64 protein-coding genes (1 of these 64 only partly in view) are annotated in these 104,927 nt (G+C 62.4%); 38 read left to right on the forward strand and 26 right to left on the reverse strand.

Annotation, left to right across the window (positions count from 1 at the left end; genetic code table 11):
- Positions 1–12,971, forward strand: partial view of a non-ribosomal peptide synthase/polyketide synthase gene (locus tag M0808_RS22615; RefSeq protein WP_247842476.1) — the 3' portion only. 2,026 nt of this gene lie to the left of the window's left edge; 12,971 of the gene's 14,997 nt are visible here — the last part of the coding sequence; its start codon lies off the left edge, out of view; the stop codon is at positions 12,969–12,971.
- Between the two features lie 67 nt (positions 12,972–13,038).
- On the forward strand, positions 13,039–13,998 hold the full coding sequence (locus tag M0808_RS22620) for an alpha/beta hydrolase (protein WP_247842477.1): 960 nt from the start codon (positions 13,039–13,041) through the stop codon (positions 13,996–13,998).
- A gap of 949 nt (positions 13,999–14,947) precedes the next feature.
- Here the strand turns inward: M0808_RS22620 and M0808_RS22625 are convergent.
- The 5 genes from M0808_RS22625 to pvdM form a co-directional block, all read right to left on the reverse strand.
- Positions 14,948–17,410 carry a TonB-dependent siderophore receptor gene (locus M0808_RS22625; protein ID WP_247842478.1) on the reverse strand — a complete coding sequence of 821 codons (2,463 nt, stop codon included), beginning with the start codon at positions 17,408–17,410 and terminating at the stop codon, positions 14,948–14,950.
- Positions 17,411–17,526: 116 nt separating this feature from the next.
- Positions 17,527–19,176, reverse strand: coding sequence for a cyclic peptide export ABC transporter (locus tag M0808_RS22630; RefSeq protein ID WP_007968743.1), 1,650 nt, complete (start codon positions 19,174–19,176; stop codon positions 17,527–17,529).
- A gap of 146 nt (positions 19,177–19,322) precedes the next feature.
- A complete protein-coding gene (locus M0808_RS22635) occupies positions 19,323–20,231 on the reverse strand; it encodes a formylglycine-generating enzyme family protein (protein WP_247842479.1) in 909 nt (302 codons plus the stop codon).
- 37 nt (positions 20,232–20,268) lie between these two features.
- A complete protein-coding gene (locus M0808_RS22640) occupies positions 20,269–21,549 on the reverse strand; it encodes an aminotransferase class V-fold PLP-dependent enzyme (protein ID WP_247842480.1) in 1,281 nt (426 codons plus the stop codon).
- The gene (pvdM, locus tag M0808_RS22645; RefSeq protein WP_247842481.1) at positions 21,546–22,916 is read right to left on the reverse strand and encodes a pyoverdine-tailoring dipeptidase-like protein PvdM; all 1,371 of its coding nucleotides are present in this window, start codon (positions 22,914–22,916) and stop codon (positions 21,546–21,548) included. The genes M0808_RS22640 and pvdM overlap by 4 nt, the downstream gene beginning before the upstream one ends.
- Positions 22,917–23,236: 320 nt before the next feature.
- Between pvdM and M0808_RS22650 the strand changes: the two genes are divergently transcribed.
- Entirely contained in the window at positions 23,237–24,856 is a 1,620-nt protein-coding gene (locus tag M0808_RS22650) for a PvdJ/PvdD/PvdP-like protein (protein ID WP_247842482.1), read from the forward strand.
- 256 nt (positions 24,857–25,112) lie between these two features.
- On the opposite strand, the gene M0808_RS22655 is transcribed toward M0808_RS22650, so the two are convergent.
- The 3 genes from M0808_RS22655 to M0808_RS22665 are packed head-to-tail and all read right to left on the reverse strand — an operon-like array spanning position 25,113 to position 29,655.
- Positions 25,113–26,504 (reverse strand): efflux transporter outer membrane subunit, encoded by a 1,392-nt coding sequence (locus M0808_RS22655; protein WP_247842483.1) that lies wholly within the window; start codon positions 26,502–26,504, stop codon positions 25,113–25,115.
- 7 nt (positions 26,505–26,511) lie between these two features.
- On the reverse strand, positions 26,512–28,485 hold the full coding sequence (locus tag M0808_RS22660) for a MacB family efflux pump subunit (RefSeq protein WP_247842484.1): 1,974 nt from the start codon (positions 28,483–28,485) through the stop codon (positions 26,512–26,514).
- A complete protein-coding gene (locus M0808_RS22665) occupies positions 28,486–29,655 on the reverse strand; it encodes an efflux RND transporter periplasmic adaptor subunit (protein ID WP_247842485.1) in 1,170 nt (389 codons plus the stop codon). It lies immediately after the preceding gene.
- Positions 29,656–29,975: 320 nt separating this feature from the next.
- Here M0808_RS22665 and M0808_RS22670 point away from each other — a divergent pair, with 320 nt between their 5' ends.
- The 7 genes from M0808_RS22670 (at position 29,976) to M0808_RS22700 (ending at position 40,666) form a co-directional block, all read left to right on the forward strand.
- Positions 29,976–30,458 carry a sigma-70 family RNA polymerase sigma factor gene (locus tag M0808_RS22670; protein WP_027614027.1) on the forward strand — a complete coding sequence of 161 codons (483 nt, stop codon included), beginning with the start codon at positions 29,976–29,978 and terminating at the stop codon, positions 30,456–30,458.
- A 134-nt stretch (positions 30,459–30,592) separates the two neighbouring features.
- Positions 30,593–31,927, forward strand: coding sequence for a SidA/IucD/PvdA family monooxygenase (locus M0808_RS22675; RefSeq protein WP_103369050.1), 1,335 nt, complete (start codon positions 30,593–30,595; stop codon positions 31,925–31,927).
- A 590-nt stretch (positions 31,928–32,517) separates the two neighbouring features.
- Positions 32,518–35,217: a magnesium-translocating P-type ATPase gene (gene mgtA, locus M0808_RS22680; protein ID WP_247842486.1), complete on the forward strand. Its 2,700-nt coding sequence runs from the start codon at positions 32,518–32,520 to the stop codon at positions 35,215–35,217.
- 161 nt (positions 35,218–35,378) lie between these two features.
- The gene (locus M0808_RS22685; RefSeq protein WP_007968289.1) at positions 35,379–36,095 is read left to right on the forward strand and encodes an MgtC/SapB family protein; all 717 of its coding nucleotides are present in this window, start codon (positions 35,379–35,381) and stop codon (positions 36,093–36,095) included.
- A gap of 136 nt (positions 36,096–36,231) precedes the next feature.
- Complete coding sequence (locus M0808_RS22690; RefSeq protein WP_247842487.1) at positions 36,232–36,666, forward strand: chemotaxis protein CheY; 435 nt, start codon at positions 36,232–36,234, stop codon at positions 36,664–36,666.
- 140 nt (positions 36,667–36,806) lie between these two features.
- Positions 36,807–37,439, forward strand: a complete 633-nt coding sequence (locus M0808_RS22695) for a response regulator transcription factor (RefSeq protein WP_098968015.1) — start codon at positions 36,807–36,809, stop codon at positions 37,437–37,439.
- A gap of 8 nt (positions 37,440–37,447) precedes the next feature.
- Positions 37,448–40,666, forward strand: a complete 3,219-nt coding sequence (locus M0808_RS22700) for a transporter substrate-binding domain-containing protein (RefSeq protein WP_247842488.1) — start codon at positions 37,448–37,450, stop codon at positions 40,664–40,666.
- Between the two features lie 4 nt (positions 40,667–40,670).
- Here the strand turns inward: M0808_RS22700 and dkgB are convergent, their stop codons facing one another.
- Positions 40,671–41,474 (reverse strand): 2,5-didehydrogluconate reductase DkgB, encoded by an 804-nt coding sequence (gene dkgB, locus M0808_RS22705; RefSeq protein WP_247842489.1) that lies wholly within the window; start codon positions 41,472–41,474, stop codon positions 40,671–40,673.
- A 291-nt stretch (positions 41,475–41,765) separates the two neighbouring features.
- Here dkgB and M0808_RS22710 point away from each other — a divergent pair, with 291 nt between their 5' ends.
- The 3 genes from M0808_RS22710 (at position 41,766) to M0808_RS22720 (ending at position 44,821) form a co-directional block, all read left to right on the forward strand.
- Positions 41,766–42,632 (forward strand): pirin family protein, encoded by an 867-nt coding sequence (locus tag M0808_RS22710; protein WP_247842490.1) that lies wholly within the window; start codon positions 41,766–41,768, stop codon positions 42,630–42,632.
- Positions 42,633–42,840: 208 nt separating this feature from the next.
- The gene (locus tag M0808_RS22715; RefSeq protein ID WP_247842491.1) at positions 42,841–44,283 is read left to right on the forward strand and encodes a mechanosensitive ion channel domain-containing protein; all 1,443 of its coding nucleotides are present in this window, start codon (positions 42,841–42,843) and stop codon (positions 44,281–44,283) included.
- Between the two features lie 97 nt (positions 44,284–44,380).
- Positions 44,381–44,821 carry a carboxymuconolactone decarboxylase family protein gene (locus tag M0808_RS22720; RefSeq protein WP_086794853.1) on the forward strand — a complete coding sequence of 147 codons (441 nt, stop codon included), beginning with the start codon at positions 44,381–44,383 and terminating at the stop codon, positions 44,819–44,821.
- A gap of 151 nt (positions 44,822–44,972) precedes the next feature.
- On the opposite strand, the gene M0808_RS22725 is transcribed toward M0808_RS22720, so the two are convergent.
- Both M0808_RS22725 and M0808_RS22730 read right to left on the reverse strand, forming a co-directional pair.
- Positions 44,973–46,565 (reverse strand): DHA2 family efflux MFS transporter permease subunit, encoded by a 1,593-nt coding sequence (locus M0808_RS22725; protein ID WP_247842492.1) that lies wholly within the window; start codon positions 46,563–46,565, stop codon positions 44,973–44,975.
- Complete coding sequence (locus M0808_RS22730) at positions 46,562–47,683, reverse strand: HlyD family secretion protein (RefSeq protein WP_247842493.1); 1,122 nt, start codon at positions 47,681–47,683, stop codon at positions 46,562–46,564. The genes M0808_RS22725 and M0808_RS22730 overlap by 4 nt, the downstream gene beginning before the upstream one ends.
- A gap of 343 nt (positions 47,684–48,026) precedes the next feature.
- On the opposite strand from M0808_RS22730, the gene M0808_RS22735 reads away from it, so the two are divergent.
- Complete coding sequence (locus M0808_RS22735; RefSeq protein ID WP_247842494.1) at positions 48,027–49,754, forward strand: ShlB/FhaC/HecB family hemolysin secretion/activation protein; 1,728 nt, start codon at positions 48,027–48,029, stop codon at positions 49,752–49,754.
- A gap of 113 nt (positions 49,755–49,867) precedes the next feature.
- The gene (locus M0808_RS22740; protein ID WP_247842495.1) at positions 49,868–54,337 is read left to right on the forward strand and encodes a hemagglutinin repeat-containing protein; all 4,470 of its coding nucleotides are present in this window, start codon (positions 49,868–49,870) and stop codon (positions 54,335–54,337) included.
- Between the two features lie 138 nt (positions 54,338–54,475).
- Here the strand turns inward: M0808_RS22740 and nhaA are convergent, their stop codons facing one another.
- On the reverse strand, positions 54,476–55,678 hold the full coding sequence (nhaA, locus tag M0808_RS22745; RefSeq protein WP_247842496.1) for a Na+/H+ antiporter NhaA: 1,203 nt from the start codon (positions 55,676–55,678) through the stop codon (positions 54,476–54,478).
- Positions 55,679–55,902: 224 nt separating this feature from the next.
- On the opposite strand from nhaA, the gene M0808_RS22750 reads away from it, so the two are divergent.
- From M0808_RS22750 to M0808_RS22765, 4 genes are all read left to right on the forward strand, one after another.
- Complete coding sequence (locus M0808_RS22750) at positions 55,903–56,280, forward strand: c-type cytochrome (RefSeq protein WP_027614010.1); 378 nt, start codon at positions 55,903–55,905, stop codon at positions 56,278–56,280.
- Between the two features lie 95 nt (positions 56,281–56,375).
- Positions 56,376–56,876 (forward strand): sigma-70 family RNA polymerase sigma factor, encoded by a 501-nt coding sequence (locus M0808_RS22755; protein WP_003223490.1) that lies wholly within the window; start codon positions 56,376–56,378, stop codon positions 56,874–56,876.
- 40 nt (positions 56,877–56,916) lie between these two features.
- A complete protein-coding gene (locus tag M0808_RS22760; protein ID WP_247842497.1) occupies positions 56,917–57,900 on the forward strand; it encodes a FecR family protein in 984 nt (327 codons plus the stop codon).
- Between the two features lie 98 nt (positions 57,901–57,998).
- Positions 57,999–60,422, forward strand: a complete 2,424-nt coding sequence (locus tag M0808_RS22765) for a TonB-dependent receptor (protein WP_247842498.1) — start codon at positions 57,999–58,001, stop codon at positions 60,420–60,422.
- A gap of 52 nt (positions 60,423–60,474) precedes the next feature.
- Here the strand turns inward: M0808_RS22765 and M0808_RS22770 are convergent, their stop codons facing one another.
- The gene (locus M0808_RS22770) at positions 60,475–61,983 is read right to left on the reverse strand and encodes a trypsin-like peptidase domain-containing protein (protein WP_247842499.1); all 1,509 of its coding nucleotides are present in this window, start codon (positions 61,981–61,983) and stop codon (positions 60,475–60,477) included.
- 93 nt (positions 61,984–62,076) lie between these two features.
- On the reverse strand, positions 62,077–63,228 hold the full coding sequence (locus M0808_RS22775) for an MFS transporter (RefSeq protein WP_247842500.1): 1,152 nt from the start codon (positions 63,226–63,228) through the stop codon (positions 62,077–62,079).
- Positions 63,229–63,600: 372 nt separating this feature from the next.
- Between M0808_RS22775 and M0808_RS22780 the strand changes: the two genes are divergently transcribed.
- Positions 63,601–64,581, forward strand: a complete 981-nt coding sequence (locus M0808_RS22780) for a diaminopimelate epimerase (RefSeq protein WP_247842501.1) — start codon at positions 63,601–63,603, stop codon at positions 64,579–64,581.
- Between the two features lie 128 nt (positions 64,582–64,709).
- Here the strand turns inward: M0808_RS22780 and codA are convergent, their stop codons facing one another.
- The 4 genes from codA to M0808_RS22800 form a co-directional block, all read right to left on the reverse strand.
- Positions 64,710–65,957 (reverse strand): cytosine deaminase, encoded by a 1,248-nt coding sequence (gene codA / locus M0808_RS22785; protein WP_247842502.1) that lies wholly within the window; start codon positions 65,955–65,957, stop codon positions 64,710–64,712.
- A 14-nt stretch (positions 65,958–65,971) separates the two neighbouring features.
- On the reverse strand, positions 65,972–67,243 hold the full coding sequence (gene codB / locus M0808_RS22790; protein ID WP_247842503.1) for a cytosine permease: 1,272 nt from the start codon (positions 67,241–67,243) through the stop codon (positions 65,972–65,974).
- A 447-nt stretch (positions 67,244–67,690) separates the two neighbouring features.
- Complete coding sequence (gene queD / locus M0808_RS22795; protein WP_007915588.1) at positions 67,691–68,047, reverse strand: 6-carboxytetrahydropterin synthase QueD; 357 nt, start codon at positions 68,045–68,047, stop codon at positions 67,691–67,693.
- A 95-nt stretch (positions 68,048–68,142) separates the two neighbouring features.
- Entirely contained in the window at positions 68,143–69,222 is a 1,080-nt protein-coding gene (locus tag M0808_RS22800; protein ID WP_247842504.1) for a patatin-like phospholipase family protein, read from the reverse strand.
- Positions 69,223–69,483: 261 nt separating this feature from the next.
- Between M0808_RS22800 and M0808_RS22805 the strand changes: the two genes are divergently transcribed.
- From M0808_RS22805 to M0808_RS22820, 4 genes are read left to right on the forward strand one after another with little or no spacing between them, the layout of a single operon-like run.
- Entirely contained in the window at positions 69,484–69,792 is a 309-nt protein-coding gene (locus M0808_RS22805) for a PepSY domain-containing protein (protein ID WP_027614000.1), read from the forward strand.
- Complete coding sequence (locus M0808_RS22810; protein WP_027613999.1) at positions 69,792–70,103, forward strand: PepSY domain-containing protein; 312 nt, start codon at positions 69,792–69,794, stop codon at positions 70,101–70,103. Before M0808_RS22805 ends, M0808_RS22810 begins: the two co-directional genes overlap by 1 nt.
- Positions 70,104–70,106: 3 nt before the next feature.
- Complete coding sequence (locus M0808_RS22815; RefSeq protein WP_003223514.1) at positions 70,107–70,775, forward strand: response regulator transcription factor; 669 nt, start codon at positions 70,107–70,109, stop codon at positions 70,773–70,775.
- Entirely contained in the window at positions 70,772–72,085 is a 1,314-nt protein-coding gene (locus M0808_RS22820) for a sensor histidine kinase (protein WP_247842505.1), read from the forward strand. Before M0808_RS22815 ends, M0808_RS22820 begins: the two co-directional genes overlap by 4 nt.
- 201 nt (positions 72,086–72,286) lie before the next feature.
- On the opposite strand, the gene M0808_RS22825 is transcribed toward M0808_RS22820, so the two are convergent.
- On the reverse strand, positions 72,287–74,434 hold the full coding sequence (locus M0808_RS22825; RefSeq protein WP_096797135.1) for a methyl-accepting chemotaxis protein: 2,148 nt from the start codon (positions 74,432–74,434) through the stop codon (positions 72,287–72,289).
- A gap of 454 nt (positions 74,435–74,888) precedes the next feature.
- On the opposite strand from M0808_RS22825, the gene M0808_RS22830 reads away from it, so the two are divergent.
- Both M0808_RS22830 and M0808_RS22835 read left to right on the forward strand, forming a co-directional pair.
- Positions 74,889–76,205: a Na+/H+ antiporter NhaC family protein gene (locus M0808_RS22830; protein WP_247842506.1), complete on the forward strand. Its 1,317-nt coding sequence runs from the start codon at positions 74,889–74,891 to the stop codon at positions 76,203–76,205.
- Between the two features lie 196 nt (positions 76,206–76,401).
- The gene (locus M0808_RS22835; RefSeq protein WP_247842507.1) at positions 76,402–78,084 is read left to right on the forward strand and encodes a methyl-accepting chemotaxis protein; all 1,683 of its coding nucleotides are present in this window, start codon (positions 76,402–76,404) and stop codon (positions 78,082–78,084) included.
- Positions 78,085–78,301: 217 nt separating this feature from the next.
- Here M0808_RS22835 and M0808_RS22840 read toward each other — a convergent pair whose 3' ends face one another.
- Positions 78,302–79,237 (reverse strand): LysR family transcriptional regulator, encoded by a 936-nt coding sequence (locus M0808_RS22840; protein WP_139055733.1) that lies wholly within the window; start codon positions 79,235–79,237, stop codon positions 78,302–78,304.
- A 113-nt stretch (positions 79,238–79,350) separates the two neighbouring features.
- Here M0808_RS22840 and M0808_RS22845 point away from each other — a divergent pair, with 113 nt between their 5' ends.
- The 3 genes from M0808_RS22845 (at position 79,351) to M0808_RS22855 (ending at position 81,423) form a co-directional block, all read left to right on the forward strand.
- Positions 79,351–79,836: a DMT family transporter gene (locus tag M0808_RS22845; protein WP_103369836.1), complete on the forward strand. Its 486-nt coding sequence runs from the start codon at positions 79,351–79,353 to the stop codon at positions 79,834–79,836.
- Between the two features lie 4 nt (positions 79,837–79,840).
- Positions 79,841–80,296 carry a DMT family transporter gene (locus M0808_RS22850; RefSeq protein WP_095138734.1) on the forward strand — a complete coding sequence of 152 codons (456 nt, stop codon included), beginning with the start codon at positions 79,841–79,843 and terminating at the stop codon, positions 80,294–80,296.
- A 959-nt stretch (positions 80,297–81,255) separates the two neighbouring features.
- Complete coding sequence (locus M0808_RS22855) at positions 81,256–81,423, forward strand: metallothionein (RefSeq protein ID WP_081730276.1); 168 nt, start codon at positions 81,256–81,258, stop codon at positions 81,421–81,423.
- A gap of 22 nt (positions 81,424–81,445) precedes the next feature.
- Here the strand turns inward: M0808_RS22855 and M0808_RS22860 are convergent, their stop codons facing one another.
- Positions 81,446–81,718 carry a hypothetical protein gene (locus M0808_RS22860; protein ID WP_247842508.1) on the reverse strand — a complete coding sequence of 91 codons (273 nt, stop codon included), beginning with the start codon at positions 81,716–81,718 and terminating at the stop codon, positions 81,446–81,448.
- A 40-nt stretch (positions 81,719–81,758) separates the two neighbouring features.
- A complete protein-coding gene (locus M0808_RS22865) occupies positions 81,759–81,986 on the reverse strand; it encodes a DUF6555 family protein (protein WP_027613849.1) in 228 nt (75 codons plus the stop codon).
- Between the two features lie 136 nt (positions 81,987–82,122).
- Between M0808_RS22865 and M0808_RS22870 the strand changes: the two genes are divergently transcribed.
- From M0808_RS22870 to M0808_RS22880, 3 genes are all read left to right on the forward strand, one after another.
- A complete protein-coding gene (locus tag M0808_RS22870; protein WP_247842509.1) occupies positions 82,123–82,899 on the forward strand; it encodes a helix-turn-helix transcriptional regulator in 777 nt (258 codons plus the stop codon).
- 212 nt (positions 82,900–83,111) lie between these two features.
- Complete coding sequence (locus M0808_RS22875) at positions 83,112–83,285, forward strand: DUF1427 family protein (protein WP_007969534.1); 174 nt, start codon at positions 83,112–83,114, stop codon at positions 83,283–83,285.
- A gap of 29 nt (positions 83,286–83,314) precedes the next feature.
- On the forward strand, positions 83,315–84,271 hold the full coding sequence (locus tag M0808_RS22880; RefSeq protein ID WP_247842510.1) for a zinc-binding alcohol dehydrogenase family protein: 957 nt from the start codon (positions 83,315–83,317) through the stop codon (positions 84,269–84,271).
- Positions 84,272–84,391: 120 nt separating this feature from the next.
- On the opposite strand, the gene M0808_RS22885 is transcribed toward M0808_RS22880, so the two are convergent.
- Complete coding sequence (locus M0808_RS22885; protein ID WP_134785918.1) at positions 84,392–85,414, reverse strand: purine nucleoside permease; 1,023 nt, start codon at positions 85,412–85,414, stop codon at positions 84,392–84,394.
- Positions 85,415–85,429: 15 nt separating this feature from the next.
- Positions 85,430–86,389, reverse strand: coding sequence for a nucleoside-specific channel-forming protein Tsx (locus M0808_RS22890; RefSeq protein WP_134785919.1), 960 nt, complete (start codon positions 86,387–86,389; stop codon positions 85,430–85,432).
- A 454-nt stretch (positions 86,390–86,843) separates the two neighbouring features.
- Here M0808_RS22890 and M0808_RS22895 point away from each other — a divergent pair, with 454 nt between their 5' ends.
- The 4 genes from M0808_RS22895 (at position 86,844) to mnmH (ending at position 100,162) form a co-directional block, all read left to right on the forward strand.
- Entirely contained in the window at positions 86,844–97,364 is a 10,521-nt protein-coding gene (locus M0808_RS22895) for an autotransporter-associated beta strand repeat-containing protein (protein WP_247842511.1), read from the forward strand.
- 98 nt (positions 97,365–97,462) lie between these two features.
- Positions 97,463–97,849 (forward strand): DUF4440 domain-containing protein, encoded by a 387-nt coding sequence (locus M0808_RS22900; protein WP_247842512.1) that lies wholly within the window; start codon positions 97,463–97,465, stop codon positions 97,847–97,849.
- Between the two features lie 175 nt (positions 97,850–98,024).
- Positions 98,025–99,059: a selenide, water dikinase SelD gene (selD, locus tag M0808_RS22905; protein ID WP_247842513.1), complete on the forward strand. Its 1,035-nt coding sequence runs from the start codon at positions 98,025–98,027 to the stop codon at positions 99,057–99,059.
- A complete protein-coding gene (gene mnmH / locus M0808_RS22910) occupies positions 99,059–100,162 on the forward strand; it encodes a tRNA 2-selenouridine(34) synthase MnmH (RefSeq protein WP_247842514.1) in 1,104 nt (367 codons plus the stop codon). The genes selD and mnmH overlap by 1 nt, the downstream gene beginning before the upstream one ends.
- Before the next feature lie 136 nt (positions 100,163–100,298).
- On the opposite strand, the gene M0808_RS22915 is transcribed toward mnmH, so the two are convergent.
- Positions 100,299–100,973, reverse strand: a complete 675-nt coding sequence (locus M0808_RS22915; RefSeq protein ID WP_247842515.1) for a histidine phosphatase family protein — start codon at positions 100,971–100,973, stop codon at positions 100,299–100,301.
- Between the two features lie 223 nt (positions 100,974–101,196).
- Here M0808_RS22915 and M0808_RS22920 point away from each other — a divergent pair, with 223 nt between their 5' ends.
- Both M0808_RS22920 and hemB read left to right on the forward strand, forming a co-directional pair.
- A complete protein-coding gene (locus M0808_RS22920) occupies positions 101,197–101,895 on the forward strand; it encodes a glutathione binding-like protein (RefSeq protein ID WP_247842516.1) in 699 nt (232 codons plus the stop codon).
- Positions 101,896–102,139: 244 nt separating this feature from the next.
- Positions 102,140–103,114 carry a porphobilinogen synthase gene (gene hemB, locus M0808_RS22925; RefSeq protein ID WP_247842517.1) on the forward strand — a complete coding sequence of 325 codons (975 nt, stop codon included), beginning with the start codon at positions 102,140–102,142 and terminating at the stop codon, positions 103,112–103,114.
- Positions 103,115–103,238: 124 nt separating this feature from the next.
- Here the strand turns inward: hemB and M0808_RS22930 are convergent, their stop codons facing one another.
- Positions 103,239–104,774: an FAD-dependent oxidoreductase gene (locus M0808_RS22930; protein ID WP_247842518.1), complete on the reverse strand. Its 1,536-nt coding sequence runs from the start codon at positions 104,772–104,774 to the stop codon at positions 103,239–103,241.
- Between the last annotated feature and the right edge of the window lie 153 nt (positions 104,775–104,927).

The following is a 104,927-nucleotide window of genomic DNA, read 5'->3' on the forward strand; positions in this document are numbered from 1 at the left end:
TGCGCCACGCGGCGCTGAGCAATTTTGTCGCGAGCATGATCAAGCAGCCGGGCATCTGTGCCGCCGATCGCATGCTGTCGCTGACCACGTTCTCGTTCGATATTTTCGGCCTGGAAATCTACGGCCCATTGCTGGCCGGCGCCTGTGTGGTGCTGACCGGCAAGGACGTGCATCAAGACCCGCAAGCGGTGCTCGAACTGATCGAGCGTCACGGCGTGACGGCGCTGCAAGCCACGCCCTCGACCTGGCGCATGCTGCTGGACAATGAACAGGCGCCAATCCTGGCGGGCCGCACGTTCCTCTGCGGCGGTGAAGCGCTGTCGCAGGAGCTGGCGCAACGCATGCTCGCACTGACGCCGAGCGTGTGGAACCTCTACGGCCCGACCGAAACCACTATCTGGTCGGCGCAGCACGCCTTGAGTGCGGACAACAGCCGTCCATTCCTCGGCACGCCGATCGACAACACCGCGTTGTACATCCTCGGCAGCGACCTTGAGCTCAATCCGCTCGGCGCCCCGGGGGAATTGCTGATCGGCGGCGACGGCCTCGCGCGTGGTTACTTCCAGCGCCCAGGCCTGACCGCCGAACGTTTTGTCCCGGATCCCTTTTCGAAAACCGGCGCGCGTCTGTACCGCACCGGCGACCTGACCCGTTACCGCGCCGAAGGCGTGATCGAGTACATCGGGCGGATCGACCATCAGGTGAAAATCCGTGGTTTCCGGATTGAACTCGGCGAGATCGAAGCGCGTTTGCTCGCCCTCGATAGCGTGCGCGAAACCGTGGTAGTCGCTCAGGACGGCCCGACCGGCCCGCAACTGGTCGGCTATGTGGTGCCGACCGCCGACGATATTGCTGAAGTCGAACTGCGCGCCGCATTGAAAGCCAGCCTCAAGGCCGAGCTGCCGGAATACATGGTGCCGGCGCACCTGTTGTTCCTCGCGCAACTGCCGCTGACGCCGAACGGCAAAGTCGACCGCAAAGCCTTGCCGGCACCTGACGCCAGCCAGCTGCAATCGACTTACATCGCCCCGCAGACCGCCACTCAGCACAGCGTTGCCGAAATCTGGCAGGCGGTGCTCAAGCTTGATCGCGTAGGCCTGAGTGACAACTTCTTCGAACTGGGCGGCCACTCGTTGCTGGTCACGCAAGTGGTCTCGCGCGTACGTCAGGCGCTGAACGTTCAAGTGCCGCTGCGCACATTGTTCGAACACAGCACGCTGGAAGACTTTGTCGCCGCGCTGGGTGTCGATCAGGCGCATCGGGAGCCGCCAATTGTTGCCTTGCCACGCCAGCAACCGCTGGCGCTGTCCTATGCTCAGGAACGTCAATGGTTCCTCTGGCAACTGGAACCGACCAGCACCGCTTATCACGTGCCGGCGGCGTTGCGTTTGCGCGGTGAGCTGGATCTGCCGGCGTTGCAGCGCAGCTTCGACGCGCTGATCGAGCGCCACGAATCGCTGCGCACCTGCTTCGTCGAACAGCAGGGTCAGACCCTGCAAGTGATCCAGGCTCGCGGCACGCTCGATCTGCAGGTGCAGGAGGTGGCGGCGGAGGTCGACGAGGCGGCGCTGCAAGCGCTGGTCGCCGCCGAAACCCTGCACCTGTTCAATCTTCAGCAAGGCCCGTTGCTGCGGGTCAAACTGCTGCGTCTGGCCGCCGATGACCACGCACTGGTCATCACTCTGCATCACATCGTCTCCGATGGCTGGTCGATGAATGTCATGGTCGATGAGCTGGTGGCGTTGTATGCCGCGTACAGCCAGGGCCAGAGCGTGCAATTGCCGGCGCTGCCGGTGCAATACGCCGACTACGCCGTATGGCAGAAACAGTGGATGGACGCCGGTGAACGCGAGCGTCAATTGAGCTACTGGACCGCACAACTCGGCGATGGTGATCAACCGCTGCTGGAGTTGCCGACCGACCGTCCGCGTCCAGCCGAGCAGAGCTATCGTGGCGCCCGTCGCGATATCCCGCTGAGCCTCGAACTGGCCACCGCGCTCAAGCAACTGGCGCAGCGCGAGAACGTCACGCTGTTTGCGCTGTTGCTGGCGTCGTTCCAGACCTTGCTGCATCGCTACAGCGGTCAGGCCGATATCCGCGTCGGAGTGCCGGTGGCCAACCGCAACCGGGTCGAGACCGAAGGCCTGATCGGTTTCTTCGTCAACACCCAGGTACTCAAGGCCGAGTTCGACAGTCAGCAGACGTTCCGCAGCCTGCTGCAGCAAGTGAAAAATACGGTGCTCGGCGCCCAGGCGCATCAGGATCTGCCGTTCGAGCAACTGGTCGACGCGTTGCAACCGGAGCGCAGCCTCAGCCACAGCCCGCTGTTCCAGGTGATGCACAACCACCAGAGCCAGGTGCGTCAGGCGCAGGGCGCCACGCGGCTGCCAAAACTGGCGATTGAAGGCTTGCCGTGGGCGTCCAGTACTGCGCAGTTCGACCTGACCCTGAACACCTTTGAATCGAGCGACAACGTCTGGGCCGAGCTGACGTACGCCACCGATCTGTTCGACGTCGAAACCATCGAACGCCTGGCGCAACACTGGACCCGTCTGCTGCAAGGCATCGTTGCCGACAGCGCTCAGCGCATTGCCGAACTGCCGCTGCATGACGCCACCGAACGCGCGGCGACCTTGCAGCAGTGGAACCCGGCCATCCGCGATTTCCCGAGCGAGCAGTGCCTGCATCAACGGATCGAACAACAAGCCGCCCGCGCCCCGCAAGCGATTGCCGTGAGCTGTGCCGGGCAGTCCCTGAGTTACGGCGAACTCAACAGCCGCGCCAACCAGTTGGCCCACAAGCTGATTGCCAGCGGTGTCGGTCCGGACGTGCGCGTCGGTCTGGCGGTGGAGCGCAGCCTCGACATGCTGGTCGGTCTGCTGGCGATCCTCAAGGCCGGCGGCGCCTATGTGCCGCTGGACCCGACGTATCCGGAAGAACGCCTGAGCTACATGATCGGCGACAGCGGCATCGCCTTGCTGCTGACCCAGAGTCATCTGCTGGGACGTCTGCCGGTGCCGGATTCGCTGCGCAGCCTGATGCTCGATCAGGAACGTGACGGTCTGGAAGGCTACAGCGACAGCAATCCGCAGGTGCGCATGAGTCCGGACAACCTGGCTTACGTAATCTACACCTCCGGCTCCACCGGGCAGCCGAAGGGCACGTTGCTGGCCCATCGCAACGTGCTGCGCCTGTTCGAAGCCACTGATGCGTGGTTCGATTTCGGCGCCACTGATGTCTGGAGCCTGTTCCATTCCTACGCCTTCGATTTCTCGGTGTGGGAGATTTTCGGGGCGCTGCTGTACGGCGGCAAACTGCTGGTGGTGCCTTACGAGGTCAGCCGCTCGCCGGAAGATTTCTTCGCCTTGCTTTGCCGCGAAGGCGTCACCGTGCTCAACCAGACGCCATCGGCGTTCAAGCAATTGATGCAAGTGGCCTGCGCCCCCGAACACGCGGCGCAAGCACTGGCGCTGCGTTACGTGGTGTTCGGCGGCGAGGCGCTGGAGGTCAAGAGCCTGCGTCCATGGTTCGAGCGTTTCGGCGATCAGGCACCGCAACTGATCAACATGTACGGCATCACCGAAACCACCGTGCACGTGACCTACCGACCGATTTCGCTGGCCGACTTGCAGCGTGACGCCAGCAGCCCGATCGGCGAACCGATTCCCGACCTGTCCTGGTACTTGCTCGACGGAGATCTGAACCCGGTCGCCAAAGGCTGCATCGGTGAGCTGTACGTCGGTCGCGCCGGCCTGGCTCGCGGTTACCTGAACCGCGCGGATCTGACCAGCCTGCGCTTCATTCCCGACCCGTTCGCCGCCGATGGCGGGCGTCTGTACCGTACCGGTGACCTGGCGCGCTATCGCGCCGACGGCATGATCGAATACATCGGCCGGATCGACCATCAGGTGAAGATTCGCGGTTTCCGTATCGAACTCGGCGAGATCGAAGCGCAACTGCTGGAACAGGCTGCCGTGCGCCAGGCCGTGGTGCTGGCGCTGCCGGGCCCCAGTGGTCAGCAACTGGTGGCGTATCTGGTGCCAGGCGACGCCGCGCTGCTCGACGCAAGCCCGGCCGAACAGGCGCTGTGGCGCGACAGCGTACGCGCCGAACTCAAGGCCAATCTGCCGGATCACATGGTCCCGGCGCACCTGTTGCTGCTGGCGCAATTGCCGTTGACCGCCAACGGCAAACTCAACCGCAATGCCTTGCCGTCACCGGACGCCAGCCAGGCGCAGCAGACCTATCAGGCGCCGCAAAGCGCGATGGAGCAGGGACTGGCCGCGATCTGGCAGGACGTGCTGAAGCTGCCGCAAGTCGGCATCCACGATAACTTCTTCGAATTGGGCGGCGACTCGATCATCTCGATTCAGGTGGTCAGCCGTGCCCGTCAGGCCGGCATTCGCCTCAATCCCAAAGACCTGTTCCAGCACCAGACCGTGCAGCGTCTGGCACTGGTCGCGCAGTGGGGTGGCGACGAATCGACGATTGATCAGCAAGCCGCGAGCGGTGCAGCGTTGCTGCTGCCGATCCAGCAGCAGTTCTTCGCCGACGAGATTCCGCAGCGTCACCACTGGAACCAGTCGGTGCTGCTGCAACCGCGGCAGACGCTGGACGCGGAAAAAGTCGAGCAAGTGTTGCGCGCACTGGTGGCTCATCACGATGCCTTGCGCCTGAGCTTCACCCAGCGCGATGGCGTGTGGCAGGCCGAGCACTGCGCGGTCGAAGCGCTGCCGCAGAGCCTGCTCTGGCAGGAGGACGTGGCCGATGCCGCCGCCCTTGAAGCCTTGGGCAATCGCGCCCAGCGCAGTCTCGATCTGCAACACGGGCCGTTGCTGCGTGCGGTGCTGGCGAATCTGGCCGATGGCACGCAGCGTCTGCAGTTGGTGATTCATCACTTGGCGGTGGACGGCGTGTCGTGGCGGATTCTGCTGGAAGACCTGCAAAACGCTTATCAGCAATTGCTGAATGATCAGCCGTTGAGCCTGCCGTCCCGGACCAGCGCCTTCAAGGACTGGGGCGAGCATTTGCAGCGTTACGCCAACAGCCCGGCGTTGCAGGCCGAACTGGATTATTGGCAGGCCTGCCTGAGCGATGTAAGTACCGATCTGCCGTGCAAACGCGTTGACGCCAGTCAGGACAATCGTCTGGCCCAGACCGTACAAACCCGGCTCGGCACCGAGCTGACCCGCCAACTGCTGCAAGAGGCCCCGGCGGCGTACCGCACTCAGGTCAACGATCTGTTGCTGACGGCGCTGGCGCGGGTCATTGGACGCTGGAGCGGGCAGGCGTCGACGCTGATCCAGCTCGAAGGCCATGGCCGCGAAGAACTGTTCAACGGCGTCGATCTGACCCGCACGGTGGGCTGGTTCACCAGCCTGTTCCCGGTGCGCCTGACACCGGCAGACACGCTTGGCGAGTCGATCAAGCAGATCAAGGAACAACTGCGCTCGATCCCCAACAAGGGCATCGGTTTCGGCGCCTTGCGTTACCTCGGTGATGCCCGCGCGCAGCAGAGCTTGCAGGCCTTGCCGAGCCCGCGCATCACCTTCAACTACCTTGGGCAGTTCGACGGCAGTTTCGCTGGCGACGAGGCTGCGCTGTTCGTGCCGTCGCCGGACAACGCCGGCCTCGATCAGAGCCCGGAGGCGCCGCTGGGCAACTGGTTGACCCTCAACGGTCAGGTGTATGGCGGCGAGCTGCGGGTGGGCTGGACGTTCAGTAGTGAGCGCTTCGACAGCGCGGTGATCGAAGCCCTGGCCGCAGATTACGCCGCAGAACTCGCAGCGTTGATCGGCCATTGCCTGACCCCGGGGGTCGAAGGCCTGACCCCGTCGGACTTCCCGCTGGCCGGCCTGACGCAGGCGCAGCTCGATCAGTTCCCGCTGGCGCCACGGCTGGTCGCCGATGTGTATCCGCTGTCGGCGATGCAGCAGGGCATGTTGTTCCACAGCCTTTACGAGCAGGCCACCGGCGATTACATCAACCAGGTCCGGCTCGATGTCGAAGGCCTCGATCCGCAACGCTTCCAGCAGGCCTGGCAAGCGGCGGTGGACAACCACGACATCCTGCGCAGCAGTTTTGTCTGGCAGGGTGAACTGGCGCGTCCGGTGCAGGTGGTGCACAAGCAACTGGACATGCCGTTTCGCGTGCTCGACTGGCGTGATCGCGACGATTGCCAGAGCGATCTGAATGCACTGGCCGCAGCCGAACAGGCGCAAGGTTTCGACCTGAGCCAAGGGCCGCTGTTGCGCATGGTCGTGGTGCGGCTGGACGAGCAGCGCTGCCACTTGATCTACACCAACCACCACATCCTGATGGACGGCTGGAGCAACTCGCAGTTGCTCGGCGAAGTCCTGCAGCGTTACAGCGGGGTTGCCCAGCCGCCACTGGCCGGGCGTTACCGCGATTACATCGAATGGCTGCAGCGCCAGGACGTGCAGGCCAGCGAGCGTTACTGGACCGCGCAACTGGCTGACCTGCAAGCGCCGACCATGCTCGCGCAAGCGTTGCAGGCGCAGCGCGGCGATGCACCGCGCGACGGCCACGGTGAACATTTCTGCGTGCTCGACGCTGAGCAGACGCGGCGTCTGGGCGAGTTCGCGCGCCAGCAGAAAGTCACCCTCAACACGCTGATTCAGGCGGCTTGGCTGCTGCTGTTGCAGCGCCTGACCGGCCAGCCGTGTGTGGCGTTCGGCGCCACGATGGCGGGTCGTCCGGCCGAGCTCAAAGGGGTCGAGCAGCAGATTGGTCTGTTCATCAACACCTTGCCGGTCATCGCCAGTCCGCATTCGCCATCGAGCGTTGGCGAATGGTTGCAGAGCGTGCAGGCGCAGAACCTGGCCTTGCGTGAGCATGAGCACACCCCGCTGTTCGATATTCAGCGTTGGGCCGAGCGCAACGGTGAGGCGCTGTTCGACAACATTCTGGTGTTCGAGAACTACCCGGTGTCCGAGGCGCTGGCGCAGGGTGCACCGCAAGAACTGCGCTTCGGTGAAATCCACAATCATGAGCAGACCAACTACCCGCTGACGCTGCTGGTGCACTTGAGCGACGAGTTGTCGATGCACTTCAGCTACCAGTGCGAAAGCTTTGCCGCGCACAGCGTGGTGCAACTGGCCGGGTATCTGCAGCGCTTGCTCGGGCAGATGAGCGAGTCGGGGGAGCGTTCGCTCAGTGAACTGAACCTGATCGAGCACAGCCCGCAGGTGAGTACCGACTTCTCCACCGATCTGTGCATCCATCAAGCCATCGCCTATCAAGTGGCGGCGACCCCGGATGCCTTGGCGGTGACCTTTGCCCATACGCAACTGACCTACGCCGAACTGGACGCGCGGGCCAATCGTCTGGCGCACAAGCTGCTTGAGCTGGGTGTCGGTCCGGAAGTGCGCGTGGGCGTGGCCATGCCGCGTTCCGAGCAGTTGCTGATTGCCTTGCTCGCGGTGCTCAAGGCCGGTGGCGCCTATGTGCCGCTGGACCCGGACTACCCGGCGGATCGCGTGGCCTACATGCTCGAAGACAGCCGGGCGCGGGTGTTGCTCACCGAGCAGGCGGTTGCGGAGATCCTGAGCGTGCCGAGCGAAACCCAAGTGCTACTGATGGATCAGCTGTCGCTGAGCGGCTATTCGACTGTTGCGCCACAGACTGCGGTGCAGCCGGGCAACCTGGCCTACGTGATCTACACCTCCGGCTCCACCGGCAAACCGAAAGGCGTAGCCATTGCCCATCGCAACGTCATGGCGCTGATCGACTGGTCGGCCAAGGTCTATAGCCGCGACGACATCCAAGGCGTGCTGGCCTCGACGTCGGTGTGCTTCGACCTGTCGGTCTGGGAGCTGTTCGTCACGTTGGCCAACGGCGGCTCGCTGATCATCGCGCGTAATGCCTTGGAGCTGGCGCAACTGCCGGCCCGCGATCAGGTGCGCCTGATCAACACCGTGCCATCGGCGATCGCCGCGCTGCAACGTGCCGGGCAGATTCCGCCAAGCGTGCGCATCATCAACCTGGCGGGTGAGCCGCTGAAACAAGCGCTGGTGGAGGCGTTGTATCAGCAGTCGACGGTCGAGCACGTCTACGACCTGTACGGCCCGTCGGAAGACACCACTTACTCGACCTGGACCCGCCGCAGTGCTGGCGGTCAGGCACGGATTGGGCGTGCGCTCGAGCACAGCGCCAGTCATCTGCTGGATGTCGATCTGCACGCGGTTCCGCAAGGCGTTTCGGCCGAGCTGTACCTGTCTGGCGCCGGCATCACGCGCGGTTATCTGGGGCGTGCAGCGATGACCGCCGAGCGCTTCGTACCGAATCCGTTCGTCGGCAACGGCGAGCGCATGTACCGCACCGGCGACCTGATTCGTCAGCGCGAGGAGGGCGAGCTGGAGTACATGGGCCGGATCGACCATCAGGTGAAAATTCGCGGCTTGCGTATCGAACTGGGCGAAATCGAAGCGCGTCTGCTGGCGCATGCCGCCGTGCGTGAAGCGGTGGTCGTGGCCAGCGAAGTGTCGGGCAGTCAGCAACTGATTGCCTATCTGGTGCCGAGCGATCCGGCGATCATCGAGGCCAGCGCCGAGCAACAGGCCGCACTGCAGCAAACCCTCGGCAACTGGCTGGGCGCGACCTTGCCGGATTACATGGTGCCGAGCCACCGCCTGTGGCTGGCGCAGCTGCCGCTGACCCCCAACGGCAAGATCGATCGCAAGCGCCTGCCAGCACTGGAGCTGAGTGCCGCGCAGTTGCACGTCGAACCGGCGAATGCCACCGAGCAAATGTTGGTGGAGATTTGGAAAGAGGTGCTGGGCCTTGAGCAGGTCAGCACCCACGACAGTTTCTTTGCCTTGGGCGGCGATTCGATCATCTCGATTCAGGTGGTCAGTCGCGCCCGTCAGCAAGGGCTGGAGCTGAGCCCGAAAGACCTGTTCCAGCAACCGACCATTCAGCAACTGGCCCTGTGCGTGCAGGCTGCCGAAGGGCGTGTGGCGCCGGACCCGGCGCTGATCGACCTGCCGCTGCACGGCTTGAGCGAGGCGCAAGTGGCGCAACTGCCACTGCCGGCGGGGCAACTCGACGGGCTCTATCGCTTGTCGCCGATGCAGCAGGGCATGCTGTTCCTCGGCCTGAATTCGCCGGAAGCGGACCTGTACGTCAACCAGTTGAGCGTTCCGGTGCAGGGCCTTGAGCCGCTGCGTCTGCAAGCCGCGTGGGAAACCGTCAGCCGTCGCCACGACATTCTGCGCACCGGTTTCCTCTGGCAGGACATGGCCGAGCCGCTGCAATTCGTGCTCGCCGATCCGCAGTTGCCGTTCAGTCTGCTCGACTGGCGTGAGCAGGATCATTCGGCCGAAGCCTTGCAAGGCCTGGCGGATGCCGAGCGGGCCAAGGGCTTCGACCTTGACCAGCCACCGCTGCAACGGCTGACGCTGGTGCAAGTCAGCGAGCACAGCTATCAACTGATCTGGACTTACCATCACATCCTGATCGACGGCTGGAGCAGTTCGCAGTTGATCGGTGAAGTGCTGAGCCAGTATTCCGGACGACCACTGGCCGACGCGGTGCCGTACCGCGGTTACATCAACTGGCTGCAGCAGCAGGACGCGAATGCCAGCGAAGGTTTCTGGCGTCAGCACCTGAGCCGGCTCGACGAGCCGACCTATCTGGCGGACGCGGTGACGCGCACCGGCAGCGGTCGCGGTCACCAGGCGCTGTACAGCCGTCTGGGCGAGGCCCGCACCGAACAGTTGAAAGCCTTTGCCCAGGCGCAGCAGATCACCCTCAACACCTTGGTGCAGGGCGCATGGCTGGTGCTGCTCAGCCGTTACAGCGGCCAGCGTTGCGTAGCGTTCGGCGCGACGGTGGCGGGGCGTCCGGCGAGTTTGCCGGCCTCGGAATCGATCCTCGGTCTGTTCATCAACACCTTGCCGGTGATCAAGGACGTGCCGGCCGAGCAGGCCGTGGGCGCCTGGTTGCGCGAGTTGCAGGATTTCAACCTGGAGATGCGCGAGCGCGAATACACCCCGCTGACCGACGTCCAGCGTTGGGGCGGGCGTGCCGGGCAGTCGCTGTTCGACAGCATCATCGTGTTCGAGAACCACCCGATCGATCAGGCGCTGCGCGAGTGGCGCGATGATTCGCTGAAGTTTGGCGAGATCAATAACTCGGGCCTGACCAACTTCCCGATGGACCTGATGGTCACCCTCGAAGACGGGCTGGTGATCGAGTACATGTTCCTGCGCGAACACTTCGATCTGGCGACCGTGGAAGGCATCCGCAGCAACATGGAAGGCCTGCTCACCGCACTGGTTCAGGACGCCGGGCAGGCGCTGGGACGCATCGGTCTGCCGACCGGGCAAGTCGCGCACGCGCCGGACGTTGTCGCGCAAGCGCAGACCACGCTGGTGCACCAGCGCGTTGCCGGGTGGGCCGCGCAGCGTGCCGAACAAACCGCAGTGATCTTCAATGAGCAAGCCTTCAGTTATGGCCAGATCGAAGCGCGGGCCAATCGTCTGGCGCATGCGCTGATCGCCGAAGGTGTCGGTCCGGAAGTGCGGGTCGGTGTGGCCCTGCCACGCAGCGAAAACATGATTGTCGCGCTGTTGGCGGTGCTCAAGGCTGGTGGCGCCTATGTGCCGCTGGACGCGACCTATCCGCGCGAGCGCTTGAGTTATCTGATGCACGATTCGGGCATCGCCTTGCTGCTCAGCGATTCGAGTCTGCGTCAGGTGCTGCCGACCCAGGCCAACCTGCATGTGCTGGAACTCGATCAACTGGACCTGCGCGCTCAGCCGCCGTCGGCACCGCAGGTGGCAGTGCAGCCGGGCAACTTGGCCTACGTGATCTACACCTCCGGCTCCACCGGTCAGCCGAAAGGTGTCGGCGTGGCGCACGGGCCGCTGGCGATGCACTGCCAGGCGATCGGTCAGCGTTACGAAATGAGCGCAGCCGATTGCGAGTTGCACTTCATGTCGTTCGCCTTCGACGGCGCGCATGAGCGCTGGCTGACCACCCTGACGCACGGCGCTCGTTTGCTGATTCGCGACGACAGCCTGTGGACGGCCGAACAAACCTACGACGCCCTGCATCAGCATGGCGTGACCGTGGCCGCGTTCCCGCCGGTGTACCTGCAACAACTGGCCGAACACGCCGAACAGCACGGCAATCCGCCGCCGGTGCGGATCTACTGCTTCGGCGGGGATGCGGTGCCGGTGGCGAGTTTCGAACTGGCCAAACGCGCACTGCAACCGCAGTACATCATCAACGGCTATGGCCCGACTGAAACGGTGGTCACGCCGCTGATCTGGAAGGCCGCGGTCGACGATCAATGCGGCGCGGCCTATGCGCCGATCGGCAGCGTGGTCGGCGAGCGCAGCGGTTATGTGCTCGACAGCGACCTCAACCCGCTGCCGGCCGGCATTGCCGGTGAGTTGTACTTGGGTGGCGCGTTGGCTCGCGGTTATCTGGGGCGTGCCGGTGGCACCGCCGAACGTTTCGTTGCCAACCCGTTCAGCGCCGACGGCAGTCGCCTGTACCGCACCGGCGACCTGGTGCGCCAACGTGCCGACGGCACTGTCGACTATCTCGGGCGGATCGACCATCAGGTGAAGATTCGTGGTTTCCGCATCGAGCTGGGTGAAATCGAAGCGCGCCTCAAGCAGCAGCCGGGCGTGCGTGACGCCGCCGTAGTGGCCCGCGAGGGTCTCAGCGGCAAGCAACTGCTCGGCTACGTACTGGCCGCTGCCGAGACGCCGGCCGACGGATTGGGCGAACGTCTGCGCGAGCAACTCAAGGCCAGCCTGCCGGATTACATGGTGCCGGCACACCTGATGGTGCTTGAGCGCATGCCGCTGACGCCGAACGGCAAACTCGACCGCAAAGCCCTGCCGAATCCGGACGCCGAACAGCGCCTAGCCTACGTCGAGCCGCGCACCGAGCTGGAAAAAGCCCTGGCGAAGATCTGGCAGGAGGTGCTGAAAATCGAACGGGTCGGGCTCAGCGACAACTTCTTCGAACTGGGTGGCGACTCGATCCTCAGCCTGCAAGTGGTGGCCCGCAGCCGTGTGCTCAAGGCTCAGGGCCTGAGCCTGAAACTGCGCGACCTGATGCAGAAACCGAGCATCGGCGAACTGGTAGCGAGCGTTCAGGGCACGGCGGAAAAAGCCTCCGGGTTGCTGGCGATGAACGCCGAGGTCAGGGGCGTGGCGCCGTTGTTCTGCCTGCACGCCGGTTTCGGCACGGTGTTCGACTACGAGCCGCTGGCGCGGCGCCTGAGCGGTCAACGCCAGCTGTTGGCGATTCAGTCGCGGATGCTGCTGGATCCGGCGTTCAACGACACCTCGCTGCAGGAAATGGCCAGTGATTACCTGGCGCAGATTCGCCAGAAACAGCCGCAGGGGCCGTATCACCTGCTGGGCTGGTCGCTGGGCGGAACGCTGGCGATGTTGATCGCCGCGCAACTGGAGCAGGCCGGGCAACAGGTCAAGTTTGTCGGGCTGGTCGACAGCTTCGTGCCGTCGGCGGCGGTCGACGCCGGGGCTGTCGATGACTGGCAAGCCGACCTGCGCGACTTCCTGCAGGTGACGCTGCCGGACGCCGCTTCGGACTTGTCTATCGACGGTGAGGAAACGCCGCACAACCTGCGCGCGCTGTTCCAGCGTGCCATGAGCGCCGAGCGCGGGGCGTCGACTTATGTGGCGCTGGGTGCCGAAGAACTGGCGCAGGTGTTCAGCGTGGCGCGCCGGCTCAAGCAGTTGTCGCTCAAGCTTGAGCGCTGTGCGCCGCTGACCGTCAATCCGACGTGCTGGTGGACCTTGGGTCGCGAGGTCGAAGCACTCGAACTGGCGGCGCAACTCGGCCAGCCGGGCATGGGCGGCGAATGGCTGGATTGCGGGCACTTCCAGATCCCGCGCGATGAAACTTTCCTGTCCGAGGCTGAAGAAATGCTCGGCCAGATCGTTGAATCAGTAGTCATGTCCTGAAACCTGCTGTGAAACCCAAGCAAAACCGATCGGGCGCTGATGGCGCCCGATCGCTTTGGAGATTTGAATGTCATTGAATCCTGATATCGCCGCATTTCTGCAATTGGTCGGCAACGGCCGGGCCAGTGGCAAACGCGTCGGCATGCATGAGCTGACCCCGAGCGAGGCCCGTGAACAATTCGATCAGTCATCGTTGCTGATGGACGCCGGCGGTGAAGAACTGGTCGTGGTGGATGAGCTGCAATTGCCGGTGCGTGACGGTGCACTGTTGAACGCACGGATCTACAGCAATCATCCGTTGCAGGCGGGTGCCGGTCGTCCGGCACTGTTGTATTTCCATGGCGGCGGCTATGTGGTCGGCAGCCTCGACTCGCATGATTCGCTGTGCCGCGCGTTGGCCGCGCTGGCCGATTGTGTGGTGCTGTCGGTGGCGTATCGACTGGCGCCGGAACATCGTTTCCCGACAGCGGCCGACGATGCCCGTGATGCCTGGGACTGGCTGGTGGCGAGTGCGGCTGATCTGGGCATCGACACGGCACGGCTGGCGATTGCCGGTGACAGCGTTGGTGGCAGCCTGGCCACGGTGCTGGCTGCGCAACTGACGGATGCTGCTGTGCAGCCGCGTTTGCAGGTGCTGATTTATCCGGTCACCGATGCCAGTCGCACTACGCCTTCGATCGAGCGTTTCGCCGAAGGTTATCTGCTGGAGAAGGCTTCGCTGCAGTGGTTCTACGCGCACTATCAGCGTGATGCCAGCGATCGTCTTGATCCGCGTTTCTCGCCGTTGCTCGGCGAAGTTCCGGCCGATGTCGCGCCGGTGTTGATGGTGTTGGCCGAGTGTGATCCGTTGCATGATGAGGGGGTGGCGTATGCCCGGCATTTGCAGGCGGCGGGGGTTGTTGTGGATTTGCAGGTGTACTCGGGCATGACCCATGACTTTATGCGGATGGGGGCGATTGTTGATGAGGCTGAAGAGGCGCTGGGGTTGATTGCTGGGCGTTTGGTAGAGGTGTTTGATTTGGCTTGATGGGGTAGGTGGGTGGGGTGAATATCCGTTGCTGCGGTAACGGCCGCCTAGGGTTTCGCCCTTACGGCGACTCACTTTTTTTACAAACGCCTAAAAAAAGTAAGCAAAAAAACGCTTGCTCCTACGTTCGGCCCGCTCGCTGGGGCTCGGGGTCCCTTCGCTCCGGGCTCCATCCGGGCGCAGCGCCTCCGGTTTGCTTCGCTGCACCTCCTCTCGCTGTGTTTGGCTGCGCCAAACGGTCGCTGCGCTCCCACCCCCGGATGAATCCCTCCACTCAGCCTTCCGACGTCGCCTTACAGATCAAGATCAAAAGCAGGCGAGCTGACACTCGGCCTATTGAGTGGTGCAGAGCGGGTGTTCGGATTTGGTTTTGTGGTGGATTTGCCCCTCATCGGAACGCCGCCCGCCCAGCCCTCTCCCGAGGGAGAGGGAGCCAATTCGTGAGCCTTTCAGAACCTGAGTTCGACTCGGTATTTCATGTCTGCGTAGCTCCCCCAAACACCTCGATCAGTCCCCTCTCCCTCCGGGAGAGGGCTAGGGTGAGGGGTTTTTGATGTGGTTTTTGATCTTGCTTTGGCTTTTGATTTTTTGCCCCTTCGGCAGGCCGAGCGTAGGTGTCCATCCGGGGGATAGGCGCGCAGCGCCATGCGGCGAAGCCGCATACATCGAGAGGAGGTGCAGCGAAGCAAACCGTAGGCGATGCCCCGGATGGACACCGTAGCGAGGGAACACTGAGCCTCAGCGAAGTGCCGTACGCCGGGGGCAAAGCGTTTTGGTTCCTTTTTGGCGTTTGAAAAAGGGACTCGCTGTAAGAGCGAAACCGCCAGCAGCAACACCCGCAGAAACGGATATACACCCAAAACCCCAAGAGCCTGGTCGGCCCAAAGGCCGCCAAGTCCCCAAAAAAAAACGCCAGCAAATGCCGGCGTTTCAGTGAGCGCTAAACGTATTACCAGTTGTAGGTCACGTCAGCAGTCATGGTCCGGCCTTCGCCGTAGTAGCAGTCGAGGGTGCCATTGCACGCGGCAACGTACTTCTCGTCAGTGAGGTTCTGCAGGTTGGCTTGCAGCTTCACGCCTTTGACATGCAGCGGCGATTTCTCCAAGTCGTAAGAGACCATGGCGTCATACACGGTATAGGACGGAATCTGGAACGAGTCCGACTCGTAATCCGAACCGTAGCTGCTGCGCACGTAACGGGCGCCCAGGCCCATGCCGAAACCGGCGAGGGCGGTAGAGATGTCGAAGTCGTAGTTGACCCACGCGGAGGCGGTCAGCGGTGGACGCATGGCCAGAGTGCGACCTTCGCGACCGTCGTTGTCCTTCTCCCACTTCGTTTGGTTACGCGACACCGCCGCCAGCACGCGCAGGTTGCGGGTGACGTTGACCTTGCCTTCCAGCTCGATACCGCGCGAACGCACGGAGCCGCTCTGGGTGCTGAAGCCCGGGTTGTTGAGGTCGGTGGTGAGCATATTGTCCTGGTCGATCTGGTACGCCGACAGCTGGATGAAGCCGTCGATCGACTTCGGCTCGTACTTGACGCCGACTTCGTACTGCTTGCCGGTGGTCGGTTCGAAGGCGCCGCCGCTCATGTCGGTACCGGTTTGCGGCAGGAACGATTCGGCGTAGCTGACGTACGGCGTGATGCCGTTGTCGAACTCGTAGCCCAGGCCGGCACGCCCGGTGAACTTCTCGTCCTTCTGGTTGCTGTGGCCGCCGCTCAGCGGTTGCTTGTTGTCGGTTTCGGCGAAGTCATACCGACCGCCGAGGGTCAGGAACCACTGGTTCCAGCGGAGTTGATCCTGAGCGTACAGGCCGGTCTGGGTGATGGTGTTGTCCCATTTGTACGGCTGACGGAAATTGATCTGGCTGCCATACACCGGGTTGTACAGATCCAGACCTGGAGCGGTGCGGTCGTACAGGCCGAGGAATTTCGAATTGTAGTGGTAGTAGTCCACACCCAGCAGCACGGTGTGCTCGACGTCGGCGGTGTGGAACTTGGCCTGGGCAATGTTATCGATGCCGTAGACCTTATTGTGCTGCGACCAGTCCACCGCATAACGGCTCTGGTAGCTGCCGTCGTTGAGGCCGGTGACCGGGTTGGTCGGGAACGCATAACCGTGCAGCGGCGCCACGTACTGGTCGTTGATGTCGGCGTAACGCGCGTTCTGCTTCAGGGTCCAGACGTCGTTGAGCTCGTGAGCGATCTCGTAACCGACGACGAACTGCTCGCGGTGGTACTTGTTCACGTCCGGCTCGCCGAGGAACAGGCTGCGGCTGATGCGCCCGGCCTGGCTGCGATGTACGGTGCCGTTGGCGGGCAGGCCCTGAGCTTCCGGTACGTCGTGATCTTTCTGGTACTGACCGAACACGGTGATGGTGGTCTGGTCGTTGGGCAGCCAGGTCAGGCTTGGCGCCAGCAGCATGCGGTTCTGGCTGGCGTAGTCGATGGCCGAGCCGCTGTCGTTGACCACACCGGTCAGCCGGTAGAGGAATTCGCCCTGGTCGTCGATCGGGCCGCCGAGGTCGAAGGCACCGTACTTGCGGTCATAGCTGCCGCCACCGAGCTTCACTTCGTGCAGCGGGGTCGCGGTCGGACGCTTGCTGACCATGTTGACGATACCGCCCGGCTGGTTCTGGCCGTACAGCACCGAGGCCGGGCCCTTGAGCACTTCGACGCGCTCCAGGGTGTACGGGTCGATCTGCAGCGAACCGCCGGTGCTGCCGCCGCCGTAAGGCATGTGCAGGCCGTCGAGGTACAGCGGAGTAGGGGAGAAGCCACGGGAGGTCGGTTCGTCGAAGATCTTCACTCGATCCGAGAAACCGCCGCCGGTCATGCCGGGCGTGTATTGCAGGGCCTCGGTGACGGTCTTCGAGCCGCGCATCTTGATTTCGTCTTGAGTGACGACGTTGATGGTCTGCGGGATTTCCTTGAGCGACGAATCGGTCTTCGAACCGGTGGCGCTGCGCTTGGCGACGATACCGTCGACCGGGCCCCAGGCCGATTCGGCGGTGGCGGAAATGCTGGTCGGGGCCAGATCGAGGCTGGCGCCGCCGGTGCTGCGCGAACGCAAGGCGACGTTGTTGCCTTCGACGCTGTAGGCGATGTTGGTGCCTTGCAGCAGTTGCGCGATGGCGGCGGTCGGTTCCAGGTTGCCACTGACGGCGCTGCTGCGCAGGCCGCTGACTTCATCCGGGCTGTACAGCACTTGGAGGTTGGTCTGGCGACCGAATTCCTGCAACGCGCTCCCCAGCGACTGTGCAGGAATATTGATCGCCACGGCGGCGGCCTGGGCCTGGCCGATCATCGGCACAGTCAGGGCCATGGCGCAGAACGCGGGCAAGGTGCAACGGAAGGAGCGGCGGATCAGCAGAGCCTTGGCGAGCGGGTGGAGTCCGTGCGGTGCGGGCATTGTTCTTCTACTCTTCAAAGTGTTGACTGAGAACTATTTCTATTAACTGTTAGTAAGACGTTGAGCCTTCCGAAAACCGGAAAGCTCAACGCCATTTTTTTACAAAATTTTCACAGTCAGGCGGGTTGCAGCTCAGTGACCACTTTGCCGGCGCTCATGCGCACCAGTTGGTCTGCTACATCGAAGTAACGATCGTCGTGGGAAATGACGATGATGGTCTTGCCCAGACGCTTCAGGTCCGGCAGCAGCTCGGTGTAGAAAATCCGCCGGAAGGTCGGGTCCTGATCGGCGGCCCACTCGTCGAACACCAGCACCGGACGCTCTTCCAGCCAGGCGTTGATCAGGGCCAGACGCTTGCGCTGGCCGGTGGACAGGTCGGTGGTGGTGAATGAGCCGTCACGCACGCTGACCTTGTGCGCAATTTCCAGGCGCTCCAGGTATTGGTTGGCGTCTTCCGGGATATGCGTGTCGCCCTGGACCACGTCGTCGAACAGGTAATAGTCGGCGAAGATCGTGGTGAACAACTGGCGGTAATCGTCGCGGTTGGCGGCATCGACGAGCTGCTGATTGAGGCGGATTTCGCCTTGCTGCGGCGCGTACAGGCCCAGCAGCAACTTGATCAGCGTGGTCTTGCCGCAGCCGTTTTCGCCGACGATGAAAATGATGTCGCCCTGTTCGATTTTCAGGTTCACCGGCCCCAACCGGAACGGCTTGGCGCCTTCTACCGTCGGGAAGCTGTACGAGACATCGGTCAGTTCCAGGCTGTGCACCGGGGTCTTTTGATGGCCCTGATCACTGAGCAGCAGGTGCGGCTCGGGCGAGGAGAATTGCTCGGACAGGTCGGCGATCCGGCGGAACGCGATTTGCGCACGACTGACGATCGGCAGGGTGCCAATGATGTGTTCCAGCGGCCCTTTCATGTACAGCAGCACCAGCACGAAGCCGCTCATCACCGCTTTGTCGGCGCTCGGCCACAGCGATTGCAGGCCCAGCGCCAGGCCGATCACCACGAAGAACAGCATCGACCCCAAGGTCTTGGCGACCACGAAAATGTTCACCGAACGCACCTGCGTGTCGCAGATTTTGTCGGCCGTGCCTTCGATGCCCGAGACGAACATGCGATGCCGGCGCGGGCGGTGGATGCGCAGTTCCTTGGCGCCCTCGGCGACTGCGTGATAGTGCTTCTGCAACTCGTCTTCGTAGTCGCGGGCCTTGAGGAATCCCTGCATGCCGCGCCCGCGTGCGATGTACTGAATGACCGTGCCGATCAGGATCGCCACCGCCATCATCAGGAACATCGGCCACGACAACATCGCCAGGTAGCCCATGCAACCGAGGGTCACGGTCAGGGAAATCGCCAGCGGCGCAAAGGCGAAGGCGAAGTCGCTGATGGTGTCGACATCGTGGGTCAGCACCGGAATCAGCCGATGGCTGCGATAGCGCTCGATCTGCTCGATCGGCGCCGAGAGGACTTTCTCGCCAAGCTCTTTGCGCAATTTGGCGATGATGTGCTGGCCGACGAAATTGGTGCCGATGTCGGAGAAGATCGAGCTGGTGAGGGCCAGCAGGCACAGGCCGGCGAACACCGCGACCATCGTGCTGGTCAGTGCGCCCTCGGCGTGCAGCACGTTGTTGATGGTCGCCAGCAGTGCGGTGACGCTCAGGCCACCGACCATGCCGAGCAGGATCGACACGCTGACGATCAGTCGAAAGGGTTTGAGCAGGGCGAACAATTCATTGATCACCCCGCGTGTTGGTTTGCTCATGGAGGTTCCCTGCTTGAAGGAGCGGCGAACACCGGCACTGCGCGTGGGTTCGCCTGGATGACGTAGAGGGCGGTGGGCGCGCCATGGAGGATCGCGCCCACCTGTAGAACGACTGGCAGGACGGCTAATTTAGCCGGGCGATGGCGTTAAAGATCGCGGGCGACCCGGAAGCCGATCCAGTCGCCACGGGTGTCGGTGAAAGTGGCGTTGCGGTTGCCGGAGCGCGAGAACACCGGTGCCTCGCCCCAGTCGTTGCCACGGATGCGCCGCACTTCGCACTTGCCGCTCAGCCAGGCACTGCCATCGCTTGGCGCGCCAACGTAGTTCTCGTTGTAGCAATCGGCGGTCCACTCATAAATATTGCCGTGCATGTCGTAGACGCCGAAGGCGTTGGCCGGAAAGCTGCCGGCCGGCGCGGTGAAGTTGTAGCCATCGGCGGCGCCGTAAGTATTGGCGTGTTTGGCGATGCTGTATTCCTTGCCCTCGTCGAACGGGAAGGGGAACGGCCCCGTGCTGTCGGCGCGGGCGGCGTATTCACGCAGCGACTCGCTGACCAGCCGGTATTGCTGGCCGGTCTTCTTCGACAGCCAGGCCACGTAAGCTTCGACCTCCGGGAAATCCATGCACACTGCCGGGTGCTTGTCGGTGTACTGCTTGCGCGGGTCGCTGCCCTGATAATCCGGGATCCCGGCCTTGCACGCGCGACCGGGGCGAGTGTCGCCGTCGGGCATTTTGTAGCCGCTGTCCTTGAGGTAGGCGTCCCACTCGCCGCGCAGAATCTGGAAACGGCTGATCGCCAGCGGTTTGGCAAACGTCACCGGGTGCAGCGGCCCTTCATCCGGCTCGCGGCCGACCTCATCCTCCGGGGTGCCCATGGTGAATGTGCCGGTGGGCAGCACGACCATTTCCGGGCAGTCCTTGCAGTCCTTGAACACCTTGCCCGGCGCAGGCGGAGTGGCGGCCTGCGCAGCGCCCGGCAGCAGGCCGGCGGCGAGGGCGGTGAGCATCAGCGCCGGCAGCGCCTTCAAGGAAAATCGACGCAGTTCACTGTTCATTGCGAGTCTCGCTAAAAGAAAAAAGGGAGCGTCCGGGTCAAAGGGCCTGGTCGAGCACGGCCAGCAAGCGGTCGATTTGCTCTTCGTCGTTGAGCAGCCCGGGTGCGGTGCGGATCACCGGGCCGACGTCACGGTGTACGGCATCGGCCACCACACGGTTGGCCATCAGGTGCGCGGCAATCTTGTCGCTGTCCTTGCCCTTGACCCGGAAGAAGGTGAAACCGGCGGACAGCTCGGGGCTCAGTGGCGTCACCAGTTCGATCTGCGGCCGTTGCTGCAGGCGTTGTTTCAGGTAGCTGTTGAGCGCGTAAATGCGCGCCTCGACCTCGGCCTTGCCCAGCTCAAGATGCAATTTGAACGCTTCGTCCAGCGCCCAGCGGTGTTCGAACGAGTGATAGCCGCCGGGCGTCATGGTGGTGGAAAACGCCGTGGCTTCGGAGAACGTCGGAATGATCGGGGTGACGTATCTGACCTCGGCGAAGCGGCTGCAGACGATGCCGGTGCCACGTGGTCCGAACATCCACTTGTGGGTGCCGGCGATGAAGAAGTCGCAGTTCATTTGCGCGAAGTTCACGTTGTCCACGCCGAAGCCATGCACCCCGTCGACCACGTAAACGATGCGGTCGGCGTCGCTGCGACCACGGTTGTGCCGGTCGACGATGGCGCCGATCTCACCGATGGGCAGTTTCATGCCGCTGCCCGAATGCACCCAGCACATGCCCAGCACCCGGGTTTCGGGGCGGATGGCGCCGTCGATGGCAGCAAGGATTTCTGCCTTGCTGGCGCTGTACGAATCCTTGAACAGGCGGATCTTGCGCACCCGGGTGCTGTCGCGTTCGCTACGCAGGGCGAGGATGGTGTGGGTCGCGTAGTGCTCGTGCTCGGTGGTGAGGATTTCCTGATCGGGGCGCACGTGCACGCCGCCGTAGATCGTCGCCAGACCTTCGGTGGTGCTGCCGGTCAGGGCGATCTGTTTGGCGTCGGCTTGCAGGTAGCGTCCGGCCCAGACGCGGACGTTCTCTTCGCGTTGTTCGATCACGCCGAGGTCCCAATCCATGGCCAGGCCGGGATTTTTGTCGAGGGCGGCGCGGTGCCGCTCAATCGCCTCGCGCACTGGTTTCGGGTGTGAGGTGATCAGGAAATTGGAGAAGTGCAGATACGCCGGATCCTGATCGAACAGCTGCTGCAACTGCGCCCACTTGTTGCCAGTTACGGGCGCAGCGCTCGCGGCACCGGCGACATTCGGCAGGCTCGCACCCAGTGGCAGCGCCGCCGCGAGAATCCCCGCCTGCTTCAAGAACTCACGACGATTGCTCATGGCTGGGCAGTTCCCGGCGCAGCGGCCAGTGCCGGTTTCGCGGCTTTCTCGACCTGATCCCAGACCCGCAGGAAGTTGCCGCCCCAGAGCTTGGCGATGTCCGCTTCGGAATAACCGCGCGAGATCAGCTCGGCGGTGACGTTACGGATGTCGCCGACGTTCTCGAAACCTTTGACGCCGCCACCTTCGTTGAAGTCGGAGCTGATGCCGACATGGTCGATGCCGATCTTGCGCACCGCGTAATCGATGGCATCGCCCAGATCCTTGAGGCTGGCTTTCGGTTCTTCTGCGAGGATGCCGTACAGGCGGCTGGCGTACTGGCCGAACTTCTGCTCGGACCACGCGGCAATGATCGGGTCGCCGGGCATCAGCGCCATCGCCAGGTTCGGCAGCGGCGGCAGGTCGAAGTCCTTGCGCATCTCGTTGAGCTTGTCCTGGGTTTGTTGGGTGAGCGGACGCAGGTACTGCGAAAACGCGACGATCTGCACCACGCCGCCGCTGTTTTTGATCAACTGCATTTCCTTGTCGCTGAGGTTGCGCGGGATATCGACCATCGCACGCGGTGCCGAATGCGAGGCCACCAACGGTGTGCGGCTCAGTTGCGCGACTTGCTCGAGGGCCTTGGTCGACATCTGCGAGACGTCGATGATCACGCCCAGATCGTTGAGGCGCTTGACCGCTTGCTTGCCCAGATCCGAGAGGCCGTCGAGGGCGTCCGGCGAATCATTGAGAAATGGCAGCGGCCGCGACGAATCGGCCCAGTCGTTGTTGCCGATGTAGCTGAAGCCGAACATGCGCATGCCGCGCGCGGTCCACAGGTCCAGCAGGTTGAGGTCGTGGCCCAGCGGATAGGCGTTGAGCATGCTGATGAAAATCGCGAACTTGCCTTCGCCGTGCAAACGCCGGAAGTCGTCGGGGGTGTAGGCGATGGCGACCTGATTGGGGTAGTCGCGAACCATCCCGGAGATGATCTTGAAGCGGATTTCCTGTTGGTTGCGCGCCTCGTCGACGAAGCCGGGGGTCGGCTTGTGCGGGGCGTTCGGGCCGTTCCACATTTCCGGCCAGCCGAAGATGGTCAGGGCCGCGCCGGACAGGCGCCCACGGTTGGCCTTGGCGAGGTCGAACTGGCCGTCGCCGTCCTTGTCGGCTTCGTGGCCATCGGTGCCGAAATTTTGCGTCAGGCTGACATGGCTGTCGAAAGACAGCATGCGTTCGTGCAACTCATCGGCCTGCTTCATGACTTTGGCCGGGTAGCCGAGGTCGTCCTTGAACCAGTGATGCCACACGGCAAAGCCTGCGCCGGCGCTGATCGCCAGGGCCAACGGCAGGCCGATGAATAGAGCCTTTTTCGAACGTGGTTTTGTCATTGCCATCTCAGTCAGGTTCGCCATCGAGGTGCAGGCGCGGGGGCCTTCGCTATCTGGGAAGAACGAGTGGTTGGCGGCAAAATTTAAGCCTGACACTGTGGCGAGGGGATTTATCCCCGATCGAGGGCGAAGCGCTCGCAAGGCCTGCGAGCGCCGTCCCTTCTGGTGTCGCCGCCAGCGTCGGATGGGAGTTGCTTCGCAACTCATCGGGGATGAATCCCCTCGCCACGGGTCATCATCGCCGGGCACGTTAAATTTGCCGGGGCAACAAACGTTCTAGCTTGGATAAAGCCTGCTTCATGGCTGACACAGGTAGGGCAATGAAGATTTCTCGACGATGGTTCATGGCGGGCCTGGCGCTGACCGGCGCTGCCGTGCCTGCGGCGTATTTCGGGCATCGTGAATGGACGAAGCCGGACCCGACGATCACCCCGGGCGAAGCGTCTTTCGACGTCGCCGACATGGCCGGACAGCGCCTGGCGAATGCGTTGCGCGGGGTGTGGGATATCCGTTTTGAAGGTGCCGATGCCGGCCTCGAAGGCTTGCCGCTCAAGGGCCTGCAAGTATTTCTCGACATCGGCCAGAAGGGACGCGGCGTGTGCGGTTTTCTCGACACGCCCGAGCGCCTGCGCTCCGCTGAAACACCGCGTTACCGAATTCTGGGCGACCTCGCGAAAGCCGATGCGGCGAAACTGAGCTGGCGCCTGATCGGTGCCGACGGCCAGATCAGCTATGAGCTGGAGATGATCCTCGATGAGGTCTGGGCCGACTTCGGCAATGCCGGCAGTGGCACCCTCAGCGGCAAGGCTTTGCGCCTGGATCGAGCGCTGGCCTTGCCGGCGCAGGACAATCGCTTCGTCGCCGTCAAGCGGCTGTTTCCCGAAGCGCGCGAGCGCACGCCGCTCAACCCGACGTTGCTGGCGTGGTTGATCTCTCCCGAGCATCGCCTGTTTCACCAGTTGTGGCATGCGACCCGGGACAAGTGGCACAAACTGCCCGAGGACAAACGCGAGGCCTTGCGCGGCATCGGCTGGCAGCCCGGCCCGCGTGAAAAGGAGCGCGATGCCCGTGGCCCGCGCAAGGATCGCAATGGCTCGGGCGTGGACTTTTTCTTCATGCACCGGCACATGCTCGGGACGGCGCGCTCGATGCAGGATCTGCCATCCTGGGCGTTTTTCCCGCTGCCGCAGCCGGAGCTGATCCGCGACCGTGTTGGCTTCGCCCGCTATTTCGACAACCACGACGGTACGGCCTTGCCGCCGACCTGGACGGCGGCGGGTGATGACGAATTCAGTCAGTGGGTCAGCGACATCAAGACTGCCGAGACCTACGAAAGCAACTTCCAGGTCTGGGAGTCGCAGTACCGCGATCCGGCGTATCTGGCCCGGCTCACCCTCGGCCAGTTCGGCTCCGAAGTCGAGCTGGGCCTGCATGACTGGCTGCACATGCGCTGGGCCTCCGTGCCACGCGATCCGTCCAACGGTCAGCCGGTGCCATTCGCCCGCGATCCGGCGGACTTCGCGGCCCGCTGGTACAACGCCGAAAATGATTTCCTCGGCGATCCGTTTTCTTCCCACGTCAACCCGACGTTCTGGCATTTCCATGGCTGGATCGATGATCGCATCGAGGACTGGTTCCGCGCCCACGAGCGCTTCCATCCGGGTGAAGTCACGCGGCTGCAGGTCAATGGCGTGCCATGGTTTGCCCCGGGGCGCTGGGTCGAGGTCGACGACCCATGGCTCGGGCCGATCACCCATGGCTGCAGCACCACGCCGGGGTTGCAGATGGGCAAGTCGGTGGAGATGGATCCGGAAACCATGAAACTGGCGCTGCGCATCACCTTCATCACCGACGAGGAAAAACTCGCCGGCCTGTTCCGCCGCGTGCCGCAACGGCCATGGTATGCGCGCAATCTGAAGCCTAAAACCAGCCCGACTTGAGGGCTGCGTTATCGTTCTTCGCGAGCAAGCCCGCTCCCACAGGGTTATGTGTCAGCCCACAATGTCCGGACTGACCCCGGACACCCTGTAGGAGTGAGCCTGCTCGCGATAGCGCCCGACCAGTCGACATTCAATTGCCTGAGCCACCGCCATCGCGAGCTGGCTGACTCCTGCATGAGAACGCATTCCTGCTGATGGAACACGATCAAATGTGGGAGCGAGCTTGCTCGCGAAGGCGATCTGTCAGTCGCCGCAATTACAAGGTCTGCCACCCGCCACCAAGCGCCTTGTACAGCGCAATGCTCGCCTGCATCCGCGCCAGGCGCAGTTGCACGTTCTGATCCTGCGCTGCGTACAAGGTGCGCTGGGTTTCGAGGACAGTCAGCAAGTCTTCAGCGCCGGCCTGGTAACGGCTCTGGGCGATGTCGAACGCGGTCTGCGCCTGATTCAGTTCTTCGTTCTGCCACAACCGCTGCTCATCCAGGCGGCGAATGCTATTGAGCGCTTTTTCCACATCGGCGAAACCGTTGACGATCGCCCCACGGTAAGTTTCCAGCAGCTCTTGTTGGCGCGCAGAGGCCTTGTCGCGTTCCGCGCCGAGGCGACCGTTATTGAAAATCGGTGCGACCAGTCCGGCGGTCAGGTTGTAGAAAGGGCTGCGGATCAAATCGTCGAACTGATTGGCTCCCGAGCCGAGTTGGGCGGTCAGGGTCAGTGCCGGCAACATGGCCGCGCGAGCGACTTTGACGTCAGCTTCGGCGGCGGCCAGTTGGGCTTCGGCGCGTGCGATGTCCGGACGATGCGTGAGCAACTCGCTGGGCACGCCGGCGGCGATGTCTGGCCACTGCAGGTGATCGAAGGACTCTGTTGTCGACAGTTGCTGCACCGGTCGGCCGAGCAGGGCGGCGAGGCTGATCAGCGCGTCCTGGGCTTGCTGTTGCACGCGCGGTAATTGCCATTGCTGGGCCGCGACCAGGCTCTTCTGTTGCGCCAGTTCCAACGCAGTTGCCGAGCCTGAATCAAACCGCGTCTGCACCAGTTTCAGCACGCTTTGTGCGTTGGCCAGATTGAGTTCGGCGATGCGGCTCTGCTCGCGTAGCGACAAGGTTTGCGCATACGTGCTGGCAACGCCGCTGAGCAATGTCAGTTCGACCGTCGCCCGGTCGAATTCGCTGGCCTGCAGGGCGAACTGCACACTGTCGCGCGAGGCGCGTTTGCCGCCCCAGAAATCGATTTCGTAGGTGGCGCTCAGGTTGGTATCGAAATAGTCCACCGCCTTGTTGCTGCTGTTGGCATCGAGTTGGCTGTAGCCATTGCCGCGCAGCAGTTTCTGCCGATTGGCATTCAGACCGGCCTTGACCTCCGGCAACTGTGAGCCGCCAGCGATGACGGTGCCCGCCTGCGCCTGATGCACTCGAGCAACGGCGGCCGCGAGGTCGAAACTGCCGACGCGAGCCTGTTCGATCAGGCGATCCAGTTCCGGGCTGCCAAATTGCGTCCACCACTGCGGGTTGTTGCGGGCAACGCTGGCGCCATGGGGCGACTGCCAGGCAGTTGGCGTTTGCACGCCACTGTCCGGGCGTTGAACGGGACTGCCGCAGGCACTGAGGATCAGGCACACGGTCAACAGGCTGAGGCGCGGTTTCATAGATCGATCATTCACTGGTAAGGGCCGTGACCGGGTCGAGCCGGGCAGCTTTGCGGGCAGGCATGAAGCCGAAGACAACACCGGTGACCAAGGCGCAGCCGAAGGCGCCGAGTACCGCCATCAAGGAAAAGGCCACGGCCACTTCGCTGAGAATCAGCACGCCGCCGACAATCAAGGCCAGGGCGATCCCGGCAATGCCGCCGACCACCGAGAGCATCACCGCTTCGGTGAGGAACTGTCGGAGGATGTCGCGCTGACGTGCGCCGGTGGCCATGCGAATGCCGATCTCGCGAGTCCGCTCGCGCACGGTCATGAGCATGATGTTCATCACGCCGATGCCGCCGACCAGCAGCGAAATCGCCGCAATCGAACCGAGCATCAGCGACAGGGTGTTCTGGGTGCGGGCCTCGGCCTGGATCATCGCGGCGTTGTTGGTCAGTTCGAAATCCTTCTTGCCGTTGTGCAGGCGCAGCATCAGTTGCTCGATGGCCTGCTCGGTGTCCTTGACCTTGCGCGCGTCGGCGGCGGCAATGGCCACGTATTCCGGATTGCGCGTGCCGAACAGCCGGACGCTGGCCGCCGAATAGGGGATTGCGATGCGGTTATCACTGTCGGAGTCGCCGGAGCTGGCGCCTTTTTCCGCAAGCACGCCGACCACCTGGAACGGCACATTCTCGATCAGGATGAATTGGCCGATCGGGTTCGGCACATCCTTGAGCAGTTTGCTGCGGACTTTGTGGCCGATCACCGCGACGGCTGCAGCATTCTGCTCATCGGCCTCGGTGAAGTAACTGCCTTGCACCACCGGCCAGTTGAAGATCGCCGGGAAGTTGGTGTCGTTGCCGCCGACGTAACTCAGGTGGTCGGCATTACCGTAACGTACGCCGGCCTCGGCGCCGTTGACCGGCATGATCCGCTGCACTTGCGGCAGGCTGGCCAGCGCGTGCACATCGTCGAGGGTGATGATCCCCGGCGGCGTGCGCGGGTTGGGCGCCGAGCCGCTCAGATAAATAATGTTTGAACCGAAGGCGCCCATCTGCGCCATCACCTGGCGTTTGCTGCCTTCACCGACCGCCAGCATCACCACCACCGATGCCACGCCGATGATGATCCCGAGCAGGGTCAGCGCGGTGCGAAAACGGTTGATCCACATCACCCGCCACGCTGCGTGCAGGGCATCGACCAGTTCGCCTTTCCAGGCGCCGGTGGCTTCGGCGCCGTCGACCAGACGCTGGCGCAGATCCACCGCTTGCAGGGCGCCGGGATTGGCGCTGGTCTGGGCGTGGGGATCATCGCGGGCGCTGTCGCTGATGATCAGGCCGTCGCGTATTTCGATGATGCGTTTGGCCCGGGCCGCGACTTCGCGGTCGTGGGTGATGAGGATCACTACGTGGCCCTGGCTCGCCAGCTCATCGAGCAGCGTCATCACTTCTTTGCCGCTGTGGCTGTCGAGGGCGCCGGTGGGTTCGTCGGCGAGGATGATATGGCCGCCGTTCATCAACGCCCGGGCAATCGACACCCGTTGCTGTTGGCCACCGGACAACTGATGCGGGCGGTTGCCGGTGCGCGAGGCCAGGCCGAGTCGGTCGAGCAGGGCGGCGGCGCGGGCGTGACGCTCGGCGGCCGGGGTGCCGGCATAGATCGCCGGCATCTCGACGTTTTCCTGGGCCGAGCCGGACGGAATCAGGTGATAGCCCTGGAACACAAATCCAAAGGCTTCGCGGCGCAGCCAGGCCAGCTCGTCGCTGTCGAGGCCGGCGACGTTTTCCCCGGCAAAGCGGTACTCGCCGGAGGTCGGGTGGTCGAGGCAGCCGAGGATATTCATCAGGGTCGATTTGCCGGAGCCGGATGCGCCGACAATCGCCACGAATTCACCAGCGTGAATCGACAGGTCGATGCCGCGCAACACGTGAACTTGCGGAGCGTCACCGCCGCCGTAGGATTTACGAATGTCCTGCAGGTCGATCAGAGGCGTTTGCATTCAGCCTCCGCTGCCGTCGACCGGGCCGATCAGCAGATGATCGCCTTCGTTGAGGCCGTCGACGATCTGCACCTTGAGCCGGTCGCTGATGCCGGTGCGTACCTCGCGCTGCTGAATCTCGCCGTTGGCCGCGACCACCTGAGCGGTTTGCAGGTTGGCCGTGGTGCTGCCCTGCAACGCGGCGACCGGCGCGGTGAGCACGCCTCTGGCCTGATTGGCGACGAAAAACACCTGGGTGGTCATCTCGGCCATCAAGGCGTTGTCGGCGTTATCGACGTCGAGCAAAACCGTGTACAGCACAACGCGGGCGCTGCCGCTTTTGCTGCTGGCCGGGCTGCCGCCGCCCTGGCTGGTCTGATCCAGCGGCTTGGGCGGCACCGGCAGGATCTGCCGCACGGTGCTGCTCCAGCGCCGCTGACCGCCGCTGAGGGTGGTGAAGTAGGCGGTCATGCCCGGTTTGACGTGACCGATGTCAGCCTCGGAAACCTCGGCCCACACGGTCATCGGTGACAGCTTGGCGATGCGCAGGATCAGCGGCGTCTGCTGTTGCGCGTTGAGGGTCTGGCCTTCGCGGGCGTCGAGGGCAACCACGGTGCCGGCCATCGGCGCGTAGATCCGCGTGTAGCCGAGTTCGGCCTGATCGCTGCGCAGGCTCGCTTCAGCCTGGCGGATCTGCGCCTGGAACATGTCGACGCGCGCCTGAGTGGCTTTCAGTTCTGCACGGGCGGTTTGCACGTCTTCTTCACGGGTGGCGCCGCCGGCGGCGAGATTCTGCTGACGCTGATACTTCTGCCGCGCCAGTTCATGCTGGGCGCGCTGCTCCTGCAATTGCGCCTTGAGGTTTTCGATGGAGAAGCGCCCGGCGTCGAGTTTGGCCTTCTGCGTGGACGGATCGATTTCCACCAACAGTTGACCTTCCTTGACTACGTCACCGACTTCGACGTGGATCTTCTGGATCTGCCCGGAGGCCTGCGCGCCGACATCGACATAACGGCGCGGTTGCAGGGTGCCCAGCGCGGTGACGCTGCTCTCGATGTCGCCACGGCTGACTTGCACGGTGGCGAAGCGCTCGCGGCCCGGCGGCATGATTTGCCACGCGGCGTAGGCAACAACAGGAATCAGACAAAGGACTGCGAGCAGGGCGCGTCGAGCGGGGCGGGGACGTTTCATGCAGGGTTCCGGCCAGTGGAATTCGGCCCGTCGTCCGACTGCACGCCACAGCGCGCAGCCGCAGAACGCTGTCGCAGGGCGCGACAGACACGGGGAGCTGTCCTGTAAACGATGAATGCGCAGGGGAATTTAAGCGAAGACACAGGATGTTACAGGTATAGAACGGCACTATTTAGCGGGCAACGACAAACGCCACTTTAAATCTATATGAGAATTACTATAAATTACGCACCTCAGTTGCCACTATCTTGCTACCCGTGTTCGCGGGCCGTCGATCAGTGTGCTCAAGGATCGAATCCGCATCGATGCGGCCGGGAGTCATGTTGGAAAACTACTATCGCGAGCTGGTGTGTTTCCTGAACGCCAAGCTCGGCAACCGTCAGGTCGCCGAAGATGTGGTGCATGACGCTTATGTGCGGGTTCTGGAACGCTCCAGCGACACGCCCATCGAGCAGCCCCGGGCCTTTCTTTATCGCACGGCGCTGAATCTGGTGATCGACGATCATCGGCGCAACGCCTTGCGCCAGGTCGAGCCACTGGAAGTGCTCGACAGCGAAGAGCGCTATTTCACCCCGTCGCCCCATGGCACTCTCGATCACGGCCAGCGTCTGGAGATGCTCCAGCGCGCCCTGGCGGAATTGTCGCCGCTGTGCCGCGACAGTTTTCTGCTGCGCAAGATCGAAGGCCTGTCGCACCCGCAGATTGCCGAACAGCTGGGAATTTCCAAGGCACTGGTGGAAAAACACATCGTCAATGCGATGAAGCATTGCCGCCTGCGCATCAAGCAATGGGATGCCCATTGAGCCGCCATCGCTAAATTTTATTTCACTGTCCTCGTTCCTACTCAACAGACGACCTGCTGTCCTGCTCAAGGCCAGTCGGGTCACTTAGGCTCTCCTTTCCCCTTGTTGAGGGGTTCATCCAGAGGACACTGGAAATGACTCAGGCAATTGCATCGCCCATCGTTCACGACCTGATCGGCGTCGGTTTCGGCCCTTCGAACCTGGCGCTGGCCATCGCTCTGCAAGAGCGCGGCCCGACCCACGGCGAGCTGGATGTGCTGTTCCTCGACAAGCAGGCCAACTACAGCTGGCACGGCAACACCCTGTCGACCCAAAGCGAATTGCAGATTTCCTTCCTCAAGGATCTGGTGACCCTGCGCAACCCGACCAGCCCGTACTCGTTCGTCAATTACCTGAAGGCCCACGGCCGTCTGGTCGACTTCATCAACCTCGGCACCTTCTACCCGTGCCGCATGGAGTACAACGACTACCTGCGCTGGGTCGCCGGGCAGTTCACCGAACAGAGCCGCTATGGCGAAGAAGTGCTGACCATCGAACCGGTGCTGCACAACCATCAGGTTGAAGCGCTGCGCGTGATCTCCCGCGACAGCGAAGGCCAGCAGTTGGTGCGCACTGCGCGTTCGGTGGTGGTCAGTGCCGGTGGCACGCCGCGGATTCCCGAAGCGTTCAAGGCGCTGAAGGGTGACAGCCGCGTGTTCCACCACTCGCAGTATCTGTCGCAGATGGCCAGACAGCCGTGTGTGAACAACCAGCCGATGAGCATCGCGATCATCGGCGGCGGGCAGAGCGCGGCGGAAGCCTTCATCGATCTGAACGATTCGTTCCCGTCGGTGCAGGTCGACATGATCCTGCGCGGCTCGGCGCTCAAGCCTGCGGACGACAGCCCGTTCGTCAACGAAGTGTTCTCGCCGGAGTTCACCGATCTGGTGTTCCAGCAAAACAGCGCCGAGCGTGAGCGTCTGGTCAACGAGTACCACAACACCAACTACTCGGTGGTGGACATCGACCTGATCGAGCGCATCTACGGCATCTTCTATCGGCAGAAAGTCTCAGGCATCGCCCGTCATGCGTTCCGTACCCTGACCACCGTCGAGAGCGCCACCGCCACCGAACGCGGCATCGAACTGGCGGTGCGCAACAACGCCACCGGCGAAGTCACCGTGCGCCTCTATGACGCCGTGGTCCTGGCCACCGGTTACGAGCGGCAGATGCACCGCAAACTGTTGGCACCGCTGGAAGAATACCTCGGTGATTTCGAGGTCGATCGCAACTACAAACTGATCACCGACGAACGCTGCAAGGCCGGTCTGTACATGCAGGGCTTCTGCCAGGCCAGCCATGGCCTGAGTGATACGTTGCTGTCGGTGTTGCCGGTGCGTGCTGACGAGATTGCCGGCTCGCTGTATGAGCATGGCAAGAACCGTGGGCATCGTTCGGTGGCGGATCTGTTGTTGGCGACGGCCAGCTGATTTTGTAGCGCCTCACATACCGCTTTCGCGAGCAAGCTCGCTCCCACATTGGATCTCTGTCGACCACAAAACCTGTGTTCAATGAAGATCCTCTGTGGGAGCGAGCTTGCTCGCGAAGGGGCCTCAAGGACCACCGCAAAAAACCATTCCTGAACCCTTCCTGAACATCCCCGATATTCCCCGACACACCTCCTTCCACGGGTTTACTCTCAAATCATCGAGGCGTAAGCTTCGCGCGTTTTCATCAATAGCGGAGACCCACAGTGGGTACTTGTTCGAGTGACAGTTGTCGGCCGGTCTCGGTAACCGGCAGATTCTCGGCAAGATAACGCGCAGCCTTTCTCTGCCGTTGTCTCGCCGTAAAGCGAGCAGCGGCATCCCGATCATGGTCAGTTGAGACCATGTCCCGACGTCCTTCTCATCGACACTGAAAGTGTGTGGTTTCGACCGTGTGGTCGCGATCGCAAACCTATCGACACGCCTGTCCTTTGTGATCGGCGCGCCAAGCCTTGCCGTGCCGGATTTTCCGGCGTACGAGGCGCGGTCGTACCTGCTCGACGGTTTCCCGGCTGACCATAGGGGCAACAGCCATGAAACTTACGCTCAAGGAATTTTTCGCAGGCTTTCTGCGCACACGCCACATCGCCCGGCACTTCCGCCGTCTGGCACTGCTGGAATCGATCACCGACACCACGGTCAGCCGTGAAGTGCCGCCCACCCTGGCCAACACCCTGGTCGATGCGGCCCATCGCGACAGCGGTGAACTGCTGTCGTCGCTGGGCACTCACACCGACGGTTTGACCGATTTTGAAGTCGACGCCCTGCGTGCGCAGTACGGCCTCAACGAAGTCGAACACGAGCAGCCGCTGCCATGGTGGACCCATCTGTGGCACTGCTACAAAAACCCGTTCAACCTGCTGCTGACCCTGTTGGCGGTGATCTCGTGGCTGACCGAAGACCTGAAAGCCGCCACGGTGATTTTCTCCATGGTGGTGCTGTCGACGCTGCTGCGCTTCTGGCAGGAAAGCAAATCCAACCAGGCCGCCGATGCGCTCAAGGCGATGGTCAGCAACACCGCCACGGTGATGCGCCGCGACGAGCCGCGGATCGAACTGCCGATCAAGCAACTGGTGCCGGGCGACCTGATCGTGCTGTCCGCCGGCGACATGATTCCTGCCGACTGCCGGGTGCTCAGCGCCAAGGACTTGTTCGTCAGCCAGGCGGCGATGACCGGTGAATCGATGCCGGTGGAAAAATTCGCCCGTCAGGCCGACCGCGACACGCGTAATCCGCTGGAGCTGGAGAACATCCTGTTCATGGGCACCAACGTGGTGTCCGGTACGGCGGTGGCGGTGATTCTCACCACCGGCAACAGCACCTATTTCGGCGCGCTGGCGCAGCGGGTCGGCGCGACTGACCGCGCGGTGACCTCGTTCCAGCTGGGCGTGAACAAAGTCAGCTGGCTGCTGATCCGCTTCATGTTCGTCATGGCGCCGCTGGTGCTGTTCATCAACGGTTTCACCAAGGGCGACTGGACCGAAGCGCTGCTGTTCGCGCTGTCGATTGCCGTGGGCCTGACCCCGGAAATGCTGCCGATGATCGTCACCTCGACCCTGGCCAAAGGTGCGGTGTTCCTGTCGCGCAAAAAGGTCATCGTCAAGCGTCTGGACGCGATCCAGAACTTCGGCGCCATGGACGTGCTGTGCACCGACAAGACCGGCACTCTGACTCAGGACAAGATCTTCCTCGCGCGCAATGTCGACGTCTGGGGTGAAGACTCCGATGACGTGCTGGAAATGGCCTACCTCAACAGCTACTACCAGACCGGGCTGAAAAACCTGCTCGACGTGGCGGTGCTGGAACATGTGGAAATTCACCGTGAACTGAAAGTCGGCACGGCATTTCGCAAGGTCGATGAGATTCCGTTCGACTTCAATCGCCGGCGCATGTCGGTGGTGGTCGAAGGGCGTGGCCAGCCACATCAACTGATCTGCAAAGGTGCGGTGGAAGAAGTGTTGGCGGTGTGCACCCGCGTGCAGCACGGCGAAGTCGAAGAAGCCTTGAGCGATGAATTGCTGACCCGGATTCGTCAGGTCACCGCAGCATTCAACGCTGAAGGCTTGCGCGTGGTGGCAGTGGCTGCCCGCTCGATGCCGGAAGGTCGCGACACTTACAGCCTGGCCGATGAGCAGGAACTGACGCTGATCGGTTATGTGGCCTTCCTCGATCCACCGAAGGAAAGCACCGCACCGGCGCTCAAGGCGCTGGCCGAGCACGGCGTCGCGGTCAAAGTGCTGACTGGTGACAACGAACTGGTGACCGCGAAGATTTGCCGCGAAGTCGGTCTGGCCCAACAGGGCTTGCTGCTGGGCAACGATGTCGAGCGCATGAGCGACGCCGAGCTGGCCGTGGCGGTAGAAAAAACCAACGTGTTCGCCAAGCTGACGCCGTCGCACAAGGAGCGCATCGTGCGCATCCTCAAGGGCAACGGGCATGTGGTCGGCTTCATGGGCGACGGCATCAACGACGCCCCGGCGCTGCGCACCGCCGACATCGGAATCTCGGTGGACAGCGCGGTAGACATCGCCAAGGAAGCCGCTGACATCATCCTCCTGGAAAAGAGCCTGATGGTGCTGGAGGAGGGCGTACTCGAGGGGCGGCGGACCTTCGCCAACATGCTCAAGTACATCAAGATGACCGCCAGCTCGAACTTCGGCAACGTGTTCTCGGTGCTGGTCGCCAGTGCGTTCATTCCGTTCCTGCCGATGCTGCCGATGCACCTGCTGGTACAGAACCTGCTCTACGACATTTCGCAGATCGCCATTCCGTTCGACAACGTCGACAAGGAGATGCTGAAGAAGCCGCAGCGCTGGCAGCCGGCGGATGTCGGGCGCTTCATGCTGTTCTTCGGCCCGATCAGTTCGATCTTTGACATCCTGACGTTCGCCTTGATGTGGTATGTGTTCGATGCCAACACCCCGGATCACCAGACCCTGTTCCAGTCCGGCTGGTTCGTGGTGGGGCTGCTGACCCAGACGCTGATCGTGCACATGATCCGCACGCCGAAGATTCCGTTCCTGCAAAGCCGTGCAGCCATGCCGCTGCTGGTGATGACCGGGATCATCATGGCGGTCGGAATCTTCCTGCCGATGGGACCGCTGGCCAACTACTTCAAATTGCAGGCACTGCCGTCGATGTACTTCGTGTTCCTGCCGATGATCCTGCTGGCGTACATGGCGCTGACCCAGGCGGTGAAAGGCTTCTACATCCGCCGATTTGGCTGGCAATAAAGATTCAAACAACACTGTCCCCCCCTGTGGGAGCGGGCTTGCTCGCGAATGCGGTGTGTCAGCCACTACAAATGTGACTGAACAATCGCCTTCGTCGGATCGCCGCCCGGAGCAAGCCCGCTCCCACAGGGGGAAGTGTGGATTTTCCCAAGGATTCCATCATGCAAGCCATCAACAACCTCAACCTGACTTCTTTGCTCGACACGCTGGTCAGCCTCAGCGCAGCGTTCATCCTCGGTGGCCTGATCGGTTTCGAGCGTCAGTACCGGCAACGCACCGCCGGTCTGCGCACCAACGTGCTGGTGGCGGTCGGTGCGGCGATTTTCGTCGACATGGCCAACCGTCTCGGCGGTGCTGAAGGCGCGGTGCGGGTGGTCGCCTACGTGGTTTCCGGCATCGGCTTTCTCGGCGCCGGGGTGATCATGCGCGAAGAAGGCAACGTGCGCGGCCTCAACACCGCCGCGACCTTGTGGACGTCAGCCGCCGTTGGCGCCTGCGCCGGTGCCGACCTGCTGGCCGAAGCGGTGCTCGGCACGCTGTTCATTCTGGCCGCCAACACCTTGCTGCGGCCGATCGTCAACAACATCAACCGCCAGCCACTGGACGTGGTCTCGGCCGAAGTCACCAACATTGTCTATGTCATCGCCCGGCGCTCACAGCAGAAAGCCGTGTTCGCCCTGCTCGAAGCCGAGTTGGAACGCAGCAACTACCCGGCCAGCGACGTCGATGTACACGCCTTCGGTGCCGACGAAATCGAGATCGAAGCCACGCTGGCGACGACTTCGGTCGACGGCGATGAACTCGATGCGCTGGTGGCGCGGATTTCGACTTCAGCGCTGGTGGTGCAGGCGTTCTGGAGTCCGAGTACCACTGAATAAGGCAACAACGTCGGGCAGCCATTCGGCATGGCTCATGAGTGCGGATGAATGACCGGTTTTTTAGGAAAAGTCCTACAGAACTGCTCCTGAGGCTTGCGTAGTCTTGGGGCACCCGTCCACCTCCACGAGATCGAGCATGATCAATAAAGCCCTGCGTATCCTGATTGCCGATTCGCAGCATTTTCACCGGATGAAAATCGAGCGCCTGTTCAATGGTCTCGAATACTTCCGGGTTGCTCCGGTACAGAGTCTGCTTGAGCTGCTGACCTTGGTGGACTATGGCTGCGAGCCGTTCGACGTCGTGGTCATCAACGCCGAGCTGGCGGCCGGATCGCTGGACCTGCCGGGGTTTTTCCTCAACAACCCGCAGGTGCGCCACGCGCTGATCTATAACGAGCCCTCGGCGCCTGCGCTGACACCCGCCGGCTTCGCTCAGGAAAACCTGCAGATCAGCCCCGTCGCCTTGCCCAACGCGGCTGCGATCAAGCACCTGATGGCGCGGGTCGACGTTGCCCCGGTGTGTGCAGCTAATGCCTGGAACCCGGCGCCAGCCTTGCAATGCCGGGCTTGAGCACGAATTACGTTTTTGCGCAACTGTCAGATCTGACAGGTAGATACGACTGGCTTCCCGTGTAACAGTTCTTGCGCAGCCACCCCGGCGGAACACCGCTACCGGTGGCGCCATCGTTTGTTTTTGCCCTGGGAGCGGTCATGAAGTCAGCGCTGATCGTCGACGATCATCCGGTGGTGCGGGCTGCCGTGAAACTTGTGCTCGAAGCCGAAAGGTTCAGGGTGATTCATGAAGCGTCGAGCGCCAGCGAAGCCCTGGAGCTTAGCCGTGAGCACAAACCGGAACTGGTGATACTCGATCTCAAGTTGCCGGGGGTGGGTGGACTGGAAGCGCTGGAGCGGCTCAAGGCCAACGACCCCGAATGCAGGGTGCTGATTTTTACTTCTCAGGATCCGCTGCACTATCAGGATCGCTGTCTGCGTAGTGGCGCCATGGGTTACGTGGCTAAAACCAACCAGTTGCTGCAATTGCACAAGGCTGTCCAGGCGCTGATGTCGGGCTACTCCTATTTTGCTGCACTGCCTGATAGCGGCTCTGTGTCGACCCCGTCGCACCGCAGCGAAAAACAGCTGATCGACGAGCTCTCCAACCGAGAACTGAACATTCTCGTGCAGTTGGCCCTGGGCAAGCCCAACAAGAAAATCGCCGCTGAAATGTTCCTCAGCCACAAGACCGTCAGCACTTACAAAACCCGCTTGATAAAAAAGCTGGGTCTGCACTCAAAGTCAGCGGTGTACTTGCGCGAATTCGCCAAGCGCAACGATTTGATCTGAGTAGCACAGTGAATCTGCGACGCTGGTGGTGCGTGCTCTGGTTGAGCATCACGGCCACCTGCTGGGCCAGTGAGTCGCCGCAGCCTCTGGAGTTGTTGAGCCAGGCAGCACTGGAGAACATTCAAGTCCCGCTCGACCCCCAGGATCAACAGTGGCTACGCCGCCATCCGACGTTGCGCATGGGGATTTCCGGGCCCGATTATCCACCGTTCGAGATCACGCGGAATCGGCAGGAGCTGGAAGGTCTCACCGCCGACTATGCCGAGTTGCTGGCGCAACTGCTCGGGGTTCGGATCGAGGTGCAACGCTACGCAAACCGCGACGCGGTGATGAGCGCACTCAAGCGCGGCGAACTCGATCTGCTGGGCACCTCGAACAATTTCGAGCTGGCCGATCCAGATTTCATCTTGTCGCGCCCCTACGCCGAAGACCAACCGATGCTGGTGACCCGGCTCGACGAAACGTTACCGGCCGACCTGGCAGGCAAACGCATCGCCATGGTCGAGGACTACCTGCCGCTGACCAGCGTGCAGGCGTTCTACCCCGACGCGAAGGTGCAGCGTTACTCCTCGGCAATGGATGCGCTGGGTGCGGTGGCGTTCGGTGTCAATGACGGCTATCTCGGCGATCTGATCAGTGCCAATTACCTGATCAACACCAATTACCGCAATGACCTGCAACTGGCCGGGCCCTCGGGCCTGGATGCCAATCCCTTCGGTTTCGCCCTGCTGCGCAGTGAGGTGCGCCTCAAACGCATCATCGACAGGGCGCTGGCGGCGATTCCCATGGAGCGTCGTCAACTGATCGAGCAGCGCTGGAGCGCAGGGCGCGCGCAAATGGCCGCGCAGTCGCAGGTGCGCCTCAGTGCCAGCGAGCAGCAGTGGCTGGAGCAACATCCGCGGGTGCGGGTCGGCGTGATCGAAGACTTCGCACCGCTGACGTTTTTTGATGCCGACGGACGATTCAACGGGCTGTCGGCGCAGTTGCTCAACCTGATCAGTCAGCGTACCGGGCTGCAATTCGAGGTGGTTAGGGGGCGTTCGCTGGACCGTCAGATCGAACAGCTCAAGGCCGGTGAGCTCGACGTGCTGCCGGTGGTGACCCCGAGCAGCGAACGGGAAACCGAGCTGCAATTTACCCGTGCCTACCTGAACAATCCGTTTGTGCTGGTCAGCGCGACGACGGCCGGCAGCCCGCGCAGCCTCGCCGATCTGCCGGGCAAGCGGCTGGCGATTTATCGCGGTCATCCATTGCACGACTTTATTCTGCAGCAGGTGCCCGGGATTCGCCTGGTGGAGGTGCGCAGCCCGGCCGAGGGCATGGAGCAGATCGCCAAAGGCCAGGCCGACGTGACCGTCAGCTCGCTGCTGGTGGCGCGTTTTCTGATCGCCCGCCATTACCGCGAGCGCCTGCGCATCACCAACACGATCGGTGATCAGCCGGCACGCATTGCCCTGGCGACCGCAGCGCAGGATACGGCGCTGCACACGATTCTGAACAAGGCGTTGCTGAGCATCGCGCCGCAGCAGATGGACGAACTGGTCGAGCGCTGGAGCCATGACGTGGTCGTGGAAGAGAGCTACTGGCAGCGTCATCGCCGCGAAATCCTGCTGGCGTTTGCCGGTGCGGCAGGGATGCTGTTGCTGGCCTTGGCCTGGATCGGTTTTCAGCGCTCGCAACTGCGTCAGCGTCAGCAGTGGCTGCAACAGTTGCAGCAGGCCAAGGATGCCGCCGACGACGCCAATCGGGCCAAGACTACGTTTCTGGCGACCATGAGCCATGAAATCCGCACCCCCATGAATGCCCTGATCGGCATGCTCGAAATGGCCCTCAAGCGTGCCGAGGAGGGCGTCACCGACAAGCTGGCAATCGAGGTCGCGTCCGCTGCCGGCCAGCAATTACTGGCGTTGATCGGTGATATTCTCGATATCGCACGCATCGAGTCCGGGCATTTGTCCCTCGCGCCGCAGCGGGCCAATCTGCGCGAACAAGTGATCGCGGTGTGCCGCGTATTCGAAGGGCTGGCGCGGGAGAAGCGCCTGCTGTGGCAGGTCGAACTGGATGCGCACAGTGACGTCGACGTCATGCTCGACCCGACACGCTTCAAGCAAGTGCTGTCAAACCTGTTGAGCAACGCGATCAAGTTCACCGAGCATGGGCAGGTCAGTCTGCAACTGTCGGTAACCAGGACAGCGCTTGGCCAGTTGGCCGTGAAACTAGCGATTGCAGACAGCGGAATCGGCATCAGTGCCGATGACCGCAAACGCCTGTTCAGTCCGTTTGTCCAGGCCGCTAACCAGGGCCAGTCAGCGCGTAGCGGCTCGGGACTGGGCCTGGTGATCAGCCGTAACCTCTGCGAAATGATGGGCGGCACACTGCGCCTGGACAGCGAGCCGGGGCATGGAACGCGGGTTGAGGTAAACCTGCAGTTGCCGCTGTTGACCGCGCTCGAACCCGAGACGGCAGGCCCGCAAGTGGCGGACACGCCAGCGCGTTCGCTGAGCGTGCTGGTGGTGGACGATCATCCGGTCAACCGCTTGCTCCTGTGCCGGCAACTGAGTGAACTGGGCCACGCTACGGTCGATGTCGAGGATGGTGAGCTGGGCTTGCAGCGCTGGCGAACACAGGCTTTCGATGTGCTGATCACCGATTGCAACATGCCCCGGCGCAACGGTTACGAACTCGCTCGGACACTTCGTGAAGAAGAGGCGGCGAGCGGTCGGGCACGCTGCCTGATCCTCGGCTTCACTGCCAACGCGCAGGTCGAGGAGAAAGTCCGTTGTCTTGAGGCCGGCATGGACGATTGTCTGTTCAAGCCGATTCGCTTGCACGATCTGCAACAGGCATTGAAGGCGGCCAGTCGCGGCGACGGGGACCAACTGTCGGACCCGGCACCGCCGTTGCCCGAGATCGACCTGAGCGCGCTTGAGCAGATGGCCGGGGACAATCCTGCAGTGATGCAGCGCCTGCGCGAACAAGTGTTGCGCAGTCTGCACGACGATCTGCAACGGCTGGACGCTGCGCGCCAGCCACAGGATCTGAGCGAATTACGCACCCTGGCGCATCACATCAAGGGCGGTGCGCAAATGGTCGGTGCGGCGCGAGTGGCGGCGGCGTGCAGCGATCTCGAACAGGCGTGCCGCGACGCCGAAACCCTGGCTGTCCACCGCTCGGCGGATGCGCTGCGCACGGCCATGCTCGACCTCGCTCAGCGGCTTCAGGACTGAGCGATCAATCCCACTGCGGGGCAATGCCTTTCGGGCTGGTCAAACGATGGCCGCGCTCCAGACCGGCGATCAGCGCCATGTCGGATTCGCTCAGGGTCAGCGTGGTGGCGCCGAGGTTACTCTGCAGGTTGGCGCGTTTGGTCGACGATGGAATCACCGCGTAACCCGACTGCATCGCCCAGGCCAGGGTGACTTGCGCCGGGGTCGCTTGCAGGCGTTCAGCGATCTGCTGAATCACCGGATCCTTCAGCACTTCGCCATAGGCAAGGGTCATGTAGGAGGTGATCTGGATGCCCTGGCTGCGGGCGAACTCGACCACTTTGCGGTTTTGCAGGTACGGGTGCAGCTCGATCTGGTTGGTGGCGATGTTTTCCGCGCCGACCGCTGCGATGGCTTGTTGCATCAAGTCGATGGTGAAGTTGGACACCCCGATCTGCCGGGTCAGGCCCAGACGCTTCGCTTCGAGCAGCGCGCCCATGAATTCGGCGACCGGCACCTGATCTTCCGGCGACGGCCAGTGGATCAGTGTCAGATCGAGGTAATCGGTCTGCAATTTCTGCAGGCTTTCCTTGAGGCTGTCGATGAGACGGTCCTTGGCGAAGTTGGCGATCCAGATCTTGCTGGTGATGAACAGCTCTTCGCGAGCAATGCCGCTGGCGGCGATGGCCTGGCCGACCTCGGCTTCGTTCTCGTAGATCTGCGCGGTGTCGATGGCGCGGTAACCGAGTTCAAGGCCGGTGCGCACCGAATCGATGACCACCTGACCTTGCAGGCGAAACGTACCCAGACCAAAAGCGGGAACAGACATTGATGACTCCAGGGTTGCAGTGGGAATTGGCAGGAGTATCCGCGTCTGCGTGCTTGGGAAAAACCGCTGCTGGGGCAAAGCACTGTTGAGCAGAAGTCATGAATCTTTCCCGATAGTGGTGTTGTCTGGACCGGCCCCTTCGCGAGCAAGCCCGCTCCCGCAAGGATCGAGATTCAACGGTGAGACTGTTCTATAAATGGAACACTAAAGCCGGTTTTTGCCGTCTAGTCCTCAAAACGCTATGGATTTAAGCTTAATCCATTGCGTCACCCACCTTTTCTGGAGGCAACCATGAAAAACATCATCGGTATCTACACCAGCCCTCGCGGCCATTGGGTCGGCGATGGTTTCCCGGTGCGCACTCTGTTTTCCTATGACAACCTGGGCAAACACATCAGCCCGTTCCTGCTGCTCGATCACGCAGGCCCGGCCGAATTCACCCCGACCACCGAGCGCCGCGGCGTCGGCCAGCACCCGCACCGGGGTTTTGAAACGGTGACCATCGTCTACGACGGCGAAGTGCAGCACCGCGACTCGACCGGCAGCGGCGGCACCATTGGCCCCGGCGATGTGCAGTGGATGACGGCGGCGTCCGGGATCCTCCACGAGGAGTTCCACTCGGATGATTTCGCCAGAACCGGCGGCAAACTGGAAATGGTGCAGCTGTGGGTCAACCTGCCGGCCAAGGACAAAATGGCTGCGCCCGGCTACCAGACCATTCTCGACGGCGATATTCCCAATATCGCGCTGAAGGACGATGCCGGCCGGCTGCGGCTGATCGCTGGTGAGTTCGATGGGCATAAAGGCCCGTCGCACACCTTCACGCCGATCGATGTCTGGGACCTGCGGTTGAACGCCGGCAAGTTGCTGACGCTCGATCTGCACGAAGGGCGCAACACCGCGCTGGTGCTGTTGAAAGGTTCGGTGCAGATCAACGGTGTGGAAACCGCGGGTGTCGGGCAGTTGGTGCTGTTCGAGCGCGACGGTCGTCAGTTGACCCTTGAGGCCAGTGAAGACGCAGTGGTGCTGCTGCTCAGCGGCGAGCCGATCGACGAACCGATTGTCGGCCATGGCCCGTTCGTGATGAACACCGAGCAGGAAATTCATCAGGCATTCGCCGACTTCCAGTCCGGGCGTTTTGGCAAAATGCACGGGTAAATTTCACCCCTGTGGGAGCGGGCTTGCTCGCGAAAGCGCAGTGCCAGTCAATGCATGTCTGACTGATCCACCGCCTTCGCGAGCAAGCCCGCTCCCACATTGGTTTTTGGGTGTTTTTACGCGGGCGTTCATCCACTGAAATCAATTACTCCTACACTTGCCCAATCTGTGCGATCTTCTCGCGATTGGCCCCTGTCGGAGTGCTTTGATGTTGTCTTTTTTGACCGAACATCCGTTGTTTTGCGCGTTGATCCTGATCCTCCTCGATCTCGGGCTGTGGCGCCTGATCAGCTCCCGTGGCAGCGAGTGGAAGCTGCTGGTGCGGGTGCTGATTTTCAGCCTGTTCAGCGTGCTGTTGTTCAACGAAGGCCTGAATCCGATGGAGCCGGCGCCATGGGCCGACAACGTGCCGCTGCACCTGGCGGCGACCGGCTTGCAGATCGGCTGGTGGCTGTTTGGCGCGCGCACCCTGACCGTGCTGATCGGTGCGGTGATGATGCAGCGGGTCGGGCACACCGGGCGGCTGTTGCAGGATCTGCTCGGTGCGGTGATTTTCCTGATCGCGATTATCGCGGCCCTGGCCTACGTGCTGGATCTGCCGGTCAAAGGTGTGCTGGCGACGTCCGGGGCCTTGGCGATCATTGTCGGTCTGGCGTTGCAGAGCACCTTGAGCGATGTGTTTTCCGGGATCGTGCTCAACACCACCAAGCCCTATCAGATCGATGACTGGATCTCGATCGATGGCACCGAAGGCCGGGTCATCGACATCGACTGGCGCGCCACGCGTCTGCAGACCAGTCAGGGCAGCATGGCGGTGATTCCCAACTCGCTGGCGGCCAAGGCCAAGATCATCAACTTCAGCCGTCCGAGCAACATGTTCGGGGTGGCCGTCAGCGTCCAGGTCAGCCCGCACGCTCGCCCCAACACGGTGATCGACGCGCTGGAACGGGCGATGCAGGGCTGCCGTCCGCTGCTGGACAATCCCTCGCCAAGCGTCGCGCTGAAAAGCTCCAGCAGTGCCGGCGCGGAATATGAAATCAGCGGTTTTGTCTCGTCGATGGATCAGAAGCGCTCGGTGCGCAATCAGCTGTTCGATCTGGCTTACCGGCATCTGCAGGCGTCCGGGGTCAATCTGTTGTCGAGTGTCGAACCGATCGTCGCCGGCAACCTCTCGCGGCCGCGGGCGCTGCTCGACAGTTCGCCGATTTTCTCCACGCTGCGCCAGGAAGAGAAAGACACCTTCAGCCAGAACATGACCCTGCAAACCTTCCGTGCCGGCGAGACGATCCTCGAAGCCGGGGAGGTCAGCGATCATTTGTTCATCATCGAATCCGGCGTGGTCAGCGTGACCTTGACTCGCCATGGCAGCCCGTTCGAATCCGGGCGCATGGGGCCGGGGGAGGTGATCGGCGAGGCCGGCATCCTCTCCGATTCGTCTGTGCCGGCGACCTTCGCGGCGAAAACCTTTTGCGCGTTGTATCGCATCGAGAAGACCTACCTGAAGCCGTGTCTGGATGCCCGCCACGACATCAATGAGGCGATGAAAGCCTTGCTCGATTATCGCCTGCACAAGGCCCAGACCCTGACGCAGGACCTGCCGACCGTGGTGGCGAAAACCGGGTTCCTGCACTGGTTGCGCAATCGCGTGTGACGGGGTGGTCTACTCGTCTTCCGGGAGATTGGCTATTTGTCCGGGGCAAGTGCGGGACTACCTTAGTCACACATTCACTGGCCCCGGAAACTCAATCATGAAAGCTCGTACCGATTTCTACACCGCCTCCCCAGACGCCCTGAAAGCGATGATGGCCCTGGAAACCGCGGTCTCGAAACTGCCGCTGGAAAAGACCCTGATCGAACTGGTCAAGCTGCGCGCTTCGCAGATCAACGGCTGTGCGTTCTGCATCGACATGCACACCGCTGACGCGATCAAGGGCGGCGAAACCCCGCGTCGACTGTTCGCCGTCACCGCGTGGCGTGAAGCGCCATTCTTCACCGAGCGTGAGCGCGCTGCGCTGCTGTGGACCGAATCGCTGACCCAGCTGAGCCTGACCCACGCCCCGGACGAAGACTACGACATCGTCGCGGCGCAATTCACGCCCAAGGAAATGGTCGACCTGAGCGTGGCGATCAGCACCATCAACAGCTGGAACCGTCTGGCGGTGGGCTTCCGCAAAACCCCACAGCTCTGACAGTTCACGGTCGAAAACTGTGGGAGCGGGCTTGCTCGCGAAGGCGTCGTGTCAGTCACCTTAGTGGTTATCTGACACACCGCCTTCGTCGGATCGCCGCCCGGAGCAAGCCCGCTCCCACAGTGAAAAGTGCAAAACTTCAGAAGGGTGATCAATGCGCATCTGCACTCGGCGCGGCCGGTGGTTGCACCTTGCGCATCAAGGGCACCATCGCCGTGGCAATGATGAAGCACAGCATGATCATCAAAAAGGTATCGCCGTAGGTCTGGGTCTGCGCCTCGCGGTAGGTCAGCAGCCACAGTTGACGCAGGCCTGCGGTGACGCCGACGTCACCACTCTGACCCAGTGTCGCCAGGTTGCCACCGACCTGCGCCAGCCACTGATTCATCGCCTCGTTGCTGCTGTTCAAATGCTCGGCCAAGCGGGTGAAGTGCAGGTTGGTGCGGTCATTGAGAATGGTCGCGCACGCAGCAATGCCGATCGCTCCGCCCAGATTGCGCATCAGGTTGAACAGCCCCGAAGCGTGCTTCAAGCGCGCCGGTGCCAAGCCCCCCAAGGTCAGCGTCACCGCCGGCGGCACCGCCAGTTGCTGGGCGATCCCGCGCAGCGCTTGCGGTAGCATCAACTGGCCGGAACCCCAGTCGTGGGTGATCGGACTGAATTCCCACATCGACACCGCAAACAGGCCCAGGCCGATCATCATGATCCAGCGCAAATCCATGCGATTGGCGAGAAAGGCATACAGCGGAATCGCCATGATCTGGAACACCCCGGTGGAAAAAACCGCCAGACCAATGTCCAGCGCGCTGTATCCACGCACCCGGCCGAGAAACAGCGGCGTCAGGTAAATCGTTGCGAACAGACCAATCCCGGTGACAAAGGAAAAGAAGCAGCCCAAGGCATAGTTGCGATCCTTGAGCGCGCGCAGATCGACGATCGGATTGGCCACGTGCAAGGTGCGCCCGATGAAGGCCAGACCTGCCAGACCGCTGATCCATGCCGTGATCAGAATCGTTTGATCGCTGAACCAGTTCCAGCGCGGGCCTTCTTCGAGGGTGTATTCCAGGCAGCCGAGAAACAGCGCGAGAAACACCATGCTCAGGTAGTCTGCGCCCTTGAGCAGCGACAGCTCCGGCTGGTCGATCTTCACCAGCATCGGCACGGCCACGGCGACGAAAATCCCCGGCACCAGGTTGATGTAGAACAGCCAGTGCCATGAGGAAATGTCGGTGATCCAGCCGCCGATCACCGGCCCCAACGTCGGCGCCAGAGACGCCACCGCACCGATGGTTGCGGCGGCAATCACCCGTTGTTTACCGGTGAAGAAAAAGAACGCGGTGGTGAACACCAGCGGAATCATCGAGCCGCCGAGAAAGCCTTGCAGTGCACGAAAGGCGATCATGCTCTGGATGTTCCAGGCCACGCCGCAGAGCAGGCTGGCCAGAGTAAAACCGACCGCCGAGGCGCAAAACAGCCAGCGCGTGGAGAACACCCGCGACAGCCAGCCCGACAACGGGATCACGATGATTTCGGCGATCAGGTAACTGGTCTGCACCCACGCGGTTTCGTCGGTGCCGGCCGAGAGTCCACCGCCGATGTCACGCAGCGAGGCCGAGACGATCTGGATGTCCAGCAGCGCAATGAACATGCCGATGCACATCGTGGCGAAGGCGAACACTTTGGTCGCGGTGGCCATGTCGGCGGCGTTGAACGGTTGCGCCGGGGCGGTGAGGGCGGTGCTCATGGCGCGACGGCCACGGCGCTGGTTTCGGCTTGCGCGCGGGTGTCGACTTCAGCGGTCACCGATAGCCCCGGCCGCAGATGGCCGAGCACGCCATCAGCCGGATCGAGGAGGATTCGCACCGGTACCCGCTGGACGATTTTGGTGAAGTTGCCGGTGGCGTTCTCCGGCGGTAGCACGCTGAATTGCGAGCCGGTGGCGGGGGCGAGGCTGTCGAGGCGGCCGTGGAATTCCTGGCCGGAGAGCACGTCGGCACGGATGCTCACCCGTTGCCCGGGTTTCATCCGCGCCAGTTGATCCTCCTTGAAATTGGCATCGACCCACAGACCGCTGGCCGGCACCACCGACAACTGTTGCGAACCCGCCTGGGCATAGGCGCCGACCCGCGCGCGGCGGTTGCCGATCACGCCGTCAACCGGCGCGCGCAGCTCGGTGTAGCCGAGGTTCAGTTGCGCCAGATCACGCTCGGCGCGGGCTTGTTGCAGGGCGGCGCGGGCCTGTTGTTTCTGGGTGTCGATCACCGCCAGTTGGCGCTGTGCGGCAAGCAATTCGGCCTGGGCGCGGGCACTCAGGGCCTGGGCGGTCTTGAAGGTGGCGTCGGCGCGTTGGGCGCTTTCCACCGACACGGCATTGGTGCTGACCAGACGTTTGTAACGCGCATTGTCATCCCGCGAGCGGGCGGTTTCGGCACCGGCGGCATCGATGCCGGCGCGGGCCTGGCCGATCACCGCTTGCTGCAGTTGTTCAGTGGCGTCGAGGTTGGCCAGCAGCGCCTCCTCGGCGGCAACGGCGCCCTCGGCTTTGGCGAGGCTGGCGAGATAGTCACGTGCGTCGAGGCGGATCAGCACGTCACCGGCCTTCACCGATTGGTTGTCGCTGACCAGCACTTCTTCGATGTAACCGGCGACCTTCGGCCCGATCACCGTCACGTCGCCACCGATGTAGGCATCGTCAGTCTCTTCAAGAAAACGCCCGGTGCCCCACCAATGACTGGCGTAAACGCCGACCACGACCAGCGCGACCAAGCCAGAGCCGGTCAGCAGCAGGCGTTTGCGCAGTGGCGGCTTGACGGGGGTGACCGGGGCAGACAGGTCTGGCTCAACGGTTGGCATGCTGGTCATGGCGTAATACCTGCGGAAAGGGGCTGTTATTACGGCTGTAATATGACGCAAGTAATATTTTGTGGCAATTATGTTTTTGTGCCAATCGTCAGTTGCTTACCCGGCATCGGGGTTTGGAGCGGTTTCGATTAAATGACAGCGCCAGTAATACGGGCCAAATCTTCAAGAACTCAATGAAAGCCCTCGGGGAACCCCTGATGGCGTAGCGTTGAACACAGCAAAATCAAATGTTTAAGAAATGTAAGCGTTGTAGGAAGCGTCTTGCATTTGCGTAGGAAGGCTCTGACTATCACTCGTATTGATGAAGTGGCATTACGCCATTTTATGATTGCAAGGATGTTGCGTGCCGTATTCGCTTCGCGCTGTTTTCCGTCGTCGTTCCACGCTTTGCCCGCTGTTGTCGGCCTTTGTGTTGAGTGTGTGTGCCTCCTCGATTCAAGCGGCTGATCCTGTTGCGCCGGGCCAGGAAGTGCTGCGCCAGCAGCAACAGCAACAGCGCGATCTGCAACAACTGCAGATGGAACAACGCAAGCGCCAACTGGAGCGCGGTGCGTTCGGTCCTGCGCCCGCCACCCCAGTGCTCCCGCAGACCGTCACCCCCGATGAACGCTGCTGGCCGCTAAGCGGCACGCGCATTGGTGGCGTCACGCTGATCGACAGCGCCAAGCTCAACGCCCGGATCAAACCGCTGCTGGCGCCGTGCATGGGCGTCGGCCAGATCAACCATCTGCTGGCGACCATCACCGCGAGCTACGTCGAGCAGGGCTACATCGCCAGCCGCCCGTACCTGTTGAGCGCGCCGGCGGCGGGGCAGTCGCTGGACATCATGATCGACGAGGGCTACATCGAGTCCATCGAACTGGCCGATCAGAGCCTGCCCGTTTCGCTGGGCGGCGCGTTCCCGCACATGCTCGGCCAGCCGCTGAACCTGCGCGATCTGGAGCAAGGCCTGGATCAACTGAACCGCTTGCGTTCGATCGACCTGACCGCCGACATCGCCCCCGGTAGCCAGCCCGGTGCCTCGCGCATCATCCTGCGTTCGCGTACCTCCGGGCAGTCGCGCTGGGCATTGGGCCTGGGCATGGACAACCTCGGCAGCGCCAGCACCGGGCGGGATCGCAATACCGTCAGCCTGAGCTTCGACAGCCCGCTGCAACTCAACGATCTGTTGAGCCTCAGTGCCAGCGACACGTTGAATCAGGGCGACCGCTACAGTCGCAACGCCAGCCTGTATTACGCGATTCCCTACGGCTACTGGACCTACAGCGCGTTCGCCAGCCACGCCGAATACCGCGCGCCGTTCAAACTGCCCAGTGCGACCTTGTACAGCACCGGCCTCACCGATCAACTGAGCCTGCGCGCCGACCGCGTTTTGTGGCGCGACCAGAGCCGTCAGCTCAGCGCCAACCTGCAACTGGCGCACAAGGACGTCGACAGCTATCTGGAACATGTCCGTCTGGGCATTCAAAGCCCGACCCTGACCGTGGCCGAAGCCGGACTCAATCTGTTCTGGCTCGACCGTGCGGTGTGGAACCTCGACTTCACCTATTCGCAAGGCCTGCGCTGGCTAGGCGCCGATGACGACGCCAATCATGCAGTCAACAATTTGCCCAAAGCGCAGTTTCGCAAGTACCGCGCCGGCCTCAGCCAATGGCGCAACGGCCAGTTCGGCGCGCAAGCGTGGCAGTGGCAGAGCCAGCTCAATCTGCAATACAGCCCCGACCCGTTACCGGCCATCGAACAGTTGCTCGGCACCGATGATTCGGCGGTGCGCGGCTATCGGGTCAGCAGCGTATCCGGCGCCAGCGGCGCGATCTGGCGCAACACCTTGCGTCTGCCGCTGCGTAGCGATTGGCCGGTGCGGATCACCCCGCGCGTGGGCCTGGACAACGGCTGGCTCAAGGCCGACCACGGCGCCCAGGGCCAGCGCCTGAGCGGCGCCAGCGTCGGGCTGAATCTGGGCTGGAAGAATCTGCAAGTGGACGTCGATTACCAACGCGCCCTCAACACCCCCAACGGTTTGCAGCACGAGCCAGAGACCTGGCTGATGCGCGTGGGGTTGCAGATATGAGCACCAGCGAGACTCATCAAGCAGTGAACAAACCGCCGTCGGATCTGAGCGCGACAGCCACGGCCAAGACTAAATCGCGCGCCGTGATGCCGTACTTACATGGAGACGTTTTTATGCCAGCACATACCTTTGCATTCCATCTTTCTCCTCGGGGCAAATTGCGCTGGGCGATCGCCAGCCTGTTCTTCGCCGTGCACCTGCCCAGCGCCATCGCCGGCGGTGTGGTGGTCGCTCCCGGCCCCGGCGGCACCGCGCAATTGCAGACCCAGGGCGGCGTGCCCATCGTCAATATCGTCGCGCCCAACGGCTCGGGCCTGTCGCACAACCAGTTCCTCGACTACAACGTCGACCGTCAGGGTCTGGTGCTGAACAACGCCTTGCAGGCCGGGCAATCGCAGCTCGCCGGGCAACTGGCGGCCAACCCGCAACTGCAGGGCCAGGCGGCCAGCGTGATCCTCAACGAGGTGATCAGCCGCAACCCTTCGGCCATCAACGGCGCCCAGGAAATCTTCGGCCGCGCCGCCGATTACGTGCTGGCCAACCCCAACGGCATTTCGGTGAACGGCGGCAGTTTCATCAACACGCCTAACGCCAGTCTGCTGGTCGGGCGTCCGGAATTGAACGACGGCAAACTGCAAGCCTTGAACACCCGCGACGCCAGCGGTCAGTTGCAGATCCAGAGTGGCGGCCTGCGTAACGCCGAGGGTTCGGTCAATCTGATCGCCCCGCGTATCGACAGCCAGGGCCGCATCGATGCCCGCGATCAGTTGAACCTCACGGTCGGGCGCAATCAGGTCGATTACGCCAGCGGTCAGGTCAAAGCCGTGGACCCGGCGGGCAACACCCAGGATCAACGCATCGATGCCAGCCTGTTCGGCGCGATGCAGGCTGGGCGCATCAACATCGTCAGCACCGCCGAAGGCGCGGGCGTGCGTGTGGGGGCGGTGCAAGTGGCCGGGCGTGACGGCGTGCAGATCCGTTCGGCTGGCGACCTGAGTGTCAGCGGTGAAACCGTCCCTAACAGCCTCGAAGTGACCCGTGCCGGCATTCGCAGCAGTCAGGGTGATGTCGGCCTGCACAGCGGCAACGACCTGACGCTGGCCGCCACCGATGTCAGTGGTCGCGACGTCAACGTCAATGCCAAGCGCAACCTGACCCTGAGCACCGTCGAAAGCCGCAAGCTTCAGCAGACGCGAGAAAACTGGAGCAACAGCACCATCGGCATCACTTGGGAAACCTACGACCGGACCCAGACCGACAGTGAAACTCGCCAGCACGGCAGCCAGATCGTCGCCAGCCGTGACGCCAAATTGTCCTCCGGCAAAGACACCGAACTCAAAGCTGCGAAAGTTGAAGCGGCAAAAAACCTCGATGTGCAGAGTGGCGGCGATCTGCGCCTGACCGCGGCCACCGAAAGCCACACCCAGACTGATCAGGGCAACCATCGCAAGCATCTGTGGAAGGCTGACTGGAACAACAGCAGCGAAGAACAGCGCAGCATCAGCAGCCAGTTGAAGGGCGGCAATATCGCTCTGCAAACCGCCGCGTTGTTGCGTTCCGAAGGCGCTGAATTGAACAGCGCCGGTGATGTGAAACTGGCGGGCAAACAGGTGGAGGTCACCACGGCCACCCGCACCAGTCGCAGTAATAACAACAGTTACTCCGGCGACCTGGTTGGCGGCGGATTCTTCGGCAAGACCGGTGATGCCGACAAGGGCCAGACCCGGCATCAGGGCAGCAAAATCAACGCGGCCGGCAAACTGATCGTCAAGGCTGACGACGTGCGCATCAGCGGCAGCCAGGTCCGTGGCGGCACCGAGGCCAGCGTGATCAGCGATCAGGGTTCGCTGGTGATCGACGGCGTGCAGGACACCTCGCACAGCAACAACCACGACAAGGACAGCAAGTTCTTCGGGATCACCAAGGACGAGTCGCGGCAGAACGCCAAGGACAGCACCACGGTGCGCAGCGAGCTGGTCTCCGACAGCAACCTCAAACTCAAGAGCGCCAAGGACATCGAAGTGGCCGGCTCCACGGTCAAGGCTGGCGGCGCGCTGACGGCGGACGCTGCGGGGGATGTGAACGTGCATTCCGCGCAGAACACTCACGACAGCAGCTCGACCACCGAGACCCGTGGCTTCGATGCCTACGCCAAAGAGCAAACGCCGGAGCAATACCGCGCCGGGGTGCACTACGAAGACAAGCAGCAGACCGTCACCCGTAACGACGTCAACCAGCAAGGTTCGAGCCTCAGCGGTGGCAGCGTGCAGGTGAAGGCGGGCGGCGACCTGACGATCAAGGGCGGTGAAGTCAAATCCACTGCTGGCGGCACTACGCTGAGCGGCAAGAATGTGTCGTTGTTGGCCGAACAGGACAGCCACAAAACCTCATCCGACACCTCCAGCACCGGCGGCGGTTTCTACTACACCGGCGGCCTCGACCGTGCCGGCAGTGGCGTCGATTTTGCCCACAGCACCACGCAAGACAGCAGCAGCAAAACCACCGCGCAAACCACCCACGTGCAAAGCAGCGGCAGCCTGAACATCAATGCCGACAAACTGCTGACCGAAGGCGCGCAGGTCAAGGCTGGCAACGGTCTGAACGTCGCGGCCAACGAGGTCGACAACCGCGCCGCCAGCAACACCGAAAGCAGCACTCACAACCAGAGCAAGTGGTCGGCGGACATCGGCGCCAACGTCGAGTACAAGGACATCGCCCGCCCGATTGCCGGTGCGGTCAAGGATGTGCTCAACGGCAAGGTGCCGGACAAGGAAGCCCTGAGCAATCTCGGCCAGCCGAACGTCGGCCTCGACGTGGCGATCGGTCACGGCAGCGCCGACAAGACGGAGCAGAACAGCAACGCCGTGGTCAGCCGTTTCGACGGCGGCAGCGTCGAGGTGAAAACTGCCGGCACCCTGCACGACGAGGGCACCCAGTACAGCGCGAGCAACGGCAAGGTCAACATCAGCGCTGACAAACTGGTTGCCGATGCCGCGAGCAACACTCACAGCAGCACCGATAACTCGGTGGACGCCAAGGTCGACGTGCGCGTCTACACCAAGACCGGCGAAGACGTGAACGTTGCCGCCAGCGGCGCGGGCGGCAACAGCTACTCCAGCAAGGACAGCAGCACGGCGGTGGTCGGCAGCTATGCCGGCAATCAAGGCGTGAACATCAACGTCGGTGCTGACGCGCAGTTCGCTGGCAGCCGTTTCGACGGCGGGCAGGGCGGTGTGAGCATCAAGACTGGCGGCGATCTGGCGCTGAATCAGGCCAATGACCGCCAGAGCAGCAGCGACTCCAGCCTGCGCGGCAACGGCTCGCTGACGGTCGGCACCTTGCCGGGCACCGACGGCACCAACGTCGACCTCGGCGCTGGCTTCCAGCTTGATCACACCGGCAAGCAGACCAATGACACCCAGGCTCACGTGGCGAGCATCAGCGGCAACGGCCCGGTGCAACTGAGCAGCGGTGGCAATCAGGTTCAGCAAGGCACTAGGATCGACAGCGCCGGCGGCATTGAGCTGCACGCTGACGGCAAACTCGATCTGCAAGCAGCCGTTGATACCCACACCGCGACTGGCAGCAATCTCGGTGGTGGTCTGAAGGGCGGCGGCAGCAAATCCAGCAGCGAGAAAAGTCGCGATCAGGGCGGTAATCTGAGCGGCAATTTCAACATCGGCCGCATCAACGAAAACTCGCAAACCCTGACCGGTGGCCAGCTCAACAGCCAGAGCAACGTCGCCTTGAGCGGTGACGCGGTGCACCTGCAAGGCACGCAAGTCAGCGCGCCGAACGTCAGCATCGATGCGCAGAAGGGCGGTTTGGTTCAGGAATCGGCGCAGTCCACCGAGAGCCGCAACAACTGGAACGTCGCGCTGAATGCCGGCGGCAACCTGAGCATCAAGACCCCGACCGCAACCGATGAAAAGGCCAGCAGCGATCACGGCTTCAATGCCGGGGCCAAGGTCGGCGTCGATTACCTGCAAGGCACCACCCAGCAGAACAGCCATATCAAGGCTGACAGCGTGGTACTCAATAGCGCAGGCGATGCACAACTGTCTGGCGCGCGGATCGACGCGAACACTGTCGGCGGCAAGGTTGCCGGTGATCTGACCGTCGAAAGCCGTCAGGACTCGAAGACGCAGGCCAAGGTCGATGTTGATCTGGGCCTGACGGCGAAGAAAAATCCACCGAGCGACAAGGAAAAACTCGCCGGCACCGACTATAAACCGACGCTGAAAGCGCAAGGCGAATACGCGCACAAGGACAGCGTGGTGCAGGCGTCCGGCATCAGTGGCAATCAGGGTGTGAAGTTGAACGTTGGTGGTGGTACGCAGCTGACCGGCGCACGGATTTCATCGACGGACGGCAAGGTCGATCTGGGCGCTTCGAAGGTCGTTGGCAGCGATCTGGTCAACCGTGAATATGGGGTGAAAGCCGGACTGGACCTGCCGCAGAAAACCGAGGAGAACGCACCGAAGGTATCGTTCGATAACGGCAATCTGAAAGTCGGTCCGGTGACCCTGAGCGGCAATCTGGACAGCCAGACCCTACAGGCCGGGATCGACGAAAAAGGCTGAGCAGCACCGCTATAAAAACTGTGGGAGCGGGCTTGCTCGCGAAGGCGGTGATTCAGTCGATAAATTAGCTGACTGAATTGACGCTTTCGCGAGCAAGCCCGCTCCCACATTGGTTTCTGTCTCGACCCGATCTGGCGGTCAGTTCGAAGCCTTCGCCTTGCCAGCGCTCATCAGCACGACTACCGCCAGCAGCGCGGACAGGATCGAACCCAGCAACACCCCAACTTTCACCGAGTCGACCAGATGCGGCGCGCCCGGGAAGGCCAGTGCGCCAATGAACAGGCTCATGGTGAAGCCGATCCCGCAGAGCAGGGCGACGCCGTACAGTTGCAGCCAGTTCGCGCCTTGTGGCAGTTGCGCCAGGCCGCTGCGAATCGCCAGGGCGCCGAGGCCGAGGATACCGATCTGCTTGCCGAATAACAGCCCCAGCGCGACGCCCAGCGGCACCGGCTCAAGCAGGTTGCTCGGAGAAATGCCGGTCAGCGACACACCCGCGTTGGCGAAGCCGAAAATCGGCACCACAGCGAATGCCACCCACGGGTGCATTTTTTCTTCGAGGTAGAGCAGCGGCGAGTTGTGCTCGTCCTCCGGGTTACCCAGCGGAATGCACAGGGCCAGAATCACCCCGGCGAGGGTCGCGTGGATCCCCGATTGCAGCATGAAGAACCACAGGAAGGCGCCGGCGATCAGGTATGGCCAAAGCTTTCTGACACCGCAGCGGTTGAGGATCACCAGCAGTGCAATCACTGCCAACGAGGCCAGCAGCATGCTCACCGACAGGCCGCTGGTGTAGAAAATCGCGATGATCACCACTGCGCCCAGGTCATCGAGGATGGCCAGCGCCGAGAGGAAGATTTTCAGCGACACGGGCACTCGTTTGCCCAGCAGCGACAGCACGCCCAGGGCGAAAGCAATGTCGGTGGCGGCGGGGATCGCCCAACCGCTCAGGGTTTGCGGATTGCCCCAGTTGATCGCGACGTAGATCAGGGCCGGGACCAGCATCCCGCCCAGCGCGGCGAAGCCCGGCAGCGCGCGCTGACCCCAGGTCGACAACTGACCGGCGAGCATTTCGCGCTTGATCTCCAGGCCCACCAGCATGAAGAAGATCGCCATCAGGCCATCATTCACCCAATGCTCGATCGACAGACCGGCGATCTTGATGTGCAAGGTCGAGAAATACGTGGCCGCCCAAGGCGAGTTGGCGACCAGCAGCGCGGCCAGGGCAGCGGCCATCAGAATCAGGCCACCGGCGGACTCGGCGGCGAAAAATCGCGAGAGAAAGGCCAGGGCAGAAGGCGACTCCTGACGGGCAGCCTGCAGGCGTGACGGATCGTGGCTCATAGGCACAGCAACTCCGCGCGGCGGCCCGACCTGCGCTGAATTAAACCTGCCCTGCCGCGTTGTTGCGGTGGCACCCGGGCGGCATTTTACACAATAGGCGGGACGGCTGCGAAAAACTCGACGACGTGGGTCGCTGCCCGGCAATTTCTCGATACGTGGAAATTGGCTTCCTGATGTGTGCTTAGCTGTGCGTCGTCCGTTTCAGCCTCTGACCCTTTATAAAAATGAAAACAACCCTCGTCGCCTTATTCGCTTTGTTATCAGTCATTCAGACCTCCCTGTCCGTGGCAGAAAATGCCAACGGCAAAAATCTTTATGTCCAGCGCTGTGCTGTGTGCCACGGCGCCGATATCAAGGCAACCGGGCCATTGGCCAATAAAAGCAATCCGCCAACGCCTGACCTGACAACAGCCACCTTCAAGAAACGCCTTAAGGATTATCCGGGCGTCATCGTGTCCTCGATCATCCTTCGTCCCAATGGAAACCTGATTCCAAAAACCTTGCAGGACAACGGCGTGAAGATCGCGCCGCACGCCTGGAGCGTTCAGGATTTTCGCGATCTGCATCAATACATGAGTGAGGTGATTGCAAAAGCACGATGACCTGGAGATGAACGGCGGATCGGGTCTCCAAGGAATGAATTGCCGGCCTTAATAGGAAGCATTACTATTCACGCCTCTTTCCCCAGCACGCTGTCATGAACCCCATGCTGCCCCGCAGACCCGGCTTTTTCGAGCATTACGAAGAGTTGATCGGCACCTGGACCCGGCGTCTGCGCAATCGCGCGCAGGCCGAGGATCTGGCGCACGACACCTTTGTGCGGGTGCTCGAATCCGATTCGGCAGCGGTGCAGCAGCCACGGGCGTATCTGCACCAGACCGCACGCAACATCGCGGTCGACGGTTATCGGCGTGAGGATCGACGGGAAGCCATGGAGTCGCAGGCGATCGATCACAGTGTGTCGTCAACCGGCGACCCGGAGCATTACATGCAGGCGATCCAGTTGGCCGACTCCATCGAACGGGCGCTGCAGGAGCTGCCGCTCAACTGCCGGAAGATTTTCGTCTGGCAGAAGATCGAAGGGCTGACCCAGGCGGAAATCGCCGAACGCCTGGGGCTGTCGAGGAACATGGTCGAAAAGTATATGATCCGCACCCTGCGCCACTTGCGCGATCGCCTCGACGGCATGCAGTCATGAGCGGCCACCGCGTTTCATCCCCAGCCCGACAGGACATTCCATGATGGATACCCGTGATTGCGCGTGCGGGCAAACAACGGTGCGCGATGAGGCGGCACGCTGGTTTGTGCGTTTGCAGGAACCGCTGATCAGTGCCGACGAACAGCAGCGCTTCGACGCCTGGCTGAACCAGCATCCGCAACACCGTGACGAATTCCAGTTGCTGCAAGGCCTGTGGACGGCGGCGGATCTGCTGCCGGCGCCACGCCTCAAGGCCCTCGTCGAAACCCCGCCGGCCCGTCGCGAACGTCGCCCGCTGCTGCGCTATGTCGTGGCCGCCAGTGTGCTGGCGGTGGCGCTCGGCCTCGGTCTGTTCAGCGGTCTGAATCACCCCGACGGCTACAGCGCCGAGTTCGCGACGGCGCTGGGTGAGCGCAAGCATGTGGCGCTGCCGGACGGATCGGTGATCGACCTGAACAGCCGCAGCCGTCTGCAGGTGCGTTATGAGAAGGATCGGCGGCTGATCGAATTGAGTGAAGGCGAGGCGCTGTTCAGCGTTCAGCACGACACGGCGCGGCCGTTCGTGGTCGAGGCCGGCAGCGGCAAGGTCACGGTCACCGGCACGCGTTTCGATGTGCGCCGCGATGTCACGCAAACCCGGGTCGCGGTGGAGCAGGGCACGGTCAAGGTGCAGGGGCGCAATGCGCCGGACAACGAGTTCATCAACTTGACGGCAGGTCTCGGTACCCACGTCGATGCCGAGGGTCGCGTCGCCGCCGCATATGCGGTCAACCCCGCCGAACTGACGGCGTGGCGCAGCGGCAAACTGGTGTTCAACAACGCCAGCCTCGGCGAAGTGGCAGCGGAAGTTTCGCGTTATCGCGACAAGCCGCTGACGGTCAGCAACCCGGCCGTGGCCAGTCTGCGCCTGACCAGCGTGTTCAAATCGGACAACACCGACGCCTTGCTCAAGGCCCTGCCAAACATCCTGCCGGTGGCCGTTCGCACCCTGGCCGATGGCAGTCAGGAAATAATTTCAAAATAACATTCAGGTTTTTTTCGAGTTCATCGTCTTCCTGTTCAACTGCAACTGGTTTGCATTAACAGACGCACACTCTTGCGCTCCACAGGACTACGTTCGACGTGAAAAACACCTCAACCAACAACAAAAAATCCCCTTGGTTACCGCTGGCCCTGACGCTGGCGGTCAATGCTGCGATGCCGCTGGCCTATGCCGCCGAGGCCATTCACATCCGCGCCCAGCCGTTGGGCCAGGCCCTGAGCGAGCTGGGTCAGCAAACCTCGCTGCAGGTGTTTTTCAGCCCGGATCTGGTCGCCGGCAAACAGGCTCCGGCGGTCGATGGCGACATTTCTCCCGAGCAGGCGTTGCGCCAATTGTTGCAGGGCAGCGGCCTGGACTATCAGATCAACGAAGGCTCGGTGACCCTGGCCCCGGCCGCAACTGCCGCCAGCAATGGCCCACTGGAACTGGGCGTGACCGACATCAAAGTGGTCGGCGACTGGCTCGGCGACGCCGATGCCGCCGTGGTACAGAACCACCCGGGCGCACGCACGGTGATCCGCCGCGAAGCCATGGTCGAGCAGGGCGCGATGAACGTCAGTGATGTGCTCAAACGTGTGCCGGGCGTACAGGTGCAGGACTCCAACGGCACCGGCGGCAGCGACATCGCGCTGAACGTCGGCGTGCGGGGCCTGACTTCGCGCTTGTCGCCACGCTCCACGGTGCTGATCGACGGTGTGCCGGCCGCATTCGCACCGTACGGCCAGCCACAACTGTCGATGGCGCCGATCTCCTCGGGCAACCTCGACAGCATCGACGTGGTACGCGGCGCTGGTTCCGTGCGTTACGGCCCGCAAAACGTCGGCGGGGTGATCAACTTCGTCACCCGCGCCATTCCGGAAAAAGCCACCGGGGAAATCGGCACCACGCTGGAGACCACCCGGTACGGCGGCTGGAAGCACATCGACACGGCGTTCCTCGGCGGCACGGCCGACAACGGCATGGGCGTGGCGCTGTTGTACTCCGGGGTCAACGGCAACGGTTACCGCGAGCGCAACAACGATAACGACATCGACGACGTGCTGCTCAAGACCCATTGGGCGCCGACCGATCAGGACGATTTCAGCCTCAACTTTCATTACTACGACGCCAGCGCCGACATGCCCGGCGGCCTGACGCAGAAGCAGTACGACGACAAACCGTATGATTCGGTGCGCGATTACGACAACTTCAGCGGTCGGCGCAAAGACGTGTCGTTCAAGTGGATCCGGCAGATCGACGAGCGTACTCAGGCTGAAATCCTCACCTACTACACCGACAGCTTTCGCGGCAGCACCATCGCCGCCCGCGATCAGAAAACCCTCAGCTCGTACCCGCGCTCCTATTACACCCTCGGTGTCGAACCGCGTGTGTCGCGGGTGTTTGACGTCGGCCCGACCACGCAGGAAGTCAGCGTCGGTTATCGCTACCTGAAAGAGGCGATGCACGAACAGTCGAGCCGTCTGGCGCTGGTCAATAATCAGCCGGTGGTCACGCCGACGTCCGACGGCCATGTGTTCCAGGATCGCACCGGCGGCACCGAGGCCAACTCGGTGTATGTCGACAACAAGATCGACGTCGGCAACTGGACCATCACTCCGGGCATTCGCTTCGAACACATCAGCACTGACTGGCATGACCGCGCCGTGCTCGACACCGCAGGCAAACGCGTGCCGGAGAAAAACCGCAGCATCGAAAGCAACGAACCGCTGCCAGCGCTGAGCGTGATGTATCACCTGTCGGACGCGTGGAAACTGTTCGCCAACTACGAAACCTCGTTCGGCAGCCTGCAGTATTTCCAGCTCGGCCAGGGCGGCTCGGGTGACCAGACCGCCAACGGCCTGGAGCCGGAAAAGGCCAAGACCTACGAGATCGGCACGCGCTACAACGATGACGTGTGGGGCGGGGAAGTGACGCTGTTCTACATCGACTTCGATGACGAACTGCAATACATCAGCAACGATGTCGGCTGGACCAACCTCGGCGCGACCAAGCACCAGGGCATCGAAGCGTCGGTGCACTACGACATGGCAGCGCTCGATCCGCGTCTCGACGGTCTGACCGCCAACGCCGGTTTCACCTACACCCGTGCGACTTACGAAGGTGAGATTCCGGGCTTCAAGGGCCGTGATCTGCCGTTCTATTCGCGGCAGGTGGCGACCGTGGGCTTGCGCTACGACGTCAATCGCTGGACCTACAACATCGACGGTTTCGCCCAATCAAAACAGCGCTCGCCGGGCACCGGGGTCAACGCCGATGGCAGCTTCAACGGCAACTACATCACCGAAGGCACGGCCGACGGGCAGTACGGCGACATCCCGGGTTATGTGACCTGGAACGTGCGCGGCGGGTATGACTTCGGACCGCAGGTGTCGAACCTGAAGCTCGGCGCCGGGGTGAAAAACGTCTTCGACAAGCAGTATTTCACCCGTTCCAGCGACAACAATTCGGGGATGTATGTGGGCGCACCGCGCACGTTCTTTGTGCAGGCCAGCGTCGGATTCTAGCGCTGGGGGGCGCTGAACCGGTTTCACACGGCTCAGCTACATCAGGCCTGAGCTATTGAGGAATCAGAATGTCGATGGTCGGTCCGGGATTCCCCGCCAGGTCTGCGCCTTTGAGGCAGACGTTTTGCCGGCCATTGGCGACGGAAACATGGAACACACCTGTGGAGGGTGATACATGTTGAAATCCCTGCCCATTATTGCAATTGATGCTTCCGGGCTGGCCATACTTGTATTGAAATCGGGAGGGATCCAGATCCGGCACAACCGGAAATACTCTGATGTCGTATTCGTCGCCACCCACAAATTCGACATGATAGGCAGGCTCCAGCGGTGCGGGCGCTTCCATCAACCAGCGCCAATAGACGCTAGGGGTTCTTCCGGCCCACTGCCCGGGTGCGTCCGTAGGTCGCTGTTGGCCAATCAGGCAGAGAAAGTACAGGCCTGAGCCGTCTTTGAGTTCATGACTCAATTGATTATCAGCGTCCGGTTCAGCCGTTTGCACTGGGCTGTAGCCATCAAGGTTCTGACATTCGTCCAGACTGCGCGTAAAGCGATAGCGGTAGTAAGGCGCGGTTGTGGTGAAAGTTTGCAGCCATCGCCAAGGCACGACTTGTCCATGTTCGTCGCGCTCGACCTTAATGTAACCGCTGTTTTTCGGCGAACCAGGAAACGACCAGTTCTCTCCAAGCGGGCAACCGCCCAGACGTGGATTGAAATGCCCCTTGGCGAAACAGGCGCCCAGTCCATCGGTTGTGGAGGCGTAGTTGGTATCGCTGCGTTTATCGACCTGTCCCCTCGAGACTTCGCAGGGCGCGCCTTTGTTGCAGCGATCGCGCTCACTCCCGCGAGTGGTGGTGCTCAGCACACCCACAACTTCATTGGTGTAACGCGCAAGCAATGGCGAGCCTGAAAGCCCACTGACAACATCGAGGCAACGGTTGCTTGGTTGTCCGACCCAACGCCATGGGCCTTCAATGATCGCTGCCGAGTGTTCCTGCTTGCAGGCCATGCGCTGAATGAAACCGCTCATGGGCGCGCCGGTGATCAGAATATTGTCTTCGGCGACCAGCGGGGTCTGCGCCAATTTCAACGGCTGGATACCGTCTCTGATCAACTGTTCGAGAGGCTGTTGAAGTTCAACGATAGAGAGGTCTTGACCGCGTAGCGTGCTCCAGACAATGCGACTGACGCTGTAGGAATGGCTTTGCGGTTGCGTGTCAAAAAAATAATTGAACGTCACCCGACCCTTTGCCGGTTGATTGACGATGATCTCGTTATTAGCTATCTCCGGGTGTGTGCAGTGTCCGGAGGTCAGTACGTAGGCGGGTTGCGACACTGTACCGGGTTCTCGTGTGTCAATGAGCGTGCCGGAGCAGGTCATGCCGCCTTCAACTTCAACACGGCCAATGGCTTGCCAATGCGCATAGTTCCCGCTGGCATTGGCCAGCCGCTCAGCAGGCGCAAAATTGGCAGTGCCTTCGCCCCAGTCGTATCGATTAACGGAAGCGCATCCCTGGAGAATAGTGATTAGCGCAATAACTGATCCTGTTCCAATGTTCATGCCGGATTTCCTTTCCTCCTGAGCTGGAAATCAACCCTATGATTGGGGGCAGGGCTTGTCTACTGTCAAACCTGACAGGTACCGCGCCAATGTTCAGACTTTCAAGGTCTTGCCGCCGATGGCCACCGCCACCAACAACACCGCCATCAAGCCAAACGCAAAACTCAAACTGCTGGCATGCGCGACAAAACCGATCACCGCCGGCCCCGCCAGAATCCCTGCGTAACCCAGCGTGGTGATTGCCGGCACCGCAATGCTTTCCGGCATCACCGTCTGCTTGCCCACCGCCGTATACAGCACCGGCACGATGTTCGAACAGCCGGCGCCGACCAGCGCATACCCCAGCAGCGCGGCTTCCCAGCTCGGGGCGAAGGTCGCCAGAAACAGGCCTGCCGCTGCCAGCAGTCCGCCAAACAGAATGATCCGCGTAGCCCCGACACTGCGCACGATCCGGTCACCCAGCAGGCGTCCCACCGTCATGGTCAGGGCAAATGCGGCGTAACCCAAGCCCGCATACGCCGTGTCGATCCCGCGTTCCTGTGCGAGGAACACCGCGCTCCAGTCGAGCGCCGCGCCTTCGGTGAGGAACACGATGAAACACATCCCGCCGATGAACAGCACGATGCCGTGGGGAATGGCGAATGCCGGGCCCGAGCTTTCACTGCCGTACGGCAGCATGTGCGGCACCGCTTTGAACAGCGCGCCGATCAACACCGCCACCACCACCAGCATCGCCGCCAGTGGCGTCAGGCCGAGGCCGAGCAGGGCGCTGACACCGGCCGCGCCGACAATCCCGCCGAGGCTGAACAGGCCATGAAAGCCGGACATCATGTGCTTGCCGCTGGCGCGTTCGACGATCACCGCTTGCAGGTTGACGGTCGAATCCACCGTGCCCAAACCGGCGCCGAACATGAACAGCGTGGCGATCAGCGCCGGTATCGACGACACCGTCGCCAGCAACGGCAGCGCCGCGCAAATCAGCAGGGTGCCGCCGGTGGCGACTTTGCGACAGCCGAAGCGCGTGGCGAGAATCCCCGCCAGTGGCATCGCCAGAATCGAGCCGACCCCCAGGCACAGCAGCAGAAGGCCCAACGTGCCTTCATCGAGTCCGGCGCGGGCCTTGGCGTACGGCACCAGCGGCGCCCACGCGGCAATGCCGAGGCCGGCGATGAAAAAAGCGATGCGCGTCGACACCTGTTGCAGGCGTCCGGGGACGAAGGTGTCTTGGGGGTTGAGGCTGGTCATATCGATCCTTGGCAAAAAACGTCGCGTCCCCGAATGACAGTGATAGCGCGTCGAGGTTCGATCGCAAGTCTCGGGGAAGTGCAGTCGACATCCTAACCTGTAGGGATGAGTCTGCTCGCGATAGTGCTGTGTCAGCTAAAGAATATAGTGACTGACACACTGCCTTCGCGAGCAAGCCCGCTCCCACATTAAATGGCGGGCGCTCACAAATTTGCTGTCATGCGCAGATCACTGTGGGAGCGGGCTTGCTCGCGAAGGCGGTGGCTCAGGCAATGACCAGGGCGCCTGATACTGCGCTATCGCGAGCAGGCTCACTCCTACAGGGGATCGCGGTTTACAGTGATGGCTTCGACAAGGTGAGTGAGGCCGGTGATGACGCAGTTCTACGATGCGCGGGGCAATATTTACGGGGTGGTTTCGCCGCAGAGGCTTCGCGAGGCGGGGATCGATCTGCCGAGTGGAGCCGCGCAGTGTGCTGCGTCGAGACAGGCGTGGAGTCGGGCAGCCATAGCGCTGTGCTGCGATTGGCATGAGGGGCAGCGTCCGGCGGGGAGCAAATCCCATCGCAGCGATGGCCTGCTGATCGGCCCGTTCCAGGCAGCGCCGCCGTTCGACGTGCTGATCGTCAACACCGACGGCACCTTGGCCGAGCGCAGTGGCAACGGCCTGACGATCTTTTCCCAGTCGTTGCTGGAGCAGGGGCTGATGCCGGCGGAAGGGGCGTCACTGCGAGTGCATCACGACAAGGGCGACGCCGTGGAAACTTCGGTGAAAACGGCCACAGTTGAAGGCATGAACGGCTTCTGGCTGAACCTCGGTCAACCGGGCTTCGGGCCTTCAGCGGTGACCGCCCGGAATGTTGAAAAACGCGAATTCAATGGTCATGAAGTGAGCCACGTAACACCCTTGGCACAGCTCGATCCCGCGTGGCAGCACAGCCAGTTCGTGCGCATCGGCAATCCGCATTGCGTGACCTTGCTCACCGACGTTGCCGTGTTGCCGAGCAACCCGCAAATGCGCGAATCGCCCTGGGCTGAGGGCCTGACCCGAATCGCCTACGCGATGCCGACCGGCGCCGGCCAGCCATGCCCGGCGGGCATCAATCTGCAATGGGCCGCGCTTGCGTCAGCGCAGCGCATCGTCGCCCGAGTATTCGAGCGTGGCGAAGGGCCGACAGCGTCCTCCGGCACCAGCGCCAGTGCGGTGGCGTGTGCCGCATGGGCGGTGGGTTGGGTGGCGAGCGGCGAAGTGCACGTCGTCATGCCGGGCGGGACGGCGCCGGTGTTGCTCGAAGAAGAGCAGGGCGAATTGGTGCGGGTCAGGCTGTTTGGTACGGCTCGATTGATCGACTGAAGCGGCAATCGCCTCCGCTGGCAAGCCAGCTCCCACAGAGTTATATGTTGAACACAAATCACGCGTTCACTGCTGGATACTGTGGGAGCTGGCTTGCCAGCGATGAGGCCATCAGCCTGACAAAAGTTTCAGATTTGTCCGCCGCTGAACGCCACCACCGGCATCTGCCGCTGCATCAGCACCTTGCCGCCACGAATCGAATACAGCGGCAGGCCCTGGCTGCGGATCACTTCGTAGTCGCTGTCCGCCGACAGAATCAGCAGGTTCGCCGGGCGTCCTTGTTCCAGGCCATAACGCTCGCCCAGGTGCATGGCCTTGGCGCTGTTATCGGTAACCAGATCCAGCGCGTTCTGCAGGTTGCGGTAACCGAGCATGTGGCAGATGTGCAACCCGGCTTCCAGCACCCGCAGGATGTTGCCGTTGCCTAGCGGATACCAAGGATCGACGATCGAATCCTGGCCAAAACACACGTTCATCCCGGCCTCAAGCAATTCATTCACGCGAGTCACGCCACGGCGTTTCGGGAAGTTGTCGAAGCGCCCCTGCAGGTGAATGCTTTCGGTCGGGCAGGAGACGAAACTGATCCCGGAATGCCCGAGCAGGCGGAACAGTTTGGCGCAGTAGGCGTTGTCGTAAGAACCCATTGCCGTGGTGTGGCTGGCGGTGACCCGCGCGCCCATGTCGCGGCTGCGCGCCTCTTCGGCGAGCACTTCGAGAAAGCGTGAGTGCGGGTCGTCGGTCTCGTCGCAATGCACGTCAACCAGACACCCGGTGCGCTCGGCCAGATCCATCAGAAACTTCACCGAACTGACGCCCTGATCACGGGTGTACTCGAAATGCGGAATGCCGCCGACCACATCGGCGCCCATGCGAATCGCTTCTTCCATCAGCTCGCGACCGTTGCGGTACGACTCGATGCCTTCCTGTGGGAACGCGACGATTTGCAGATCGATCAGGTGCCGGGATTCTTCGCGGACTTCGAGCATCGCCTTGAGCGCGGTGAGTTGCGGATCGGTGACGTCGACGTGGGTGCGCACGTGCTGGATGCCGTGTGCGGCCAGGGCCTGGATGGTCTTTTTCGCGCGGGTCTTGGTGTCTTCTTCGGTGATGGTGACTTTGCGCTCACCCCAGCACTCGATGCCCTCGAACAGCGTGCCGCTCATGTTCCAGCGCGGCTCGCCAGCGGTCAGCGTGGCGTCGAGGTGGATGTGCGGCTCGACGAAGGGCGGCACCACCAGATTGCCGCCGGCGTCGAGGTCGCCGGGGTTGAGGGTCGGGGCTTCGGTCTGGCGGCCGATGCTGCGGATCAGGCCGTCTTCCAGGTGCAATTCGTGCAAACCGTCCTGGTTGCGCAGTCGGGCGTTGATGATGTGCATCAGGCGAATCCTTCTTATAGGTCTGGTAGTGGCGCACTGGCGCGACGGGCGCCGAGCAGGCCGGTGACGATGACATACGTTAGCGCGGCGGCGGCAATCCCTACCAGCGGCGCGACCCAGGGCGAGTGGAACGCAGTGAGCGTGCCGACCGCGTAAGCCCCCAGCCCCGGCCAGTTGAACGCCGGCAGCCGTGCGTCGGCCAGACGCGGATAGCGCCCGCGCCAGCGGAAGAAAAAGTCGGCCATGATCACCCCGCCAATCGGCGGAATCACCGTGCCCAGCAGAATCAGGTACGGCACCAGCATGTCGTACATGCCCAGCAGGGCGAGCAGGGTGCCGATTACCGCGCCGGCCAGGGTCACGGTTTTGCGTCGGCCGGTGCGCAGCAGGTTGCAGCCGGCGACGGCGAAGTTGTAGATGGTGTTGTCCTGGGTGCTCCAGATATTCAGTAGCAGCATGGCCATTGCGGCCATGGCGAAACCTTGCAGCAGCAACACTTCAACCACGTCGGGCTGCTGATAGACGATCGCGCCGTAGGCACCGATCAGCACCATCAAGCCATTGCCGATGAAAAATCCGATCAGGCTCGCCAGCACGGCAACCCGTGCCGAGCGCGAGAAGCGTGTCCAGTTGGTCGCCTGGGTCGCGCCGCTGACGAAGGTGCCGAACACCAGCGTGATCGCGGTCGACCAGTCCAGCGAACTCGTCGGCACCACGCTGAGCAAACCTTCGAGGCCACCGACTTTTACCGTCGCGACCCACATCGACAGCATCAGCAGCAACATCATCGCCGGTACCGCGATGTACGACAGGATCTCCAGGCCGCGATAACCGATATACGCCGTGGCGCAGAACACCAGGCCGAACAGCACCATCAGGCCGAGCACTGTGCCTTGCCCCAGATCGAAGTATTTGCCGAGCACCACGGCGGCGGTCGCAGTGCCCCAGGCGTACCAGCCGATCTGGGTGAAACCGAGGATCAGGTCACTGAGCTTGCTGCCGACTTCACCAAAACAGAAACGCCCCATCAGCACCGAATTAAGCCCGCTCTTGAAGGCGATATAACCGAGGCCTGCCGCATACAGCCCGAGCAGCAGGTTGCCGACGACGATCACCGCCAGCATCTCGCCAAAACTGAAGGCCACACCGAGCTTGCCGCCGGCAAACATGGTGGCGGTGAAAAACGTGAATCCCAGTAACACCATGGCGGTCGAGGCCAGGCCTTTTCGCGCGTGCATCGGGACTTCGCTTAGGGGGTAGTCGTTGCCGGGGGCGTTCTGCGTCATGGGGCGTTCCTTGCTGGATTGGGGAGACGCGAAGCAAGTTGCAGTGGTCGTGCCAAATACCGTTATGCGGATTATGTATAGCCGAGTCAGGGATTTCGGCGCGAAAGCAGTGCACCAGAACACACACAGGCCCAATGTGGGAGCGGGCTTGCTCGCGAATGCGCCCGGTCAGCCAATGCAGATGGCGACTGATACACGGCTTTCGCGAGCAAGCCCGCTCCCACTGTTTTGAACTGTGTGGGGGTCAGAGGTCGGGGATGTCGCGGGAAGCCAAAAAGCACAGGCATAAAAAAACAGCCTCGGGGGCTGTTCTCTATTTTCCTGACAAAACACCAATCCTTTGTAGGAGTGAGCCTGCTCGCGATGGCATCGGCACATCTGAAATCAATGTGTCTGACAAACCGCTATCGCGAGCAGGCTCACTCCTACAGGGGGGATTGTGTTGAATCACTCACCGCGATAAATGCAACCGCTGGTGCAGGTCTCGTGAATGCGGATCGCGCTGAGTTCCGGCAGCAGGGGCTTCATTTCATTCCAGATGAATTTGGCCAGGACTTCGCTGGTCGGGTTTTCCAGACCGGGAATGTCGTTCAGGTAGTTGTGGTCCAGACGCTCGTACAACGGCTTGAAAATCGCCTTGATCTCGGAGAAGTCGCGGATCCAGCCGGTGTGCGGATCGAGGTCGCCGCTCAGGTGCAGCGCCACTTTGAACGAGTGACCGTGCAGGCGTCCGCACTTGTGGCCGTCCGGGACGTGCGGCAGGCGGTGGGCGGATTCGAAAGTAAATTCCTTGAAGATTTCCACAGTATTTTCGGCTCTGTTCAGGTGGCGTTCGCCGCAGCGATTCGGGCAGGCGGCGAGTTTACCAGCTTGTGTTTGGCGATGCGGGAAAACACTGACTAAAGGGTCAGCAAGCGCTCGGCGAGGCGACCGTTGGCCACCAGTTCGAGAAACTCGTCGCCCAGTCGGCGGCTCTCGTCCATCGCCGCGTGCCAATACTTTTGGCGGCTCGGCGCATCACCCATGAAGCGCTTGAAGTCGTTACGATCCGGCAGTTTGCCGTAGGGCAGGCGCGCCAGATATTCCTTCGATGGTGCGAGCAACAGCACGTCCTGCAAGCGCTCCACCGAGGCACGGCGCCACGGCAGGGTCTTGTCGAACCAGCCCGGAATCACCCGGTCGGTGAAGTGTGGATAGAGCACGATGCCGTCGCCGCTGTAGGGCAGGTCGAGGTGATAGTCGAGCAGGCCGCCGTCGCGGAACGTGCCGGCACCGGCGCCCGGCAGGTCGCGCACGCCTTCCATGACCATCGGGATCGATCCCGAGGCCAGCAGCGCCTGGCGCAGATTGCCGGCGTCGAGGGCGACGAAGCGCGACGGAAAGTCATTCAGCGCATTCACCGGCGGGGCGAGGCGCGGGTCGTGAATGATCAGGCGTTCGAAGTGCCGCGACAGCCGCGCCCGCCCGCGCAGGTTATCGGCAATCACCGAGCCCAGCGCCAGACCGAGGCGGCCACGATGATCGTCGGCCAGGCGTCCGTGGCTTTTCACCACCATGATGTTCAGGCGGTAGTCGGCATTGTTGAGGATGCTGGCGTCGCGGCCGTCGAGCAGGTCATTGAGCATGCGCTGCGAGCTCTGGCTGATCTCGGCCATGGTCACGCCTTTGTTGAAATTCTGCTCGGCGTACAACTGACCGAGGCGGCGGATGCCTTCAGCGGCGTCCGGCAGGCAGGCGCTGGCGAAGCGCCAGGAACCGACCGATGCACCGATCAGCGAGCGTTCGCGCGGCGCGCTCGGCAGCCACTCACCGAACAACGCCAGGTCCAGCCCCTGAATCCCCAATGCCTTCGGCCCGCCGGCCGCACCGGGCAGGGTGCCGACGTCAGCGGCGTTCAGGCCTTGGGCACGAATGCGCGCCATGGCCCGAGGGCCGGCCTTGAGGGTAAGGGCAGGGAACTTGATGTGGATGGCAGTCATACCGGTCTCGATCGTTAGCAAGCTTTGGATTATAGGCGCACTACTTGACCCTGTGGGAGCGGGCTTGCTCGCGAAAGCGGTGTGTCAGTCGCCATCATTATTGCTGACCAGCCGCCTTCGCGAGCAAGCCCGCTCCCACAGGGTTTTGCATGAATCTGCAAATGAGGTTGGTGTCAGGCGCAATGATGGCAATTCAGTTTCAGTTAAGTTCGCACCGCTATGGTGCCGACCGTAGCTGCACATAAAAATACGGAGACACCCATGAAAACCCTGACTGCCCTGTCCATTGCCTCGATCATCGGCCTGACCGCCAGCCTCGCCCACGCCCGCGATCTTGGCCCCGATGAAGCCCTGCGCCTGCGCGACGCTGGTACTATCGTCTCCTTCGAGAAGCTCAACGCCACGGCGCTGGCCAGACACCCGGGCTCGACCATCACCGAAACCGAGCTGGAAGAGGAGTACGGCAAGTACGTCTACCAGGTCGAAATGCGTGATCCGCAAGGGCTGGAGTGGGATCTGGAATTAGACGCGGTCACTGGGCAGGTTCTCAAGGATCATCAGGATACGTAATGAAGGTTAATGTTCGCGCCACCAGCCGCACGGCGTTGGCGCTTGTGATTGTTTGCTCGGCGGCGATGGCCCGCGACCTCGATCAGGACGAAGCGCTGAAGCTGCGTCAGCAGGGCGTGATCCTGCCGCTGGAGCAGGTGCTGCAACAGGCGCTGGATCGCTATCCGGGGGCCAAACTGCTGGAGGTCGAGCTGGAGGAAAAGCACGACGTCTATGTTTATGAAGTCGAGCTGCTGACGGTCGAGGGCGTGGCGCGCGAGCTGCACCTGAAAGCCGATACCGGCCAATTACTCAAAGACAAGGAAGATTGACCGATGCGTTTGCTTCTGGTGGAAGACCACGTGCCGCTCGCCGACGAACTGATCGCCGGCCTGCAGCGCCAAGGCTACGCGGTGGACTGGCTGGCGGACGGACGCGATGCGGTCTATCAGGGTAGCAGCGAGCCCTATGACCTGATCATTCTCGACCTCGGTCTGCCCGGCGTTCCCGGGCTGGAGGTGCTGGCGCAATGGCGTGCCGGTGGCCTGTCGACCCCGGTGCTGATCCTCACCGCCCGCGATTCCTGGGCCGAGCGCATCGAAGGCCTGAAGGCCGGCGCCGACGATTACCTGACCAAACCGTTCCATCCCGAAGAGCTGCATTTGCGGGTGCAGTCCTTGCTGCGTCGCTCCAAGGGCCAGGCCAATCAGCCGACGCTCAAGGCGGCCGGCCTGCATCTGGATGAAGGTCGCCAGTGCGTGATCCGCGACGGCAGCGAGATTCAGCTGACTGCCGCCGAATTCCGTCTGCTGCGTTATTTCATGCTGCACCCGGAACAGATCCTGTCGAAAACCCACCTCGCCGAGCACCTCTACGACGGCGAAACCGAGCGTGATTCCAACGTCCTCGAAGTTCACGTCAACCACCTGCGGCGCAAGCTGGGTAAAGCGGTGATCGAAACCCGTCGCGGCCAGGGTTACCTGTTCGGCGGGCAAGCTTCGTGAGGTCGATCCAGCGCCGCTTGAGCCTGGGCTTGATCAGCGTGATGGTGATCGTCGGCCTGGTGTTGGCGCAAACCAGTCTGTGGTTGTTCGAAGTCGGTTTGCAGCGCTATCTCGAAGCCGGACTGCGCAACGACAGCGAAAGCCTGCTGGTCGCGCTGGTGCGTGGCCCGCAAGGTTTGCAACTGGATGAGCGGCATCTGTCGCCGGCCTATCAGCGACCGTTTTCCGGGCATTACTTCCGCATCGATTTTGCCGACAGCCACTGGCGCTCGCGTTCGCTGTGGGATCAGGATCTGCCGCTGCTGGAGCACCCGGGTTTGCACAGCAACCTGCAACTGGGCCCGGACGGTCAGCAGTTGCTGGTATTGCGCTCGGACTATCGACGTCTGGGGCAGTCGATCTCGATCAGCGTCGCCCAGGATTACACCCCGGTGCGCGAGAGTTTCCAGCGCATGCGCCAGATCGGCCTCGGGCTGGGCCTGGCCGGTTTGCTGCTGATTCTGCTGCTGCAACGGCTGACGGTGCGCCGCGCGTTGAAACCGCTGGAACGGGCGCGCGAGCAGATCGCCCAGTTGCAGCAGGGCCAGCGCTCGCAACTGGACGATCAGGTGCCGGTGGAGCTGGAGCCGCTAGTGGCGCAGATCAACCATTTGCTCGCGCACACCGAGGACAGCCTCAAGCGTTCACGCAATGCGCTGGGCAATCTGGGGCATGCGCTGAAAACGCCGTTGGCGGTGCTTTTGAGTCTGGCGTCGAGCGAAAAACTCGATGCCCACCCGGAGCTGCGCCGAATCCTCAAGGAGCAACTGGAGCAGGTGCAGCAGCGGCTCAATCGTGAACTCAATCGCGCACGGTTATCCGGTGATGCGCTGCCGGGTGCGCTGTTTGATTGCGATGCGGAACTGCCGGGATTGCTGGCAACGCTGAACATGATCCACGGCGAGCATCTGGCGTTGAGTTACGTCGCGCCGCCGGGGCTGCAACTGCCGTGGGACCGCGAGGACTTGCTGGAACTGCTCGGCAACTTGCTGGACAACGCCTGCAAATGGGCGGACGCCGAGGTGCGTCTGAGTGTGATCGAACGTACTGACGGTTACGCCCTGAGCGTTGAAGATGACGGCCCGGGAATTCCTGAAGAGCAACGCACTCAGGTGTTCAGCCGTGGCACGCGGCTCGATGAGCAGACTGACGGGCATGGCCTGGGGCTGGGAATTGTGCGTGATATCGTCGAGACGTGGGGCGGGTTGCTGGTGTTGGGCGAGAGTGAGTGGGGCGGGTTGAAGGTGGTGATCGAGTTGCCTCGGCGGTGAGTCCTGGAAGCCCCTCACCCTAACCCTCTCCCGGGGGAGAGGGGACTGACCGAGATGTTTTTTCGAGCTACACCGACCTGAGATATCGCGCCGAACTTCAGCCTTGAAGTCTACGGATATCGGCTCCCTTTCCCCCTCGCCCCTTGGGGGAGAGGGCTGGGGTGAGGGGGAAAGCCCACTGACACCCCAACCATCTTCGAATCAGACCCGGAACTGATCCATCAGACTCTGCTGTTGATTCGCCAGGCTGTTCAGCGACTGGCTCACCCGCGCCGACTCATTGGCCTGTCCGGACAGCGATTCGGTCACGTCACGAATGGTCGCGACGTTGTTGTTGATCTCCTCGGCCACCGCGCTCTGTTCTTCCGCCGCGCTGGCGATCTGAAGATTCATGTCGCTGATCACCGTCACTGCATCGCCGATCTGGCGCAGTGCGGTCACCGCTTGCCCGACCTGTTCGACACTGCCCTGAGCCTGACGATGGCTGTTGCCCATCGACCCGACCACATCCTGGGTACCGGTCTGCAATTGCTCGATGACCTGACGGGTTTCTTCCACCGACTCCTGCGTGCGGCGGGCAAGGTTGCGCACTTCGTCGGCGACCACGGCAAAACCGCGCCCGGCTTCACCGGCGCGAGCGGCCTCGATCGCCGCGTTGAGCGCCAGCAGGTTGGTCTGTTCGGCGATGGCGCGGATGGTTTCCAGCACGGTGCCGATCTTCTCGCTGTTGGCAGCCAAGCCTTCGACCTGAACCATCGCCGCGCTCATGTCGGCGGCGAGCGTGTCGATGCTCGCGGTGGTGCGGTCGATCACGGTCAGGCCCTGACGGGTGGCGCGGTCGGCGTCCTTCGCCGCTTCGGCGGCTTGCGCGGCGCTGCGTGCAACGTCCTGCGCGGTGGCGCTCATTTCGTGGGAGGCAGTGGCGACCTGATCGACCTGACGGTATTGCTGCTCCATGCCGGCGCTGGTCTGGGTGGCGATGGCCGAGGACTGGTCGGCGGTGTTGCGCGCATCCTGCACCGAGCGTTTCACCTCGGCGATGATCGGCTGCAGCTTGTCGAGGAACTTGTTGAACCAGCCGGCCAGTTGACCGAGTTCATCTTTCTTGTCATACGCCAGACGGCGGGTCAGATCACCTTCACCACTGGCAATGTCTTCAAGCATGTGGGCCACGCCAAGAATCGGCTTGGTCACACTGCGCGCCATCAGCCACACCAGCAGCAGGCCGACCAATGCCGCCAGCACGCCGAGGCTCAGCTCGATCAGGGTGCCGGAGTTGTTGCTCGCATCCAGTTGCTGCTTGAGCGCTTCGGCGCGGCTGACCAGCACCTTTTCCGGCACGTCGAGCAACACGCCCCACGACGGGCCGCCGGGGATCGGCTGGAACGGCGACAGCACTTTCAACTGGCCGTTGCTGTGCAGGCTGCTGACGCTGCTGCTGGCGGCGAGTTGACGCAGCAGTTCGGCGCCGCTGACGGTATCCACGGCATCCAGGCGCTTGCTCAGTTTGCTGGCGTCCGGGCTGTAGCCGGCGAGCAGACCGGTGGGGCTGATGATGCTCACGGCAGTCTGGCCGTCGTAGAGCTTTTTGCTCGCGCCCTGGCTGATCGCTTGCAGGCTGTTGAGGTTGATGTCCACCGACAGCGAGGCGATGACTTTACCGTTGACCATCAGCGGGAAGACGATGCTGGTCATCAGCACGTTCTGGCCGTCGATCACATAGAAGTACGGCTCGATCACGCACGGCTTGAGCGTGGTGCGCGGGCAGGTGAACCAGGCGTTGGCGGCCTGACCGCTGGGGCCGGTGCTGGTGTCGGCCATGTCGCTTTCCGGCAGGGCCATCGAGGTGACTTTGCCGGGAGTTGGCTGTGACCAGTACAGGGCGAAGCGGCCCTTGTCGTTGCTGCCCAGCTCGGCCTGACCGGCGAACAGTTCATCCTTGCCATCCAGCGCGTTGGCTTCGAACACCAGCGACAGACCGAGCAGATCCGGGTTGGCTTGCAGCGCGGACTTGACCTGACGGGTCATGTCTTCGCGCAGGTCGAAGGCATCGAGGAAGCGCTTCTCCGCCTGCTCGCGCAAAAACAGCACCTGCCGCGAGAAACCGTGACCGTATTGATAGGCGTCCATGAACTGCTGACGAATCCCGGCAGCCTGCACCTCACCCTGCGATTCGATGCGCGCCTGGGCCGACTCGGTCAGCATCTCCATGCTCGAAGCTTTCACCAGCTCGGAGCTGTGCTCCATGCGATACAGCGAAAGACCCACCAGCAGGGTCACGATGCCCGCCAGGCACAGGCCGGCGAGCAGGGTGATTTTCCATTGAATGGAAAGTTGTCTGAGCGACATGGAGACGTCCTTATTCGATAAATATCTGAGACTTTGCACTGTAACGGCCGCGTTTCGGCTTTCTTTATTGTTCAAGCGCAATATGACCAATTGCCGCATGCTGGCGATCAGATACCTGTGGTGAGGGGATTTATCCCCGATGGGGGGGCGAAGCCGCCCTCACAATCGTTCAGAGAAATTGCATAGTCAGGTTTGGCGACTGCTGCGCAGCCGATCGGGGATAAATCCCCTCGCCACACGGTTCTCCATTGCCCGTTACATTGATCTCCTTACCGCAGGGTTCTGCATTGCCAGTTACATTTCAGTTCAGCCGCTCGCTTTGACACCGCCGCCACTCTGCGGCACAGTGCGCGCCCTTCTAATAAGACCCTCTTTGCAAATCCGCCGGTTAACCGTTGGCGGACTCATCCTGTCTGGCGGTGATATTTCATCGCAGTGTTTTTGAGGTAGTGAAATGAATGCAGTGATTGCTGCGGTCGGCGTCATGCTGATCCTCAGCCTGTCCCGTGTGCACGTGGTGATCGCCCTGATCGTCGGTGCGCTGGTCGGTGGCCTGACCGGTGGTCTGGGCATCGACGCCACGCTCAAGGCGTTCAACAGCGGCCTGGGTGGCGGGGCGACGGTGGCGTTGTCCTACGCGTTGCTCGGCGCTTTCGCCGTTGCGATTGCCAAGTCCGGCCTGGCCCATGCGCTGGCCGACAAGGCCCTGGCGATGGTCGATCGTCAGCATTCCACCGGCGGCGGCAGCGTCAAGTGGCTGCTGATCGGCCTGCTGTGGGTGGTGGCGATTGCCTCGCAGAACATCCTGCCGATCCACATTGCGTTCATCCCGCTGCTGGTGCCGCCGCTGCTCTATGTACTGACCAAGTTGCAGCTGGATCGCCGGTTGATTGCCTGCGTCATGACCTTCGGCCTGATCACCCCGTACATGTTCCTGCCGGTAGGCTTCGGCAACATCTTCCTCAACGAAATCCTGCTGGCCAACGTCGCGCGCAGTGGCGTCGACATCAGTGGCATCAACGTCACCCACGCCATGGGCATTCCGGCGCTGGGCATGGTGTTCGGCCTGGCGATGGCGTTCATCAGTTACCGCAAGAAACGCGTGTACGACCTGGCGAAGATCGAACAGGTCGAGCAAGTGGCGGTGCAGTACAACCCGCTGAGCCTGATGATCGCCGGTGTGGCGATTGCGGCGGCGTTCATTGTGCAACTGCTGCTGGACTCGATGATTATCGGGGCGCTGGTCGGTTTTCTGATCTTTTCGGTGTCCGGCATCGTCAAGTGGCGCGACACCGATGACCTGTTCACCGAAGGCATGAAAATGATGGCGATGATCGGCTTCATCATGATCGCCGCGTCCGGGTTCGCCGAAGTGATGAAGGCTACCGGAGAAGTGCAGACCCTGGTCGAATCGTCGGCGTCGTGGATCAATCACAGCAAGGGCATCGGCGCGCTGTTGATGTTGCTAGTCGGGCTGTTGGTGACCATGGGCATCGGTTCGTCGTTCTCCACCGTGCCGATTCTGGCGGCGATTTTCGTGCCGCTATGCGTGCAACTGGGCTTCAGCCCGCTAGCGATCGTGTGCATCGTTGGTACCGCCGGGGCCTTGGGTGACGCCGGCTCGCCGGCCTCGGACTCGACGCTGGGCCCGACCTCCGGTCTGAATGTCGATGGCCAGCATCACCACATCTGGGACACCGTGGTCCCGACCTTCCTGCACTACAACCTGCCGCTGCTGGCGTTCGGTTGGGTGGCCGCGATGGTCCTCTAAACCCGCCAATCCTCTGTGGGAGCGGGCTTGCTCGCGAAAGCGGTGTATCAGAAACATAAATGTTGACTGACACGACGCCTTCGCGAGCAAGCCCGCTCCCACAGGGGAATGCGGTGAATCCCCCGCTCAACTTTTGCTTTCGCGTGCCGTTAACGCCTTTAACCACGCCAATAAAACCAAAAGAGTGAGCCCCCCAATGCGCTTGAGTCTCAAGGCCAAAGTCCTGTCCCTTGCCGTCCTGCCGGTGCTGCTCTTTGCGCTGGTCATCAGCCTGACCACGCTATTCATCCTCCAGCAGCAGGCGCACACCGAGGTCGAACAGACCCGCGAGCGCTTGCTCGCCGATGCCAAGGCTACACTGCAAAGTTACGTCGCCGTGGCCATGACCACGATCAAACCGCTGTACGACGCAGCCGCCCCCGGTGACAACGCGGCGCGGGCGCAGGCGATCAAGCTGCTGTCGGGCATCCGCTACGGCAAGGACGGCTACTTCTTCGGCTACGACTCCGAGACCGTGCGCCTGTTCAAGGCCAACGACCCCGAAGGCGTGGGCAAAAGCTTCAAGGACAACCGCGATCCGAATGGCGTCTACGTCAACCTCGGCCTGGTGAAAGTGGCGAAGGACGGCACCCACTATCTGCAATACAGCTCACCGCTGCCGGGCAATGCCAGCGTGCTGGTGCCGAAACTCGGCTACACCGAGTACCTGGCGAAGTGGGATATGGCGGTCGGTACCTCGGTCAACCTCGACGGCATTGAAGCGCAAGTGGCAGTGGTCGAGGCGCAAGTGCAGGAGCGCATGCAAGGCGTGATCCTCAGTATCGTCGGCGTGGCGGTGCTGGTGCTGTTGGTGATTGCCATCGCGGGGATGCTGTTGGCCAACACCATTCTGCGGCCGTTGAACCTGATGAAAGCCAACCTCGACGACATCGCGGCGGGCGAGGGCGATCTTACGCGCCGGTTGAACATCACCAGCCAGGACGAACTCGGCGAACTGGCCGGCTCGTTCAACCGTTTCGTCGACAAGATCCACGGCCTGGTGCGGCAGATCACCGAGATGACCACGCAACTCACCGGCCTGGTGACCCAGGTGTCGGATCAGGCCCAGCGTTCCGATCAGGCCATGGAGCGTCAGCGTCACGAAACCGATCAGGTTGCCACGGCGATCAACGAAATGTCCGCCGCCGCCCAGGAAGTCGCCAAGAGCGCGCAGAACGCAGCGGTCGCCGCGCAGCAGACCGATGAAGAAGGCCAGAGCGCCAAACGCGTGGTGGCCGGCAGCATCAAACAGATTCATGCGCTGGTGGATGACATTCGCAGCAGCGGCGTGTCGCTCGACAGCCTGCAGCAGGACGTGTCGTCGATTGTCGGCGTGCTCGGGGTGATCCGCTCGATTGCCGAGCAGACCAACCTGCTGGCGCTGAACGCGGCGATTGAAGCAGCGCGTGCCGGGGAGGCCGGGCGCGGCTTTGCAGTGGTGGCGGACGAAGTGCGGGCACTGGCCAGCCGCACGCAGATCAGCACTCAGGAAATTCAGGGCATGATCGATCGCCTGCAGGCCGGCACGCAGTCGGCGGTCGAGGCGATGCGCCGTTCCAGTGAAGCGGGCGATGGTACTTCGGCGCAGGCTAATCAGGCCGGGGCGTCGCTGGATGCCATGGCTGACCTGATCGCGACGATCAACTCGATGAACGCGCAGATCGCCAGTGCTGCCGAGGAACAAACGGCAGTGGCCGAAGAGATCAACCGCAGCGTGCATCAGATCGCGGTGGCGGTGGACAGTGTGGCGGATGAGACCCAGTTGGGCGCGCAGACTTCGCGCAGTCTGGCCGACCTTGGCCAGCGATTGGGCAAACTGGTGGGCCAGTTCCGCATCTGATAATTGTGTGAATCCTCAAGCGGGCCCTCAACCTAGCCCTCTCCCGGGGGGAGAGGGAACCGACCGCAGCGTCTCGCGTCATACATCGACCTGAAAAAACCAGTCGATTATGGATTCAAAGCCGATCGCTCATGTCAGCGTATCTCTTGACTATCCCCCGATCAGTCCCCTCTCCCTCTGGGAGAGGGCTAGGGTGAGGGGCTTTTGATTTTCAGCTTCAAGGTCTGTCCCAGTACGGCACTTCGCCGAAGCACTCAACAAAGAAATCAATCACCGTCCGCACCTTCACCGACAACCTTCGACTCCCCGGCCACAGCACTGCGATCTGCTGCGGCTCCAGGCTGTTCGACACCTGATACTCGCGCAACACCGGCACCAGCGTGCCTTCGCGCACCGCCTCACCAATCAGCCATGACGGAAACATCACCAGCCCCAGGCCTTGCTCGGCGGCCTGGGTGAGGGTGTCGGCGTGGTTGCCAGTGATCGGGCCTTTGACCGAGTAAGGCGTCCAGTCGTCCTGATCCTGACGGAAAAACCAGCGTTGCTGACCGGTCGCACCTTTGTAGGCCAGGCACTGGTGTTGCGCGAGTTCGTCGGGATGTTGCGGTGTGCCGTGGCGCTTCAGATAAGTCGGGCTGGCCGCGACCTGAAAGCGGTGCGGCGCCAGAATCCGCGCCTGCATGCTCGAGTCGTGCATCGGGCCGATGCGAAACAGCAGGTCGGCGCCTTCCTGCAACGGGTCGACGTAATGGTCAGTCTGCTGGATGTCCAGTTGCAGCTTCGGATAGCGCGCGCACAACTGACCGAGCCACGGCGTCAGATGCCGTTGGCCGAACACCACCGGCGCGTTGATCCGCACCAGCCCGGTGGGTTCGCTTTGCTGCTCCTGCAACGCCTGCTCGGCCTCTTCCAGTTGCACCAGCACCAGCCGCGCATGGTGGCCGAGCATGCGCCCGGCCTCGGTCGGCGTCACGGCGCGGGTGTGGCGGTAGAGCAATTGCTGGTTCAGCGCCTGCTCCATCAACTGGATCTGCCGTGAAATCGAAGAGGGCGCCACGCCCTCGCGGCGGGCGACTTCGGAAAAACTGCCGTGGTCGAGCACCGCCACAAACAGCCTCAGCGCCTTGAATCCTAGTTCGTTCAGCCCGTGCATGGATCGTCCTGCTGTGCGCGTTGCGCAAAAGTGTTGTCCGGATGCTCCCATTTATCGCACAGCTACGCCAGCCGATAATCCGCGCCATCGTTTACTTGCGTGGGTTTTGGATGATGCAGACTTTGGATGAAGTGAGTGTGCCGGCGCCGGCGACCCGGTCGTGGTTGCGCCTGTTGCTGCTGCCGCTGGTGATTCTGGCCGGCATGGGCCTGTCGGTGGAGGCCGGGTTACTGGGGCCGCTGGGGGAGCAGGTCGGGCATCTGTGGGCGACCTTGAGCATCTTCGGCGTGGGTTCGGCGATTCTGTTTTTGCTGCTGTTGTTCGCCGGCCCGCAGAAAGGCCCGGCGCTGACTGATCTGCCGCGTTGGCAATTGATCGGCGGCTTTCTCGGGCCGATGTACGTGGTGGTGCTGACCCTGGCGACGCCGCATATCGGGATCGCGATGACGATGATCGCGATTTTGTCCGGGCAGGTCGGCAAGAGTGTGCTGATCGACCATTTCGGCTGGTTCGGCGCGACGCGCAAGAAGGTCAATGCCGAGCGCTGGCTGGCATTGGTGTTGATTGTGGTGGCACTGGTTCTGATTGCGCGGGGTTGAGAATATGAGTCTGGTTATTTTGTTGGCAGTGGTGGTGTTGGCTGGCGCGGTGTTGAGTGTGCAGGCGGCGATCAATGGGCGCCTCGGTGAAAGCGTCGGAGTGTTGCGCAGCAGTTTGCTGACGTTTTTCGTCGGGGCTGTGGTCACCGGATTGTTGATTGTGTTTTTTGAACCGGCGCATGCGGTGAGTTTGCTTGATGTGCCGAAGTGGCAGGTCTGCGGGGCGCTGTTTGGCGTGGTTTACATGATGGTCATGGTTGGCGCGGTGCCTGTTGTGGGGACTGCGGTGGCGACTGTTGCGGTGATTGTTGGCCAACTTGGGATGGGGATGTTGATCGATAATTTTGGCTGGCTGGGGAATCCGGCGATCGAGCTTTCGTCCTCGCGGGTGTTGGCGATGGTGTGTCTGGGGTTGGCTTTGGTTTTTATGTATCGGAGCAGTGTTCGTCGTTCTGATTGAGATTGGGTGTATATCCGTTGCTGCGGTAACGGCCACTTAGGGTTTCGCCCTTACGGCGACTCACTTTTTTTACAAACGCCTAAAAAAAGTAAGCAAAAAAACGCTTGCTCCTACGTTCGGCCCGCTCGCTGGGGCTCGGGGTCCCTTCGCTCCGGGCTCCATCCGGGCGCAGCGCCTCCGGTTTGCTTCGCTGCACCTCCTCTCGCTGTGTTTGGCTGCGCCAAACGGTCGCTGCGCTCCCACCCCCGGATGAATCCCTCCACTCAGCCTTCCGACGTCGCCCGTGGATCAAGATCAAAAGCTGCAGCCGAGCGTGCGCTCATCCTGTTGAGTGGTGGAAAAGCATGCGGTCGGCTTGTGTTCTGTGTTGGATCTACCCCTCACCCCAGCCCTCTCCCGAGGGAGAGGGAGAGGGAGCCGATTTTTGAGCCTTTCAGAACCTGAGTTCGACTGGGTGTTTCACGTCGGCGCACCTCTCCCAAACACCGCGATCAGTTCCCTCTCCCTCCGGGAGAGGGCTAGGGTGAGGGGCTCTTGATCTGGCTTTTGATGTGGCTTTGGCTTTTGATCTTTTGCCCCTTCGGCAGGCCGAGCGAAGGTGTTCACCCGGGGGTTAGGCGCGCAGCGCCATGCGGCGGAGCCGCATACATCGAGAGGAGGTGCAGCGAAGCAAACCGGAGGCGATGCCCCCGGATGGACACCGTAGCGAGGGAACACTGAGCCTAAGCGAAGTGCCGTACGCCGGGGCAAAGCCTTTTGGGTTACCTTTTCGGCGTTTGGAAAAGGTGACTCGCTGTAAGAGCGAAACCGCCAGCGGCAGCACCCGAAGAAACGGATATTCACCCAACTCCCGAAAAAAACCAGATCAAAAGATCGCAGCCTTCGGCAGCTCCTACACTGTTCTCTACGGCTTGCCCTCGCAAGCCCCAGACAACCACCAAAAAAAGGAGTCTGCCCCCATGCCCGATAGAAAATGCGACTGCCCCAACTGCAAATGCACGATCAAGGAAGGCGACCACGCCTACGCCGTGCACGGCAAACACTATTGCTGTGAAGCCTGCGCTCACCACCACAAGGGCGGTGAAGAGTGTTCAAGCAAAGGCTGCCATTGCGCCCACCCCAAATAACCGCGCGCAAAAAAAGTGGAGCCTAATCAGGCTCCACTTGCAGTTTCAGGCTTTCATCATCCAGCCGTTCGGTACGGCGCACCGTGCCTTGCAGTCGTCGGCCTTCAACCCAGACCACCACGGTTTTAGCCTGGTCGAGGTCTTCCGGTAACGGCGCCGGCACACGCAGGGCGAAGCTATACGGGTCGTCTTCGACAGCCTCAAGACCCACCCGACAGTCCACGCTTTTGGTGCTACGTCCGAACAGGGTGTCCAGTCCGTAATCCAGATGCGCCGGGCTGAAGATGCTGGTCATTGTGTACGCCCCCAAAGAGTCCCCATCGCCTGACGAGAGTCTAGCTCGCCGGTCGCCATGTGACGTTTTCCACGCCGAATTTCTCCGCCATCGGTTTGCTGGTCTTTTGCACTTTTTCCCGGCCGAAACGCGGGATGCGACCCACACCGGCGTCGCAGCTTGCCCAGTGCCACGCCTCGGCGTTGTCCATTCTGTCCGAGCGGATAATGAACGACTTAGGCGTGCCGTGAAGGGTGTAATCGATGACAAACAGTTTTGCGTTGTTCATAAAGCCCGTAATCCTCCCTGTGGTATTAGAAGGATCGCGGCGCGTCGGGAAAATTCACTCGGATTGTCCGACGGTATCTATCGTTGTCGACGCTGTGACCGACTGGTTACCATGCGCCTTCCGCCAACCCCAATGAATGCTCGCCATGGCCCTCGCCGCACCCCCCGATCTCACGGATACCGATGTGCCGGTGCAACCGCTGGCGCGTACCTATCCGCGTGGTTTGTTCATCGAGCCGCACGAGCATGTCTGGGGGCAGTTGCTGTATGCAATGAGCGGGGTGATGTGGGTTGAAACCCCGCATGAGGCACTGGTGGTGCCGCCGCAGCGCGCGGTGTGGTTGCCACCCGGGGTGCCGCATGGAATTCGCGTGGTCTCGGACTTGCAAATGCGCAATATCTACCTGCGCCCGGTGCTGGCGGCAACGCTGGATCCGACGGTGCAGGTGATCGAGGTCGGTGGGCTGTTGCGTGAGTTGATCGTCGGGCTGGTGGAGCAGGGCGACAGCGGTGAGCCGGCTTATTACGACGCCTTGGTCGGGCTGGCGTTGCTGGAGCTCAAGCGTGCCCGGCGCTCACAATTGAAGATCCCGCTGCCGGACGATTCCGACCGGCGCCTGATGAATATGTGCCAGGCGGTGATGGCGGCACCGTCGCTGGACATTCCGTTCGAACAGCACGCGGAAAACGCCGGGGCGAGTGTGCGCACGCTGGCGCGGTTGTTCAAGGACAGCCTCGGCATGGGCTTCGCCGAATGGCGGCGGCAGGTGCAACTGGCGACGGCGGTGGCCGAGTTGATTCAGGGCGTGCCGGTGAGTGCGATTGCTCGGGAGCTGGGGTATTCGCCGAGCAGTTTCAGTGACATGTTCCGGCGCGAGCTGGGCGTGGCGCCTTCGCAATTTACGGCCACCTGAACGCAATCCCTGTGGGAGCGGGCTTGCTCGCGAAAGCGGTTTGTCTGTGAAGCATAAAGTGACTGACCCGCCGCCTTCGCGAGCAAGCCCGCTCCCACAGGGGACGACAGTGAACGCGGGGAATTGGCCGAAATTCAGAAGTCCTTGGCCGACACCTCTGCCGATCCTTCCCTAGACTTTGCCCATTCCTTTCACGCGGCGGAGTTTCCTCCATGAACTACCTGATTTCGCTGGCCATCGGTCTCGGTGTCGGCCTGCTCTATGGCGCGCTGGATTTTCGTTCCCCGGCACCTCCGGCCATCGCGCTGGTGGGGCTGCTGGGCATGCTCGCGGGTGAGCAGCTGTGGCCGATGGGCCGGCAACTGGTCGCCGGTTGGCTGTCCTGAATTCCTTTTTCCCTTTGATGGATGTCCTCATGAAAGCACTGCAATTCGATAAAACCGGCGATCTGTCTTCCCTGCATTTCGTCGACGTACCGACCCCGGTGCCCGGCGCTGATGAAGTGCTGGTCGAGATCAAGGCTGCCGGTCTGAACCCCAGCGATGTGAAGAACGTGCTCGGGCGATTTCCGTACACCACATTGCCACGGATTCCCGGGCGTGATTTTGCCGGTGTCGTGGTCGAAGGCCCGCAGGCGTTGCTCGGTCAGGAAGTCTGGGGCACCGGGCGTGAGCTGGGCTTTTTCGCCGATGGCTCGCACGCGCAGTTCGTCAAACTGCCGGCCAATGGTGTGGCGCACAAACCGTCGCACTTGAGTTTCGCCCAGGCGGCCAGCCTCGGTGTGCCGTACACCACGGCGTGGGATGCGCTGGAGCGTAGCTTGGTGACGGCTGAAACCCGTTTGCTGGTGATCGGTGGCGGCGCGGTGGCCACGGCGGCATTGGCGTTGGCCAAGGTGCGCGGTGCGCAGATCCTCGCGGCAGCGCGGCGGCCGGAGCAGGTCAAGGAGTTGCAGGCGCAGGGCTATGCGACGATTCAGCTTGATAAACCCGAAGACCTCGGCGCGCAGGTCAACGCGGTGTACAGCGGCGGCGCCGACGTGATCTTCGACACCACCGGTTTCTGGCTGCCGGCCTCGGTCGCGGCATTGGCAGCGTTCGGGCGGATCGCGATCATCGCCGCACCGGTCGACGGCCATGTGCAGTTGCCGGCGCTGGCGTTGTACCGCAAGGGCGGTTCGGTGGTCGGGATCAACTCGCTGCTGTACGGCGTGCAAGCCTGTGCGGCGATGCTCGAGCAGTTTGGGCGGTTCTTTGATGAGGATCTGTTGCCGTTGCCGCAGGGGTTGGTGCAGGTGCCATTGGCGGAGGGGGTGGACAGCTTCGCGCAGGTGAATCAGGGCAGTGGCGACAAGGTCATCCTGATTCCCTGACACCGCAAAACAACTGTGGGAGCGGGCTTGCTCGCGAAAGCGGTGTGTCAGCGAAGCAAGTATTGGCTGATACACCGCATTCGCGAGCAAGCCCGCTCCCACATTTTTACCGTGTTGTACTCAGGATTGCGGAACGCCGTTTTCCCACGCCGACCAGTGTTTCAGAATGTCCTGCACCAGCGGGTTGCCGGCGCGATAGAGGTTTTCCAGCGCTGGCACGAAGCCGCCCTGATCGGCGTACTTGAGCAGATTGTCCACTTCGCTGCCGCCCGGAGCAGGGCGGTCGAAGTCGGAGCCGGCACGCACCACGGCCAGACGCTGCACATCCACCAGACCTTCGCGACTGGCACGCAGCAGCGCTTCATAGGTGGAGTTGTCTTCCTGTTGTGTGGTGCAGTATTCACCCTTGTTATCGGTCAGCAGTTTGGTCCAGACCTCGGCGCGTTCGCTCAGGCGTGTACCGGAGAACCAGGTGTTGCCCGCGAGCGTGTCGCAGCGCGTGACCACGGGCGGCTGATTGGCTGGGGCCGAGGGGTATTTCCGGCGCCACGCCGCCGACTCCTTGCTCTCGCTCAGTTCGACCTTGTGGCTCAGGGCGAAGGCTTTGGCCTGCAGTGTCGGGTTGAGTTCGAAGACTTCGGTCTTGTAGTCCAGCGGCGGCTTTTCGTTCGGACCCTTGGTGTTGATGCCCAGGTAGCCAGTCGGCCAGCTCGCCGGCACATCGCGCGAATCCAGTTCCCATTGGGTACCGAATTCCACCAGGTAATGCGCCCACGCCGCAGTGCCGATGGTCCCGTGTTTCGGGCTGATGCCGGCGATCCCGGCGATCAGAAAGTAGCTTTTGCGCAGGTCGAATTTCGGCGACAGCGCCAGTGCCAAGGTCGAGGCGGCAGCGTTGGTCTGGCCCATGCCGGTGGTCAGCAGACACACCTGCTGGCTGTTGCAGCGAATGCTCGGGTACTCGGCGGACAGCCCCGGTACGCGGATTTCCTGTTTTAGGTCGAGGCGCTCGATCCAGTTCTGCGCCTCGGGGGCGAACATGGTGATCAGTACGACTTTCGGCTGGATCGGCGCTTCAGCCGCCCACGCCGTGGAAGAGAGCAGGGCCGCAGCGGCCAGGGTCAGACGCGTCATTGCTTGCATGAGAATCTCCTGATTTCAGAACTGGTAGCCGATGCCGGCGTAGTAACCCCAACCGTTGGAGCGCGCGCGGAAATTGCCGTCGCCGAAGTTCAGCTCGCTGCCGTCCTCCCAGTTGCCGCCGTTATGGAAGTAACGGCCGACCAGGGTGAAGCGCAGGTGGGTGAACGAATACAGCAACACGTTGGTCGCCACCGTGGCATTGGCGGTGCGTGCCGGGTTGTCCTTGTGAATGTCCGAGCCGAAATCGAAGTTGGTGAAACCGATGTAGGTCAGCGACGCGCCGTTGCTGAATTTGTCGATGGGCACGATGTACTTGAGCTGCGCGCGGTAGCCGTCCCACGAATACTCATTGCTCGCGCCATAGTTTTCCCACTGGTAGCGCCCGTACAGGTTGGCCGACAGGTTGACCCGCGAATGGGTGTCGATGTCGGTGCCGAAACCGCTGTACAGGGTGTTGGCGCGGTTCTCTTTACGGCTGCCGTGATCGTAGATCCAGTCGAACGCCACGTACCATTCCTTGAACGGGCCGATGGCCAGGCTGCGGCCGGCGAGGTAGTCGATGGAGATGCGCGGCTCGTGTTCCATGAACACCGGTGAGCCGTGATCCCACACGCCTTTGTCGTGGCTGTTGCCGATGTTGAAGATCTTCGGAATGTCGACGTAGCCGTACAGCTCGAACGGACCCTTGCGCCCGAAGTACTCGTATTCCAGATAAATGTCGTCGGCCGGTTGCGGCCCGAAGCTGATGTCCTTGCTGCCGATCAGCGTCAGGTCCTGGTTGTACCAGTCCGACAGGTAAGCGCCTTTTTTCGGCGGGGCAGCTTCCGGGCTGAGGGCCTCGCCCTGAGCGGACTCTTCGGGCAGCGCCGGTTGCGCCAACGCGCTGTGGCTGAGAACTCCGGTAACGCCGGTCAGTAGCAGGGAAACAGCAAACGTGCGCGCAAATGGGGCGCGAAGACGGGAAGCAGCGTGCATTCAAAGTCCTTTTTTTGCGGATCGAGGCCCGGATTCTGCGGGTCTGTACGGTTTTGTTACGAAAAAGCCGTTATAGGCAGGTCGCAAACGTTTGCACAAGGCGTACCAGTTTTCCAGATACACCCATTTCCCCTTGTGGGAGCGGGCTTGCTCGCGAAGGCGTCGGGTCAGGTGACACATCCTTCTCAGATACACCGCTTTCGCGAGCAAGCCCGCTCCCACAGGGGGAGTCAGCTGCCGTTGACTCCAGTGTTTACTGGCCGAAACCCTCGTTCTAGACGGCCCTAGTATTAAAGTATTAACACCATTTAATCAGTGCCCCATCGCGGGGCGTCTACTAGCTTGTCAGCCAAGACGCGGTTTTGTGATGACCGTCGCAGTCTTGATTCGCGTGTGGAATAAGCACGTCTCCCACGCCTTCAAGGAAGAATTTGGCCACGACAAGGAGTAGCCCGTGGAAGCAAGGTTTGGTGTCGCCCTCGTTTCGCGTTTTTCCCCACTTTCCCTTGCTGTGCACCTGAGCGTTGCCGGACTGTTGTTCGGCGGCGTCAGCGAGCAGGCGCTCGCGACCTGCTCGGCGGCTGGTTCGACGATTACCTGTTCGGGCGTCCCGACGCTGCCGCTGTTTCTCAATGACTACAGCAGTGCCACCAGCGGCCTGACGGTCAACGTCACCAACGGAGCGCAGATGAACGCCACCCTGGGCGGCAAGGTGCTCAACCTGACCGGGGCCAACATCAACCTGAACAACTCCGGCACCCTCGACCCGGCCTTGCTGGGCCTGGTGTCGATCCTCAGTGGCGGTGCGTTCATCGGTACCGGCGCGACCAGCACGGTGAGCATCGTCAACAACGCCACCGGGCTGATTCGCGGCACCGGCATGTTGCTCGGGCTCAACCTGACCAGCATCGACGGGCTGGGGATTGCCGTGAACAACTCGGTGTCGGGCACCACGACCATCACCAACGACGGCACCATCACCTCCACCGGGCTGTCGGTCGGCGGCATCACCCTGGCCGATACCCCGGTGGTCGGGGTGTATGGCGGTTCGCAAGTCAACATGACCAACAGTGCCAGCGGCACCATCAATGGCCGGATTGCGTTCGAAACGTCAGTGGCGGGCAACACCTTCACCAACGCCGGCAACATCACCGGCGGTGTGTCGATGGGGGCGGGCAGCACCAACACCTTCTACGCGATCACCGGTTCCAGCGTTAACGTCGGCGACGGTGTGCAAGTCTCCGTCGGCCTCGGTGGCCTGATCGGCATCAACCTGACCTTCGCCCCGACCGGAACGATCGATGGCGGCGCGGCGGGTACCAACACGCTGATTCTGCAAAACCCGATCGGCCTTGGCGGCGGCACCACCGGGACGGGCACGGCGTCCAGCGCCACCTACGTCAACTTCAACAACCTGACCCTCAACAGCGGCACCTGGACCTTGCAGGGGCCGTTGGTCAGCGGTGCGACCACCCTCAATGGCGGTGTCGCGCAGTTTAACGACAACGCGGCGTTCGGCAGCGGCGTGCTGACGTCCAACGGCGGGATCCTCCAGGCCAGCAATGCCGGTTTGACGCTGGCCAACCAGATCAACCTGGGCGCCGGCGGCCTGACCCTGCAGGGCATCAACGGCACGACCCTCAACGGGGTGATTTCCGGCACGGGCGGCCTGACCAAGATCGGCAGCGGCCAGCTCAACCTCAACGGCATCAACACTTACACCGGCAACACCGTGCTCAATGGCGGTGTGGTGCTGGTGGGCAACAACCAGTCGTTCAGTACCGGTGGCATCACGGTTGGCGGCTCTTCGAGCATTTCAGCGACGGCACCGATTTCACTGGCTAACGCGATCACGCTCAACAGCACCCTCACCGCAACCGGCACCGGTGCGTTGACCTTGGGCGGGGTAATCAGCGGCGCCGCCAACCTGACCAAGACCGGCAGCGGCAGCCTGACCCTCAACGGCATCAACACCTACACCGGGATCACCAGTCTCAGTGCCGGGGCCTTGCGCGTCGGCAACAACAACGCACTGGGTACCGGTGTGCTCAACACCAGCAACGGCACCAGCCTCGACAGCACCGGCAACGTGACACTGGGCAACAACGTCGGCATCACCGGTGCGCTGAACGTGCTCGGCAGCAATGCGCTGACCCTGGGCGGCATCGTCTCCGGCACCGGTGCGATCACCAAGAGCGGCAGCGCCAGCCTGACCCTGACCGGCAACAACACCAACAGCGGCACCACCGCACTCAATGGCGGCAGCTTGCTCGTTGGCAGCAACACCGCCCTCGGCACGGGCGCATTGAACGCGGCGGCCGGCACCACGCTGGATGCGACCGCCGCCGTGACGTTAGCCAATGCCGTCGCGCTGGCAGGCGGGCTGACCATCGGTGGCACTCAGGCGCTTGGTTTGAGTGGTGTCATCAGCGGCGCCGGCAACCTGATCAAGGGCGGCACTGCGAACCTGACCCTCAGCGGCAACAACACGTTCTCCGGTGGCACCGCGCTGAATAATGGCACGCTGATCGTCGGCTCCAACACCGCGCTGGGCACCGGCGCGCTGACCACGGCGGCGGGCACCACCCTCGACGCCAGCACCACCGTGGCGCTGAGCAACGCGGTCGCCCTCGGCGGCAACCTGAACATCGCCGGCAACGCCAATCTGACTCTCGGCGGCATAGTCAGCGGCAGTGGCGGGCTGACCAAGAACGGCGCGGCCAACCTGATTCTCAACGGCGCCAACACCTTCAGTGGCGGAACCACGCTGAATGCCGGCACCCTGACCGTTGGCAACGCCGCCGCATTGGGCAGCGGCGACCTGACCGTCGCGAACGCCGCGACCCTCGACAGCAACACCTCGGTCATCCTCAACAACAACGTCGCCCTCAACGGCAACCTGGCCATCGGCGGCAGCAACGGCATGATCCTCGGCGGCGTGCTAAGCGGCGCCAGCCAGTTGATCAAGAACGGCACGGCCAACCTGACCCTCAACGGCGCCAACACCTTCACCGGTGGCACCGCGCTCAACGCCGGCAGCCTGACCGTCGGCAACGGCGCGGCACTCGGCACCGGCACGTTGACCGTGGGCGGTGCGGGCGCAACGCTTAACAGCAGCGCCAACGTGACGCTGAACAACGCGATTGCCCTGAACGCCAACCTGACTGCCGGCGGTGCCAACCCGCTGACCCTCGGCGGCGTGATCAGCGGCAGCAGCAACCTGATCAAGACTGGCGCTTCGACCCTGACCCTCACCGGCGCCAATACCTACACCGGCTCTACGTCGCTGAACGCCGGGACACTGATCGTCGGCTCCAACACCGCGCTCGGCACCGGCGTGCTCAACGCTGGCAACAACACCACGCTGGACGCCAGCACCGCGACCAGCCTGGCGAACAACGTCAACCTCGGCGGCAACGTGACAATCGGCGGCAGCAACGCGCTGACCCTCGCAGGCGTGGTCTCCGGGGTCGGTGGTCTGACCAAAAGCGGCCCGGCCGACCTGATCCTCAACGGCGCCAACACTTACTTCGGCAACACCGCTCTCAACGTCGGCAAGCTGATTGTCGGCAGCAATACCGCGCTCGGCAGCGGCGCATTGAACGCGGCGGCCGGCACCACGCTGGACACCAACACCGCCGTCACGCTGGGCAACCAGGTCAACCTGGCCGGTGCGATGAACGTGGGTGGTAGCGCCGACCTGACCCTCACCGGGACTGTCGCCGGAGCCGGCAGTCTGGTGAAAAACGGCGCGGCCAATCTCAACCTCAACGGCACCAACACCTACGCCGGCGGCACCACGCTGAACGCCGGTACGGTGACCGCCGGCAACAGTTCGGCGCTCGGCACCGGTGCGTTGACCGTTGGCGGCGCGGCAACGCTCGACAGCAGTTCGCCGCTGGTCAGCCTGGCCAACACGGTCGTGCTCAATGCGGCGCTGAGCGTCGGCGGCACCCAGGACCTGACCCTCGGCGGCGTGATCAGCGGCGCCGGCCAACTGGTCAAGAACGGTAGCGCCAACCTGACCGTCAACGGCACCAACACCTTCAGCGGTGGCAGCACGCTCAACGCGGGTACGCTGACACTGGGCTCGGCCGCTGCGTTGGGCAGTGGCGGCCTGACCGTCGGTGGCGCTTCGACGCTGGACACCAGCACCGGCATGAGCGTCGGCAACAACATCACCCTCAACGCCGGCCTGACCCTGGCCGGCAGCAACACCCTGAACCTCAGCGGCGTGATCGATGGCGCCGGCAGCCTGACCAAGGACGGCTTTGGCGATCTGACGCTCAGCGGCAACAACACCTTCACTGGTGCGCTGAACATCGCCTCCGGCAGCGTCACCACCGTGAGCAGCGGGGCGCTGGGCAACACCTCCGGCGCCAACATCAGCGCCGGTGCCAATCTCTATCTCAACAGCAGCGCCAGCCTCAACGGCTTGAGCGGCAGCGGCAGTGTGCAGATCGCCGGCGGCAATACCTTGACCGTGGGGGGGCTGAGCAACACCAGCACCTTTGACGGTGACCTCGGTGGCAGCGGTGCGCTGACCAAAGTCGGTACCGGGACGCTGAACCTCACCGGCAGCAACGGCCTTACCGGCAACACCAATGTCAACGGCGGTACGCTGAATCTCACCGGTTCGCTGGCCAGCACCCAGCTCAATATCAACAACGGCGCCACGCTCACAGGTACCGGTTCGGCGCTTGGCTTCATCACCATTAACAGCGGCGGTCATCTGGCGTTGTCCTCGGGCAACACCTTGTCCACCTCGTCGCTGATTCTCACTGCCAACAGCAATGTCGACGCGAGCCTCGCCACGCCATCGACCTCCTCGCTGATGAACATCGGCGGCAACCTGACCCTCGACGGTAACCTCAACGTCACCGATGCCGGCGGCTTTGGCGTCGGTGTCTATCGCTTGTTCAACTACATCGGCGCACTGACCGACAACGGCCTGACCGTGGCCGGTGTGCCGGTGGGTTATGGCCTCGGTGACATCCTTGTGCAGACCCTTGGCAATCAGGTGAACCTGGTGGTGTCGGCACCGAACACCAACCTGCGTTTCTGGGACGGCAGCCAGACCATCCCGAACGGTAATGTGGACGGCGGCACCGGTACATGGACTGCCGGCGGCACCAACTGGACCAATTCCAACGGCACGCTGAACCAGACCTGGGCCGGCGATTTTGCGGTGTTCCAGGGCACGGCCGGCACAGTGTCGGTCAACGGCACGCAACTGTTCACCGGGATGCAATTCCTCACCGATGGCTACAACGTGGTCAACGGCACGTCGGGTCTGCTGACCGCCGTCAATGGCACCGGCGGCACCACGGCGATGCGGGTCGATCCGGGCGTGACCGCCACGGTCGGCGTGGACATCAACGGCAGCGGCATCCTCAACAAACTCGATGCCGGCACCCTGGTACTCAACGGTGCCAACAGCTACACCGGCGGCACGCAACTGGACGGCGGCAAGATCATCGTCGGCAGCAACACCGCGCTGGGCAGCGGCACGCTGACCGCCAACGCTGGCACACAACTCGATAGCAACACAGCGGTCACTTTGGCGAACGCGGCAACGCTCAATGGCAATCTGACGGTGGTCGGCAGTAATGCGCTGACCCTCAACGGCGTGATCGGCGGGACTGGTGGCCTGATCAAAAATGGCGCGGCCAGCCTGACCCTCGGCGGCAACAACGCTTTCCTCGGGCCGGTGGCGCTGAATGCGGGCGGCTTGATTCTGGCGTCGAACAGCGCGCTGGGCTCGGCCACTCTGAACGCGGCGAGCGGCACCACACTGGATGCCAGCGGCGCCTTTACGGCGGGTAACGCGATCAATCTGGCGGGCAACCTTGATGTCGTCGGCAGCAACGATCTGACACTGAGCGGTGCGATCAATGGCGCCGGCAGCCTGACCAAGAATGGCGCGGCCAACCTGATCCTGAGCGGGGCCAACAACTTCCTCGGCGGCGTCACCCTCAACGCCGGCACACTGACCGCCGGCAACAACGGCGCACTCGGCCTGGGCAACCTGACCGTGGCCGGTGCCTCGGCGCTGGACAGCAACACCGCGGTGTCGCTGGGCAACAACGTGGTGCTCAACGCCAGTCTGACCAATACCGGCAGCAGCGACGTAGCGCTCAGCGGCGTGGTCAGCGGCACCGGCGCTCTGATCAAGAACGGCGCGTCCAACCTGACGCTCAACGGCATCAACACCTACAGCGGCGGCACCACACTGAACGCCGGCACCGTGACCCTCGGCACCTCGGCGGGCCTGGGCTCCGGCGCGGTAACCGTGGCGGGTGCGTCGACCCTCGACACCACCGCGCCGCTGGTGCTGGCCAACAACGTCAACGTCAATGCCAACCTGAGCGTGGCTGGCAACAACAACCTGACGCTCGGTGGCGTAATCGCCGGGGCGGGCACCCTGACCAAGAATGGTCTGGCCGACCTGACGCTGTCCGGCAACAACACCTTCAGCGGCACCTTTGATGTGCAATCGGGCAGCCTCACGACACTGGGCAACTCGGCATTGGGCAGCAATGCCGGAGTCAATCTCGGCGCTGCGGCGACGCTGAACCTCGGCGGCTCCGGCAGTCTCGCCAGCCTGACCGGTAGCGGTACAGCGCTGATCGGCGGCGGCAACACCCTGAGCATCGGCGGCAACAACGCCAGCAGCCTTTTCGCCGGTGTACTCACCGGAACCGGCGAATTGAACAAGCTCGGCACCGGAACCCTGACCCTGACCGGCCTCAACAGCCTGACCGGCAACACCACGGTCAACGCCGGCACCTTGAACGTCAGCGGCTCGCTGGACAGCGCCAGTGTGCTGGTCAACAGCGGCGGCACCCTGACGGGCGGCGGCTCGCTGGGCGGCGCGGTGAGCGTGGCCGACGGCGGTCATCTGGCCGGCGCCACCGGCAGCACGCTGGCGGTGGATTCGCTGGTGTTCAACGCCAACTCCAACTTTGATGTCGGACTGGGCACGCCGGTCTCCGGTGGTGGGAACGCACTGGTGAATGTTGGCGGCAACCTGACCCTCGACGGCACCCTTAACGTCAGCGACATCGGCGGTTTCGGCAGCGGCGTGTACCGGTTGATCAACTACACCGGCGGCCTGACCGACAACGGCATGCTGATCGGCACGGTGCCGGGCAGCGTCACCCCAGGCGATCTGACCCTGCAAACGGCGCTGGCCAACCAGATCAACCTGCTGGTTACCGCACCGGGCGTCACCGTGCAGTTCTGGGACGGCAACCAACTGGTGGCCAACGGCTCGGTCGATGGCGGCAGCGGCACCTGGGGCACCGGCACCACCAACTGGACCGACGTCAACGGCACCACCAATCAGGCCTGGACCAACAACTTCGCGGTGTTCCAGGGCACGGCGGGCACGGTCACCGTGAACGGCGCACAAACCATCACCGGCATGCAGTTCGTCACCGATGGCTACAGCCTGCAGGACGGCACCGCGGGTTCGCTGAATCTGGTCAACGGTTCGTTGGGTAACGCCACGGTGCGAGTCGATCCGAACGCCACCGCGACCGTCGGCGTTGCGCTTAACGGCAGCGGCACCCTCGGCAAATACGACACCGGCACGCTGGTGCTCAACGCCGCCAACGGCTACACCGGCGGCACCGCGCTCAATGGCGGCAAGATCGTCGTGGGCAACAACGCAGCGCTCGGCAGCGGTGTGTTGACCGCTGCGGACGGCACCGCGCTGGACAGCAACGCGGCCGTCACGCTGGGCAACGATGTGGTGGTGAACGGTGGCCTGACTGTCGCAGGCAGCAACGCCTTGACCCTCGACGGTGTAGTCAGTGGGGCGGGCAGCCTGATCAAGTCTGGCGCTTCGAGCCTGACCCTCAACGGCAGCAACACCTACAGCGGTGGTACTCAGCTCGCTGGCGGTACGCTGGTGCTGGGCAACAACAGCGCAATCAGCAGCGGTGCACTGAGCGTGACCGGCAACGCCAGCCTCGACAGCACCTCGGCGCTGCAACTGGCCAACGCGATCAATCTGGGGTCGCAACTGACCCTGGCCGGCAGCCAGAACACCACGCTGCTCGGCGCCATCACCGGCACCGGCAGCCTGGTGAAAAACGGCAGCGCTGACCTCGTGCTTAGCGGCGCCAACACCTACAGCGGCGGCACCACGCTGAACGCTGGTACTACCACCGGCGACACCAGCAGCCTGCAAGGCGCCATCGTCAACAACGCGGCGCTGACCTTCGCGCAGAACGCCGACGGCAGCTACACCGGCAACCTCACCGGCGCCGGCACGCTGAACAAAACCGGCACCGGCCAATTGCTCCTGACCGGCAACAACACCTTCACCGGCAACACCTCGGTGCAGGCCGGCAACCTGATCGTCAACGGCGTGCTCAACAGCGCCAACGTCAACGTCGCCAGTGGTGCGAAAGTCGGTGGCAGCGGACAACTGGGCGGCAACGTGCAACTGGCCAGCGGTGCGACGCTGACCGGTGGCGGCACGGCTACACCGTTGTCGGTCGGCTCGCTGGCATTGTCCTCGGGCACCAACCTGGACTTCAGCCTCGGCTCGGCCGCCAGCTCCACCACGGTGGTCAACGTCGCCGGTAACCTGACCCTCGACGGTACGCTGAATGTCAGCAACGCCGGCGGCTTCGGCACTGGGGTCTATCAATTGTTCCGCTATGGCGGCAGCCTGACCGACAACGGTCTGGTCTACGGCAGCCTCCCGGTATCGGCGGCCAACCTGACTCTGCAAACCGCGATCGCCAATCAGGTCAACCTGCTGGTGCAGGGCAGTCCGGGTGAGGTGCAGTTCTGGAACGGCGGCACTACCAATCCTGACGGCAGCATTGGTGGCGGTAGCGGCGTGTGGGGACCGGGCACCAACTGGACCGATCCGAGCGGTACGCAGGCGCTGGCGTCCAATGGTCAATTCGCAGTGTTTGGTGGCCAGGCGGGTACCGTCACTGTGCAGGGCAATCAGAACTTCACCGGTCTGCAGTTCCTCGCCGCAGGTTACAACCTGGTGCCGGGGGCTGGCGGTACGCTGACGCCGGTCAACGGTGCCGACGGCAGTCTGGCGCCGGTGCGGGTCAATGCCGGGGCCAGTGCTGAAATCGACGTGCCGCTGATCGGCACCGGCGGTATCGAGAAACTCGATTCCGGCACCCTCGTGCTGACTGGCGCCAATACCTACAGCGGTGGTACCACCGTCAGTGGCGGTACGCTGATCGGTAACACCACGAGTTTGCAAGGCAACATCACCGACAACGCCACACTGGTGTTCCAGCAAAACACCGATGGCCAGTTCAATGGTGTGCTCAACGGCACCGGCGCGCTGTTCAAACGCGGCGTGAGTCGCCTGTTGATGGTTGGCAATCAACCGTTCAGCGGTACGGTTTCCGTCGATCAAGGCTTGCTGCAAGTCGGCAGCCGTGCGGCCCGGGCTTCGCTGGGCGCACAAGTCACGGTCGCCAACGGCGCAGGCCTGAGCGGTAACGGCAGCGTCGGTTCGGTGGTCAACCACGGTGTGGTGGCTTCCGGTGGCGCTGACGGCACCTTGAGCGTGGCCGGCAACCTGATCAACGGCAGTGATGGTGTACTGGCGCTGACGGTCAGCTCGCCAACCGCGACACCGCTGGCGGTGGGTGGTACGGCGGCATTGGGCGGCGGTCTGGTGGTCAACAGCCTGGCGCCGTTCACCGGCAATACCACCTACTCGCTGATCACTGCGGGCGGTGGGGTGACCGGCACCTTCAGTGCCACCGATCTGCCGCAGTACGCGTTCCTCGACAGCTCGCTGATCTACGGTGCCGATTCGGTGACCCTGGCCGTGAGCCGCAACGGCAACTCGTTCGCCGATGTCGCTGCCACGGGCAACCAGCGCGGCACCGCCACGGCACTGTCCAATAACGGAGCGGCCGGCGCGGCGTTGCAGAACCAGATCGTCAACCTCAGCGTGGCCGGTGCGCGCAATGCGTTCGACAGCCTGTCGGGTGAAATCCACGCCAGCACCGCCAGCGCCATGCTGGAGGACTCGCGCTTCATCCGCGAGGCGGTCAATGACCGCATGCGCCAGCCATCGTGCAGCGCCGCGGATGATCCACGCAAAACCCTGGCACCGAGCGACACGCAACTGAGCAGCAACGGCTGCCACGGGGAAATGGTCGGCTGGATCCGGGCTATCGGTGCCTGGGGCGACATGGGCGGCGACAGCAACACGGCAAAAGTCGATCGCAACCTCGGCGGTTTCATGCTCGGCACCGACAAGGCTCTGGATGACACCTGGCGTGCCGGGATGGCGGCCGGCTACACCCGCAGCAACCTCAACGCGCATGATCGCAACTCAGATGCCAAGGTCGACAGCTACCACCTCGCCGGGTATCTGAACTCGCAATTCGATGCACTGGCGGTGCGCCTCGGCGCGGCTTACAGCTGGCACAGCATCGAGACCAAGCGCGATGTCAGCGTCGGTACTTACAACGATCGCCTGAAGGCCGATTACGACGCGCGCAGTGCGCAGGTGTTCGGTGAAGTGGGTTACGCGATCAACGCGGCAGGCGTTGCCATCGAACCGTTCGCCGGGCTGGCCTACGTCAACTACGACAGCGACACCGGCAAGGAAAAAGGGGGAGTGGGGCGCCTGAAGGCCGACGCCGATCAGGACATCACCTACTCGACCCTCGGTGTGCGTGTCGGCAAATTGGTGACCCTGGCCAACGGCAGCCAACTGACGCCACGCGCGGCCATCGGCTGGCGGCATGCCTACGGCGACACCAAACCTGACGCCGACCTGACCTTCATCGACGGCGGCGCCTCGTTCAGCACCCAGGGCGTACCCATCGCCAAGGACAGCGCATTGCTCGAAGCCGGCATCGACTTCCAGGTCACCCCGACCGGCAAGCTGGGCATCGGCTACTCGGGCCAGGTGTCGAGCGACAACAACGACAGCGCGTTCAACATCAGCTTCAGTCAAAGCTTCTGAATCATGGTCGAAGTACTTTAGCCGCCCGAAAGGGCGGTTTTTTTTGCACAATCAAAGGCCTTTGGGGAAAGTGATTTATGCAATGAGGTAGGAACGAGATGGATCTGTCGAAGCATTTGTTGCATCTGGAAAACCGCCTGCTGTCGCGCGCCGTGCGCGAGGACGTCGCTGAACTGGCGCGATTGATCGCGGACGACTTTGTCGAATTCGGCGTCAGTGGCGGCATCTGGAATAAATCCGATGTACTAGAAGCATTGCCGCAGCAGACATTCACACAACGTACCGTCAGTCAGTTCACGCTCAAGCCCTTGTCGGAAGATTCGGCGCTGGTGACGTATCACTGCCATACCGGCGCTGTCGACCAGCGGATGCCGGCGGACAGTTTGCGCAGTTCGGTATGGCGGCGGCAGGGTGAGCAGTGGCAGATGGTTTTTCATCAGGGCACTTTTGTGCCCGGCCGTGAAACCGTGGAGACCCGTCGATAGCTTTCGCGAGCAAGCCCGCTCCCACACTGGATCTTCAGTGAACACAGGATTTGTGGATGACAGCGATCCCCTGTGGGAGCGGGCTTGCTCGCGAAGGGGCCGTGACAGTCAGCGCAAAAATCAGCCGGCCCGCGCTCTGCTAGAATCCGCCCCATCAACTGCCAGAGACTCTCCCATGAGCGAGCCGATTCGCCTGACCCAATACAGCCACGGTGCCGGTTGTGGCTGCAAGATTTCCCCGCAGGTGCTGGAAGTGATTCTGGCCGGCAGCGGTGCGCAGAACCTTGACCCGAAACTGTGGGTCGGCAATGCCTCGCGTGATGATGCGGCGGTGTACGAGATCGACGCCGAGCGCGGTGTGGTGTCGACCACCGACTTCTTCATGCCGATTGTCGACGATCCGTTCGACTTCGGCCGGATCGCTGCGACCAATGCGATCAGCGACATCTATGCGATGGGCGGCGATCCGTTGATGGCGATTGCGATCCTCGGCTGGCCGGTGAATGTGCTGGCGCCGGAAGTGGCGCGGGAAGTGATTCGCGGCGGGCGCGCGGTGTGTGACGCCGCCGGCATTCCGCTGGCCGGCGGGCATTCGATCGATGCGCCGGAGCCGATTTTCGGCCTGGCCGTGACCGGTCTGGTGGAAAAGCGCCACATGAAGCGCAACGACACCGCTACCGCCGGTTGCCTGCTTTACCTGACCAAGCCGTTGGGCATCGGCATCCTCACCACCGCCGAGAAGAAAGGCAAATTGCGTTCCAGCGACATTGGTGTGGCCCGCGACTGGATGTGCACCCTGAACAAACCCGGCAGCCGTTTCGGCAAACTGGCCGGCGTCACCGCGATGACCGACGTTACCGGTTTCGGCCTGCTCGGGCATCTGGTGGAAATGGCCGACGGCAGCCACCTGACCGCGCGCATCGGCTACAACCATGTGCCGCGTCTGGACAGCGTCGAGTACTACCTCGAACAGGGCTGTGTGCCCGGTGGCACCTTGCGCAACTTTGACAGCTATTCGAGCAAGCTCGGTCGTCTGCAGGAGTTGCACAAGCGCGTGCTGTGCGACCCGCAGACCAGCGGCGGTCTGCTGATTGCAGTTACACCGGAAGGCAACGCCGAATTCCTCGCCGTGGCTGCCGAACTGGGCCTGGACCTGGCGCCGATCGGCGAGCTGGTCGAGCGACAGACCCACGCAGTCGAGGTGATCTGATGTCACGCGACTGCACCGATTACCGCGACATTTTCCTCAACGACCGGCCGATGATGGATGCCCGTGCGCCGATCGAGTTTGCCCACGGCGCGTTTCCGGGCGTGGTCAACCTGCCGCTGATGAACGACCGCGAGCGCGAGCAGGTGGGGACTTGCTACAAGCAGCATGGACAACAAGCCGCCATCGCCCTGGGTGAGCGGCTGGTGTCTGCTGAAGTGCGTGAGCAGCGCATTCAGGGCTGGGTCGAGTTTGCCCGGGCACACCCCGACGGCTATCTGTATTGCTTTCGCGGCGGCCTGCGTTCGCAGATCGTCCAGCAATGGATCAAGGAAGAGGGCGGGATCGATTACCCGCGTGTCGGCGGTGGCTATAAGGCGATGCGTACGTTCCTGCTGGAGACGATCGATCACGCCGTGGCCGAGTGCGATATGGTGCTGCTGGGCGGCATGACCGGCACCGGCAAGACCGAACTGCTGGTGCAGTTGCGCAACGGACTGGATCTGGAAGGCCACGCCAATCATCGGGGTTCGAGTTTCGGCAAGCGCGCCACCGGGCAACCGACCAACATCGATTTTGAAAACCGTCTGGCCGTTGATCTGCTGAAAAAACGCGCCGGCGGGATCCAGCAGTTTGTGCTGGAAGACGAGAGCCGGGTAGTCGGCAGTTGTGCCTTGCCATTGCCGCTGTACCGAGGCATGCAAGTGGCGCCGATGGTCTGGCTCGAAGACAGCCTGGAGCAGCGGGTCGAGCGGATTCTGCAGGATTACGTGATCAACCTGCACGCCGAGTTTGTCGCGGTGCATGGCGAGCAGGGCTTTGCGCTGTATGCCGAGCGGCTGATTGCGAGTTTGAACAATATCCAGCGCCGGCTGGGCGGCGAACGCCATCAGCGGATGTTCCTGCAGATGGAAGAGGCCTTGGCGGAGCAGGCGCGCAGCGGTTCGGTCGAGCAGTTCCGTGACTGGATCAGCGTGTTGCTGCGCGAGTATTACGACCCGATGTATGCGTTCCAGCGTGAGAAGAAGGGCGGGCGGATCGAGTTTGCCGGGGAGCGCGGGGCGGTGCTGGAGTATCTGCATGAGCGGCTGAATCAGCGGGTTTGAGGGTGCTCTTGCGGGCCTCTTCGCGAGCAAGCCCGCTCCCACATTGGGTCTCCACTGGGCAGAAATTTCTGCCTGACGCAGATCCCCTGTGGGAGCGGGCTTGCTCGCGAAAGGGCCGGTACAGGCAGCGCAACACTCAAGTCGGACAGGTCGCCTTGCCGTTATCCAGCCCCTGCTTGTAGCTGTGGCTCTGCAGACTGGCCTTGCCGTTGTGCCAGGTCAGGGTCAGCACGTACAGCGAATCGAAATCGCCAGCCGCCCAGTCATCGGTGATGGTCTGCTTTTCGCCGACTGCCTTGCCCGCGACTTTGTTGATCAGTTCCGGCAGATAACCGTGCGACCACGCGGTGTAGATCGTCGCGTTGTGGTACTTGTCCTCGGTCAGCTCGCGCGCCAGATCACTGGTGTCGTTGGCAGAGAACTCGATGTTCACCGGCAGGCCGAGCTTGATCGCGGCGGGGCTGATGGTCATCAACGGACGGATGTAGCTGTAGGAATTGTCCAGTTCGCCTTCCTCGACATTGCGCGTCGGGTTGGCGGCAAACACGTAGTCGGCCTTGCCGAATTTTTCCGGCAGCAGGGTCGACAGCTCGATCGCCCGGTTCAGACCCTGACAGTTGAGCTGGCCGAGACCGCCCTCGGGTTTTTCCGCGTGGCGCAGGAAGATCAGTGTCTGCGTACCGTCCACCGGTTGCGCGCGAATCTGGCTCGATTCGAGCGACAAGGTCAGCGCACTGACTGCCAGCAGGGAGGGCAGGGCCACATAGGCGCGATGTTTGAAGCGTTTGGCGAAACTCATGAGGTTCGTCATTGAATATAGGATTCTTCAGCAAATTCGGTTGGGGCTGACCAACCCTTACACCGCGGGCTCCCAGCACCGGGTGTTGTCCATGTCGTGTCGTACTTCCCTTGCAAAGACATAGCTCAGAGTCCACTGAGGCCGCTTGGTTCGATCCTGGCTTCTGCACACTAGCTGCAGAATGTTACGGTTCCTGGATTATGATCAGCGCTTCCCATGTGACTGGATGTTTCCCATGACCGATCTGTCCGCGTTCCCCATCACCCAGAAATGGCCGGCGCAGTACCCCGACTGGATTCAACTCTATTCCCTGCCGACCCCCAACGGCGTCAAGGTCTCGATCATGCTCGAAGAGATCGGCCTGCCCTACGAGCCGCACCGCGTGGGTTTCGACACGCAAGACCAGATGTCCCCGGAATTTTTGTCGCTGAACCCCAACAACAAGATCCCGGCGATCCTCGACCCCCACGGCCCGCAAGACCAGCCGCTGCCGCTGTTCGAATCCGGCGCAATCCTGATCTACCTCGCCGACAAGAGCGGCCAGTTGCTCGCCCAGGAAGGCGCGCTGCGTTACGAGACGATTCAGTGGCTGATGTTCCAGATGGGCGGTATCGGCCCGATGTTCGGCCAGCTCGGCTTCTTCAACAAATTCGCCGGCAAGGACTACGAGGACAAGCGTCCGCGTGACCGCTATGTCGAGGAGAGCAGACGCCTGCTCAGCGTGCTGGATAAACGCCTGGAAGGTCGCGACTGGATCATGGGCGAGCGCTACACCATCGCCGACATCGCCACGTTTCCGTGGGTGCGTAACCTGATCGGCTTCTATGAGTCGGGGGATCTGGTCGGGATCAATAATTTCCCGAACGTGACCCGGGTGCTGGAGCGCTTTCTGGCTCGCCCGGCTGTGGAGCGCGGGTTGACCATTCCTTCCTGAGGCCACACATAACCCTGTGGGAGCGGGCTTGCTTGCGAAGGCGTCGTGTCAGTCAACACGTCTTTTTCTGATACACCTCCTTCGCGAGCAAGCCCGCTCCCACAGGAATAGTGATGACGCCCGCAGATTATTGCGTCCTCGGTAACGCACTGTTGATTGATCCAGGTTTGTACCTGCGCCCAACGAAGGCATAAGCTTCGCCCCCTACGACTTTCGTCTCATCTTCCGATTTCAGGAAAGCCCCATGTCCAGCCAGTTCCCCGAAGCACGTCCCCGCCGTCTGCGCCGCAATGCGAGCCTGCGCAGCCTGTTCCAGGAAACCGAGTTCAGCCTGAATGATCTGGTGCTGCCGATTTTCGTCGAAGAAGAGATCGACGACTTCGTGCCGATCAAGAGCATGCCGGGGGTGATGCGCATTCCCGAGCGCAAGCTGGCCAGTGAAATCGAGCGTTATGCCCGTGCCGGGATCAAGTCGGTGATGACCTTTGGCGTGTCCCATCATCTGGACGCCAACGGCAGCGACACCTGGCGCGAAGACGGTCTGGTTTCGCGTATGTCGCGGATTGCCAAGGACGCCGTGCCGGAAATGATCGTGATGTCCGACACCTGCTTCTGCGAATACACCGATCACGGCCACTGTGGCGTGATGCACAACCACGAAGTCGACAACGACCAGACCCTGATCAACCTCGGCAAGCAAGCTGTGGCGGCGGCGCGTGCCGGTGCTGACGTGATTGCCCCGTCGGCGGCGATGGACGGTCAGGTGCGGGCGATTCGCCGCGCGCTGGATGACGCAGGTTTCACCCAGATTCCGATCATGGCTTATTCGACCAAATTCGCCTCGGCGTTGTACGGCCCGTTCCGCGAGGCCGGCGGCAGTGCGCTGAAGGGCGACCGCAAAAGCTATCAGATGAACCCGATGAACCGCCGCGAAGCCCTGCGCGAATCGCTGCTCGACGAGCAGGAAGGCGCCGATGCGCTGATGGTCAAGCCGGCCGGTGCGTACCTCGACATCATCCGCGACATTCGTGAAGCCTCGAACCTGCCGTTGTCGGCGTATCAGGTCAGCGGCGAGTACGCGATGATCAAGTTCGGCGCGCAGGCCGGTGCAATCGACGAGGATCGCGTGGTGCGCGAAAGCCTGGGCGCGATCAAGCGCGCGGGGGCGGATCTGATCTTCACCTACTTTGCGATGGATCTGGCGCTGGCCGGGATCTGACGAATACCGCACAACCCCCTGTGGGAGCGGGCTTGCTCGCGAATGCGGTGTATCAGCAACGAATAGGTTGACTGACACGACGCCTTCGCGAGCAAGCCCGCTCCCACATTGGGACTGTGTAGGGTCAGGGGCAGTTGAAGTAGGGTCGGATCCCGTGATCCCGAAAGTACCGCTCGATCACCTTCGGATCCGCACTGTTATCGGCAATCGCCACATAAGTATCCGGGCGCAACAGGTAAAAACCGTTACGCCCCAACCCCGCCGTGTCAAACGCCGGCCGCCAGTCGAACACGTGCAGCGACAGATGGTGTTCATTGCACCAGGCGATCATCTCGTCGCTGGTATCGCCGTACACGTGCACCTGCCAGCAGGGCTGGCGCAGTGGCTCGAAATTATCCCCCTCACCATCATGCGCCCACGGCAAGCGGTCGCCGCCGTGGACGTGGCCGGCCGTGCCCTGGCTCAGCGGCATGCCGCGGTAGTTGAGGGTGACCTGTGAGACGGTGCGAAAGAGGAATTCGCGGCTGGCCTCGAACGTGGCCATTTTCGGGATCAGAAACGGTGCCAGGCGCGTGCGCAGCAGATCGGCGATGCGCCCTTCGGCGGTGACGAAACTGAACACCTTGTCGGTGGTCGACACCAGCCGCCGGGCGAAGGCGATGCGCTCGGTTTCGTAAGTGTCGAGCAGCTTCGCCGTGGCGCTGCCGTTGAGCACGGCGGCGAGTTTCCACGCCAGGTTGATCGCATCGCCGATGCCGGTGTTCATGCCCTGGCCGCCGGCGGGGCTGTGCACGTGCGCGGCGTCGCCGAGGAGAAACGCCCGACCGCTGCGAAAGTGCTCGGCCACGCGGTGATGCACGCGGTAGGTGGAGAACCAGTTGACCTCGTCGATGTGCACTTTCAGGTGCTCGATGGCGCGGCTGCTGACGTCGGCAAATTGCAGGGTTTCGGCGCGGTCGGCACGTTCGTCACGCACCGTGCCGATCAGCCGGGCGCGGCCTTCACCGGCCAGCGGGAACACCGCGAGAAAATCCGCTTCGTCCAGATCCAGATGCAGCTCGCCATTCAGCGCCGGGCCGCTGGCCTGCACATCCGCGACGTAGAAAATCTGCTGATAGGTGCCGCCCGGGAACCCGGTGTCGAGGGTTTTGCGCACCACCGAGCGCGCGCCGTCGCAGCCTGCCAGAAAGCACGCCTGACAGATTTCCTGCTGCCCGTCCGGTAAGCGCAGATGCGCGCTGAGGCCGTCGCCGGTTTCTTCGAAACTCTCAAGCTCGGTGTTGCGCTCAACCGTCACGTCATAGTCTTCGAGGCGTTCGAGCAGGAGCTGTTCGTGTTGGTCCTGGGGGAAGATTTCGACGAATGCGTACGGCGTCAGGCCTTCGCCGATGCGGTTCAGCGGCAATTGCGCGACCGGTTTGCCGTTGACCCAGAAATTCGCCGCCGCCACCCGATGGCCGTTGCGCACCACGGTGTCGGCCAAGTCCAGTTGCCGGTACAACTCCAGCGTGCGCGCCTGCACCGCCAGCGCTCGTGACGTGCTGCCGGGGGCGGAGGCCTTGTCGATGATGCGCACGCGCACGCCCAGTTTGCTCAGCCACAGGGCCAGCACCAGACCGGTCGGGCCGGCACCGATGATCAGTACGTCGCTGCGGTTCATGGGCCTTTCCTCCGTTGGCTGTGCAGCAAGTATGGATCAGATGGAAAGGGTGGCCAGTTGATCGGTCAGACGGAAAAAGGCCCCGTAGCGGTGGGGGCTGTGGGGCCTTTTTTCGGGTGTTTGGCAGGAGATTTGGTGACAGTGAAATTTGCC

Source organism: Pseudomonas sp. MWU12-3103b, assembly GCF_023100615.1.
Lineage (GTDB): Bacteria > Pseudomonadota > Gammaproteobacteria > Pseudomonadales > Pseudomonadaceae > Aquipseudomonas > Aquipseudomonas putida_A.

Excerpts from the sequence above, each read along its gene's own strand:
- M0808_RS22930 (WP_247842518.1), bottom strand. The coding sequence starts at position 104,774 with ATGAACCGCAGCGACGTACTGATCATCGGTGCCGGCCCGACCGGTCTG.
- M0808_RS22755 (WP_003223490.1), top strand. The coding sequence starts at position 56,376 with ATGAACCCCATGCTGCCCCGCAGACCCGGCTTTTTCGAGCATTACGAA.
- M0808_RS22815 (WP_003223514.1), top strand. The coding sequence starts at position 70,107 with ATGCGTTTGCTTCTGGTGGAAGACCACGTGCCGCTCGCCGACGAACTG.
- pvdM (WP_247842481.1), bottom strand. The coding sequence starts at position 22,916 with ATGACAAAACCACGTTCGAAAAAGGCTCTATTCATCGGCCTGCCGTTG.
- M0808_RS22850 (WP_095138734.1), top strand. The coding sequence starts at position 79,841 with ATGAGTCTGGTTATTTTGTTGGCAGTGGTGGTGTTGGCTGGCGCGGTG.
- M0808_RS22660 (WP_247842484.1), bottom strand. The coding sequence starts at position 28,485 with ATGCAAACGCCTCTGATCGACCTGCAGGACATTCGTAAATCCTACGGC.
- M0808_RS22635 (WP_247842479.1), bottom strand. The coding sequence starts at position 20,231 with ATGAACAGTGAACTGCGTCGATTTTCCTTGAAGGCGCTGCCGGCGCTG.
- M0808_RS22865 (WP_027613849.1), bottom strand. The coding sequence starts at position 81,986 with ATGAACAACGCAAAACTGTTTGTCATCGATTACACCCTTCACGGCACG.
- M0808_RS22750 (WP_027614010.1), top strand. The coding sequence starts at position 55,903 with ATGAAAACAACCCTCGTCGCCTTATTCGCTTTGTTATCAGTCATTCAG.
- M0808_RS22710 (WP_247842490.1), top strand. The coding sequence starts at position 41,766 with ATGAAAAACATCATCGGTATCTACACCAGCCCTCGCGGCCATTGGGTC.
- mnmH (WP_247842514.1), top strand. The coding sequence starts at position 99,059 with ATGTCACGCGACTGCACCGATTACCGCGACATTTTCCTCAACGACCGG.
- M0808_RS22695 (WP_098968015.1), top strand. The coding sequence starts at position 36,807 with ATGAAGTCAGCGCTGATCGTCGACGATCATCCGGTGGTGCGGGCTGCC.
- M0808_RS22845 (WP_103369836.1), top strand. The coding sequence starts at position 79,351 with ATGCAGACTTTGGATGAAGTGAGTGTGCCGGCGCCGGCGACCCGGTCG.
- M0808_RS22875 (WP_007969534.1), top strand. The coding sequence starts at position 83,112 with ATGAACTACCTGATTTCGCTGGCCATCGGTCTCGGTGTCGGCCTGCTC.
- M0808_RS22740 (WP_247842495.1), top strand. The coding sequence starts at position 49,868 with ATGCCAGCACATACCTTTGCATTCCATCTTTCTCCTCGGGGCAAATTG.
- M0808_RS22655 (WP_247842483.1), bottom strand. The coding sequence starts at position 26,504 with ATGAAACCGCGCCTCAGCCTGTTGACCGTGTGCCTGATCCTCAGTGCC.
- M0808_RS22870 (WP_247842509.1), top strand. The coding sequence starts at position 82,123 with ATGCTCGCCATGGCCCTCGCCGCACCCCCCGATCTCACGGATACCGAT.
- M0808_RS22650 (WP_247842482.1), top strand. The coding sequence starts at position 23,237 with ATGAAGATTTCTCGACGATGGTTCATGGCGGGCCTGGCGCTGACCGGC.
- M0808_RS22885 (WP_134785918.1), bottom strand. The coding sequence starts at position 85,414 with ATGCAAGCAATGACGCGTCTGACCCTGGCCGCTGCGGCCCTGCTCTCT.
- M0808_RS22835 (WP_247842507.1), top strand. The coding sequence starts at position 76,402 with ATGCGCTTGAGTCTCAAGGCCAAAGTCCTGTCCCTTGCCGTCCTGCCG.
- M0808_RS22770 (WP_247842499.1), bottom strand. The coding sequence starts at position 61,983 with ATGAACATTGGAACAGGATCAGTTATTGCGCTAATCACTATTCTCCAG.
- M0808_RS22830 (WP_247842506.1), top strand. The coding sequence starts at position 74,889 with ATGAATGCAGTGATTGCTGCGGTCGGCGTCATGCTGATCCTCAGCCTG.
- codA (WP_247842502.1), bottom strand. The coding sequence starts at position 65,957 with ATGCACATCATCAACGCCCGACTGCGCAACCAGGACGGTTTGCACGAA.
- mgtA (WP_247842486.1), top strand. The coding sequence starts at position 32,518 with ATGAAACTTACGCTCAAGGAATTTTTCGCAGGCTTTCTGCGCACACGC.
- M0808_RS22715 (WP_247842491.1), top strand. The coding sequence starts at position 42,841 with ATGTTGTCTTTTTTGACCGAACATCCGTTGTTTTGCGCGTTGATCCTG.
- M0808_RS22690 (WP_247842487.1), top strand. The coding sequence starts at position 36,232 with ATGATCAATAAAGCCCTGCGTATCCTGATTGCCGATTCGCAGCATTTT.
- selD (WP_247842513.1), top strand. The coding sequence starts at position 98,025 with ATGAGCGAGCCGATTCGCCTGACCCAATACAGCCACGGTGCCGGTTGT.
- M0808_RS22630 (WP_007968743.1), bottom strand. The coding sequence starts at position 19,176 with ATGAGCAAACCAACACGCGGGGTGATCAATGAATTGTTCGCCCTGCTC.
- codB (WP_247842503.1), bottom strand. The coding sequence starts at position 67,243 with ATGACGCAGAACGCCCCCGGCAACGACTACCCCCTAAGCGAAGTCCCG.
- M0808_RS22775 (WP_247842500.1), bottom strand. The coding sequence starts at position 63,228 with ATGACCAGCCTCAACCCCCAAGACACCTTCGTCCCCGGACGCCTGCAA.
- M0808_RS22860 (WP_247842508.1), bottom strand. The coding sequence starts at position 81,718 with ATGACCAGCATCTTCAGCCCGGCGCATCTGGATTACGGACTGGACACC.
- M0808_RS22805 (WP_027614000.1), top strand. The coding sequence starts at position 69,484 with ATGAAAACCCTGACTGCCCTGTCCATTGCCTCGATCATCGGCCTGACC.
- M0808_RS22840 (WP_139055733.1), bottom strand. The coding sequence starts at position 79,237 with ATGCACGGGCTGAACGAACTAGGATTCAAGGCGCTGAGGCTGTTTGTG.
- nhaA (WP_247842496.1), bottom strand. The coding sequence starts at position 55,678 with ATGAGCCACGATCCGTCACGCCTGCAGGCTGCCCGTCAGGAGTCGCCT.
- M0808_RS22825 (WP_096797135.1), bottom strand. The coding sequence starts at position 74,434 with ATGTCGCTCAGACAACTTTCCATTCAATGGAAAATCACCCTGCTCGCC.
- M0808_RS22780 (WP_247842501.1), top strand. The coding sequence starts at position 63,601 with ATGACGCAGTTCTACGATGCGCGGGGCAATATTTACGGGGTGGTTTCG.
- M0808_RS22675 (WP_103369050.1), top strand. The coding sequence starts at position 30,593 with ATGACTCAGGCAATTGCATCGCCCATCGTTCACGACCTGATCGGCGTC.
- M0808_RS22855 (WP_081730276.1), top strand. The coding sequence starts at position 81,256 with ATGCCCGATAGAAAATGCGACTGCCCCAACTGCAAATGCACGATCAAG.
- M0808_RS22890 (WP_134785919.1), bottom strand. The coding sequence starts at position 86,389 with ATGCACGCTGCTTCCCGTCTTCGCGCCCCATTTGCGCGCACGTTTGCT.
- M0808_RS22640 (WP_247842480.1), bottom strand. The coding sequence starts at position 21,549 with ATGAGCAATCGTCGTGAGTTCTTGAAGCAGGCGGGGATTCTCGCGGCG.
- M0808_RS22685 (WP_007968289.1), top strand. The coding sequence starts at position 35,379 with ATGCAAGCCATCAACAACCTCAACCTGACTTCTTTGCTCGACACGCTG.
- M0808_RS22900 (WP_247842512.1), top strand. The coding sequence starts at position 97,463 with ATGGATCTGTCGAAGCATTTGTTGCATCTGGAAAACCGCCTGCTGTCG.
- M0808_RS22720 (WP_086794853.1), top strand. The coding sequence starts at position 44,381 with ATGAAAGCTCGTACCGATTTCTACACCGCCTCCCCAGACGCCCTGAAA.
- dkgB (WP_247842489.1), bottom strand. The coding sequence starts at position 41,474 with ATGTCTGTTCCCGCTTTTGGTCTGGGTACGTTTCGCCTGCAAGGTCAG.
- M0808_RS22915 (WP_247842515.1), bottom strand. The coding sequence starts at position 100,973 with ATGACGAACCTCATGAGTTTCGCCAAACGCTTCAAACATCGCGCCTAT.
- M0808_RS22810 (WP_027613999.1), top strand. The coding sequence starts at position 69,792 with ATGAAGGTTAATGTTCGCGCCACCAGCCGCACGGCGTTGGCGCTTGTG.
- M0808_RS22725 (WP_247842492.1), bottom strand. The coding sequence starts at position 46,565 with ATGAGCACCGCCCTCACCGCCCCGGCGCAACCGTTCAACGCCGCCGAC.
- M0808_RS22760 (WP_247842497.1), top strand. The coding sequence starts at position 56,917 with ATGATGGATACCCGTGATTGCGCGTGCGGGCAAACAACGGTGCGCGAT.
- M0808_RS22730 (WP_247842493.1), bottom strand. The coding sequence starts at position 47,683 with ATGACCAGCATGCCAACCGTTGAGCCAGACCTGTCTGCCCCGGTCACC.
- M0808_RS22670 (WP_027614027.1), top strand. The coding sequence starts at position 29,976 with ATGTTGGAAAACTACTATCGCGAGCTGGTGTGTTTCCTGAACGCCAAG.
- M0808_RS22665 (WP_247842485.1), bottom strand. The coding sequence starts at position 29,655 with ATGAAACGTCCCCGCCCCGCTCGACGCGCCCTGCTCGCAGTCCTTTGT.
- M0808_RS22920 (WP_247842516.1), top strand. The coding sequence starts at position 101,197 with ATGACCGATCTGTCCGCGTTCCCCATCACCCAGAAATGGCCGGCGCAG.
- M0808_RS22800 (WP_247842504.1), bottom strand. The coding sequence starts at position 69,222 with ATGACTGCCATCCACATCAAGTTCCCTGCCCTTACCCTCAAGGCCGGC.
- M0808_RS22625 (WP_247842478.1), bottom strand. The coding sequence starts at position 17,410 with ATGCCCGCACCGCACGGACTCCACCCGCTCGCCAAGGCTCTGCTGATC.
- M0808_RS22880 (WP_247842510.1), top strand. The coding sequence starts at position 83,315 with ATGAAAGCACTGCAATTCGATAAAACCGGCGATCTGTCTTCCCTGCAT.
- hemB (WP_247842517.1), top strand. The coding sequence starts at position 102,140 with ATGTCCAGCCAGTTCCCCGAAGCACGTCCCCGCCGTCTGCGCCGCAAT.
- M0808_RS22620 (WP_247842477.1), top strand. The coding sequence starts at position 13,039 with ATGTCATTGAATCCTGATATCGCCGCATTTCTGCAATTGGTCGGCAAC.